Annotated in this window: 75 protein-coding genes, 1 tRNA gene and 1 CRISPR repeat array; of the genes, 43 read left to right on the top strand and 33 right to left on the bottom strand. The window is 38.1% G+C overall.

What is annotated here, in order from left to right:
- The first annotated feature begins 316 nt into the window (after positions 1-316).
- From D0T85_RS02130 to D0T85_RS22980, 27 genes are all read left to right on the top strand, one after another.
- Positions 317-1,792, top strand: coding sequence for a DUF3868 domain-containing protein (locus D0T85_RS02130; RefSeq protein ID WP_163209703.1), 1,476 nt, complete (start codon positions 317-319; stop codon positions 1,790-1,792).
- A 726-nt stretch (positions 1,793-2,518) separates the two neighbouring features.
- A complete protein-coding gene (locus D0T85_RS02135) occupies positions 2,519-3,814 on the top strand; it encodes an Mfa1 family fimbria major subunit (RefSeq protein WP_163209705.1) in 1,296 nt (431 codons plus the stop codon).
- Between the two features lie 348 nt (positions 3,815-4,162).
- Positions 4,163-5,110, top strand: a complete 948-nt coding sequence (locus D0T85_RS02140) for a FimB/Mfa2 family fimbrial subunit (RefSeq protein WP_163209707.1) — start codon at positions 4,163-4,165, stop codon at positions 5,108-5,110.
- The gene (locus D0T85_RS22455) at positions 5,097-5,237 is read left to right on the top strand and encodes a hypothetical protein (protein WP_203558397.1); all 141 of its coding nucleotides are present in this window, start codon (positions 5,097-5,099) and stop codon (positions 5,235-5,237) included. Before D0T85_RS02140 ends, D0T85_RS22455 begins: the two co-directional genes overlap by 14 nt.
- A 572-nt stretch (positions 5,238-5,809) precedes the next feature.
- Complete coding sequence (locus D0T85_RS02145; protein ID WP_163209709.1) at positions 5,810-6,757, top strand: fimbrial protein; 948 nt, start codon at positions 5,810-5,812, stop codon at positions 6,755-6,757.
- A gap of 412 nt (positions 6,758-7,169) precedes the next feature.
- On the top strand, positions 7,170-8,147 hold the full coding sequence (locus D0T85_RS02150; RefSeq protein WP_163209711.1) for a fimbrillin family protein: 978 nt from the start codon (positions 7,170-7,172) through the stop codon (positions 8,145-8,147).
- Positions 8,148-8,410: 263 nt separating this feature from the next.
- Entirely contained in the window at positions 8,411-11,224 is a 2,814-nt protein-coding gene (locus tag D0T85_RS02155) for a BACON domain-containing protein (protein ID WP_163209713.1), read from the top strand.
- A gap of 59 nt (positions 11,225-11,283) precedes the next feature.
- Positions 11,284-11,739 carry a hypothetical protein gene (locus D0T85_RS02160; protein ID WP_163209715.1) on the top strand — a complete coding sequence of 152 codons (456 nt, stop codon included), beginning with the start codon at positions 11,284-11,286 and terminating at the stop codon, positions 11,737-11,739.
- 25 nt (positions 11,740-11,764) lie between these two features.
- Complete coding sequence (locus tag D0T85_RS02165; protein WP_163209717.1) at positions 11,765-12,103, top strand: four helix bundle protein; 339 nt, start codon at positions 11,765-11,767, stop codon at positions 12,101-12,103.
- Positions 12,104-12,403: 300 nt separating this feature from the next.
- Positions 12,404-13,666 (top strand): RNA-directed DNA polymerase, encoded by a 1,263-nt coding sequence (locus D0T85_RS02170; RefSeq protein WP_163209719.1) that lies wholly within the window; start codon positions 12,404-12,406, stop codon positions 13,664-13,666.
- Positions 13,667-13,677: 11 nt separating this feature from the next.
- Positions 13,678-14,265, top strand: a complete 588-nt coding sequence (locus D0T85_RS02175; protein WP_163209721.1) for a DUF1566 domain-containing protein — start codon at positions 13,678-13,680, stop codon at positions 14,263-14,265.
- A gap of 924 nt (positions 14,266-15,189) precedes the next feature.
- Positions 15,190-15,585: a hypothetical protein gene (locus D0T85_RS02180; RefSeq protein WP_163209723.1), complete on the top strand. Its 396-nt coding sequence runs from the start codon at positions 15,190-15,192 to the stop codon at positions 15,583-15,585.
- A complete protein-coding gene (locus D0T85_RS02185; protein ID WP_163209725.1) occupies positions 15,582-16,943 on the top strand; it encodes a hypothetical protein in 1,362 nt (453 codons plus the stop codon). The genes D0T85_RS02180 and D0T85_RS02185 overlap by 4 nt, the downstream gene beginning before the upstream one ends.
- Before the next feature lie 12 nt (positions 16,944-16,955).
- Positions 16,956-17,681: a hypothetical protein gene (locus tag D0T85_RS02190; protein WP_163209727.1), complete on the top strand. Its 726-nt coding sequence runs from the start codon at positions 16,956-16,958 to the stop codon at positions 17,679-17,681.
- A gap of 612 nt (positions 17,682-18,293) precedes the next feature.
- A complete protein-coding gene (locus D0T85_RS02195) occupies positions 18,294-20,390 on the top strand; it encodes a KamA family radical SAM protein (protein ID WP_163209729.1) in 2,097 nt (698 codons plus the stop codon).
- Positions 20,387-20,971, top strand: a complete 585-nt coding sequence (locus D0T85_RS02200; protein ID WP_163209731.1) for a uracil-DNA glycosylase family protein — start codon at positions 20,387-20,389, stop codon at positions 20,969-20,971. The genes D0T85_RS02195 and D0T85_RS02200 overlap by 4 nt, the downstream gene beginning before the upstream one ends.
- 1 nt (position 20,972) lies before the next feature.
- Positions 20,973-21,335 carry an arsenate reductase family protein gene (locus D0T85_RS02205; protein WP_163209733.1) on the top strand — a complete coding sequence of 121 codons (363 nt, stop codon included), beginning with the start codon at positions 20,973-20,975 and terminating at the stop codon, positions 21,333-21,335.
- An 80-nt stretch (positions 21,336-21,415) separates the two neighbouring features.
- Positions 21,416-21,488 (top strand) — tRNA-Trp (locus D0T85_RS02210).
- Between the two features lie 248 nt (positions 21,489-21,736).
- Complete coding sequence (locus D0T85_RS02215; RefSeq protein WP_163209735.1) at positions 21,737-22,072, top strand: hypothetical protein; 336 nt, start codon at positions 21,737-21,739, stop codon at positions 22,070-22,072.
- A gap of 62 nt (positions 22,073-22,134) precedes the next feature.
- Positions 22,135-22,605, top strand: coding sequence for a hypothetical protein (locus D0T85_RS02220; protein ID WP_163209737.1), 471 nt, complete (start codon positions 22,135-22,137; stop codon positions 22,603-22,605).
- A gap of 165 nt (positions 22,606-22,770) precedes the next feature.
- Positions 22,771-23,133 (top strand): YbaN family protein, encoded by a 363-nt coding sequence (locus D0T85_RS02225; protein ID WP_163209739.1) that lies wholly within the window; start codon positions 22,771-22,773, stop codon positions 23,131-23,133.
- A 42-nt stretch (positions 23,134-23,175) separates the two neighbouring features.
- A complete protein-coding gene (gene rluF, locus D0T85_RS02230) occupies positions 23,176-24,123 on the top strand; it encodes a 23S rRNA pseudouridine(2604) synthase RluF (protein ID WP_163209741.1) in 948 nt (315 codons plus the stop codon).
- An 88-nt stretch (positions 24,124-24,211) separates the two neighbouring features.
- Positions 24,212-24,505, top strand: a complete 294-nt coding sequence (locus D0T85_RS02235) for a hypothetical protein (protein ID WP_163209743.1) — start codon at positions 24,212-24,214, stop codon at positions 24,503-24,505.
- 14 nt (positions 24,506-24,519) lie between these two features.
- Positions 24,520-24,813 carry a cell division protein ZapA gene (locus D0T85_RS02240; protein ID WP_163209745.1) on the top strand — a complete coding sequence of 98 codons (294 nt, stop codon included), beginning with the start codon at positions 24,520-24,522 and terminating at the stop codon, positions 24,811-24,813.
- Between the two features lie 109 nt (positions 24,814-24,922).
- Positions 24,923-26,458, top strand: coding sequence for a ribonuclease Y (gene rny / locus D0T85_RS02245; protein ID WP_163209747.1), 1,536 nt, complete (start codon positions 24,923-24,925; stop codon positions 26,456-26,458).
- Between the two features lie 113 nt (positions 26,459-26,571).
- Entirely contained in the window at positions 26,572-27,303 is a 732-nt protein-coding gene (locus D0T85_RS02250) for a copper homeostasis protein CutC (protein ID WP_163209749.1), read from the top strand.
- A gap of 175 nt (positions 27,304-27,478) precedes the next feature.
- Positions 27,479-27,604, top strand: coding sequence for a hypothetical protein (locus D0T85_RS22980; protein ID WP_255495680.1), 126 nt, complete (start codon positions 27,479-27,481; stop codon positions 27,602-27,604).
- A 60-nt stretch (positions 27,605-27,664) separates the two neighbouring features.
- Here the strand turns inward: D0T85_RS22980 and dinB are convergent, their stop codons facing one another.
- From dinB to D0T85_RS02280, 6 genes are all read right to left on the bottom strand, one after another.
- Positions 27,665-28,753: a DNA polymerase IV gene (gene dinB, locus D0T85_RS02255; protein WP_163209751.1), complete on the bottom strand. Its 1,089-nt coding sequence runs from the start codon at positions 28,751-28,753 to the stop codon at positions 27,665-27,667.
- A gap of 81 nt (positions 28,754-28,834) precedes the next feature.
- Positions 28,835-30,508, bottom strand: a complete 1,674-nt coding sequence (locus D0T85_RS02260; protein ID WP_163209753.1) for an Mfa1 family fimbria major subunit — start codon at positions 30,506-30,508, stop codon at positions 28,835-28,837.
- A gap of 82 nt (positions 30,509-30,590) precedes the next feature.
- Complete coding sequence (locus D0T85_RS02265; RefSeq protein ID WP_163209755.1) at positions 30,591-32,198, bottom strand: Mfa1 family fimbria major subunit; 1,608 nt, start codon at positions 32,196-32,198, stop codon at positions 30,591-30,593.
- Between the two features lie 44 nt (positions 32,199-32,242).
- The gene (locus D0T85_RS02270) at positions 32,243-33,211 is read right to left on the bottom strand and encodes a FimB/Mfa2 family fimbrial subunit (protein ID WP_163209757.1); all 969 of its coding nucleotides are present in this window, start codon (positions 33,209-33,211) and stop codon (positions 32,243-32,245) included.
- Positions 33,208-34,659 carry a DUF3868 domain-containing protein gene (locus D0T85_RS02275; protein WP_163209759.1) on the bottom strand — a complete coding sequence of 484 codons (1,452 nt, stop codon included), beginning with the start codon at positions 34,657-34,659 and terminating at the stop codon, positions 33,208-33,210. The genes D0T85_RS02270 and D0T85_RS02275 overlap by 4 nt, the downstream gene beginning before the upstream one ends.
- 8 nt (positions 34,660-34,667) lie before the next feature.
- Positions 34,668-35,345, bottom strand: coding sequence for a DUF3575 domain-containing protein (locus D0T85_RS02280; protein ID WP_163209761.1), 678 nt, complete (start codon positions 35,343-35,345; stop codon positions 34,668-34,670).
- A 633-nt stretch (positions 35,346-35,978) separates the two neighbouring features.
- On the opposite strand from D0T85_RS02280, the gene D0T85_RS02285 reads away from it, so the two are divergent.
- Positions 35,979-36,245, top strand: coding sequence for an Imm17 family immunity protein (locus tag D0T85_RS02285; RefSeq protein WP_163209763.1), 267 nt, complete (start codon positions 35,979-35,981; stop codon positions 36,243-36,245).
- Between the two features lie 412 nt (positions 36,246-36,657).
- Here the strand turns inward: D0T85_RS02285 and D0T85_RS02290 are convergent, their stop codons facing one another.
- From D0T85_RS02290 to D0T85_RS02305, 4 genes are all read right to left on the bottom strand, one after another.
- Positions 36,658-37,521: a nucleotidyl transferase AbiEii/AbiGii toxin family protein gene (locus D0T85_RS02290; protein WP_163209765.1), complete on the bottom strand. Its 864-nt coding sequence runs from the start codon at positions 37,519-37,521 to the stop codon at positions 36,658-36,660.
- Positions 37,518-38,102, bottom strand: coding sequence for a hypothetical protein (locus D0T85_RS02295; RefSeq protein ID WP_239060620.1), 585 nt, complete (start codon positions 38,100-38,102; stop codon positions 37,518-37,520). Before D0T85_RS02295 ends, D0T85_RS02290 begins: the two co-directional genes overlap by 4 nt.
- Positions 38,103-38,741: 639 nt before the next feature.
- The gene (locus D0T85_RS02300) at positions 38,742-39,206 is read right to left on the bottom strand and encodes a YqaA family protein (RefSeq protein WP_163209767.1); all 465 of its coding nucleotides are present in this window, start codon (positions 39,204-39,206) and stop codon (positions 38,742-38,744) included.
- A 153-nt stretch (positions 39,207-39,359) separates the two neighbouring features.
- Complete coding sequence (locus tag D0T85_RS02305) at positions 39,360-39,695, bottom strand: phage holin family protein (RefSeq protein ID WP_163209769.1); 336 nt, start codon at positions 39,693-39,695, stop codon at positions 39,360-39,362.
- 120 nt (positions 39,696-39,815) lie between these two features.
- Here D0T85_RS02305 and D0T85_RS02310 point away from each other — a divergent pair, with 120 nt between their 5' ends.
- Complete coding sequence (locus D0T85_RS02310) at positions 39,816-40,466, top strand: HAD-IA family hydrolase (protein WP_163209786.1); 651 nt, start codon at positions 39,816-39,818, stop codon at positions 40,464-40,466.
- Here D0T85_RS02310 and D0T85_RS02315 read toward each other — a convergent pair.
- The gene (locus tag D0T85_RS02315; protein WP_163209788.1) at positions 40,463-40,900 is read right to left on the bottom strand and encodes a copper resistance protein NlpE; all 438 of its coding nucleotides are present in this window, start codon (positions 40,898-40,900) and stop codon (positions 40,463-40,465) included. The two genes, D0T85_RS02310 and D0T85_RS02315, sit on opposite strands and share 4 nt — an antisense overlap.
- Before the next feature lie 137 nt (positions 40,901-41,037).
- On the opposite strand from D0T85_RS02315, the gene D0T85_RS02320 reads away from it, so the two are divergent.
- Positions 41,038-42,021 carry a toxin-antitoxin system YwqK family antitoxin gene (locus D0T85_RS02320; protein ID WP_163209790.1) on the top strand — a complete coding sequence of 328 codons (984 nt, stop codon included), beginning with the start codon at positions 41,038-41,040 and terminating at the stop codon, positions 42,019-42,021.
- A gap of 237 nt (positions 42,022-42,258) precedes the next feature.
- Positions 42,259-42,699: a hypothetical protein gene (locus D0T85_RS02325; RefSeq protein WP_163209792.1), complete on the top strand. Its 441-nt coding sequence runs from the start codon at positions 42,259-42,261 to the stop codon at positions 42,697-42,699.
- Positions 42,700-42,802: 103 nt separating this feature from the next.
- On the opposite strand, the gene D0T85_RS02330 is transcribed toward D0T85_RS02325, so the two are convergent.
- Complete coding sequence (locus D0T85_RS02330) at positions 42,803-43,057, bottom strand: type B 50S ribosomal protein L31 (protein ID WP_163209794.1); 255 nt, start codon at positions 43,055-43,057, stop codon at positions 42,803-42,805.
- Positions 43,058-43,267: 210 nt separating this feature from the next.
- On the opposite strand from D0T85_RS02330, the gene D0T85_RS02335 reads away from it, so the two are divergent.
- Entirely contained in the window at positions 43,268-44,287 is a 1,020-nt protein-coding gene (locus D0T85_RS02335) for an endonuclease/exonuclease/phosphatase family protein (RefSeq protein ID WP_163209796.1), read from the top strand.
- A 10-nt stretch (positions 44,288-44,297) separates the two neighbouring features.
- Here the strand turns inward: D0T85_RS02335 and D0T85_RS02340 are convergent, their stop codons facing one another.
- Positions 44,298-44,657 (bottom strand): helix-turn-helix transcriptional regulator, encoded by a 360-nt coding sequence (locus tag D0T85_RS02340; RefSeq protein ID WP_163209798.1) that lies wholly within the window; start codon positions 44,655-44,657, stop codon positions 44,298-44,300.
- A gap of 126 nt (positions 44,658-44,783) precedes the next feature.
- On the opposite strand from D0T85_RS02340, the gene D0T85_RS02345 reads away from it, so the two are divergent.
- A complete protein-coding gene (locus D0T85_RS02345) occupies positions 44,784-44,924 on the top strand; it encodes a hypothetical protein (RefSeq protein ID WP_163209800.1) in 141 nt (46 codons plus the stop codon).
- A gap of 110 nt (positions 44,925-45,034) precedes the next feature.
- On the opposite strand, the gene D0T85_RS02350 is transcribed toward D0T85_RS02345, so the two are convergent.
- A complete protein-coding gene (locus tag D0T85_RS02350; protein ID WP_163209802.1) occupies positions 45,035-45,490 on the bottom strand; it encodes a hypothetical protein in 456 nt (151 codons plus the stop codon).
- 262 nt (positions 45,491-45,752) lie between these two features.
- On the opposite strand from D0T85_RS02350, the gene D0T85_RS02355 reads away from it, so the two are divergent.
- The 4 genes from D0T85_RS02355 to D0T85_RS02370 all read left to right on the top strand — a co-directional run bounded on the left by D0T85_RS02355 (position 45,753) and on the right by D0T85_RS02370 (position 53,695).
- Positions 45,753-46,751: a class II fructose-bisphosphate aldolase gene (locus D0T85_RS02355; RefSeq protein WP_163209804.1), complete on the top strand. Its 999-nt coding sequence runs from the start codon at positions 45,753-45,755 to the stop codon at positions 46,749-46,751.
- Positions 46,752-46,885: 134 nt separating this feature from the next.
- Positions 46,886-50,932, top strand: coding sequence for a hybrid sensor histidine kinase/response regulator transcription factor (locus D0T85_RS02360; protein WP_163209806.1), 4,047 nt, complete (start codon positions 46,886-46,888; stop codon positions 50,930-50,932).
- An 85-nt stretch (positions 50,933-51,017) separates the two neighbouring features.
- Positions 51,018-52,610: a tetratricopeptide repeat protein gene (locus tag D0T85_RS02365; RefSeq protein WP_163209808.1), complete on the top strand. Its 1,593-nt coding sequence runs from the start codon at positions 51,018-51,020 to the stop codon at positions 52,608-52,610.
- A gap of 44 nt (positions 52,611-52,654) precedes the next feature.
- On the top strand, positions 52,655-53,695 hold the full coding sequence (locus tag D0T85_RS02370) for a tyrosine-protein phosphatase (protein WP_163209810.1): 1,041 nt from the start codon (positions 52,655-52,657) through the stop codon (positions 53,693-53,695).
- Between the two features lie 259 nt (positions 53,696-53,954).
- On the opposite strand, the gene D0T85_RS02375 is transcribed toward D0T85_RS02370, so the two are convergent.
- Together D0T85_RS02375 and D0T85_RS02380 are read right to left on the bottom strand one after the other, a co-directional pair.
- Complete coding sequence (locus D0T85_RS02375) at positions 53,955-55,271, bottom strand: SLC45 family MFS transporter (RefSeq protein ID WP_163209812.1); 1,317 nt, start codon at positions 55,269-55,271, stop codon at positions 53,955-53,957.
- Between the two features lie 180 nt (positions 55,272-55,451).
- Positions 55,452-56,462: a LacI family DNA-binding transcriptional regulator gene (locus D0T85_RS02380; RefSeq protein WP_163209814.1), complete on the bottom strand. Its 1,011-nt coding sequence runs from the start codon at positions 56,460-56,462 to the stop codon at positions 55,452-55,454.
- Between the two features lie 309 nt (positions 56,463-56,771).
- On the opposite strand from D0T85_RS02380, the gene D0T85_RS02385 reads away from it, so the two are divergent.
- The 5 genes from D0T85_RS02385 to D0T85_RS02405 all read left to right on the top strand — a co-directional run bounded on the left by D0T85_RS02385 (position 56,772) and on the right by D0T85_RS02405 (position 66,420).
- Positions 56,772-59,777 (top strand): TonB-dependent receptor, encoded by a 3,006-nt coding sequence (locus tag D0T85_RS02385; protein ID WP_163209816.1) that lies wholly within the window; start codon positions 56,772-56,774, stop codon positions 59,775-59,777.
- Positions 59,778-59,804: 27 nt separating this feature from the next.
- Entirely contained in the window at positions 59,805-61,370 is a 1,566-nt protein-coding gene (locus tag D0T85_RS02390) for a RagB/SusD family nutrient uptake outer membrane protein (protein WP_163209818.1), read from the top strand.
- A 26-nt stretch (positions 61,371-61,396) separates the two neighbouring features.
- A complete protein-coding gene (locus D0T85_RS02395) occupies positions 61,397-62,527 on the top strand; it encodes a SusF/SusE family outer membrane protein (protein WP_163209820.1) in 1,131 nt (376 codons plus the stop codon).
- Between the two features lie 23 nt (positions 62,528-62,550).
- Positions 62,551-64,017 (top strand): SusF/SusE family outer membrane protein, encoded by a 1,467-nt coding sequence (locus D0T85_RS02400; protein WP_163209822.1) that lies wholly within the window; start codon positions 62,551-62,553, stop codon positions 64,015-64,017.
- A 90-nt stretch (positions 64,018-64,107) separates the two neighbouring features.
- Entirely contained in the window at positions 64,108-66,420 is a 2,313-nt protein-coding gene (locus D0T85_RS02405; RefSeq protein ID WP_163209824.1) for an alpha-amylase family glycosyl hydrolase, read from the top strand.
- A gap of 104 nt (positions 66,421-66,524) precedes the next feature.
- Here D0T85_RS02405 and D0T85_RS02410 read toward each other — a convergent pair whose 3' ends face one another.
- From D0T85_RS02410 to cas6, 9 genes are all read right to left on the bottom strand, one after another.
- The gene (locus tag D0T85_RS02410; RefSeq protein WP_163209826.1) at positions 66,525-68,009 is read right to left on the bottom strand and encodes a M48 family metalloprotease; all 1,485 of its coding nucleotides are present in this window, start codon (positions 68,007-68,009) and stop codon (positions 66,525-66,527) included.
- A 230-nt stretch (positions 68,010-68,239) separates the two neighbouring features.
- A CRISPR array of direct repeats spans positions 68,240-80,499; the repeat unit is 29 nt; unit sequence GTTTCAATTCTATACAGTTCGATTAAGAC.
- Between the two features lie 217 nt (positions 80,500-80,716).
- Positions 80,717-80,980, bottom strand: coding sequence for a CRISPR-associated endonuclease Cas2 (gene cas2 / locus D0T85_RS02415; RefSeq protein ID WP_163209828.1), 264 nt, complete (start codon positions 80,978-80,980; stop codon positions 80,717-80,719).
- Between the two features lie 2 nt (positions 80,981-80,982).
- Positions 80,983-81,999, bottom strand: a complete 1,017-nt coding sequence (cas1b, locus tag D0T85_RS02420; RefSeq protein ID WP_163209830.1) for a type I-B CRISPR-associated endonuclease Cas1b — start codon at positions 81,997-81,999, stop codon at positions 80,983-80,985.
- Complete coding sequence (gene cas4 / locus D0T85_RS02425; RefSeq protein ID WP_163209832.1) at positions 81,996-82,508, bottom strand: CRISPR-associated protein Cas4; 513 nt, start codon at positions 82,506-82,508, stop codon at positions 81,996-81,998. The genes cas1b and cas4 overlap by 4 nt, the downstream gene beginning before the upstream one ends.
- Positions 82,509-82,519: 11 nt before the next feature.
- Positions 82,520-83,575, bottom strand: coding sequence for a CRISPR-associated protein Cas7 (locus tag D0T85_RS02430; protein WP_163209834.1), 1,056 nt, complete (start codon positions 83,573-83,575; stop codon positions 82,520-82,522).
- Positions 83,576-83,585: 10 nt separating this feature from the next.
- The gene (locus D0T85_RS02435) at positions 83,586-84,914 is read right to left on the bottom strand and encodes a hypothetical protein (RefSeq protein ID WP_163209836.1); all 1,329 of its coding nucleotides are present in this window, start codon (positions 84,912-84,914) and stop codon (positions 83,586-83,588) included.
- 2 nt (positions 84,915-84,916) lie between these two features.
- Positions 84,917-87,055 (bottom strand): CRISPR-associated helicase Cas3', encoded by a 2,139-nt coding sequence (gene cas3, locus D0T85_RS02440; protein WP_370459911.1) that lies wholly within the window; start codon positions 87,053-87,055, stop codon positions 84,917-84,919.
- Between the two features lie 2 nt (positions 87,056-87,057).
- The gene (locus tag D0T85_RS02445; RefSeq protein ID WP_163209840.1) at positions 87,058-87,600 is read right to left on the bottom strand and encodes a hypothetical protein; all 543 of its coding nucleotides are present in this window, start codon (positions 87,598-87,600) and stop codon (positions 87,058-87,060) included.
- A 12-nt stretch (positions 87,601-87,612) separates the two neighbouring features.
- Positions 87,613-88,278, bottom strand: a complete 666-nt coding sequence (cas6, locus tag D0T85_RS02450; RefSeq protein ID WP_163209842.1) for a CRISPR-associated endoribonuclease Cas6 — start codon at positions 88,276-88,278, stop codon at positions 87,613-87,615.
- Positions 88,279-88,468: 190 nt separating this feature from the next.
- Here cas6 and pncB point away from each other — a divergent pair, with 190 nt between their 5' ends.
- Positions 88,469-89,632 carry a nicotinate phosphoribosyltransferase gene (pncB, locus tag D0T85_RS02455; RefSeq protein ID WP_163209844.1) on the top strand — a complete coding sequence of 388 codons (1,164 nt, stop codon included), beginning with the start codon at positions 88,469-88,471 and terminating at the stop codon, positions 89,630-89,632.
- 75 nt (positions 89,633-89,707) lie between these two features.
- On the opposite strand, the gene D0T85_RS02460 is transcribed toward pncB, so the two are convergent.
- From D0T85_RS02460 to D0T85_RS22460, 8 genes are all read right to left on the bottom strand, one after another.
- Entirely contained in the window at positions 89,708-90,685 is a 978-nt protein-coding gene (locus tag D0T85_RS02460; RefSeq protein ID WP_163209846.1) for a dihydroorotate dehydrogenase-like protein, read from the bottom strand.
- 12 nt (positions 90,686-90,697) lie between these two features.
- A complete protein-coding gene (locus D0T85_RS02465; protein ID WP_163209848.1) occupies positions 90,698-91,366 on the bottom strand; it encodes a YggS family pyridoxal phosphate-dependent enzyme in 669 nt (222 codons plus the stop codon).
- 1 nt (position 91,367) lies between these two features.
- Positions 91,368-91,829 carry a DUF4494 domain-containing protein gene (locus tag D0T85_RS02470; protein ID WP_163209850.1) on the bottom strand — a complete coding sequence of 154 codons (462 nt, stop codon included), beginning with the start codon at positions 91,827-91,829 and terminating at the stop codon, positions 91,368-91,370.
- Positions 91,830-91,883: 54 nt separating this feature from the next.
- On the bottom strand, positions 91,884-93,464 hold the full coding sequence (locus tag D0T85_RS02475; RefSeq protein ID WP_163209852.1) for an ATP-binding protein: 1,581 nt from the start codon (positions 93,462-93,464) through the stop codon (positions 91,884-91,886).
- 91 nt (positions 93,465-93,555) lie between these two features.
- The gene (locus D0T85_RS02480) at positions 93,556-95,619 is read right to left on the bottom strand and encodes a prolyl oligopeptidase family serine peptidase (protein WP_370459912.1); all 2,064 of its coding nucleotides are present in this window, start codon (positions 95,617-95,619) and stop codon (positions 93,556-93,558) included.
- A 136-nt stretch (positions 95,620-95,755) separates the two neighbouring features.
- Positions 95,756-97,600 carry a membrane protein insertase YidC gene (gene yidC, locus D0T85_RS02485; RefSeq protein WP_163209856.1) on the bottom strand — a complete coding sequence of 615 codons (1,845 nt, stop codon included), beginning with the start codon at positions 97,598-97,600 and terminating at the stop codon, positions 95,756-95,758.
- A 54-nt stretch (positions 97,601-97,654) separates the two neighbouring features.
- Positions 97,655-99,262: a CTP synthase gene (locus D0T85_RS02490; protein ID WP_163209858.1), complete on the bottom strand. Its 1,608-nt coding sequence runs from the start codon at positions 99,260-99,262 to the stop codon at positions 97,655-97,657.
- 241 nt (positions 99,263-99,503) lie between these two features.
- Positions 99,504-99,707, bottom strand: a 204-nt coding sequence (locus D0T85_RS22460; protein WP_203558398.1) for a hypothetical protein, incomplete at its 5' end; no start/stop codon positions are given.

Raw genomic sequence — 99,707 nt, forward strand, 5'->3', positions numbered from 1 at the left:
AATACTTGGTTTATATGATTAAATGAAGTTATTGATTTTTTTGAAACGCAGATTAACGCGGATTAACGCAGATTAATCTCTATTTAAATACTTGGTTTATATGATTAAATGAAGTCTCTACTTAAATAATCTGCGTTAATCTGCGTTAATCCGCGTTTCAAAAATAAAAAAAGAAAGAAAATGAAAAAGAGTTTAATTTATATGATTATGACCCCAACGGGGTCAACGCCCGCCCATTATTTACGTAGGGCTTTGCCCTACGCTATTGAGCAAAGGCCGTTGGCCTTTATATATAACAAATTGAAATAATTGAATAATGAAAGAATACAATATTACCCTCAGCCGCTATTTTATAGCTTTACTATCCATGCTAACCCTGATACCTTGCGGCAGCGCTGTTGCCCAGCAGTACCGCGGTTCTGTTCTGGTTGAGGCCTTAGATTTCAGCGAAGTAAACGACAGTCTGTTGGTTCGCCTGAATATACAAATAGAAGCGAATGCCGTACCCACTTACCAAAGTATTTTGCTTATCCCCGAGATACGGCAAGATACCAAGATATTCGAACTGCCTTACGTATTGCTAAACGGCAAAGCCCGTTCAAAAGGCAACCGCCGTTGGTTTGAGATGGCCGGTGCAAAGTGGATGGCCGGTTACGAAAACCCTTACCTGTTAACTAATACTAATAAATACAATAACGACCAGTTTTTTTACACCCTGATGCTTCCTCTCGAATCGTGGATGTACGAAGGTAGTCTCTACATTCGTCAGGAAGCAGTGGGTTGTCGTGGACAAGTAAATATGTATACATACAAGCTAAAAGACCAAGTGCAGTTAACCCCTCGCGAGCCCTATGTTCCTCAGCCGTTGGTGGCTTTGGTAACCCCTGCCGAGGAGTTTAAAACCCGCAACCGCCAGGGAAGTGCCTTTCTCGATTTTCAGTCGGGCCGTTCGGCCATACTTCCCGATTACCGTCGCAACCCAATTGAGTTAGGTAAAATAAACGATGCTTTACTCGATGTGATGAGCGATATGGATAGCCAGATAACCGAACTGTTTATCGAAGGCTATGCCTCGCCCGAGGGCAAGTATGCCAGCAACGAAAAGCTGGCTCACGAGCGGTCGGTAGCTTTGAAAGAATATATCCGTAATCGTTACATGCTATCGGATAAAATTTTCACCGTCCGTTCGGTAGCCGAAGACTGGGACGGACTACGTGCAGCAGTAGATGGCAGCGACCTTCCCCGCAAAGAACTAATATTAAATATAATTGACGGAACCGACGATTACGACCGCAAAGAAGCCCGCTTGAAAACCCTGCCCGTATACAGTAGGTTGTTAAAAGATATCTTCCCGGAGTTGCGCCGTGTAGAATACCAAATAAACTACGCCGTGCGTAACTACAGCACCGCCGAAGCCCGTATGTTGACAAACAGCAACCCCGAAAACCTATCACAAGCCGAACTCTACCGCGTAGCCATGGAGTATGGAAAGGATAGTAAAGAGTACAAACAGATAATCACCGAAGTAATACCTAAATATTACGACAGCGATCCGGTAGCCCTGAACAACGCCGCCGCCCTGTTTATCGAGAATAACGAACTATCAACCGCCCTCCGCTTGTTAGAAAAAGCACCCGCACTACCAGCCGCCTGGAACAACATGGGTATAATATATATGATGCGCGGCGAACTGGATAAAGCAACCGAACTGTTGAATCAAGCCAGTGCAGCAGGGGTAGGGGAGGCTGTGCATAATTTGCAAGAAGCGGAGAAGTTAGAAATTAAGAATTAGGAATTAAGAATTAAGAATTAGATGAATTTACTATACAACAAAGAATCCGCATGGCAATTCCTCTCCCTAGAGGGGAGAGGTGCCCAAGGGGCGGAGAGGGGGGATGACAAGAGGAAGGAAACCTCCCTGCGGATGGGGTTTACTCCCCGCCCCGGCCTGAAGGCCACCCCGCCCCTCAAGGGCGGGGAATCCCTGCGGCATCGTTCAATCGTAAATCGTCTAATTGTAAATATAAATATTCATTCATTTTTTTGTTATTGGTTGATTCCTGCGTGAGCAGTGGCACCAAAAACGCCCCCACCGAGCGCCTTTTATTTAGAGAACCCAATTGGAACCTTGGCGTTCGGGCGGGAGCGTAAATATTCAAGAATGGTGTGTCAAAAGTCTAAGTGTTCTTTGATTTAGTTACGAATAGTAAGCAATTACCCCGGCAGGGGTAATATGTGCATAACCCCGGGTGAGCAAAGCGTAACCCGGGGTATAACTCCCCCTGATTTTCTGAGCTCCGAAGGAGTTCAACCCTTTCAGGGCTGTTTTGAGTGGGGTTTAGCCTACCCCGGGTTACGCTTTGCTCACCCGGGGTTATGCATAGTTAAAGCCCTTCGGGCTTATGCTAATTGCAATTTGTAACTAACAAAATTTATCAAGATACTTTTTACAGAATCCGTGTCTAATAAAAAAGAATTAACGGGGAAACCCATATTATTAATTATAAACAAAATGAAAATGAAGAAAATTCTTTTCGCTGCCATGGCAGCAACCATGATGTTTGCATCGTGTTCAGAAAACGATGAAACACTACCAGTTAACACAAGTGAAGAAACCAGAGTTGGGCTAAAGCTAGCTTTTCCAAGCAGTGGTGCCGCCAGAGCCGATGATGGCAGTGCAACTGCCGAAGAATTAGTGGTGAAATCGGTAAAAGTATTCATCTTTAATGAAGACGGTACTAAGAATGTTTTTGCCGATCGTGACATTTCGAAAGATTTCAAAGCCATTACCGGCGAAAAAAATGCTTACGAACTGATTACCAAATCGAAAATTGCAACCACTACCGGTGTAAAACATGTGTACGTAGGCGTTAACCTGCCCGATGCTTTTGCAACGAATGTTACAAAAGAAGACGATTTGGACACTGAGTTTGCCACCACTGTAGCTGCTTTAACCAGTGCAAGCGCAGGATACGCTATGTTCAGCACCGCTGTACAGGTTACTCCATCGTTGGTAACAGAAGACGACGCCAGCTGGGGAACAACCAACCTTGTGAAGGTTGATGTGGAACGTTTGATTGCAAAAATGACAGCCAATGTGGCCTCCGACCTTGCTAACGATGTGGCCGAAGGAAGTTTTGGTGACCTTAGCTATCAGCTGGCACAAGCCGGTAAGGAATCGATGTTCCGTATTACACAAAGAGACGGAAACGGCAAACTGGTTACCAACATTGCTCACTCGGGTTACCCTGCGCTCTCTACCTTCAAGGCCTTGAATGTGCCTACACTTGCATTGAATGCTGCAGCCAGAACTTCGATCTTTGGATTAGAGCATGCTGGCTTAAATCTTCAACGTCAGGAAGTTACCTATGCTGTTTTTACGGCTAAGTTTACTCCGGAATTCGTAACAGAAAAAGCTGGTGAGGAGTACAAAACCGAAACAGCCTGGAGTGGTGGTGACGATTTCTATGTAATTGAAACAGCAGCAGGACGTTTCTTCTTTGCCGACGAAACCGCTGCCGAAGAGTATGCTGCCGACAATGAAACTGCTGCTCCTGTGTTTTACAAAGGTGGTAACTGCTACTACCCGGTATACCTGGGCGCTGGTACAACGTACGAATTTGCCCGCAACCAGTACTATAACCTAACAGTAACCAAATTTACTGGTCTTGGCGAACCGGGCGACGAAAACGGTGAACCTACAGTACCCGAAAACCCAACAAAACCAGTAGTTGAACTGTCGACAGAATTGATGGTAAATATCAACATCGTTCCTTGGAATGTGATAGTGATACCTGATGTTGAACTGGAATAATTGAAGTGGAGGTAGAGGAGGCGATGCCACATGGTATTGTTAAGTTCTAATATTTTAACCGCAGAGTTTCGCGGATTAACGCAGAGTTTTTAATTTCTATGCAGCATTGAATCTTAAAACTCTGTGAAACTCTGCGTACTCTGCGGTTAAAAAAGAATACTACCTCGCTTTACCTCCTTTTTCCCTCTGAAATTTTGAACACAGAGTCACAGAGAAACAGAGTTCTTTGTTTTGTGCTGAACACAGAGTTATTGCACAAAAGCGAAGCCTCCGTGTTCAGCACAAGGAAAAGCTCCGTGTTTCTGTGCCTCTGTGTTTTAATTCAATTCCAAAAACCAAAAGTATGCAATGAAAAAAGTAAAACAACTAACAATAATGTCCATTCTTTGCGGGGTATTTCTAACACTCAACTCCTGTATAAGAGACGATTCAAGCTGTTCGGCACTTGATGACAACGTGCGACTTCTGGTGAAACTGGACATTGATGTAGCCATAACCCGCTTTACCAACCCGTATGGCATTGACAATGTACACCTGTACATATTTGATGAAGAAGACAATATGATTCAAACCCATAGCGAAGAAATCCATACCGATGATGCGAGCTATGAATTTTCGCTCAACTTATCTCCCGGTGAGTATCAATTTGTAATCTGGACCAACCTGGGCGATAGTTATCAGGTATCGCACACACTGCCCGAAGCCCAGCAAGAAAACCTGAAGCTGGCCGACCTGTACGTATACCTGAACCGGGGCGACGAAGGAGGTGATGTAACCACCGATATACCCAACTTGTATCACGGCCTGTTGCGCGGGGCAAAGATAGAAGCCAATAAAAACCATGAGTTTGTAATCCCCATTACCCCTAATACTTATCGGTTAAACTTTGTAACAGAAGGATTGCCTGTCACCACCGATAACTATACATTTACTGTTGGCGACAACAACTCGCATTATAACTTTGAAAACACATTGCTTGCCAACACAGACCCATTTAATTATATACGCACAGCGCAATTTAATGCCAACAACGAGTTGGCTACCTCTATGAAGGTGTTGCGTTTGGCAGCCAACCGTACTCCTTCCTTCACTTTTGGTAATCAAACAACCGGAACAACCATTTATGCAAACAATTTAATAGAGATGATTGTGAAAGCATACCAAACAAACGAACAGATATTGGATTTTGAAGAGACATTTGAATTTACCATCAAATTATCGTTTGATGTAAATTTAAATGCAACCGTATGGGTGAATGATTGGATGATAATTTCTCAGCCTAGTGAGTTGGGGTAAAGGGGATAAAGGAGATAAAGGGGATAAAGGTTATAGAGATAATAAAGGTTATAAAGGGTATAAAGATAATAGAGGTTATAAAGGAGATAAAGGTTATAAAGGAGATAAAGAAGATGTTTGTAATTAGTTTATATAGTGCATTGATTGATATGAATCCCCTGACGGGGATTAAGAGGTTGTATCACGATGCTTTTTCTATTGATATGAATGCCCTAACGGGCAATAAATGCAGTCTATTCAGTTGCCCGTTAGGGCATTCATATCAATAGAATTATCAATTGCCGTCTGCTTTAGCTGACGGTTTAAAAGGTATAACAATTTGGGCTTTAGCCAAATTAAATCAACTTTGGCTAAAGCCAAGAGAGAAATCTTTCTAACAACCGTCAGCTAAAGAGACTGTGTGAAAACGTCCTCCTCCGCCCTTTGGGCACCTCCTCCAAAGGAGGATAGCTGCGCTATACAATGTATCCGCAGGGTATCCCCCTTTGGAGGGGGTAGGGGGAGGATGTTTTCACACAGTCAGCTAAAGCAGACAGCAATTGATAGAGCTTAACAGTCCTGTCCCTAACAGCCCTAACGGGCAATAAATGCAGTCTATTCAGTTGCCCGTTAGGGCATTCATATCAATAGAAAAAGCAAAACATACAACAACAAATCCCCGTAGGGGATTCATTGATAGACATAATAAAGATAAGAGAGATGATGATAAAGAAAATGAAGGCAATAATATTGCCACTATTCTTGTTTGGTTTGTTTGCTTCGTGCCGGGAAGAAGCTACTAACCATACGGAAGAACAACCGGTAGGTATACAGATAGCTACCCGGGCCGCCGGCAGTGCCGAAGACAATGCCATATCTTCGTTACAGGTATTAATTTACAACTCAGCAACCGGCGAACTGGCTTTTAACGTTGAACCCGTTTTACAATCGCCCGCAAACACCCAGCGCATAGATATGAAAACCGGGCAGTACGACTTTGTATTCGTAGCCAACCACACCGGTTGCACTACCAACATAGCCACCCTGCCCCTTGGCGATGCATACAGCAACCTGGAAGAGGTGTATTTCAACGCCACCGCCTTTGGTAACGACAAAGACATCCCCATGGTACATGTTGTAAAAGGCGTATGTGTATACCAAGGCGGCAAATTATTGTTACCCGGTAAAACAGAGATGCAAACAGGTGTATGGACCATCGCTATGGAACGCATAGCCGCCAAACTATCGGTTACATTTACACTAACCGAGGGGCAGAGCGAAACATTTAAAGAAATGTACGTCACCAACCTGCCCGACAAGGTGTACCTATTGCCCCAAAGCAATAAAGACGAAAAGTACACTGCCTCCTCACGCGTTATCACCGATGTGGTAACCGAAGAGGAGGGTGTGTATAAAGTAACTTCCGAACGACTCATCCTCCCTGAAAGCTATTTCAACAACATCACCGATATAGCCAAAGGTGTGGTACTGGGTATGAAATTCAGCAATAACCTGTATCGTACCTCGGTGATAGGAGTGGCACCCGAAAGCAACTATACACTGCCCCGCAATACCTTCCTGCAACTGTCGGGTACGGTGAGCGACGAGATAAGATTTATTATTACGGTAACCCCGTGGGGAGATCCGGTTAAAATAGAGATTCAATGAGGGTTATTAGACACGGATTGCGCGGATGACGCGGATTTTAAAACACGGATTTAGTTACTATTTTAACCGCAGTTTCGCGGATTAACGCGGAGTTTTTAATTTCTATGCAGCATTGAATCTTGAACTCTGCGAAACTCTGCGTACTCTGCGGTTAAAAAAAGCAAAGGAGGCCAACGGCCTCTGTGCAGTAGCGTAGGGCAGAGCCCTACGTATCCGGTATAGCATCACACTGACCCCAACGGGGTCAACCTTAAATACATTGCGTTGACCCCGTTGGGGTCACACTGCAATTTAATTCGCCAACGTAGGGCTTTGCCCTACGCTATTGCACAGAGGCCGTTGGCCTCCATATTGTGTAAAAATAAAAACTCTGTGCCTCTGTGCCTCTGTGTTCTAAAAAAACAAAAATAAAATGAAACCAATATACACAATTGTAGCCATATTGTTCTTGTCGTGCCAATCCAACAATCACGACGAGCTTCCCGGTCAAATAGAATTCGGGGTTTCTGTAGCTAACCATCCCAATTATTCCCGTGCGGCTGCACATACAGGGATAAACTACATTGGTACCTTTCAGGTGTACGGCGAGTACCGCGATGCCACTGCCGATGATTGCTTTAACGGCTCCACTGCCACCATTAATGCAGTAGGCGATGTAACTTTTAATGAAAGCTGGGCAGCCCAACGCGGCACAGCAAACAAAAACGAGATACGTTTCTTTGCATTGGCCCCGGCCGCATCGGCCACCCTGTTGGCCAACCAGTTAGGGTCGGGCACCTGTGCCGTATCCAACTATACCATTCCGCCCGGTGCCGGCGATCAGGTAGACCTGATGTTTGCCCAGAACCCCAATTATTATTACAACGAACGCGTGCCGCTGAACTTCGAGCACGTGCTTTCGCGTATATCATTCGAAGCCAGAAAGAACGAAACCCTGGCCGACGATGAGGTGAAGATAACCAAAATCACCATCCGTGGCGCCATTCAAACCCGTAGCGGAACCCTACAAATGGGCACTCCCTACAGTTGGACCACCGCCACCGGCACCCGCGATTTTAATATCACCTTCCCCGAGAGTCACCAAACCACACTCACCACCACCTACCAGGAACTAACGTGCGACGGCGAAACCCATGCCACCGACGGTACAAGCAACCTGTTCCTGTTTCCACACTCCAACGCCGAACTGGCCAACGTAACATTACTGATCGATTTAACCGTTGGCGAAATAGCCGAAACCCGTACAATCGCATTGGCCGATATCAACGAACACAGTTGGCCCATAGGTAAATGGATAACCTATCAGGTAAGTGTAGATCGCGGGGCAGTGAATGTATTAGCCTCTGTGTCGGCGTGGGAAGAACAAAATATGAATCATGAATTGCAATAAAACAAGGGAGGCCAACGGCCTCTGCGCAGTAGCGTAGGGCAGAGCCCTACGTACCCGGTATAGCATCACACTGACCCCAACGGGGTCAACCTTAAATACATTGCGTTGACCCCGTTGGGGTCACAATGCAATTTAATTCACCAACGTAGGGCTTTGCCCTACGCTATTGTACAGAGGCCGTTGGCCTCCATATTGTGTAAAAATAAAACTCTGTGCCTCTGTGCCTCTGTGTTCTAAAAATAAAAACAAAAACATTAACCAATATGAAAATAATTGAGAAACTTTGTAGAACACTTCCCGTCCTTGTTACGGGCGTGTTGCTTTGCACCTCTTGTGTAAACGAAACAAAAGATCCCCAGCCGGATACACCCCAGCTGAGTGATGTAAAGTTTGTTATTGAACTTCCACCCCCTTTGGTAGTAAAAACAAATACCAGAGCAACCACGGGATCGGTTATCGAAAACCAGATAGACAACCTCTACCTCTTTGCCTTCGACAGCGACGACAAACTGGTGAAGTTTGCATACCCCACACCCGATGCCGCGACAGGAACCAACAAAAACACCTGTCCGTTTACTGCCAAACTACCCTTAGACGGAGCAACCTACACCCTGATGGTAGTAGCCAACACCGGCACCATTGCCGATATTGAAACCGGCATGACCCGTACCGCTCTGGAAGCATTGATACCAGCCATAACAGAAGAAAATCCCTGGAACATAGCCACCCGGCGCATACCCATGTATGGCGAAATAGAAACAACCCTGAGCAGTACCACCACCGAGGTAAACATACCCGTACGCCGCATGCTGGCCCGGGTTAACGTAAACCTGGTTGATAAAGAAGGCGAAACCAACGTAACCAGCGTATTTAAACTCGAAGAAGTGTACTTTTATAACTACAACCAAAAAGGCGTAGTACTGTACAATGAAGACGATTTTGGAAACGGTATACCTACCATCCCCACTACGCCCGGCAAACAAAATACCGCCCATCTTTACAATGGAGACTATATAACCGATGATAAAACCTGTAACGATAAAATCTATGTTTTCGAAAACGCCCATGTAAAACCTTATGGCGAAGATGGTTGGGTAAACAATCCCTGCATTGTAGTTGGCGGCAGCTACAACAACGGAGCCACTAGCTACTACCGGCTAGACTTTATAAAAGGCAGCACCTGGATGTCGGTCTTAAGGAACCATAGTTACAACTTTAACATCACCGATGTGCAAGGAGCAGGCTACGATGATCCGGATGTTGCCTTGGTATCGGCCCCCGTTAACATGGAAGCAGGAGTAATCCCCTGGGAAGACGGAGAAGCCGGCGATGTAATCTTCGACGGACAACACTACCTCTCCATCCGGCCCGAAATGATGTTTCAATTCCCCAGAGATGCCGATAGCCAAACCGTTACCGTAAAAACCAACGTACCAGCCGGCTTTGAGGTAACCAAAATCGTTAACAGCGACGGTACAGATGCCGACTGGCTATCGACCGACATAACAACAGGCGGTACCAGCGAAACCGCAACCGTACTAACCATCAGCGTTACCGAAAACGAAACCGCACCCCGAACCGGATACATTTACATCAAAGCCGGACGCTTGGAAGCCAAACTAACCGTTACGCAAGATCTGGTGCCCAAAAAGCCTGCCATCTTTACCTTTATTGAATACATCAATATGAATAGTGACGAATTGTTGAATATTCCCTACACCGGCGGCAAAGTACAAGCCAAAGCCAACACCAACATGGGCTGGAAATTCTGTACCGATATTGAAGGTGTAGAAGCCTCTATGACCGAACCCGCTTCGGAAGCCACTGCCGATTACACCTTGGAAGTAACCATTCCGGCCAACACCACCTGGGAGCCCATCGACCGGAAACTATGGGTACTCTATAAAGGCGTTACATTACAAGAAACACTGTTTACCCAAGCTGCTGCCCCCGGTGTTCGCACAGTAGATGCCAACAACCAGGAGATTACCGAACTGGTATTTATATCTCCGGCCGGTGTTGACCCCGGTGAACAAACATTAACCGTAAACTGGTCGCCCAAAGATGCCGATCTCACTGTTGCCATCACCACCGATGCCGATGATGTTGCATTCCCAACAGATGCAAGCGGCCCAACCGCCGGCACCATAACAGGTGGCAACGAGGGTACAGGTACCATTAGTTACGCCATTCAGCCAGCTGCCCTTACCGCTGCCGAGCTAAAGGATGATCCATTCTTGGAGAAAGTATCCAAAGTAGAATTTATTATAGATGATAATGTAAAAACCAGCATCCTTTTGCGGCAATTATGCCCCAATTTGGTAACAGATGTAAAAGGTGGCTATATGCTTAATGGGCAAGAGGAAACACTAACCGTGCAAGCCAACTTTGAATGGACACTCACCTCCATTACAGACAAGTATGAGATCTTACAAAACGACGACGAACTGATAGGCCTGACAAGCGAAGGTGGCAACACAATAACATTAGTTATGGCCGAAGAAACCGCTGATAAATCGAAGACTGGGAAAAAAGCGACCATAGTCTTTACCAGCAATGAGGATGAAACCTCTACGTACGAAATTGAGATTACCGCTGTCGAAGCTTTGTATGTAGGTCGCTTTGGAGGTGCTTTGGTAAAAAATGGTGGTGTATGGCAGTTCGAGAAAGGGCTTGCGGTGCAGAATGCGGATGAGGGAAATGCAACATGGGGTCCTAGTACAGCTTCAGGTGTTACTGATGTTACTAATGGTAAAGGTAATACGTATGCTCTTTATACAAAGAGTACAACAGGTTATCCTGCTGCCAACCTTTGTTTTAAGAAAAATGCCAATTATGCTAGTATAGGCGGTGTGGATGATGTTAATTATAATTGGTTCCTTCCTGCACAGAAACAGGTTATGTCTATGTGGGTGGTACATAACAGTTTTGATACGTATAAATTCGCTTCGGCCTACTCCTGGAGTTCTACGGAGGGCTCTGCCAACAACGCGTGGTACGTGCGCTTTAGTATTGGCAACTCGCTCAGCAACGGTAAGTCGCTCAGCCGTTCGGTGAGGTGTGCTAGGGAACTTTAATTAACAATTTAACTCTTTAACCCTTTCGGGCTTGCGCCCGAAAGGAAAATATTTAAAATATGACAGTAAAGAAAATTATAGAGTTGCAGGATACAACAGGTAAGTTTTACTTGTTGCGGCAAGGGTTGTTTTATCGAGGATATAATCAAGCAGCAGCTTTTTTACACGAATCATTAGGCTATTTATTGATGCTTAAAGAAGTGAAGTCTTGTGGTAAACGGCTGTTTTATGCGGGTTTTCCTAGCGGGGCGTTAGATAAAATAACTGAAATGGTTAGGAAGCATAGTGGAACAATAGAGGAATATACCGAAAATTCGTTAGTGATTTCAGGTATTCTTATTCCATACAATGAAGCAAGTTTATTATCTGATGTTAGACAACATACCTGTTTGGTGGGAAAGGCAAAAAAAACTGTTTTTGATGAGATTGCAAATTTCAATCTGATGTGCCACACACCAATAGAATGCATGAATTTTATAGCATATTTACAAAAACGAATAAAAACTGCTTCATAACAGCGAATAATAAGTAATAATCTGTATGGCTTTATACTATTCTCTACCTGTTTATCGGGACACCTATCGTCTTATTTTGTTGTTGTTTAAATTAACAAAAGAATTTTCTCGAGAATATAAATATACGTTGGGGCAAGATATTAAACATGATACAATGCAGTTGGTGAGGCATATTTACCGAGCTAATAAAGGTGAGGGAAGGAAAGAGCATTTACAAGAATTTGCAGATGATTTTGAATTGGTTAAACTGCAAATTAGGCTTTGCCAAGATTTACGGTTAATCAGTCCTAAGCAATTTTCAGAGGTAGTTCTTTTAATGGACACAATAGGTAAACAAATTAGTGGATGGAGCCGGTTGTCTTAACGATAATAAATGATAATGCCAGAACAGTGTTGGGTCATAGGCCTATACTGGAGTATGTTATGATTGATTCCGATTACCCGATAGTTCAACTATCCAAAATTCATGTGTCTGAGCAGAGGTATGGAGTAAAAAGGGTAATTAAATTCGCTTCGGCCAACTACTGGAGTTCAACGGAGAACTCTGCCAACAACGCGTGGAACGTGAACTTTAGTAATGGCAACACGAACAACAACAATAAGACGAACAGCCGTTCGGTGAGGTGTGCTAGGTAATTTGCATAACATGTAAATGAGAAATGAGATGATCGGATTTGAAAAGTTAATGGAGGCCTATTTGGAGTGCCGCAGCAATAAACGTTATACGTCTGCGGCGCTTGCCTTTGAGGTTGATGTGGAAGAAAACCTGCTGGAACTGTGGCGGGAGATAAATAATGGTAGGTATAAAATTAGTCCAGCTATCGCTTTTGTAGTAGATAATCCTGTGAAGCGAGAGGTCTTTGCTGCCAATTTTCGTGATCGTATAGTACACTACTTTCTAATGCACAGGCTTAAGCCGCATTTTGAAAAGGAGTTCATTTTCGATAGTTACGCTTGTCGTCCCAATAAAGGTACATTGTTTGGTATAAACCGAATTAAAAAATTTATTGCCCGGTGCTCTAACAGTTATACAAAGGATTGTTATATCCTTAAATGCGATATATCAGGATTCTTTATGAATATAGATCGTGATATTCTTTGGCGAATGCTGAAAGATTTTATAGAAAAACATGAGGTAGAGGATAAAAAAATGGTTCTACAATTAACAGAGCAGGTAGTGTTACACGACCCTACAACCGACTGTTACATAAATGGAGGTGTTAAACAGTGGCAGGGAGTACCGAAAAATAAAAGTTTGTTTGGAACAAATGGAAAACCGATGCCTGGTACGAGAGATAAACAATTGAAATTGAATTTTACAGAGTCTAAAGGCCTTCCTATTGGCAATTTGACAAGCCAGTGGTTTGGGAATTTTTATCTAAATGCACTTGACCATTATGTAAAAAACGCGTTGGGGATTTGTTACTACGGCAGATATGTGGATGATTTTATTGTAATTCATGAGGATAAGGAATATTTAAAAAGTCTTGTTGATAAAGTGGAGAAATTTCTTAAAAATAAATTGGAATTAGAATTGCATCCAAAGAAACGTTATATGCAACATTATAGCAAAGGGGTGACTTTTCTGGGAGCGAAAATACGTAATGGTGCATTGCTAACAGGTAAACGAACCAAGGGGCGACTTTACGATTGCATTATAGATTGGAACAAACTCTCTCATTGTCGATTATTGACAGTGGATGAACTTGCAAGATTTCGTAACTCAATTAATTCTTATTGGGGTATAATTCAACATTATAACAGTTATGGATTGCGTCGCAGAACAGCAGGGCGTTTTTCCGGACAAATTACTAACCGGGTAAGTTATCCGGGGTTCAAAAAAGTATGTTTAAATGATTATATAATTGTAGGAAAAGAAGTTGTCCCTTATTTTGAATTTAATAAACTGAAAACTAATAAACTATAAACAGAAATAAAATGAAAAAGATTTTAATAACAGCAATACTAGCCAGCTTACTACTGCCGGCTCAACTAATAGCTCAAAAAGTATATAAAGACGCTTCCAATCGGGTAATTCTTGAGTTAACAGTATCTGCCGGCATGCCGGCAGGTGCAATAACCAATGCGGCCAAATACGAGTCATTCACTCCCAGTGCTACTAAATTAGGTGCAGACAACAGTGAAAACGGTAGTATAAACGCCACTGTTTTTCAGAAATTAGAGGTAGCTCCCAATGATATAAACACCGCAAAGGAAATTGGCATAGGCGGAACCCTGACCATGAATTGGGTAACAGCTTTTAATGCTTGTAAAAACTCAGACCACGATGGTGGAGGATGGCGGTTACCTACCCAGCGCGAACTAATGTTGATGTACATTTTTAGGCCTGCATTAGAAGATTTAACCGGTGTAGCATTCGCAGCTGCCTATTATTGGAGTGCAACGGAGAATGCTGCTGCCAACTCGTGGTATGTGCGTTTTGATGGTACTTACTCGGGTTATACGTACTACGGTGCTAAGTCAACAGCTACTTACCGTGCTCGTTGTGTAAGGGAAATACAGTAAATTATGCTTTGGGCAGGCTATTAAGTTCTACTATTTTAACCGCAGAGTTTCGCGGATTAACGCGGAGTTTAATCGTTCTTTGATTTAGTTACAGATTGTAAGTTAAGCCGCATGGTTCAACCGGAACGGTTGTTAATCTTGGTAGCCCGTTGCTTTAGCTTCGGGTTAATGATGGGCCTATGTACAAGCGTGCCAAAGGTACGCAACTAACAAAATTTATCAATTTACTTTTTACACAACCTCATATGGGCAGGTTGTTAAGTTCTCTGCTCTGAAAGAGCATCCTTTCGATAACCCCGGACAAGCCTGCGTAGTCCGGGGTAGATAAACATCAAAAGCATTAAAACTCTTTCAGAGTTTCCCTTTTTATTCAGGGACAACTCTTTCAGAGTTGAACTCATTTTGGTGTGTCGCCACCCCGGACTGCGCAGGCTTGTCCGGGGTTATCGAAAGGATGCTCTTATCAGAGCAGAGAAAACTTAACCCTCCTATACGGCAGGGCTGTTAAGTTCTATCAATTGCCGTCTGCTTTAGAGGTTGTGTAAAAAATCCAATTGCTCTTTGATTTTGTTGCAAATTGTAAGCAATTACCCCGGTAGGGGTAATATGTGCATAATCCCGGGTGAGCAAAGCGTAACCGGGGTATAACTCCCCTTGATTTTCTGAGCTCCGAAGGAGTTCAACCCTTTCAGGGCTGTTTTGAGTGGGTTAGCCTACCCCGGGTTACGCTTCGCTCACCCGGGGTTATGCATAGTTAAAGCCCTTCGGGCTTATGCTACTTACAATTTGTAACTTGAAAAAATGAATGATCACACTTTTTACACAACCTCTAAAGCAAACAGCAATTGATAATTACTTAATCAACTTAGAAAATAATATCATGACATTCGTATTAATAATAATTATGAACATTTATTTACCAACATGAACAAACTCACATTCCTTTTCCTCACATTACTAACTACCCTCTTTATTTCATGTTCCAAGAACGAACATGTTTCTAAAGCCCCCTCTTTGCGTTTAATAGTAACAAACGAATCGGGCGAAAAAGTAGTTGGTGGCGTAGTGCTTTTATACAACAATTACCACGATTGGTACGAAACAATGAATCCTTGTCACTCCGGTATCACCAACAAAGATGGAGAAGTGCTTTTTGAAGATCTCGAAGAAGTTATTTACTACTTCGATGCATCCTATGCCGAAGAATACATGAACTATCCACAAGGAATCTATCGCACAGAAAACCCTTTAACAGAAGGGGTGTTGAAAACAGTAAATGTAACTATTTATAAAACTATTTATAAAACAGCAGAACAATGAAAATGAAACAAACAAGTATACTCTTTTTTATCGTACTAATTCTTAGTGGGTGTAGCAAAAATACCATTATCGACGAGCCCCGTCAGGAAATTGACGAAGGTATAGAAAACCTGTTCAATTACGAAGTGAACGAAACCAAAGTGTTGGTGTGGCACCCCGACATGTATGCATCAACTAACGATGTGCGGATTGAAACGGCCGATACAACAATTATAAGTATAAGCAAATCGTTTTACGAAAGGCTTGAACACAAAGTGGGCATGGAGTCTATTCTCAACATAATTCTTACAAACAACGATGTGCCTTTTATTCGTAAAGTAGGATTTGTGGATCCCCGTGGCGATAGATACTACATGGAAACCGAACAAGCCACTATCGAAGAAATGTTTAAGAATCTGGATGTAGAAATGAGTACTGAGCCATTCTTCTCGGAAGAAACAGCTACCCGCGCAGGCAGTCGGGCAGCAGGCTTTGTTGATGGTCAAGGTATTGTTCACCCCACCAAATACATTATTGAATACCCCGATGGCACCAAAGAAATAATGGATGGTCGCGATTGTGCCACTCGTTTCAGTGCCAGTTTAGACCTGCGTCTGGAATTTCCTTTCGATAAAGAATTTACAGTGCCCCACACCCCCGATTGGTTTAACATGGGTATTGGGGTGCAAGGCAAGGTATATGCCTACACCCATCTGGGAATTAACATTGGCTGGTTTAAACTGAATAAATTTGAAGCCAAGCTGGGTGGTGGCATAGAACTGGATATGCCTATATGGATGGAAGTAGAAACTGATTTGTTCAAGAAGTTTGAAACGGATATAGATGTAATGAAGGGTCCCAGAATTTCGGCGTTGATATGGATAGGGGCAATACCCATCTCGGTAGGGGTAACTCCCAAACTCAACTTTGAAGCAAGTTTGGGCGCACGGGCCCAAGCACGGTGCGAGTATGGTTTTAATTACAATATGGCTTTCGAAACCGGAGTTGTGTTCGAAAGAAACAAAGGCTGGCGACCCATCAGGAAATTTAATCAGGATTTTAATACCAGAGACTTTACAGCCAGCGCAGGCGTAGAGGTATCGGGCAAAGCAGGATTGTATGCCAAACTAGCACTGGATATCTATAGTATAGAATCCATCTATGCAAAAATAGGAGCCTACACAAGTGCATTGGCGGGAGCCGAAATATCGTATAACCCCAACGAACTAACCATAAACTACCATGCCGATTGGGGTGTGGAAGCCGGATTGGGAGCCCATGTAAAGGTATTAAACTATAAATTGGCCGAATGGAGCACCGAGTTCAATATATATGGGCCAAAGGTTATTTGCGATTATGAAAAAACGTATCCGTTTTGAATTTGAATCCACATGGACAAACTAAAACTATTCTTTCTTCTCTTCCTGCCCCTCCAACTACTGGGGCAGGATTTCCCCGTTTCTGCCTCCTTTGCCCACAGCAACATTGTGTGGGATGGAACCAAGCTAACCTTTGCCACCACTCCGGCCGGGAATGTCGCTATCCCTGCCCGTTCGCAAGGCGTATTGTTTCAATGGGGTTCGTTGGTGGCTATCAGTCCGGCAGCCCTTTCGGGAACAGATGCCACTTATACCGCTGGGCAATACCCACAAGGGCATATTATTTATTCACCAACTGGTGTTTACGATTATAAGTGGGCAGATATTCCGTTTGTGAATGACACTATAGACCATATTACCGGCTTCGATGCCCGTGCCGGTACAGGCGATATTTGCCAATACATATCGGCACAAGGCTGGGTAGATGGCAATTGGCGGCTACCTACAATCCATGAATACATCCGGCTGCTGGCCGAGCAGCCCGGTGTATCTTATGGTGGTGACTTTACCAGTACACTTGTAACTTCTGGCAAGCCGGCAAGCAATCATTATGGGTATTACCAAGTACCGGCAGGGCAGGAGTTGGCCAGTGGCTTACGTTTTCCGGCCGGCGGTTACCGTAAGTATTACAATGGTGTGGCCGATGCTGTGGGTAAGTTCGGCTATGTTTGGTCGGGCTCAGGGTACAGTGGCGGGGATAGGTATTATATTTTTGTGTGTGGGAGGAGGGGGGTTTAAAGGGTTTATGAAAGGGAGAATGGGGTTTCCAGCGTCCAGTTTCTTAAATCGGTAGATGAATATTGTGCCAGTACCGATGTCCAACTGCTTTTTACGATGATCCTGTTATTGTGGCAACCGGTGGTGCTATAAGTAAAGTTAATGGTACAGCAACTACCTCGTATACTAAAAGATGGCCNGGGTAAGTTCGGCTATGTTTGGTCGGGCTCAGGGTACAGTGGCGGGTATAGCTATTATATGTTAGTGTATGGTAGCAGGGTTATTAAAGGGATTCATGAATGGCAGAATGCGTTTGCGGTGCGGTGTGTACGGGATTAGAAAATATAAAAAAAGAAAAAAGAATCATAAAGAATATCACATAATCAAAAGCTGGGAAGCAAAACCCTAGCTTTTTTTGTTATATTTATACGATATTTAAACATCATGTTTAAGTTCTACTATTTTAACCGCAGAGTTTCGCGGATTAACGCGGAGTTTTTAATCTCTATGCAGCATTGAATCTTAAACTCTGCGAAACTCTGCGTACTCTGCGGTTAAATCAAAGACCGCATGGATTCCCCTTGGTTAAGGAGGGCTGGAATTATATTCATTAACAACTTATTAAAAATGCTTATGAAACAAAAGAAATTGCTTTCATTAAACCTTTCGCAGTTAAAACAAATGTATCAGTCTAAATTGCCAGTGCTTTTCGACTTAGCTACCGAAGCTGTAGACGAAGCCGGTTTTAAGACTCAACTAAAACAATACATTTTAAATTATCCGGGAAGAGAGGTGAGTGGGCAACTTCTAAATCTTTTATCTTACGATGGGAGTGAAGTCTTTGAACTTTCCACAGGTGAGAATATACAAATTCAAACCATTCATTCACTTTGGAAATTTCTAACTAATCAGCTGCCCAAAGAATTTAAAAATACAGACTTATTCGTTGATTTATTTATTCAATTTAAAAGATTAGAAGAAGCCGAACCACTAAAACCTACCATGCAGAAAATAAAAAGTCGCACCGATAGATGGTCTACAGGCATGGATGAGGAAGTTATTAAGATACGCGAAGAAAATAAAAAGCGAATAATTTCTTTACTGATAGCAAAAATAGAAAGTCGCAAAGTGCTTCAAACACGTTATCAGTTTTCGGAAGAGATGACTTATGAAGAGAAATTCGAACTGGTTAACCAGTGGTGGAATCAATCGCGTTTTCATCTTTCTATGGCAATAAAAGGTCCTAATGAGTTGAATCGTTTTCTAAACAATTCTTTATCCGAAGCAACAATGCAGGTATTGGCAAAAGCAAAGAAAAAAGGTATTCCTTTCTTTATAACTCCTTATTATTTATCATTGCTCAATACCACAAAAGAGGGCTATAACGATGAAACCATTCGTAGTTACATACTCTATTCTACGGAACTGGTTGATACATACGGAGATATTCGTGCATGGGAAAAAGAGGATATTGTAGAAGCCGGAAAACCCAATGCCGCAGGATGGTTGTTGCCCAATGCGCACAACATTCATCGGCGTTACCCTGAAGTAGCCATACTCATCCCCGATACTATGGGAAGAGCCTGCGGAGGGTTATGTGCTTCTTGTCAGCGTATGTACGACTTTCAGAGTGAACGTCTTAACTTCGATCTGGATACACTTGCCCCTAAAGAAACATGGGACAAGAAACTTCGGCGCCTGATGACCTATTTTGAAGAGGATACCCAGCTACGCGATATCCTGATAACAGGTGGCGACGCATTGATGAGTCAGAATAAAACTCTCAGAAGCATTCTTGAAGCAGTTTATAAGATGGCAGTGCGTAAACAGCGGGCAAACTGGGAACGGCGGTCCGGCGAAAAATATGCAGAGTTACAAAGAGTTCGACTCGGTTCTCGTTTGTTGGCCTATCTTCCTATGCGTGTTAATGATGAACTGGTTTCCATTTTGCGCGAGTTCAAACAAAAAGCCTCAGAGATTGGTGTGAAGCAGTTTGTTATTCAAACACATTTTCAAAGTCCTTTAGAAGTAACTCCACAAGCGCGCGAAGCTATCGAAAAAATACTATCGGCCGGTTGGATAATAACCAATCAGTTGGTATATACGGTTGCTGCTTCCCGGCGTGGACATACCACACGGCTTCGTCAGGTACTAAACAGTTTAGGTGTGTTGTGTTATTATACCTTCTCGGTTAAAGGTTTCAGAGAGAACTATGCAGTATTTACACCCAACAGTCGTTCTATTCAAGAAGAAAAGGAAGAAAAAATAGCCGGTAAGATGACACATGTACAGCAGGAAGAGTTAGCGGCCCAAATGGACAAAGGAGAAGATGTGGAAAACCGTATCCGTAAGTTCACAAAGAAACATCATCTGCCATTTCTGGCAACCGACAGAAATGTATTAAACCTTCCCGGTATAGGTAAAAGTATGACATTTACCACCGTTGGTATAACAGATGAAGGAAAGCGGATATTGAAGTTTGAACACGACAGCACCCGAAACCACAGTCCTATAATTAATCATATATCCGATGTGTATATTGTAGAAAATAAATCTATAGCAGCCTACCTCCGGCAATTAGAAACAATGGGAGAGGATAGCGAAGATTATGTAACAATATGGGAGTATATGTCGGGCAATACAGAACCTAGGTTCCGTATTTATGAATATCCAAACTTTAATTTCAGTATAACCAAAGAGTTCAGTAACTTGGGTAAACTACATATATGAATGAAATAACAATAGAAAAACATCCGCTTGAACCTTTTTTACCTCTCAACACAAAGTTATTAATGTTGGGAAGCTTTCCGCCCCAGCGAAAAAGATGGAGTATGGATTTTTATTATCCCAACTGGAATAATGATATGTGGCGGATTTTCGGGCTAATCTTTTTCAATAACAAGAATAAGTTTTTGAATGAGAAAGCAAAAACCTTTTGCAAAGAAGAAATAATTAACTTATTAAATACCCAGGGGATAGGTATATTCGATACTGCTACTGAAATTCGCCGCTTGCAAGATAATGCATCCGATAAATTTTTGGAAGTAGTGAGGCCAACCAATATAAAAGAACTACTCACTAAAATACCAGGATGCGAAGCCATTGTAACCACCGGTCAAAAAGCTACCGATACGTTACTTGACCAACTGAATATTGCAGCACCCAAGGTTGGAGGGTTTACATCTTTTGTACTGGAAGGAAAACCAATGAAATTATTCCGTATGCCTTCTTCATCCAGAGCTTATCCACTAGCTTTGGATAAAAAGGCAGAGGTTTATCAAAGTATGTTCCATGAATTAAAAATGATATAATATGAAACCTTTATTCTTATGTTATAATGTTTGCAGCACATGCAAGAAAGCAGAAAAATGGCTTAAAGACAATGAAATAGAGTATGCCTCACGAGCAATTGTAGCCGATAATCCTACCGTAGAAGAACTTAAAAAATGGATACCTATGAGTGGCTTGCCCATAAAAAGGTTCTTTAATACCAGCGGATTAATATATAAAGAACAAAAAATAAAAGATAAACTTGCAGATATGAGCGAGCAGGAACAAATAGAATTATTGGCCACCAATGGCAAACTAGTTAAACGTCCGTTGGTAATAACCGATAACACTGTGTTGGTAGGCTTTAAAGTCGAAGAGTGGGAGAAAGAATTCCTGGCGAAGTGATAGCTTCCATTATTGAATCTGAATAATTCGGCTAAAAGTTTGTATATCTAAAAATATCTGTTACCTTTGCAGCCGCAAACACGGGAGTAGCTCAGTTGGTAGAGCACTGGTCTCCAAAACCAGGTGTCGGGAGTTCGAACCTCTCCTCCCGTGCTAAGATAGAAGCCTGTAAATTAATGATTTACAGGCTTTTGTCTTAGATGAGTCAGACCTCTTCCCAAATTACACACAGGAAAAATTGGTATGTAGAAACGTATAAAGATGCTCATAGAGTATAATGAAGATACGTAATATCTCTATTCAAAAAGATAGCGAAAGGTTTGCCAATGGCAAACTTTTCGCTATCTTTGTAGTGTAGAATTAGAACTGCGGGGTCAGCAGGATAAAAACGACAGAGTTCTATGAATAATTTGATTGACGCAATTTTAGAGATTGCAAAGCAGAATCCGGGTGGATTCACTGTTAAACTTCCAACTTTGGAGTGGGTTACTAAAGGTTATGTTTGTGCTTATATTGAGACACAAAACTGTTTCGACAGAGAGGGGCTTGAAAAAGTTGTCAAACACGCCTTGGAAAACAGTCAGATAGTTGGCGGCTGGTTGGATGCCGAAAACAATCTTTATTACTACGACAGTTCAAGAGTATTTGATACTGAAAACGAAGCAATAGAATTTGGGAGACAGAACAAACAGCTTGCAATCTTTGACCTTAACAACTTTAGGGAAATAAGATTGTAGTTCAGGTGGGGCGAAAGCCCCACCATTATTCATTTATTATTAAATAAAAAACAAACAGCGTTATGAAAGGAATTGAAAAGCTATCGTTTTTAACACCGGAGAATAAAAATCGCCTATTTACCTCCGAAAGGCTATATAGGCAACATGCTCGCATTGAGTTTGAAGTGTTGAACTTTGATGATACTTCAAACGAAGTTATAATCAAAGTTTGGCAAAACGAGAATGTAATGGAGAGGTATCTTGAACCGAAAGAACTTATCTCCCGAACAAAAGAAGTTTTCGATATAGTGCCTGAAGGAACTCGTGTTCATGTACATCCTGTAGCATATATCAAAAAGCGGCTCAAAACATATAATGTTCAGGATATTCTTAAAGATATGGATGAACTCGGTCTTCAACAAAAAGACTTAGTGAAACTACTTGATATTGACAAATCGAATATCAACAGGTTGCTTAATGGAGGCAGAGAGCTAACGAAATATCAGAAAGCGATGTTTTATTATACTTTTGAGTATCTGAAAATGAAAAAATGAAAGTTTGCCACCTCATTGGCACTGTTTGCCAACACCTTGGTATAACAGTGCCACAAGCATGGTAAAACCTTGCCAACCTGCATTATCTTGAATAATATCAAATAAAATAATTAACTTGATCGTATAGGTCCTCCTCCCGTGCAAGTTGCAATGATACTGTTCTTCATGAAAATCCTCTATATAATTCTCGGGTCAATATCGTTAGTGTTAGGTATTATCGGTATTTTTGTACCTTTACTTCCCACAACCCCTTTTTTACTTCTTACAGCAACATTGTATTTTCAAGGTTCTCCTCAATTATATAATTGGTTATTGAACCATAAATACCTTGGGCCATATATTCGTAATTTCAGAGAGAATAAGGCAATACCCCTACGGGCTAAAATAGTATCCGTATCGTTGTTGTGGATAACAATTTTATATTGCATCTTCTTTGTAGTAAAAATGTTTTGGGTTCAGATACTGTTGTTCTGTATTGCAACAGGGGTGACCTATCATATCCTATCATTTAAAACATTAAAGAAGTAACAATAATAATGCTACCTTTGCAATCAGTTAATAAAACAAATAATGGAATACCGGTTAAATAAATATATCAGCAGTTCGGGATTTTGTTCCCGCCGTGATGCCGACAGGTTTATAGAAGAAGGAAGAGTTACTGTAAATGGTAAACGGGCTACTATAGGGATGCGTGTGCTTCCCAGGCAAAAAGTGAAAGTAGACGGTGAACTTATAGTAAACAATATCGAACCAGTGTATATCGCTTTCAATAAACCAGTGGGAGTTGTAAGCACTACAGATACGCAGGAAAAAGATAATATAATCAATTTTATCAGTCATGAGCAGCGAATATTTCCGATAGGCCGCTTAGACAAAGATTCGCAAGGCTTAATATTGTTAACCAACGATGGTGATATTGTAAACAAGATATTAAGAGCAGGCAACAACCATAAAAAAGATTATCTGGTAAAAGTAAATAAACCCATAACCAAAGAATTTCTTACCCGCATGGCTCAGGGAGTTCCTATTCTGGATAGGGTTACACGCCGGTGCGAGATTGTTGAAATAAACCCTTATGTGTTTCAAATATCACTTATCCAAGGACTAAATAGGCAGATCAGACGCATGTGTGAGTACTTTGACTATGAAGTACTGAAACTGGAACGCATTCAGATAATGAATATCAAATTGGGAAACCTTGGCCAAGGCAATTGGAGAGATTTAACCGAGGCTGAATTGGAAGGATTGTTTGATATGCTTGATAACTCGGAAAAAACAGTAACATCAAAGAGAGATCCTAACAGCAATAAGCGTTTTAACAAAGCGCTCGAAAAAGCTGATTTAAAGAAAGATTATCGAAAAGCCAATAGCGTTTCAAAATTTACAAAGAAATCGGATAAACCCAAACAGGCAACAGCAGCCCAAGAAGATAGACCAACCGGGAAAACAAAACCAAAATTCAAAGGACGGCCAGCAAGCGGATTGAGAGTTGGCAAACAAAAAGTAAGGAAGAAGTGAGGATAACTCATAACTCAAAACAATTTTCGGCAAAAAGTTTTTGTAATCTGAAGGTTAATTGTATTTTTGTGTACAATTTTGGTGTAGAATGAAAGCAGAGGAAAAAAAACTATTAGCCGATTTTGAATCCAGCCTAAGACAATTAATGCGTCAACACGACGAATTAAAACGAAAATATGCTGATTTGGAGAAACTTCTTGAACAACAAAAAGAAGAAACAAACCTGGTCAGGAAGGATTTGAAACGACTGGAAACAGACTATACCAACCTAAAGATAGCTCAGGCAATTAGCATTAATGGCGGAGATGTTAAAGACGCAAGAATGCGATTGTCGAAACTAGTGCGTGAAGTCGATAAATGCATCGCTTTATTGAATGAATAAACAGGAAAATAAGGATGTATAACGATAAGATAAAAATAAATCTGCGTATAGCCGACCAGTATTATCCCTTGTGGATAAACCGTTCAGAAGAAGAACTGGCCCGGAAGGCTGCAAAGCAGGTAGAGACGATGTTAAATCAGTACCAGGAACGTTTTCCATCGGTAGACACTGGAAGATTGTCCATCATGGTGGCCTATGAATTTGCTCGTAGGTATTTTGGTTTGGAAGACAGAAATGACACATCGCTTTATACAGAAAAGGTGAAAGAACTATCAGATGAACTGGAAAATTATCTGAGGAGAGAGTAACTCTATTTTTAGATTAGAAACTTTACGCACTGCTTGTTGTACTCATGATTGAAATCAGAGTATCAAGTAGTGCGTTTTATTTATATAACTTTAATAACAACTAATAACAATGACAGTAACAATAGTAACATCCATTGTATGCTTCATTGTAGGAGGAATTCTAGGATATATATTATTTAGATATGTATTGAAATCCAAGTACAACAGCAAAATAAAAGAAGCTGAGATTGAGGCAGAAGTGATAAAAAAGAATAAATTGCTCGAAGTAAAGGAGAAGTTCCTGAACAAGAAAGCCGATTTAGAAAAAGAAGTAGCTGCACGTAACCAAAAAATTCAGCAGTCGGAAAACAAGCTGAAACAACGTGAGCTGGTAATTAACCAACGCCAGGAAGATGTTCAACGTAAAAAAGCTGAAGCTGAGGCGGTAAAAGAAAATCTGGAAGCACAACTCCTGATTATAGACAAGAAGAAAGAAGAACTTGATAAACTCCAACAACAGGAAAGAGTAAAACTGGAAACAATATCGGGCTTATCGGCAGAAGATGCTAAAGAAAGGCTGGTCGAATCTTTGAAAGAAGAAGCTAAGTCGATGGCACATTCGTACATCAATGATATTATGGACGATGCCAAACTGACTGCCAACAAAGAAGCAAAACGTATTGTAGTACAAACCATACAAAGAGTAGCAACCGAAACAGCCATCGAAAACTCAGTAACTGTATTCCATATTGAGTCCGACGAAATAAAAGGTCGTATTATCGGCCGTGAGGGAAGAAATATCCGCGCACTTGAAGCTGCTACAGGAGTAGAAATCGTTGTAGATGATACTCCCGAAGCAATTGTACTTTCGGCATTCGATCCGGTACGCCGTGAAATAGCCCGTTTGGCACTTCACCAATTAGTAACCGATGGTCGTATTCACCCGGCACGTATCGAAGAAGTTGTTGCTAAAGTACGTAAGCAGGTTGAAGAAGAAATTATTGAAACAGGTAAACGTACAACAATCGACCTTGGTATTCATGGGTTGCATCCTGAGTTAATCCGTATCATTGGTAAAATGAAATATCGTTCGTCATACGGTCAGAACTTGTTGCAACACGCTCGTGAAACAGCAAACTTATGTGCTGTAATGGCATCCGAATTAGGATTGAATCCAAAGAAAGCAAAAAGAGCAGGTTTGTTACACGATATAGGTAAGGTGCCCGATGAGGAACCCGAATTGCCACACGCATTGCTCGGAATGAAACTAGCCGAGAAATACAAAGAAAAACCAGATATTTGCAATGCAATTGGTGCTCACCACGATGAAACAGAGATGACCAGTATACTGGCTCCTATCGTGCAGGTGTGTGATGCCATTTCGGGTGCACGTCCTGGTGCTCGTAGAGAAATTGTTGAAGCCTATATTAAACGCTTGAACGATCTGGAACAATTGGCAATGAGTTATCCTGGGGTAACAAAAACATATGCTATTCAGGCCGGACGCGAACTACGCGTAATTGTAGGTGCCGATAAGATAGATGATAAGCAAACCGAAAATCTATCAACAGAAATAGCTAAGAAAATACAAGATGAAATGACTTATCCGGGACAGGTGAAGATTACTGTAATCAGAGAAACCCGTTCGGTTAGTTTTGCTAAATAAAGTTATAATTGAACCGCAGAGTTACGCGAGTTTCGCAGAGTATTAATTATTTAACTCTGCGTTAATCTGCGAAACTCTGCGGTTCATTTTTTAATATCTAAATTATAAATAGAATGGTTTTTGAAGTTTGTGCAAATTCAGTAGAAAGCTGTTTGGCTGCTCAGGGTGGGGGAGCCCAGCGAGTAGAATTATGTGCCGGAATATCGGAAGGCGGAACTACTCCTTCGTATGGCGAAGTATTAACTGCCAGAGAATTGCTTGATATAAAGCTTCATATAATTATCCGTCCGCGCGGAGGAGACTTCCTTTATTCAGAAACAGAAATCAGGATAATGGAGCGAGACATTCATTGGGCGCGTGAAGCAGGAGTAGATGGCGTGGTTTTTGGCTGTCTTACCCGCGAAGGTAATATTGATATACCTCTCACAAACCGGCTTATGCAAGCCTCGAAAGGATTATCCGTTACTTTTCATCGTGCATTCGATCAATGCCGGGAACCGTTTCAAGCACTGGAACAATTAATAGATTTGGGCTGCAACCGTATTCTTACTTCCGGTCAGCAACCCACTGCCGAACAAGGTATTCCTCTTTTAAAACAACTCATTGATAGGGCAGGGGATAGAACCATAATTCTTCCCGGAAGCGGAATCAATGAAACCAATATAAAACGTATTGCACAGGAAACCGGAGCAACAGAATTCCATTTTTCGGCTCGTGAAGCAGTTAAAAGTGAAATGGAATATTATAACCCTAATATTTATATGGGAACTTCTTCGTACGATGAATATACCCGCAATGTTACTACTGCCCAGCGGGTTCGGCAAACTATTGTAACATTATTGTAATACTCATAATAAAAAAGTTCTATTAAAAGACCTATAAATAGGGAAAAGTAATGTTTTTATGTTATAAAACATATTTTCCGAGAACTTTTCGTACCTTTGCAGTGTTATTTAAAACGAATAACAATTAATGATGAACCTCTTCAAAGCGTGAAGAGAAAATAAAAAGGTATTTATTATGAAAAAGATGTCAAATGAAATCATGATGCTTCAATATCGCATTAAGCGATATCAAGCAATGGGAAATGGAACCATGTGCCAGATATTAAATGGCAAACTCCAAAAACTGCTTGTAAAGCAGTAATTTTGAAACAAATTAAATTCAATATATCAATAAAGGGGCTTTGAGCCCCTTTCGTTTTTTCTACCAATCACTAAACTCAAAGCTTAATTGCTCCCAGATAGTGGTTTTATCATTTTGTTCTTCTATAGGATTCGAAACCGAAAGCCCTATCAACCGGATAGGATGATTCTCAAAATCTACTTCTTTTAAAAGTTTTTTGGCCAAAGGCAAAACTACTTCCAAACTTGTTAGTTTCTGGGCTTGGGTTATGCTGCGGGTTATCTGATTAAAATCATGAAATTTAATTTTCAGCGTTAATGTGTTGCCTGTAAATTCGTTCCTTTCTAATCGGGCAATCAATTCTTTGGTAACATGATATAACTCAATTATTACCGACGATTGTTTTGATATGTCTTTTTCGAGCGTTCGTTCGCACCCTATTGATTTTCTGATATGTACAGCTTCAACTGGGCGGTTGTCAATGCCATGCGAGAAGTCGTAATATAACTTTCCGGCTTTACCAAAATGCCTGTTTAGCATATCCGGCGAACATGCACGTAATAACTCACCATTATGAATACCCAGACTATGCATTTTTTTAGCAGTAACCGGACCTACCCCCCAGAAAGACTCAATGGGCAAACGGGCAATGAAATCAAGAGCCTGATTAGGATGAATGGTGCAAAGTCCGTTGGGTTTACGGTGGTCGGAAGCAATTTTAGCTAAGAACTTATTATACGATATTCCAGCCGAGGCAACCAGATTGAGCTCCTGCCGGATTCTTGTTTTTATTTCGCGTGCAATATCAACAGCTAGTTCTATTCCTTTCTTGTTTTCGGTTACATCCAAAAAAGCTTCATCCAAAGAAAGTGGTTCAATAATATCGGTATAATCATGGAAAATACTGTGGATGCTGCGCGATATTTCTTTGTAGGTTCCCATTCTGCCGGGTACAAAGATCAGGTTAGGGCAGAGTTTCTTTGCCCTGATTGAAGACATGGCAGAGCGCACTCCGTATTTACGTGCCTCGTAGCTGGCAGCAGCAACCACACCTCGTTCTTCGGCATGCCCAACTGCCACTGGTTTTCCTCGTAATTCCGGATTGTCACGTTGCTCAACAGATGCATAAAAAGCATCCATGTCGATATGAATGATTTTACGTTTCAACATAATAACATATAAAGTTACTACATTATTCCCGGATGTGATAAGCTTTTTCGAAATAAAATGGTGTGGACCTATCTTAAAAGATTACTGCGTTTCGATAAGGTCGGTGCCGGGTGTTGGTATTGTTAACGATCCCAGCGACATTATTTTATTGATATTCAGGTTATACAAATTATTGCGCACTACTCCAAAACGGCCATATTTGCCTTTTCCTCCGGCTTGGGCTACCGAAAAATGTTCGATGGGTACTTCATAGTACAATTTGGCACTATTATAGAATATCAGGTTATTGGTTTTTGCGGCAGTCTCGTTTTTCCAGTTCGAGAAGTTGAAGTTGGGATTCTCTTTTTTGAATTTCTCAATCTTATCAAACAGTCCTTCTTTGATATAAGGATTGATTTGATTATCGGTTACAGTTCCCGATGCATACAATGCCATATCTTGTGGACTAATGATATAGAAATATTTTCTCTCATCATTCTCGTAATAGGCGTTGTTGTGTATATGTTCTGCACTTTCTTGGGTTCCTCCTTTAAATACAAAAAAAGGTTCAACTGTTGGTGGGGTGCCTGTAGTGTTTGCATCTGAGCTGTTCCAGTCTCTGCGCAATGTTATTTCAAATACAACTGTTGTTGTTTTATCGCCTGTTTGTGCATCTTCTTCCATGGTGTTTTCGGGGATGTACATGGGGCCATCACCCTCTGCCCACGACCAATACGATGCCAGATCAATCCCGGATAATGAGGGATACGAAGGAGGCGATAGTTTTCTGGGCGAATAATTTGTTCCGTTGGTGTATGTAAAATCATCGGGAGTAAGGTAACGGAAATCAGCATATGTAGTGTTTGCCACCGCAAAATTAGGATCTTCGGCATAAAAGTTTTCCCAATCTGTGTCGCCTTGTTTCTCCATACCTAAAGCACCAGCTTTGTTTGTTAAATGCCTTAGCCAGTAACTCTTTTTGTTAACTACATTCAGGTGCCATTTAATATCTGTTGCTGTTAGGTAACTGATTTCGTTTGCCCACATAACAAACCGCCCGTAAAATTCGGAAATATCATAACCTACCGTAACTTTAGCCACTGTCCGTTCTACATTTACTTCGACCGGGGTTTCTTCGGCCTCTTCTTTTGTTTTGTGAAAATTTGTATTGGTTAGTTTGATCAGTCCCTGCCGATTCAGCATCAGAAAGTGGGTTGAACCGGTACCGGTATACATATTTGCAAAGTTTCTTCCCGAATCATCAAATGTGTCAAATGGAATATCTAGTTTATCTACAGACTGTTCCAGTGCTGTTATTGCTTTAATTGCATTGTTGGGGTTTACTGCAATAAGCATATAATAATGTTCTATGTGCAATGGGTGCGCAATGGTTTGAATCAGTATACTTTCGCCTTCGGTTTTCCAACTGTGAAGATCGTTTCCGGTAACAGCTATTTCTTCTGTGGTGTTATCAATACTTAAGTTTATATCCGGATTCCACAAATGTTCAACAATAGTGTTTTTTTCTGTTTCTTTGTAAAACACAACCCTGACTTCATTTATCAAAATTTCATTGTAACTATCTTTGTTTATTTCTGTATAATCTCGGGCAGGTATCTTTGATTTGGTTAATGGTATCCTGATTTTTAAAGAAAGCATACCTTTGGACTCGTTATTTCCGCCCGGATCGATATCGCATGTTATAGATTCGTTGATACAGGAAACCAGTGATCCGGTTATAAATATCAGAAATATAGTATAGTAGTGAATTTTCATTAAATCAAAACTCTAGAGTATCAAAAACTTAACCACAGATTAACAGATAATCTGTGGTTAATATTGATACTTTAAATTAAATTTATAAGATTACACCTTGGTCACGAGTTATCCAAGGAAGTATCTCAAATTTCACAGAGAGTAAAGCACCTTCATCTACTTTATCCTTAGGGGGTATTTCCAGATCTCCCAATGCATTAACCCCATTAATAGTAAGTTTATACATATTGTTACGAACAACTCCAAAACGACCATAACCCATTGGTACAGGTTGCAGAGCATTGGAGAAGTGACGAATAGGTATTCTATAAAATTGCAAATTGTTACTAAGTCGGAAAATTAAGTCGCCTTCTTGTATTGATTTGTCAGGAATATCTACATAATCTTTATTTGCACCTCCGAATATTTCACTAACTTCAGGGCTCCTAATATAATCCCGAAATCCTTTAATATCACTATTTTTAGCTTCGAGATTAGCCCAGCCTTCATGTGTTCCCGAATAAATCTTCTCCATCTCTTCACATGAAAACACATACCTGTTTTTGTATACAAAGTAAGTTCCTCCATCTTTACCAAGGGGACCACCTAAAGCTGTTCCACCTTTCGGCTGATAATAAACCCTAACCAGAATGCTTGTTGTTACATCTTCCCATTGCTCTTCGGGTGCCATGGTGTTTTCGAGTACATAAGTAATATCACCAGACCCGCTTTTACTCTTTGCCATTAAGTTAACATTGGCCGTATCAGTAATGTATGTGTAATGATCGGCCGGATTAGGCTTGCCATATCCTAAGTCTTTACCTAAAACATTTGTCTGATAATCCCAATAACTTGCACTTATTTGAGAATAATTGGGCGATTCGGCATACATATATATACGCATAGCATGATCGATCCCTACTTCTTCATCAATAAGAGCACCCGACCCTGAAGCGTCTTGAAGCCTTTTTGTTTGTTTTCTCATCCAGTATGTTTTCTTACGTACAACATCCACTTGCCATCTAAGCCCACTGGTACTGTTACTTGTATTGAAATTACTATCTAAAAGAACTTGTATTTTTGCAACAGCACGTTCAACATACAAATGTACAGGTGCTCCTATAGCTTCTTCTTTTGTCATTTTTATGTTTCCATTATTAATATTTATCAAACCGGCAAAATTGCTCATCAGAAAGTTATCTTTGTTTGTTCCTATCAAACTTTCGACAGACATCGATACCGGATTTTGAAGTGCTGACAAAGCGCTACCGGGTTCCGTAAGAGTTACAAGTGTTTCGGGATAGTTCAGAAAAACAGCCAGTTTATAATCCTTTCTCGCTACCTCCTTGGGCTGGGTGGTATATTTTGAGTCGGTAATATCGTAAATATCCTTTTTACTGGCTAATCCTTCTGTGGTTAAATCCAGTATAAACCGGTAAGCCACTTTATTGGTAGCGGCGTTATACAATACTACCATAGCTGAGTTTACTTTACCCTCTTCTGCGGTTCCTGTTACTGTACCTCCATAGGCTCTTGTGTTGTTTGCCACGGCACTGTTAATAATAGACATCGAAATATATCCTTTCTCAGTTGGTGTTTCGTCGGGATTGTTTTCGTCTATACCTAGATTCTCGTTCGAACAAGAAGCTAGAAGTAGCCCGGCAATAATAGTTATTGAACAGGCCATTTGTTTAAATAGATTTGTTCTCATAAAAAATGTTTAAGTTTAAGTTAATATTAAAGTCAATTAGTCTATTAGTTCACATCTTGAGTTCTGATTATCCAGTCGTTAATTGAAATTTGAACAGCCAACCAGCTTTCTTCTTTAGCTTGTAAAAATACAAGGATATAATACTCATCCTCACGGTCAAGATATTCCTGAAGCGGCATTTTTTCGTATTGCAGCAGTCTGAGTGCATTTAAATACGATATGAGTGGCATGTCGAGAATCACACGATTGGTGCTCTTGTCGGTTATTAGTAATTTGTTTGTACGTTCGTCGTTCATTAATCGTAGCGAGTTCATCTCGGCAATAGCTCCCACTTCGGGGTCGTTGGCTGTGTAGTATGGAAGATACGTTATTTCACGGTTGGGTTGGTCAAGTACTTGGTTGTTGTTATCGTACCATCCATCGGCCGATAGAATAGAAATGTCCAGATCGTTAACATCAACTGTTGTAGATTGGCCAAGTACTTGTAATACAAGTCTGAACTTTCGGGTATCCTTTCTTAAAGATATTGTATACGTTGTTTCTTCCAGATCCGAGAAGAATACATCTCGCAGCATTCCATGCCAAAGAGGTTCCAGCTCTGTATTTCGATCGACCAATTGGTTTTCGTAATCTTTCACTTTCAACTGAAAATCATCAATGGTCGAGATTCCCGGAGTTAACTCAGAGAAGTTGTATGAACCATCATCAAGCCCTGCCCATACTACAATATCGTATTTCTGATCAAACCACTCTTCGGGAACAAGCATTGTATAGTTTTCCGGAAAAGGGTGTTGCGTTTGTTTTACTTCGCGCACTAATACCCCTGTTTGGGCATCGAACATAAAAATGCTAAAGAAACTAACTTCGCGATGAAACAGGTCGACAAATTCCATATTGTAGTTGTATACAATTTTTAGATAGTTAGGACATGGAGAACCTCCGTCCTTTACGCACGAAGTGGCCGAAAGAACGATTGCTGCAAACAGCAGGTATATTTGTATTATTTTCTTCATTGGTAAATCTTTTGGTTCTCTTCTTTTTTCGTCAGTTGGTTAAGGTTGTGTGTGGCGTTGGCACTTCCGGCTTCGGCGGCACGCTGAAAATACTGGCGAGCCAAAGCCACATTGCCGCTTTGGGCATAGGCTACTCCAAGATTGTTCCATGCTTCGGGCGCATCAATTCCTTTCAGGCGTTCAATGGCCCGTTCAATGGAATTGGTTTCTATTTCCATTGCTGCGGCATTGATTTTACTTATTATATTATCAGGAAACATCCTGACTGCTATATCGAATACCTCTTTAAATTCGTTGCTGTTTTTAGGATAACTGTTGGCCACCAGAAACATCTCGTTGAGATTGAGCAACTGTGGGCGTTTGCGAATAATCTCTCTAGCTTCGTCAACATTAAATGCACGGGCAATGTACGATACTTGGAATTCGTTCCGTCGAAGCGGTGGATACAGTTCGTTCAACATCATTTTATAGGCTCGTCCGCCATCGAGTGATTCGAGCAAGCGTTTACGGCGGGTGATATCCGAAACCTGATCTATAATCTGTACCACTTCATCGCGGTATGGAAAATCGGGAGATTCTACAACCGATTTGCGTAACCCTGGCCAGTCTTCGCCTTTACCGTCGTGGCTTATTCGCGATGTATCCCATCCATATTTACGTTGCAGGTAATCTATGAACGATTTTGCACGGTTTCTAGAAAGTGTTATGTTGCTATCAAAGCGTCCTTCGGGCGATGCGTATCCGGTTACAGTATGGCGTGTAATGGTAAGATCGGGGTCGTTGCGCAGCTCCCTGATAACAGCATCTACCTCTCTAAGTACAGTAGCATTGTTCTTAAAGTCGGGTAAAAGTTCATAACGATCTACCACATAATTAATGCGTGCAATAAATGTTTCGCTACGTTCTTTAACCTCTGCCTCGGGTGTAATATAAGATACCAGATATGCTGGTTCAAAAAGAGGTGGTAGTATATTTTTGGTTACCAAGTAGTTGTTTTGAGTGTCTCCGCAGTTTGCGCATCCGCTTATGTTGGTGGCCAACACTAAATCGGCTCCTTGCATCCATTCTTCGTACGGTAGTGTATAAGAAAGCGATACGGTTTGCTGCGAACCTTTTCTTTTCATCAAGGTTTGTGGTGTTTGTTCGAACACCAAATTATCATAAGCCTGTAAACGCTTAATAACTTTGTAGCGTTTGGGTCCTGCAATTACTGCAGGTGCCAGCTCGTGCCGGGTTTGGTTTTGGTTGTTAATAAACAGTGGAGTAAGTATAATCATCTCTTGACTGGCAATGCGATCTTTCAGCACAATATCAAAAGCTACATTAAGATATGCTCCTTCTCTTTTTACCTGATATGAGTATGACATATTTGGTGGTGAAACGAGCGGTTGGGCTGTAACATTCAGTGCTATGATAAACAGCAAGAATAATAGGTCGATTTTTTTCATAATTAAGCTTATAAAAAGAATAGAAGTGAAATGGTGGCTTTTGTTGGCCCCCAGTAATTCTTAGTCCCTGTGTCGATGGCGCTTCCGCAGCTGGTGCATCTGTATTTATCGTAATGCACACGTACATAGCCGGCACCAACCGATGCCTCGAAATTCCATCGCTTGCCTAGTATCCATTGATAGCCTATTGAAATGCCTCCGCCATAGTAATGTCCCTCGTAACGGTAGTCTTTCAAATCATCGAACACAGCCAATGGCAGATTTATCTTAGCAAAGTTGTATTCGCCACCCAATGCATGTATTCCCAGAAAAGTTCCATTGAAACGTTCGCAAAACCAATAACGAAATTCGGGTTGTACCAGCCAGTGTTTCCAGTGTTTTCCACTGCTGGGCTCATAGAAATTGTATCCACCCCCAAATTCGAGTGTGGTTTTCTTTCCAAGTCCGATTTCTAAAGCCAGATTAGGAGTTAATGTTGCACCATAAAGTATATTTGTTTTTAGTGCAACCGACGAAGGGGAATTAGTAATATAAGGAGTCCATACCCGATTATCTTCTACCAACAAATGGTTATGTGTTGGTGGTTGATTATCTTGTGCCTCTAGTTTATTAGTCCCGCAAATTAAAAAAAGCCATCCGATCCCTATTCTTATTGATAGGGATAAACCTTTACCACTAAATTTCATTCTATTGAATTTTAGATTATTTATCCTCCATTACTTATTTATTAAATGTTGGAGAATATACTAATGTAATAGGCTTTAAAAAAACATGCGTTCCTGTATTTTATAAAGACTGTATATTGCGCTCAATTTTGCAAAGGTAATAAAAGAAATAATTCGAGCAAAACGCTTGTGTTAATTAACACATATAACTAGCTCCCTATACTCCCTATACAACGGTTCAACTCAATTCTGAAATATTAAACACGGAGTCACAGAGAAACAGAGTTCTTTGTTTTGTGCTGAACACAGAGTTATTGTATGACAAAAAATCTTTCTAAATCTACTATCTCTGTTCAGTTCTTTTATACCTGTTGGTGGTGCTGAAAAATGGAAAAATATGTTGTTTGCCACCCGTTATACGCGTTGTAGGGCCGTTTTTATGGTGTAATTTCAAAATGCAGCATTTCGCATTGATGAAATGCAGCATTTCGTCAGATCAAAATGCAGCATTTCGAAAGTGTGAAATGCAGCATTTTGAAATCACGATTTGCAGCATACTGAAATAGTATTGATTTATGAATAAATGAAATTTGACACAAACTTTTTTGTGCTAATTATAAAGGAATGTTTATCTTTGAAAGCAATAAAAATAGAATGGAACGTCTAAAAACATATTTTGAAGAAAACCCCGCCCATTTTGGGTACATATTAATAGTATTAGGAATTGTTATGTTGGTTGCAACTATTAAAGGGTCGAAATGGCTATTCGAAAAAGATGTAATCGGCTCTACCTACAGTTTGGACAAGTTAGACGGCTGGATCAATCTTTTTGGGAAGAAAACAGCACGGGTAGTAGCTGGTATATGTTCTGTATTGCTTATTTTGCTTGGGGTGTTTTGGATTTGGTTGTATAAAAAATAGAATAATAGCGTTTCAATCAGTATAAGAACTATTTTTGAGAATAGATTTATAGGGGATCAAATAGCAAAATTCCATTTACTGTATACTGATTACAATACGTCCAGTCTCCTCCAACTTCCATACTGTTTAGGGATTGAACAAACTCCCCTTTTTCTATATCTAAAATGTATCCGCAGGAAAACTTTGCAAAATAATGATTTTCATCATTTATATCTCTTGTTTCATAATATGAACTTACTTGCAAGTACTTATTGTTAGGAGAAAGGCACAAACCATCGTAGTAAATATCATTATCATTGTCGACTACCACGGGGAATTATTTTGATTACACGCCAAAGACAATGAAGTGATGAAAAGGAGGTAGGTTATGAGTTTCATCTGGTGAGGTTGGTTGAATCCTCTGATGAATGTATTATACATTGCTGTTAAGTGTTTCATAAATAGGTTGTAGCTTTGAGATAATAAGTATCATAACATCTTCGAAAAACAAATATTCGTTTTGTTTTATCTTTTTTAGAAACCGTTTCCATTGTGTGTTTCTGTTTTCATCATTCCTGAAAGATTCTGTAAATAAAGGATGAGTATTTTGATATGAAGTTCCTCTGTTGTTGAATGTAGCCTGTACAGCTTTACTTAATGTTGTGTTATCCAATTCCTGAGTAGAAAGAATTTTGTATACATCGTAAAAGTCCTTATAGCGACTATTGACTTCTGACAACTCAATCATTGCCTGAAATTTTTCTGCAACAACCGATTCAAGAGAATAGGCAAGAATTTCTGGAGCGGGAAGTTCGTCCATTAATACAGGATAAGTTAAATTTTGTGCAGAAGGGGTAATTATGTCTCCAAATCCAATATCCATTCTCAACGGTTGCTTGATAGTGTCTAGTTTTGCCATAAACGAAATCTTTATCCCTTGATATGTATTAGTTTCATTAATTTCTTCGGCTTCGATAGTTGATATATCAAACAGTATTCCATCTTCACAAGGAATGATAAGTATCTCGCGGAATACATTCTTAATTGTAGCAATGTCATTTTTAATTTTGATGCCTAGAAAATCAATATCCAATGTGGGGCGTGGAAATTCTTTTTCTAAAGCATAGAGTAATGCTCCACCTTTCAAACAAAATTTATTCTTGAATTTGCTTACAGATAGACGATACAGTAAGCGTTCATATAAATATCTAATAATAAGCTGCTGATAATTTACATTCTCATTTCGAGCTATGTTTAGAAGCTTTGCTCTTATTGACTTTGCAATGTCTTTTTTCACAGTTGTATCTCCATATATGTTTTCAGAATATTTGCTACCCTCATTTTTTTTGCATAGTCAATCAATCTTGTGAGATTGCGGTCTTTTCTATTCAAGTATGTTTTTAGTATTTCAGAAGTCGTTTCCATACCAATCTTTGTTCGATACTTTATAGCATCACAAACCGACTTTTCCAAATCATACATATGTACTTTATATCCACTTATTGTCTGTGAAACAATTCCCATCTCATAATAGTCATGCTGCCAGTAATATAGTGTGATGGGAGGATAGTCAGGAAGTGATATTTTTCTGTTTTTCTCGATTGCGATGTTAAATGACTGCGGAATCTGGACTGTCAATTCATAGTATGCCCAAGCCGAATAGAGACAAAGCACACCTCCAGGGATTATTTTTTCAACATCAATCATCATGCTATCTTGCGAGGCTTCTTCATAAAAATATACTCCATACTTTATACGTTCAATAACACCCTCATCCACTAATTTCAGTAGGTGATTGTATGTTGATTTGTCTGGCAATTGCTTTCGTGTTAGATAGCCCTTGTTTTTGGCAAATAGCTTTTGAAGTTTTGCATCCATTTCTTTGCTTTGGGAAAAAATTACCGCTTTTTTTTATTAAAGCGGTAATTTTTTCCCGCTTTAATAAAAAAAGCTCCTTTTGGAGCTTAAAATCCAAAATGGTACGATTCTAAATTTATATAGTTCTAATCTTTCAATTCCATCTCTTGGATTGTTGCAAATATAACATTATTTTATATCTTTGCAAAATTAATATTTAAATAGTACTAATTGGAGAATTTGGAGATGAAAATAAGAACAGAATGCAATCATATTTTTGATGATAAAGAAGAAATTTATAGTAATTTGAAATTCATGATCATTTATTTAAATACTGAAGGTTATACGCATAATGAGATTTTTGATTATATAAAGTATAACATTTTAGAAGATTATGAAGATAACAACGAAATAGAAATAGGTAAATTTATAAAACTTAGCTTACAGATCTAACCATCGCAAGGAAGTACTTAATGTCTTTGTAAACACTATCACTACAATGTTTTAATGAAAGAAACATTGTTACATAAAATAAAAGAAGTAGGGCTGGAGAAAGATGATGCTAGAAGTAGCTTTTATCATAAACAAAAAACAACGATTTGCATGGCTGGTTGGGTTGGGAGATAGTACAGGGTAGGCTTCGATGCTCTTTATTAATTTCTAATCCACAAACCATTCCAATTTATCCGCAAAATATAAAAACACAATAGTTATTATAACAAAGCGGAGTAGTTTACCAATTAACATAAATATGGCTGTTGGCCAGAATTTAGTTTTGTAAAAACCCAGTGCAATAGCAAATATATCACCAATAAAAGGTAGCCATGTTAATAAGGCAAGCAAACTACCATATTTATTTACTTTCGATTTTTGCTTTTCCAGTGTTTCACGCTTTACTTTGAACCATTTTTCTATCCACTCCCACTTACCAGCATATCCTACCCAATAAGAGGTTAAGCTACCAAGCCAATTACCCAATGTTCCCCAAAACAGAGTGAGGGTAACACTGCCTCCCAATCCTAATGAAGCTACAAACAACGCATCCGAACTAAAAGGAAAAATAGTAGCAGCCAGAAAACATCCCAGAAATAAACCTAAATATCCCCAATCGCCAAATAAACTCATATAGTCTGTTTATAAATCAATAAAACGCAAATGTAATTCAATAAATAAGGGACAGGGATAAATTTTAAATTTATTTGTAGAAAAATACCGGTAAAACCTCAGCATAAGTATAAGGATTTACCGGTACGGCTGCAAAACAAAGATTACTTTAACTTATAATATACCACCAATTATACCACTCACCAAACTAACTATAATACTGAATAACATTGCCCACCAGAAATTAGAAACATGAAAGTTGTTTCCCATTATCCAACTGGCCAGCATAATAATCAATGCATTGATAACAAAAGTAAATAGCCCCAGAGTAAGAATGTTAATAGGGAACGATAGAAATTGTAAAACAGGTTTTACGATTGCATTAAGAACACCAAGTACAATGGCTACTAAAACAGCCGATCCATAACTTTTAACTGATATACCAGGAAGTAGCCACGCTGTAAAATATACTGCTACACTCGAAATAAGTATACTTAAAATAAGTCCCATAATATTTTGTTTTTTTAGTGTGAATATTAAATTAATTTATCTAACAACAATCAGGCTTATTGAATTGTTCTTGCGCAAATATATAAATTAGTTTCCGTAAATTTGCAAAAAAAAGAATTCATGAAATATTCTACCGTACTATTTGATTTTGATTATACCCTTGCCGATTCGTCGCGCGGTATTGTAAAGTGTTTCCAAAATGTTTTGCAAAATCATAATTTCCTAAACATAACCGATGATTCTATTAAACGAACCATTGGAAAAACCTTGGACGAATCATTCAGTATTCTTACAGGTATTACCAATCCCGAAGAGCTTATCAACTTGCGAAATGAATACGGAAAAGAAGCCAGCTTGTATATGAGCGATAATACATACCTGTTTCCCGAAAGTAAATTTACCCTGAATGAATTAAAGAATGATAGCATCCGTATAGGTATAATCTCTACCAAATACCGTTTCCGGATAATTGAATTTCTTGATCTGCATTTCCCTTCCGATTTGTTTGATATTATAGTAGGTGGCGAAGATGTTACACTCCATAAACCTCATCCGGAAGGTTTAAATTTTGCTTTGGATAAACTTCAATCCTCTCAGAATGAAACTCTTTATGTAGGAGATAGTACAATCGATGCCGAAACAGCAATGAGAGCCGGAGTAGATTTCGTTGGAGTAACATCTGGTGCTACTACCAGAGAAGAGTTGATGACTTTTCCGCATAAAGCAATTGTTTCAAATCTGGGAGAAGAGTTCTTAAAGGCAATACGTTAATTCTTTTTTAGAATATACATATCGGCCAAATCGCCGGTAATACGTTTCCCATTAAGGTCGAGAGCAATCAACTTGTTTTCGCCAACTTGATATTGCTGGCAACTATCATTATTGAGGGTGATGATTGACCCAGCCTCATTCCATGCAAATTCCCCTCCTTCAATAAAATCCTTACTTTTATCTTCTGTTCCTTCGTAGGTAGTTTTCAGTGTATAACTGTTGGTTTTTAGTGTTAGTTCAACTTTTATACCCGGGCAATCGGCACAAGGCATTGTTCCGGTATATGTTCCTTCATAATCAAGTGAGTTGCGCGAGTTATGTGCAGCATCAACAATTGGGGGCGTATTGTCATTGCTTTTTGCATTCTTATTACCACAACCAGAGAATGATAATGCCAAAACAGCTATTACAGCCAAAACGAGTTTTGTTTTCATAAAATATAATTTCTAATAATGTTATTTCGTTGTTTAATCTCACAAAGGTATCAGTTTATTAATATAACAGATATATAAATAATCTTGTTTAAGTTGAAATGACTATTTTTGCAGAATTATAAATAAATAATGAACAAATGATGAACAAACTATTAATTATTGCGACTGTTTTATGTTTCTGTGTTTCGAGTGCATATTCTCAAACAGATTATAATGTTGAAAATATTTCTGTAATAAATATGGGCGACGGAAGATTGCTATTTCGTACCACAGGCGAAGACCTTCCGGTAGAAGGTAAGCAACGTATTATCGATGGACGTCGTTCCGAATATATCCTTGCCGAATTTCAAAACGGACTTTACCATGGAACTTATCAACATTTCAAGTATAATAAATTGAGTGAAGAAGGTACTTACAAAGAAGGTCGCAAACACGGAACGTTTAAAGAATTTAATTCGGATGGAACATCTTTAAAAGCAGAAAAGAACTATGTAGATGGTAAACCTGATGGTATGTGGACAACCTATTATACTGATGGTAAACCAGATAAAGAAAAAGAATACAAAGATGGGCTTGAGCACGGAGTTGAACGTATATACAATTATGAAACCGGAGATGTTGTTACAGAAATGAATTTTGTTGATGGTAAGAAGCATGGTAAACAAGTGCAACTTATCAGTAGCAACCGCGGTTTATATACCATTGAAAGTAAATATGTTGACGGACTGTTAGACGGACCTTATTCGGAGACTTACGAATCGGGGGTAATTAAAAAGAAAGGTTTATATAAGAAAGGAAAAGAAGAAGGAGTATGGGTGTTCAATAAAGCCGAAGGACTTCCTGAGAACGAAATCTCTTATAAAGATGGAAAGAAGCATGGTGAGCTCAAAAAATTCTTTACCGATGGCACTGTAAGTGATATTGAAACCTATAAAAATGGTAAACTCGATGGTCCAAAGAAAGAATTCTACTACAAAACAAACGGAAAAATAAAGTCTCTCTTTAATTATACCGATGGCAAGAGAAATGGTAAGTATGCTTATTACAATGAAGATGGAAGTGTAAGAGAAGATGGTGAATACGAAAACGGAACAAAAAAGAAATATACATCTTACAAATAAAAAGGCTCACTCTGTTAGAGTTGAAAATTGAGAATTGAGAATTGAAAATTACCGTGTAACACGGTTATTTTCAATTCTCAATTTTTTATTTAATACAAAATGGACCAATGAATGTACAATACGCTCCTACTAAATTTATTCTATTTTACTCAACTTTGTATAGTTGTTCTTTGTTTATAACCTTAGCTGTGATTTTTGAATAGAATTTAGTCTGTTTAATCTAATGTTTCTTGAATTATGATGACTCCAATTAAAGAAGAGATAGTAAGAAAAGGTAGTGTAGTAAAAACCAGTGTTTTACTGATGGTAATCTTCCTTTTGGTAACATTGCTTACCGGATTTGGTATTTTGTATGTAAACTCCCTCAATCTGGAAACAAATCTGGATACGGTATTTGGTTTTGTTCACCGGATATCAGCTTTTGCCGGTTTATGTTTGGTGGGATACAACATTCAGTTAATTGCTCCCTGGTTTTTTGCCAAAGCGAAAGAGAAACTGGATACTAAAGGCATTTTTACTGTTATTATCAGCGGATTGTTCTTACTGCTATTGATAACCATTATTGTATTTGAACCAGAAATAGAAATTAAAAACTGGGTTGTACTGCATGCCAATGCAGGAATCGGCTTTTTTATCTCTTTAATCTTTTATATTTTGTTGCATAACGATAATAAATAGATGGTTAGAACGTGTTGCATGGTAGATAGTTAGTTAATAACAAAAAAACAGGGGCTGCTCAATTGAACAACCCCTGTTTTTTTATCTGTCTTCTTAATTCAGATTACTTCTTGTTACGATTACCGTAGCGGCTCATAAACTTGTCAACACGTCCTGCTGTATCTACCAATTTAGATTTACCAGTGTAGAATGGGTGAGAAGTACTTGAGATTTCAAGTTTTACCAATGGATAAGTTTCACCTTCAAACTCAATAGTTTCTTTAGTGTTTACTGTTGATTGTGATAAAAACATATCTCCATTAGACATATCTTTAAATACCACCGGACGATAATTTTCTGGATGAATACCTTTTTTCATTTCAGTATTTGTTTTTTTATTAATTATTTCGTTAACTATTTGGTAAGAATAGTGTGTAATGGTCTCTTTCAGAGCGCAAAGATAATGTTTTTGTTTTGAACAGAAAAAAAAGACAGGTAAAAAAACATCTTCTCGGTTTTTTTTGTGACTTTTGCAGGAAGGTTAGCTGCGAATATCTGCGGCAAAAAAGAATTTTATAAAGGAGTTATCATGAAAAACTGTGTCATCTTTAGTCTTATAATATTTATATGTTATGGCTGCGGCTCTGTAGAAAAAATACAGAAAGCAAAAGGTCTTTATAGTGTAGCATTTTATAATGTAGAGAATTTATTTGATACTGTTCCCGATCCGGGGAAAAACGATGCCGAATACTTGCCTTATGGTGCTAACCAATGGAATACAAAGAAGTATACGGCAAAGTTGGCAAATATAGCACAGGTATTAAGCGAACTCACCTGCGCGAAAACTCCGCAAGGTCCTGTAGTAATTGGCTTGGCCGAAGTAGAAAACCGGTATGTTTTGAACGATTTGGTAATTCAACCTGCTATTGCTGCCGCAAAGTACGGCATTGTACACATTGAAGGTGAAGACAAGCGTGGCATTGATTGTGCATTATTATATGATCCTAAACAGTTTAAACTTGAAAGTTCTGTTTTAATACCCCATAAACCATTTAATAATGATACTACACATAAAACACGTGGTTTTTTGCTGGTAGAAGGAAAAGTAGCTAAAGAAAGAATATGCTTTATTGTAAATCACTGGCCATCGCGCGGAGCCGCCGCTCCTGCCCGTATCTGGGCGGCCAGGCAGGTGAGGGCGATCACCGATTCGTTAGCTAACACACATCCTGATCTGAAAATAATTGTAATGGGCGATATGAATGATGACCCAATGGACGAAAGTATGATAACCCTGGGTGCCCGAAAAACAATAGCTGAGGTAGTAGAAGGCGACTTTTACAATCCTTGGTGGGCAACCCTTGAAGATGAGGGCGTGGGCACACTGCTATACCGTGGAAAGTGGAATTTCTTCGACCAGATTGTTCTCTCACGTAACTTGCTTGTAGGTAAGGGGCTAAAATACGAATCGCACGAAGTATTTTCACGTGATTATCTTTTTCAACAAGATGGTAAGTACAAAGGTTATCCTTTCCGTACACATGGAGGCCGGGAATGGTTGAATGGATATAGTGATCATTTGCCAACAATTATTTATTTGAAAAAATAAGCAGTACTCATTATTGCTTAGATGTATTTATTCTCTTTCTGAAACCATCAGGGGTAATGCCGCAGTATTCTTTGAACAGGCGGTGAAATGTGAAACGTGACCCAAATCCGGCATCCAGTGCAATAGCTTCTATAGAGAGGTTGTTATACTGTGGGTTTTGGAGCATCTGCATGGCATGTTGTATACGCAAACGTACTATATAATGGGTGAAGGCACAACCATAATACCGACGTATGGTGTTATGCAGATACATCTCGTTGGTATATATCATATGGGCTACACGCCGACGGTTGATATGGGGTTCGGTATATATATGGGTTTCTTCCATGAGCCGTTGTAAGCGGCGGTTGAGTATTAGTGGATTGTTCATATTAGTTGGGAGAATTAAGGATGATTAGTACCAAACTAATAACTAGTATCAAACCGTAAATGATGTTGTGAATGATGGCTTCGTGTTTCATAATAGGAAATTTTATTCATGTAATACATTGGTTGAATGATTGACACAAATGTATTATATAGTATGGAAATGGGTGTTCCGTATTTGGAAATCATTGTTCCATATCTGGTATTTTATGAAAAGCGTATGAATTTATTCCACAAAGGTAGCAAGGTGAAGGAAGCTGGAAATAAATAAGATGGTATGAGCAGTAAGGCTGGATTTGGAAGTTATAGAAACTTTGCAAGAATAAAAATAGGACGACCATAAAAGGCCGTCCTTTGAACAGGTTGAGGTCGTTGCTATTATTATTTAATGCTGAAACTGTTAACGATATTTGTTGCTTGTTGTTCAAATCCATCAGCATAGGTAATGGATGACAATAATGCGATATTGGATTCTGTGTCGCACAGTAAAACCAGACAGACATTAACTCCATCTATTTCACCTTCAATAAAAGCACCCTCTAAAGTAGTCAGAGCAAGTTCTCCTATCTCAGAATTTTTCATTTTTAGTTCAACAGCCATTGTGCCTAAAGCAGTGCCGAGGTCTTCGGGGTCAATTCCATCGTAATCAATAACTTCGATAGCTAAATGGATGTTGTTGTTTTCAGCTTCAAAACTTTCGGCAGTGTTTTCCAATACTTTAAAATTAGTGGGTACACTAAATGAAAGTCCATACTGTTTCCATGTGTAACGTTGTTGAGCGTTGGCAACCATACATAAACAAAAAATAACAGTTAGTGATACAAGAATTCTTTTCATGATCTTACTTTAAAGGGTGAATAATTGAATGACATGTACAAAAGTAAGGCAGGTTTTTGAAAAAGGTGTGTCAAATTGGAAAAAGTTATTTTGCAACCTCTACCTTGCAATTTGCATAAAATGATAAGAGTTGGTTTTCATTTTGCTTAAAATTGACTGTGAATCCTTGCTAAAATCCGGAGTTTGTTATTCTGTATTCAAACAATAATGTGTACTTTTGCACAGAATTTCTGATTCACTAACAAATAAATATTTTATAAACATGATTAATTACAAAGATTTAGGTCTCGTGAATACACGAGAAATGTTCGCAAAAGCAATCGAAGGCGGATATGCAATTCCAGCTTTCAACTTTAATAATATGGAACAGTTGCAGGCTATTGTTCAGGCCGCAGCCGAAACTAAATCTCCGGTTATTCTGCAAGTATCAAAAGGTGCACGTAACTATGCAAACCAAACTTTGCTTCGTTATATGGCCGAAGGTGCTGTAGCTTATGCAAAAGAACTAGGCTGGGAAAAACCACAAATCGTACTTCACCTTGACCATGGTGATTCTTTCGAAACATGTAAATCATGTATCGACATGGGATTCTCTTCTGTAATGATCGATGGTTCTCATCTTCCTTACGATGAAAACGTAGCTCTTACAAAGAAAGTTGTTGAATATGCTCACCAGTTCGACGTAACAGTTGAAGGCGAACTTGGCGTATTGGCAGGTGTTGAAGATGATGTAGTTGCCGAACACCATACTTATACAAAACCAGAAGAAGTTGTTGACTTTGTTACTAAAACAGGTTGCGACAGTCTGGCTATTTCAATTGGTACATCTCACGGTGCTAACAAATTCAAACCAGAACAATGTACTCGTAATGCCGAAGGTATATTGGTTCCTCCTCCATTGCGTTTCGATGTGTTGGAAGGTGTTGAAAAAGAACTTCCCGGATTCCCAATCGTTCTTCACGGAGCATCATCAGTTCCACAAGAAGAAGTTGCTACAATCAACAAATACGGTGGTGCATTGAAAGATGCTATCGGTATTCCTGAAGAACAACTTCGTAAAGCTGCTGCTTCGGCTGTTTGCAAAATCAATATCGACTCAGACAGTCGTTTGGCTATGACTGCTGCCGTTCGCGAAGTTTTTGCTACTCAACCTGCTGAATTCGACCCACGTAAATACTTAGGTCCGGCTCGCGAAAACATGAAAAAACTGTATGTTCACAAAATTGTAGACGTATTAGGATCGGCTGGAAAAGCAGAATAAGAATAGATTCTTACTATAAAAGATAGAGAGGAATTATCCTGTTTGGGATAATTCCTCTTTTTTATTTCCTTTCTTTTTTGTTTTTATGAGGCTAACACGCTAATTTTGCAGTAATTATTAAAACTCCAGTACAGATGAAAAACAATCTCTTTTGTTCTCTGAAGCGGTCTCATTTTTTAGTCCTCTTTCTGTTGTGTAGCAGCATGGCGTTTGCTTCCAGTCTCAGACAATATTCGGTTAAAGATGGTTTGTCCGATCCTACCGTATCTTCTGTTTATCAGGATAGTAACGGGTTATTATGGCTTGGAACCAACAACGGTATAAACACCTTCGACGGATTAAACTTCCGAAATTTGGTATTCAACGACGCCACCAGTCCGTTTGCCGGAAGTGTAATCGTAGATATATTTGAGGCCGAGAATGATATTTTATGGGTTCTAACCAATCAAGGCCTTTTTAGAATGAATCATAAAAAGCTTAAAACAGAAAAATTTGAAGGTTTTAATCAGGATTCAAAAATAACTTATGGTCTTTCTAACGACATCTATGCGGTGAAAGAAGATAATTTCATCAACTATTATGTGTCGGCTAACGAGACCTTTAAAAAAGTACCTGTCAGAGATCTTGCTTTTGATAGTGTAATGGAGATATTTGTTGATAATAACAACAATCTATGGGTATTTACTGACGACGGCAATCATCGTAGCTTTTCAATAAGCTATGAAGGCTCTGAACTCAAGTTAACTGCTTCAAACCAGTTCAGGCATGCCGAACCTTTGTTGTGGTGCTTTTACAATGAGGGTTTTGTTTATTTTGTTGATGCCACACTTACCTTCTTCGAGTATAATTTAGCATCTCGTACCAAATATTATATTCAGGATATTCGTGAAGATGTTCTTAAATATGGTGAAATATCTTCTATAATCAAGCACAAAGATGATTTCTTTGTAGGATTTGCCAATGGTGGACTGCTACGTATAAAGAATATGCCCGATCAGCGGAATAAGTACCAACTTGAATCTATTTCGTTGAAAACAGGTGTGCTCTCTCTTACAACCGACAGGTTTCAGGATATTGTATGGATTGGTACCAATGGACAAGGAGTATACATGTATTTTAACGAAGCTTCATCATTAGAAGGAGTATTATCTGCATCCTTACCCAATTCTGTAAGATCACCGCTGACTTCTTTCTATCTGGATAGAAATCAAACACTTTGGTTGGCAACTGCAGGAGACGGAATTATGAATATGTACGATTACGATCCTGAAAAAGATTCGGGTAGCCGTTCCGAACAATTCACCAGCTTCAATAGCTATTTAGGTAGTAATATGGTGTATGATCTGGAAGGAAGTAACCGCAATATAATCTGGGTTGGAACAGATAATGGTCTTAACTATTACTCTTATGCCGAACGACGGTTAAAAAACCTGATGATTGTAACCGATGGAGTACCTCAGAAAAAGCCTTTGAAACTGATACGCTCCATTTGCGAGTTGAACGATACAACCTTATGGATTACCACCGCAGGCGAAGGAGTTGTAAAAGTACGTGTGGCAGGAACTGCCGATACACCTGTAGTAGCTGAGGCAAAACGATTTACCATTGGCGACGGCGATGCAGATGAAAATCAATTTACTGTAGCCTATAAAGACGATAGCAATACAGTGTGGTTTGGAACTTTGGGCAAAGGAGTTTATAAAATGGATAGCCGTTCGGAAAGAATGGAAAATATACAGTTCGACAAAATAGAGAAATCATTGCTGAATAATATTTATGCTATTCATAAAAACAATCAGGGATACTGGTTTGGAACCGGTAACGGGCTTGCCAATCTTAACAACAATCAAAAAACAGTATACAACGATCAGAACGGATTGCCATTTAAAATGATAAATGGTATTCTGGAAGATAATTCATCGAATCTGTGGTTAACTACAAACAGAGGAATTGTGAAGTTCAGCTTGCAAAGACTTACTCCACATTTGTGCAAACAATCGGGCGATGAGGTTATTGCTAATTTTGGAGAAGGTGCTTATTACAAAGATCCGGTTAGCCACATGTTATTCTTTGGAGGATCGAACGGATATGTAACTATAAACGAAACAGAATTTACACACGAAGATTATACACCCGAAATTCAGTTTACCGGTCTTTCAATCTTTGGAAAACAAGAGAATATATACGATTACCTATCAGGAAAAAGAAAATCGGAAGTACTTAAACTAGGAAACGATCAGAATGTTTTTGCTGTATCTTTTGTGGCTAACGACTTTATTGATGGTGGTGAATATACCTACTTCTATAAACTGAACGAGCAGAGCGATAACTGGGTAGATAATGGAACTTCTAATACAGCTTTCTTTACTTACTTAAATCCGGGTACCTATACATTGTCTACTAAATACCGTAACAATGTAACAGGAAAAGAAAGCCCGGCTTATAATTTGAAGATGCGTATCACTCCTCCTTTCTATAAAAGCGTTTGGGCTTATTTACTTTACATACTATTATTTGCTGCAATTGTTTATTTTGCCCGTTGGTTTGCTGTATGGCAAAACAAAAAGCAACTGGAACGTCGTTTCTCGGAAGAAACAAACAAAGTTAAACTTCAGTTCTTTGCAAGTATGGCAAGCGAGGTGTATTCGGCTTTAACCATGATAATGAACCCGGCGAAGAAAATAGTTGAAATGTCGGAATCGGATCAGCAACTGAATACATATACAAATGTAATCCGTCAGAATGCCCTTAAGCTAGACGAGTTTGTGAGAGACATTTCAGAGCTTCGTATGCTGGAAAGCGGCGAAAGAACACCACAAATACAAACCTTGTCGGTATCGGAAATAGCAGACTCCATTGCAGAAAGTTTTATAAATAAAACACAGGCAAAAAACATTAACTACCAGATAAAGATTGATAGTGAAATTTATTGGAATTCGGATAACTATTGTTTGAAAAATATTATCAGTAATTTACTGACATATGCTTTCACCCACATCGAAACCAAAGGTACTATTGCTTTGGAACTCTCTGCCGATGAAAGCAATCTGCAACTTGTTATCAGTGGAAACGGAATGAACGTTGATGCGAAAAAACTGAAAGAACTGTTCGACCGTAAAACCGTTCTCGAAATGCTTGAAGCACGTAGCAAACAAGGATACTCGGTACGCGATGAACTAATTCTTGCTAATTGTGCCGGCATGGTAAACCTGCTGAATGGCGAAGTAAAAGTACAGGAATCGGGCGAAGGTGTTTCTTTCATTGTGAAGTTGCCTCAATTGGTTATTGAAAATGAAGAAGCAGTAATTATTGAAGATGAAAAACCGCTTACTGTATATACCGAAACAAAGGCACCAGTAATGCCTGTATGTAAAGCAAATGCAGATAAAATGACAATTATGTTAATCAGTAACAATGCTTCGTTGGTATGGTTACTGGCCGATCATTTTGCATCAAAATACAATTTGGATATACAAAATGATGTTGCAGCAATTCCAGAATTACTAAAAACAAATAAATACAAACTGGTTATTTCGGAAGCCCATTTAACCGATGCTGATGGAATTGAACTGATTAAGAGTATTAAGCAAGACCAAAGTAATTCGCAAATATCCTGCGTGATACTTGCATCGGAAAATAGTCTTGATGAAAGATTCAGATCGATGGATGCAGGTGTAGAACTGTATATCGAAAAACCATTCGATATGGAAATCATTGAAACAGAAGTTGAACGTATTCTGAAATACAAAGAATTGCAGGAACAATATACTTCTTCATTGAATCGTAAATTTGAATTGGGCGATGAAGCTTTCGCCACCAAAGACGATAAAGACTTCTACGATAAAATGATTGCTATAATAGATGCAAATCTTACCAATCCTAAACTTTCAGTAGAACTGGTTTGCAATGAACTGGGGTATACTTCGCAAGATTTCTATACTAAACTGAAGGAAATAACCAGCAAAACTCCGAACGAAATAATCAGGGAATACAGGTTAAGCATTGTTGAATCGTTATTGATCTCTACTTCACTACCGGTTGATGAAATTATAGAGAAATCAGGATTTAATAATAAAACAACATTTGTAAAAGTATTCACCCAGAAGTTTGGAATGGCTCCCCGCAACTATCGTGAGCAGCATAAGAGAAAGATTCTGGCTGATATTGAGAAAAGAAAGTAAGTATCAGTTAAAATCGTATTCAATCCTTGTTTAGTCGGGTATTAATCTGGCTAAACAAGGAATCTTTTGTTTATAGCACTTACACATGGCACCTATCTATTACTTATATCTGTTTGTTGCTTTGTTTTTTCTTTCGGGATGCAATTCTTATGTCAACTCCAATTTGCAGAAAGCAGAAAAACAATTAGCTCATGCTTCTGATTCATCATTATTAATTTTGCAAAGCCTGGACGAGGATTATCCAAACATGACTGATAAGGAGAAAGCCTTATTTGGATTACTCTATTTTCAAGCATGCGACAAAGAAGGTGTAGTATTATCATCAACAGAATTAATAGATTATTCTATCGACTATTTCAAAAAGAAAGGAAACAAAGAAAGGCTTGCTACAAGTTATTTTTATCGGGGCAGGTATTGTGGCGATAGAAGAGAATATGGTAACGCCATTCAGGATATGTTGAAAGCATTGGAACTAGCCAATCATAAAAAAGATCATAGTTTGCTGGGAAAGATTTATTGCGATCTGGGACAAATATCGGTTAATCAAGGCGAAAACGAAAAAGCTTTAGATTATGTGTCTCGGTCAATGAAGCACTTTAACGAAACAGATGAGATAGATAATCTGGCAAAAATGTATCTGATATCCAGTTGGGTGAATGTACAAATGAGTAATTATGATACTGCTATTCAATCTACTTTAAAAGCTATTGATTTAACAGCTGATTCTCTGGTAATAGGAGATGCATATAGAGAATTGGCAAGCATATACAATTATATGGAAAAATATGATTCGACAGTTTATTATGCTAAACAAAGTATCCTATATCCTTATTTCAGTACCAATCAGTCACTACGATATAATACAATTGCAAATGCCTATTTTTCTCTGAGCGAATACGATTCTGTCATTGCATATGTAAACAAAGCGTTTGAATTTCCTTACGATATTTATATAGAACGTACATTGTATCGCGTGCTTACGAATACATATTATAATAAAAATGATAAGGAAAAAACAGAGCTCTACTTAAGCAAATTCTACCAATGTAAAGATTCCATAGAAAAGTTAGAAAAAAATCCTAACATAAAACTAATAGAAGAGGTACATTACTCGCAAATTGAAAAGGAAAAAATCAAATCTCATCGTTTATGGCTAGTGATTCTGATTATTTTTATTCTTGTTGTTGCAGGTTTCATTTTTTATACCCTTCACAAACGTACTTACCGTAAAGAAACAGAAGTAAATGTTTATAAAGAAGAATTAGGAAAGAAATATAGCCTGTTGTTAGAAGAAGTTGTTGACGAAATACAACAGGTTAAAAACAAATATGCCGAACAACGGCGTAATGCTAAATTTGAAGAAAGAGTTGACATTGATAAAAAAGTTTATGAAGAGGTTTTGCACTACAACAACGAAAGTAAATTCATTGATAAGATGAATCGTAAACTGAATGCTCTTCCCGAAAAGTTAACTAAAGACTATCCCGAAATATCGTACAGAGAAATTATTTGGTGTTGTTTGTTTGTTCTTAGAGTTCCTACAACCGAAATTTCAATGTTGCTGGACTATACACAAAGTAGCCAGTATAAATTTAAACAAAGACTCGTTAAAAAACTCAATCTTAAAAGTACAAAAGATTTGGAAGAGTTATTGAGTAATTATGTTTTTGTTGTTTAATGCATTTTTTGCTATATGAATAATTATAAATAAATTTGTAGATTATGAAACAAAATCTAATCTTACTATTATTTATGAGTATAGTATCAGGAGCATGTAATAATTCTCCAAAAGCAGTGTATGAAGGTGATGACATTTCCGGATTTGCCGAAATAACCCGTGACAAACAAACAAAAGCCGCTAAAATTACAATTAGTAAAGCAGAGGAGTGGAAACTTTATGCAGGCTTATCGGTTGATGAAATAGACCTGTCTGCTCCGGTTTTGTGGGGCAATGAAAAAGGAACATTTCATATTGATGCACCCGATTCGGTACGTAGTTATTTCCTTTTGCAAACTAACAAAGGAAAAGCAATTGTGGCCGAGCGTCATTTACCAATGACGGGTGGTTATAATTTCCGTGATCTTGGTGGTATTAAAAATAAAGAGGGCCGGTATACCAAATGGGGCAAAATATTTCGCTCCGATGATTTGAATATGCTTACAGATGCCGATTTACAATATTTATCTTCTATCCCTATTGTTTCTATTGTTGATTTCCGTTCCGAAGCCGAAATGCAATCTGCGCCTGATAAACTTCCGGCAAGCACCATAAAGAGTTATCCTTATTCTATTAATCCGGGAAACTTGAGTACAGCAGCAGGTGAATTATCTGATTTGTTGCATATGAATATGGATACTGTAATGATGCAGATAAATGCAATGATGATAACCGAAGATGCAGGCATTCTGCGATTTAAAGATTTTTTTGCTTTGCTGCAAGATGAACGCAATGTGCCACTGATGTTTCATTGTTCGGCCGGGAAAGATCGTACAGGAATGGCAGCAGCTTTGGTATTATCTGCCCTTGGGGTAAGCGAGGAGCGGATTATGGAAGATTATTTATTGTCTAATCAGTATATTGTTGATAAATACGCAAAATATGTAGAACGGCATCCGCAGCTAAAATCTCTGTTTCAGGTAAAAGCAGAGTTTATTGGTGCTGGGCTACAACGCATTAAAGAAGAGTATGGAAGTATAGAGGATTTCCTTACGAATGTGTTGAATGTAGATATAGATAAATTCAGAGATATGTATCTGTATTAATCAAAAATGAATATTTGGATAATAGAATTTGCTATATAGAAGAGTGGTTTCCGTCTATATAGCTAAGCACCCTTGTTCTATATAGCTTCGACCCCTTCGTCTATATAGCACAAGGGTGCTCGTCTATATAGCACAAAATCCTAGGTCTATTAGCTTGCCCCGAAGTTTGGACTTTTCGGTGGAAATAACTGGACTTTCCGGCAGAATAGTTTGGACTATTACGCCGGAAAGTGCCTGATAATCAAAGAACAAAAGCACTTTACTTCACTTCTCTTTTCTCCTTTACCAGATAAACACAACATGCACCAATAAACAATAAAATACCAGCAAGTACAAGCATGTTAACTTGCTTACCACCAACCAGATGCAATAAACCTCCTCCTACAACAGCAGCAGCAATTTGCGGAATACATATTGTTCCATTGAATAATCCCAGATAAGCCCCCATGTTCTTACCCGAAATAGAGTTAGTAAGAATCGTGAAAGGTATGGCAAGCATTGCAGCCCATGCACAACCAATTAAGAAATAGGATATAAACAACATATATTGATTATGGAAAAATAGGGTCGAAATAAAACCAATACCTCCCAGTACCAAACTTAATGAATAAGAAAATCTTCTGGATTTGAAGAAAGGAAGTACTATAGCCCATAAAACAGATCCAACTGCCTGAACAGCAAATAATACACCCACCCAGTTTCCTGCATTTTGATATCCTTCGCTATGTGCATCGGTGGTACCCCATACAGTATCTGCAATTGCCCCGTTGGTATATGTCCACATATACATAAATGCCGCCCAGCAGAAGAACTGAACTAATCCAACCGTCCAGAATACTTTGGGAGCATGTTTTAAAAGATATAGAAGATTTGTTTTTTCTTTCTTTTCGGCTTCTGTAATACCGTGGAACTCTTCGTACTCCTTCGGAGGCATCTCTTTTACTTTAATTACTGTGTACAATACACAAAGCACTAAAATTGCGGCACCAATATAGAAAGAGAAGATAACCGAATCAGGAATTATACCCGGAGCAGCTACATTGGCAATTCCAACTGCTGTAAAAAGAAGCGGTAATAAATAACCCAAAAGGCTTCCTGCATTTACAAGGAAACTTTGTATGGAATAAGCTAAACCTTTTTGCTTTTCGTTTACCATATCTCCAACCAGCATTTTGAAAGGTTGCATAGCCATATTAACGCCAGTGTCTAAAAACATAAGAGATACCAAACCAAACATCATTGCAGTTGTTACAGTCATTCCAAAACTTCCGGCATTGGGAAGCAGGCACATTACCAATACGGCAACGAAGGCCCCAATAAACAAATAGGGAATCCGACGTCCGAAGCGTGTCCATGTTTTATCACTTGCCGATCCAACAATAGGTTGTACTATAATTCCTGCTAGTGGCGGAAGAATCCAGAAATAGCTAAGATTGTGAGGGTCGGCTCCAAGAGTTGCAAATATACGACTGATATTTGCACTTTGTAATGCATAAGCTATTTGTACACCAAAGAAACCAAAGCTCAGGTTCCAGAGTTTCCAAAAACTTAAATCGGGTTTTGCTTTTAAATTCATGATGTTTTTAATGTGCCAATATGCCAATGTGCCAATGGGTTAATTGGCTGGCGCATGGCCGGTTAATTTAATGTGCCAATATGCCAATGTGCCAATAGGTTAATTGGCTGGCGCATGGCGGTTATATTTATCTCATTAATTCATTGTATTGTTTTATTGGCACATTGGCATATTAGCACATTATTTCGTAGTTCCTCTTACTACTAAATTTGTACGTACAATTCTATTGGGACTCTTTTTCTCACTATCATCTTCAATCTTGTTGATTAAGATATCAATGGCACTTTTGCCTATTTCTTCCCCATGTTGTTCAACAGTGGTTAGTTTAGGATCGGTGTTCTGTGCTATAGCCCCATCAGTAAACCCGCAAATCGAAACTTCATCGGGTACTTTAACACCAACCAATTTGCAGGCATATAAAATACCAGAAGCTGTTTCGTCGTTTATCGCAAAGAAACCATCCGGTCTGTTGTCTTCCTCCAGAATATCAGGAGTGGCGGCAATTGCTTGTTCGCGGGTATCGCAATACTTAATCATACTATCGTCTACCGGTATTTTATATTTCTTCATAGCATCCAGATATCCGTTCCGTCTGTTTTTCGATATTTCCAGATGAGGTGGACTACTATAAAAGAATATGCGTTTACATCCTGTTTGAATCATATATTCAACAGCAGCAAATGCACCGGCATAATCATCAACTACCACACGTTCCGTATTTATGCCGGTACATATTCGGTCGTAAAACACAATCGGTATATTGTTGTTTAAAAGTTCCTGATAATGATCGTATTGAGTAGTATCTTTAGCCAGCGATGTAATAACACCACAAACCCTTGCTTCAAGAAACGAGTGCACTATTTTTACTTCCTGCTCGTACCTTTCGTTACTCTGTGCTACCAGAATATTGTATCCGGCTTTTGCGGCAGTTGCTTCAATTCCACTAAGCACACACGAAAAAAAGTGGTGAACCAGTTGTGGAATAATTACCCCAATGGTGTTCGACCGGCTTGTTCGTAGATTCAGCGCCAAAGCATTGGGCTTATAATTATGTTCGCGCGCATATTCATTAATCAAATCCCGTGTTTCCTGACTAATGTCGGGATTGTTTTTCAATGCGCGCGAAACCGTAGAGGGTGAAACCCCCAAAGCCCGGGCAATATCCTTAATTGTAATCTGCGGTTTATTCATGGTATAAAACTTATATCAGTCAAAGGTATCACAATCTCAGAGGAATGGCAAAATAAAAAACGTTAACCCCTGATCTTGTTATACAAAAATAGTACGATATTTATATAATTGTTTAATTATGAGGCATATTCATCTCTGCAACTTAGTGCAAACGATTGCATAGCCGTAAGTAAACATTTAAACAAAATCTTATTATTGAAAACCAAGTAACCTTTATTTTTGTTCTGTCGTTAAAAGGGAACTGATCATCCCCTGTCGATCTTTGAGAATTCCTAATAAATTATATTGTTAACTTTAATTTTAAATTGCATGAAGCAAGTTAATCTTAGAATCCTTCGAGTGATTCTTCCCCTGCTGGGGTTATTCTTGTCGTTAAGTGCTTATGCGCAGCAGGTTGCTGTTAAAGGGCATGTAAAAGATGCACTTGGCGAGCCTGTGATAGGCGCTAATGTAGTAGTAAAAGGTACATCGAACGGTACAATTACCGATATTGATGGCAACTTTATACTAAATGCTCCCCTAAACTCAACTATTGAAGTTTCTTTTATTGGCTATAAAGCTGCTGAGGTTCAGGCGGCTGCTACGCTTACTATTACTTTGCAAGATGATGCAGAGTTACTTGATGAGGTGGTGGTAGTAGGATATGGTGTGGTGAAGAAGAATGATGCAACTGGTTCGGTTACAGCAATAAAGCCCGATCAATTAAGTAAAGGGATAACAACTAACGCCCAAGATATGCTTGCAGGTAAGATTGCCGGAGTTAGTGTTATATCCGATGGTGGTACTCCTGGTGGTTCTTCAACCATTCGTATTCGTGGAGGCTCTTCTTTAAATGCCAGTAACGATCCTTTGATTGTTATTGATGGTTTGGCTATGGATAATGATGGTGTTAAAGGTATGCCAAATGCTTTATCTATGGTTAACCCAAATGATATTGAAACATTTACTGTACTGAAAGATGCTTCAGCTACAGCTATTTATGGTTCGCGTGCATCTAATGGTGTAATTATTATTACTACCAAGAAAGGTGCTGTAGGTTCTAAACCCAAAGTAAGTTATAATGGAAATGTTTCGGCAGGTATCATTCGTTCCAAACTTGATGTGATGAATGGTGATGAATATCGTGAGTATGTTACTAATCTTTTTGGTGGTGAAGATAAGTTGCCTTATGCTTTGGGCACAGCCAACACCAATTGGCAAGACGAGATTTACCGTACTGCTATCAGTCACGACCATAATTTAACCATATCGGGCGGTTTCAAAAATATGCCTTACCGTGTATCTTTGGGCTATACTGACCAAAACGGTATTGTGAAAACATCTAGTTTCGAACGGTTTACTGCTTCTTTGAATCTTTCGCCTACATTCTTTGCCGATCATTTAAAATTGAATATCAATGCAAAAGGAATGTATGGAAAGAACCGATATGCCGATGGTGGCGCTATTGGTTCTGCTGCAACAATGGACCCAACTCGTCCAATAACGGATACTGGTTATGATAATTTTGGTGGATATTGGCAATGGACTACAGGATCAGAGTTTCCAAGTGACAACTGGCCATTAACAGTAAATTCTCTTGCACCTCAAAACCCAGTTGCTTTATTAAATCAAAAAAATGATAGGGCTAAATCGCAGAGCTATGTTGGTAATGTTGAGGTTGATTATAAATTTCACTTCTTCCCCGATATGCGCATTCATGCTAATTTGGGTGGCGACTATTCGGAAGGTACACAAACCACAATAATATCTCCTTATGCTTACTCTAACCATTATTATGGATGGAATGGTGCTACTGAGGAATATAAATATAACCTTTCAGGTAATGCTTATTTGCAATACACCAAAGATTTGGGTGTACACTTTGTTGATGTTATGGTTGGTGCTGAGCAACAACACTTTCATCGCACATGGCGCATTTACGGACAGGGTGCCGATTTTGAAACAGGTGTGGCAAAGGATGCAAAAGATGATCGATATGGAGCTCATAGTTCGCTGGTGTCATACTTTGGACGTATCAATTATACGCTTCTTGACAAATACTTGTTAACAGCAACCGTTCGTCGTGATGGAACTTCTCGTTTCTCTGATGCCGATGGCAATCGTTGGGGAACTTTCCCATCTGTTGCTTTGGGGTGGAAGTTGAAAGAAGAGTCTTTCCTTAAAAATGTAGATTTACTTTCCGATTTGAAACTACGTTTAGGCTGGGGTATGACTGGACAGCAGAACATTAGCGATAAAGATTTTCCATATCTACCCCAATACGTTGGTAATAAGACTGGTGGATACTATATGTTTGGAGATGAAGTAGTAGAAACTTCGCGTCCAAGTGCATACAACAGCACATTGAAATGGGAAGAAACAACAACCTGGAATGCTGGTATTGATTTTGGATTCCTTAATGGACGTATTACTGGTTCATTGGATTACTATTTCCGCGAAACCAAAGATCTGTTGAACGAGGTTAAGATTGCAGCAGGAACAAACTTCAACACAATGCTGTTGAGCAATATCGGAAACTTAGAGAATAAAGGTTTTGAGTTCTCAATTACAGGTAAGCCAATCGTATCCAAAGACTTCACTTGGGACTTGACTTACAACCTAACATACAACAAGAACGAAATCACTAAACTGACTGGTGGTTCTGATGCTGGTTACTATGTAGAGACCGGAGGTATTTCGCAGGGTACTGGCTCTACTATTCAAGCACACAAGGTCGGTGAGGCTGCAAGTTCATTTTATGTTTATCAACAGGTATATGAAAACGGAAAACCTATTGAAAATCTTTTTGTTGACCGTAATGGTGATGGCATTATTAATGACTCTGACCGTTACATCTACAAGAAACCTGCTGCCGATGTGTTAATGGGATTGACTTCTAAGATGATTTGGAAACAATGGGATTTTAGTTTTGCACTTCGTGCCAGTTTTAATAATTATGTATATAATGATGTGATAGCCAACCGTGCTAATGTTTCTACTTCTGGTATGTGGTCTACTTCCGGTTTTTATTCAAACCGTCCGTTGGATGCTATAAACTTAGGATTCACAGGTACCGGAAATTATTATATGTCCGATTACTTTGTTCAGAATGCTTCTTTTTTGCGTTGCGATAACATAACATTAGGTTACTCTTTCAGTGATCTGCTTAAAAATGCAGCCTATAAAGGTATTCAGGGACGTGTTTATGCAACTGTGCAGAATCCATTTGTGATTACAAAATATGATGGACTTGATCCGGAAATCAGTGGAGGTATTGATAACAATATTTATCCTCGTCCAACAACTTTTATGTTAGGTGTTAGTCTACAGTTTTGATTGTTAAACAGCAAATAAGTATTTATTATGAAACTAAGATATTTAAAATCAATCATTCCGGCAGTCTCATTAGCCTTGATGTTGGGCATGACGTCTTGTGCTGATGAATTAAACATTAAACCGATTGACCCATCTGTTGATTTAGATTTTTCGCAAGATGAGGTTTTTGCAAAACTATATGCTACTATGGGGCTAACAGGGCAAGAAGGTCCTGCTGGTAGTGGCGACGTTGCCGGTATTGACGAAGGTACTTCTGCATTTTACCGTTTGATTTTTACGGCCAATGAATATCCTTCAGATGAAGTGATATGTTCATGGAGTGATGCAGGTATATCAGAACTGAACTTCATGAGTTGGGGCTCTTCGCATGGACAACTTGAGGGACTTTATGGTCGTTTGAACTATGATGTTACTCTTTGTAATCATTTTCTTGAACAAACCGAGGGTTTAACCGACGATAAAACAGTTCGTCAGAGAGCCGAAGCCCGTTTTATTCGTGCTTTAAACTATTATTATTTGATGGATCTCTTTGGAAATGTACCATTTACCGAAGTAGTGTCGACCGAGTTGCCTGAACAGATTAAGCGTGCTGATCTTTTCAAATATCTGGAAACAGAGTTGCTTGATATGGAAAGTGACATGTACGAATCTCGCGAAGCGCCATTTGGACGTGCCGACAAGGTAGCTACTTGGTTCTTGTTATCACGCATGTATTTGAATGCTGAAGTATATACTGGTACAGCTCGTTGGAGTGATGCTGTGACTTATTCAAAGAAAGTGCTTGACTCAAGTTATGGACTTTGTTCAAACTATGCTCACTTATTTATGGCAGATAATGATCAGAATGCAGATGCAATGAAAGAAATAATCTTGCCGATTCGTCAGGATGGTGCAAATATCCGTTCTTATGGTGGTTCACTTTATGTAATAGCTGCTACACACACCGATGGAATGACCTCTTGGGGTACTTCTGAAGGTTGGGGTGGTGTTCGTGCCCGTAAAGCATTAGTTCAGAAATTCTTTCCCAATGATAATCCTCCAATGAATGGTGTAGAAACCGATATGGTGGCAGCAGCCGATGATGATCGTGCTTTATTCTTTGCTGGTGACGATCGTAAACTTGAAATCAGTGATCCTTCTATCTTCAAAGAAGGACTGTCTATTTCTAAATGGTCTAATGTCCGTTCGGATGGTAAGGCTTCGAAAGATCCACAATGGACAGACACTGATATCCCATTTTTCCGTTTGGGTGAAGCTTATTTGAATTATGCAGAAGCACTTGTGCGCAGTGGTGATACATCAACAAAAGCACTTGATGCATTAAATGAACTACGCCTACGGGCCAATACAAGTAAATTGGCTACTGTGAATTTGGATATTATTCTTGATGAGCGTGCTCGTGAATTGTATGCTGAAGCTATCCGTCGTACCGATTTGATTCGCTATGGTTATTTCACATCTAATAAATATATGTGGGATTGGAAAGGAGGCCAAACTGCAGGAACCTCTGTAAGTAGTATTTATAATCTTTTTCCTATACCTGCTTCTGATCTTAATGCAAATAAGAATCTGGTTCAGAATTCAGGTTATTAATGTTTAACTGTAAATAGAATACAATTATGAAAAAAATATATAGTACATTGGTTCTGTTGCTTAGTCTCTTCTCCTTTGCTTCGTGCGATGATGATAGAGATTCTAATCCAACATTAGCCGAGCCTACAGAATTTATATTGAATACCCCCAAATATGTTTCAGGTATTTATGACTTGAAAAATACAGAAAGCATACAATTAACTTGTACACAACCGGATTATGGCTTTACTGCTGCTGCAACTTATAGTGTACAAATTGCTGTGGAGTCCAATTTCTCTAACTATACCACATTGGGCACAACATACAATACAGCTGCTATGGAAGTGAATGCTAAAGAAGTGGCTGTAGCTCTTGTTGGATTACTTGAAGTGGAAGAGGCAGAAAACTATCCAAAAGATATTTTTCCTGTATTTGTGAGGTTGGAATCTAAACTGTCAAATGGAACAGGAAAGATAACTTCAAACATTATCGAATTACCTAAGGTGAAAGGATACTTTGCTCTTGACGACATGGTAATGCCCGAGAATATGTATGTTATAGGTAATGTTGCCGGTAACTGGGATTGGACAAAGAGTATTGCATTAACTCCAGTGAACAGTACCGAAGGTAAGTTCTGGGGAATTGTTTATTTGGGCGAAACAACTGGTGGTGATAAGGCTGAAATTAAATTCAACTGGGAAAAATCATGGGACATTGGCGAAAACTTTGGAATGAAGAATTCTATAATAGATGATGCTTCTAAGGAATTGGCTGGTATTTCTGGTGAAGATAATATTAAAATAGGTAATTCAGGCTGGTATCTGGTTGTAGTTAAAGTTGAAATAGAGGGTCGTTCTTATAAATATAATGTTCAGTTCCTGGCTCCAAATATATATTTAATTGGAGGTACTGTTGGTGGTTGGGATATTTTGGATAGTAATTTGTTTACTGTTCCAACAACAGTTGATGGTGAGTTTGTTTCTCCTGCTTTTACTGTTGCCGATGAACTTCGTATGTGTGTGAAACTTGAAGGGCAAGAATGGTGGCATACTGAATTCATTATTGCTAATGGTGAGATTGACTACCGTGGAACAGGTGGCGATCAGGATCGTGTAAAGGTAGCTGCTGGTAAAAAAGCTTACCTCAAATTTAGTGATGGAACAGGTTATATTCAGTAATTATCAGAAAAAACGAATTGATCATGAAAAATATCAGCATATATATAATGATGCTTCTTGCTCTCTGTGTAACAGCGTGCGATGAAGACTTTAATAAAGATGTGGCTGCGCCACAAACCAATCCGCAGGAGAATCCACAGACTATTGCCGGTTTTTCCATAGCAAAAGATACAGATTTCAACTCGGCTATTGTTTTAGCTGATTTGGAAGAGGGTACAATGTTGACGGCAGTAAAAGCAACAGCAACTCCTGAAATGGCCGAAGGTGCAAGTGTTGCTTTTCGCTTGCAACTTTCAGATACTGAAGATTTTGCCAATATTATGGACTTGGCATCTATTAGTGAAGGCAATGCTGCTACAGTATTGGTTGAAGACTTAAATGCTACAGTTATCGAACTATTTGGTAAAGCACCTGAAGCACGGACTACTTATCTACGTGCTTATATCTATATTCTTGATGGTACTTCTGCCAGTATGATGCCTGATCCGATAGCTTTGGGAACAGTTATTGCAACTCCGATTAGTCCAGAAATAGACTCTGCCTATTATTTGATTGGTACACCCAATGGTTGGAATGGTGAAGATGTAAGTACACTACTTAAATTCTCACATAGTGGCAAAGATGTGTATGAAGATTCAGAATTTACGCTTATGTTTGAAGCAACAGAAGATTCTTATTGGAAAATTATTCCTCAGAAGTTGGTAGATGCTGTGAATAATGGTGAAGCTGCTGATGTGTGGAAGGATGGTGTACTTGGTACAGCAGTAAATGATGATGATTCCCTTGAAGGTGAGTTGGTAGATACTGATCCTGGTGCCGGATTGATAAAAGGAACTGGATGGATAAAGATGACTTTGAATATGATGGAGCGCACCTATAAAGTTGAAATAATAGGTGAAATGGCACGCACACTTTATGTACCTGGCAGCTATCAAGATTGGAAACCAGCTACAGCTGCAACACTTTATACCCAGAATGTTGACTTTAAGTATGATGGTTATGCGAATTTGAATGCTAACGCAGAGTTTAAATTCGTAAATGGTCCAGATTGGCCCAACGGAGACAATGGCTACAAAGATTATGGTACTGATTTGGATGGCGATACTGGTAATTTGAACGGGAGTAGTAACATTTCTACTACAGAAGCCGGTTTTTATCGTCTAACAGTTGACTTGTCTGGTAGTGTATATACCTATACTGCTACAAAAACAGTTTGGGGACTCATTGGTGATGCTACTACAGGTGGATGGGATAATTCTACCGAAATGACATTGGATCCGGAAACCTATAAATGGACTGTAACTACAACTTTGGCAGCAGGTACATTTAAATTTCGTGCAAACAATGGTTGGGATATCAATCTAGGGGGCGATTTAAACAACTTGACTTATGGTGGTGATAATATAAGCATCGATGCAGATGGTGAATATATTATAACATTAGACTTAAGCGATCCTAAAGCATATAAAGCTACAGTTGTGAAGAAATAGTATAACATTTTAATTCAAGGTAAAAAGTGTCAAAAGTCTGATTCAATAAATGGAGAATGACTTTTGGCACTTTATAGTAAAAAACAGATTATGAAAAAGAATATTTTCTTTTATTGGATACTACTAATAACATTATGTGTATCCTCTTGTTCCGATAACAATGATGAACCCGAACCCACTCCACCCGATCCACCAGGTCAGGAATACATAGAAGGCATCAATCAATTCCCTAAAGAATTTAAAGCCGACGAAGAAGTTGAAATTGTATTCAAAGCCTCAAAAACTTCTGCATTATACAGTTATGCAGGTGATGTATATGTCCATATTGGCGTTGTAGAAGGCACAAACTGGCTCTATGTACCAGCCGACTGGGACAAAAACATTGCTAAATGTAAAATGACTAAGTTGGAAAATAATGTATGGAGTCTTACCCTGTCTCCCAACATACGTAGTTGGTTTGGTGTTGCTGAAGGTGTTTCCGTACAAAAAATAGGCATTGTATTTCGTAGTGCAGATGGAACAAAGAAAGGGATAGAGAATGATTCGTTTATCTCAGTAGAGGATAAAACCTTTACTCCGGGAGAAACAGTGTTTGCTCCTCAACCAGCAAATACCGTTGATGGCATAAATGTGACAGATCCATCTACGGTTACACTGGTCTTTTATGATAAGGACCTGAATGGGAAACATAAAGACTATGCTTATGTAATTGGTGATTTCAATGATTGGAAAGTAGATAGCGAATATCAGATGAAACGTGATGAGGCTACCAGTTGCTGGTGGATTACACTTTCTGAACTGGAGAGCGGAAAAGAATATGCTTTTCAATATTACTTGGGCAGTGAAGATGGTGTTCAGCGTATAGCCGATCCGTATACAGAGAAAATTCTTGATCCATACAACGACAAGTATATTCCTGCTTCCACTTACCCGAATTTGAGAACATATCCAGCCGATAAAACATTTGGCATTGCATCTACTTTCAGAACAGTAATGAAAGAAGATGTTGGAATTGTGTTTTTCGACGTAGAAGATAAACACAATCTGATTATCTACGAAATGCTTTTCCGCGACTTTACAACTTCGGGTGATATAAATGGTGCTATCGAAAAGCTTGATTATCTACAGTCATTAGGTGTAAATGCTATTGAACTTATGCCAGTGCAAGAGTTTGATGGAAATGATAGTTGGGGATACAATCCTTGTTTTTATTTTGCATTGGATAAAGCTTATGGTACTAAAGAAATGTACCACAAGTTTATTCGCGAATGCCACAAAAGAGGTATGGCTGTGATTTTTGATGTGGTTTATAACCATGCTACAGGTTCCAACCCTTTTGCACAATTATATTGGGACGCTACTAATAATCGAACAGCAGCCAACAATCCTTGGTTTAATGTAAAAGAACCACATCCGTATGGTGTATTTCATGATTTCAATCATGAGTCGGCATTGGTACGTACTTTTGTGAAACGCAATCTGAAGTTCTTATTAGAAGAGTATAAAATTGATGGTTTCCGTTTTGATATGACCAAAGGGTTTACACAAAAACAAAGCACCGAGTCGACAGCCTCAGATTATGATGCTTCTCGTATAGCCATATTAAAAGATTATAATGCAGCGATTAAAGCAGTGCATCCGGAAGCTATTGTTATTCTGGAACATTTTGCTGAATTGAAAGAAGAGAAAGAACTGGCCGAAGATGGTATGATGTTATGGCGGAATGCAAACGAAGCCTATTGTCAAACCGCTATGGGATGGGATGAGAAAAGTGCTTTTACACATATGGTTACCTATAATACCAAAATGCCATTTGGCGGTTGGGTTGGTTATATGGAAAGCCACGACGAAGAGCGTACTTCGTTCAAAGCCAAAACATGGGGAGATGGTGCAATAAAAAGCGATTTAACCACCCGGATGAAACAAGCACAGGTGAATGCTGCCTTTTTCTTTACTGTTCCTGGTCCTAAAATGCTATGGCAGTTTGGTGAACTTGGATATGATATTTCCATAGAAGAAAATGGCCGTACAGGAAAGAAACCAATTTTATGGGATTATTACAATATACCTGAGAGAAAAGGTTTGTATGATACTTATTCCAAACTGATTGATTTCCGCCTCTCTTATCCTGAATTGTTTAAATCGAACACTTCCTTTAGTTGGAAAGTATCTACAAGTAATTGGGCAAATGGTCGTTTCATTAATGCTCAAGCCGGAAACAAAGCAATGGTTGTAGTTGGTAACTTCACTGCGAATGATAGTGAATATACTGTTGAGTTTCCTGACAAAGGTACATGGTATGATTATATAAATAACACTACGCTTGAAGTAACCTCTAATACACAAAAGGTAACCGTTCCGGCTCATGAATACCGGTTGTTATTGAATTTTGAAGTGAGGTAGTGTAAAGGAGGTAAAGTGAGGTAAAGGAGGTAAAGAGTTGAGTGTTTTTAACTTTATCTCACTTTACCTCTTTTTATTTCACTTTACCTCCTTTGCCTTACAATTCAAAACATTTCCAGTTGTTGATAAAGTTTGTTTGCCCATTGAATTTCTTCCATAGCCCATTCGGCATCATTGTCAGTGCTTTCAGCTTTAAAATCGGTCAATAAAGCTACATACTCTTTTAAAACGTCGGTTGCTTTAGCTTGTTTGTTTAACCGTAATAATACCAGTATTTCTTGTTTGTAAAGTTCTAGATTTGGAATATCACTAAGTACTTTAGCTTCCTGAATAAGTTCCAGACATCTTTCATTACCCTCTTGAGTATTTGTTAACTCCATATTGGCTTTAACAAGCACTACATAGTCCTCATCGTTAGCAATATTTGTATTGATCTTTTTGATCACCAGTCTTCTTGCAGCCTCATAATTATGGCTGTTAAGTTGAATAATAGCATTTCTTGTTGTAACATTGGCCATTGTTTTTTGATAAGTTCGGTTACTAAACTCTTTACCATCACCTAAATCGGCTAACCTTTGATTGAGGTTCCCAAAAGTTTTTTCATCCTCATTATACTGTCTGTGTTCACGTTGATAATAGTTTCTGATCTTGGTTAATGCCGAAGTAAGAGCAGCCGGATCCATATTTGCAAATTTTAGAAACTCAACAGCAATCTTGTCAGCCTGTTTGCGTTGTTTATTGGTATACCCCATACCCAACCGTTTGATGGCAGAATAATTCAGTGCTTCATCTGCAACAGCAGCAGTGAGTAAAATACCTCCAGGAATATAATTGTCATTATTCTCTGTCAGAGCAATTTCCAAACCACCAGCAACTGCAACTAGAAATCCTCCCCAGAATTCGGCTCTTCGGGCCCGCGATATTTCTTTTTGTACATTCAATAATGGATGATCCATAACATAATGAGCAATTCCTGATGCGATAATTGCAGTTAATTCTTCTACCGAATCTAACGTTGTCAGTAATCCAGTGCTAATAAGCAAAGTACCGTTTGCAAGCATATTTGCATAAGGAGTTGGCGATTGTATAATCTTTAAGTCAGCATATTCCGGACGTTTTTTATTAAAATCTTTAGGAGCAATACCGCAGAAAATAGTTTTTACATAATCTATGATATAAGCATCTTTGTAATATAAATCTGATATTCCACTTAAATAATCATTCGATTCTTCAGTTAATTCCTGTCTTAAAGCAAATCGGTATCCTTTATTATCATAATACTCGAACATGTTCGATTTGATATATTCGGCCATCCAGAATTGCTCCATCGTTTTAGGGTGTAGTTCAACTATCTTTTTAGCTTGATTGGATGGAATAGAAATTTGAGTATTGTTGATAGACACTGCCAATTGTACATCACTTGACAGTTTAATAACATTCATAACCAATATTGGAGTTCCTTTTGGGAAATCATTGTAGCTGATTTTCAAAACTCCTTCAATGTCAACACGAGGAGTGAGATCCTTTCGCTGAGCATAGATGCTGGTTGATAAAGTTGCAATGATAAATAGAGATAATATCTTCTTCATGGTTGTACTATTTTAAAGTTGTCTAGCTAATTACAAAAATAAGAAGAGTGTTTCCCTTTTTACTTGTTTTTTTCCTAATTATTAATAGGGAATTCCCTATAGATTACATCCTTTTTGAGGTTCTTATTCGCTTACGGTACTATTTTTTTTGATTTTATTGTTACTTGATTAGATAAAAAACTAGCTTTTACATTGAAAAAAAGTACTGAAAGTGAATAGGAACCTCAAAAGTTTCAATTCTATACAGTTCGATTAAGACTTTCCGGCGTGAATGCTACTTGTACATATATAACCTCGTTTCAATTCTATACAGTTCGATTAAGACTATAGAAATTGAAGAAATGTTTACCAAGAATGAAGAAGTTTCAATTCTATACAGTTCGATTAAGACAGTTATAATCATATTTTTCTGCTATTTCCTCTGCGATGTTTCAATTCTATACAGTTCGATTAAGACAACGCTGTACCACGATCTGCCTTCTCGCTATCGAAGTTTCAATTCTATACAGTTCGATTAAGACTGGAATTAAAAGTAACAGGAACCGTATTCGTAGAAGTGTTTCAATTCTATACAGTTCGATTAAGACTATTGGAGTAGCTAAATCATTTATTCATGTAGGGAGGTTTCAATTCTATACAGTTCGATTAAGACAACAATGAAGGAAATGTTTTTGAAGTCGTAACAGAGTTTCAATTCTATACAGTTCGATTAAGACATGCGTTATCCTATCTTCAGAAACGAAATATATCTTGTTTCAATTCTATACAGTTCGATTAAGACCCTATGCACGATTGTGTAAAAGAAATTTTCCAAAAAGTTTCAATTCTATACAGTTCGATTAAGACAAATAGTACTTTACCTTCATCTCTTCTTTAATCCAAGTTTCAATTCTATACAGTTCGATTAAGACTCTATGGAAATGACACAGATATTGAACATCTTGAAAGTTTCAATTCTATACAGTTCGATTAAGACAAAGGAGGGAAAATATGCACTGAAACGAAAGAAAAAGTTTCAATTCTATACAGTTCGATTAAGACATCTTATTTTCCTGATTACCCGCATACATAACGAGTTTCAATTCTATACAGTTCGATTAAGACAAAGGAGGGAAAATATGCACTGAAACGAAAGAAAAAGTTTCAATTCTATACAGTTCGATTAAGACATCTTATTTTCCTGATTACCCGCATACATAACGAGTTTCAATTCTATACAGTTCGATTAAGACGTGTCCGGGATTGCTTTCCGGATTTATGCCCGAACAAGTTTCAATTCTATACAGTTCGATTAAGACACTGATTGAACTCAACAATTATGATATGTCGTATGACGTTTCAATTCTATACAGTTCGATTAAGACGCAGCCTAAATATTTTTTTAGTTCTTGCTGAAGCTGTTTCAATTCTATACAGTTCGATTAAGACATTGGCTTACTCATGCTTGACCTCCTTCCATCATTAGTTTCAATTCTATACAGTTCGATTAAGACACCCAAGTTCCAGTATGTACTGAAATCGCTCCTGCCGTTTCAATTCTATACAGTTCGATTAAGACGAGTTCTCATTTTGATCATTGTTTGACTTTTTAGTAGTTTCAATTCTATACAGTTCGATTAAGACCATCACCAAACAATTTACTAAAAAAGGTTTCTCCGGTTTCAATTCTATACAGTTCGATTAAGACTTGTTAAGGATCTCACAAACAAGCTTCCCACTGGAGGGTTTCAATTCTATACAGTTCGATTAAGACTGGACAGAGTATACTACATTAACGATAATGGAAAAGTTTCAATTCTATACAGTTCGATTAAGACGGAAAATTAATATGTATAGCTCTGTTTATCTCCTTCGTTTCAATTCTATACAGTTCGATTAAGACTAGACCTGGTATTGAAATACAATAATATTGAGAGTTGTTTCAATTCTATACAGTTCGATTAAGACGCTTTTGAAGCCGAAGTTGCTTTGCATCTGCAACGGAGTTTCAATTCTATACAGTTCGATTAAGACGAACAAAACCTGCGTTCAAATCCTGCCTACATAGGAAGTTTCAATTCTATACAGTTCGATTAAGACTAGGCTCTGGATGATTTTCAGGTGTGTCATCTAATTGTTTCAATTCTATACAGTTCGATTAAGACACCATTTCTTCTACTATTCCTGGAGTCGTTACTGAAGTTTCAATTCTATACAGTTCGATTAAGACATAGAACTCACCTATATTCTTTTTTATTCCACATATGTTTCAATTCTATACAGTTCGATTAAGACATTTCTTAGATGATTTTATTATTTACTTAGAAGATCAGTTTCAATTCTATACAGTTCGATTAAGACTTGATCCGGCTCTTTTTTATGGTCGGACAGGATGGAGTTTCAATTCTATACAGTTCGATTAAGACGTTGCGTTAATAATCGCCACCCCACCCCCCTAGGGGGTTTCAATTCTATACAGTTCGATTAAGACCCGTTCGCAAACCTAAAATTAGATGCGCAACCCTTCTGTTTCAATTCTATACAGTTCGATTAAGACTCACCTAAAGAATTATTTGAGTCAATGTTTCCAACAGTTTCAATTCTATACAGTTCGATTAAGACAAAATTGTCAAAGAAAAGTATTCCTACTCGGAAGAAGGTTTCAATTCTATACAGTTCGATTAAGACTCCTACAAACTAGTAAAACACTTACAGCCTTTGGAGGTTTCAATTCTATACAGTTCGATTAAGACCAGCAAAAGATAACTTTCCATTGTCATCAGACACAAGTTTCAATTCTATACAGTTCGATTAAGACGAAAGAAAGCCATGTTTGTCTAAATTGATCCTCATTGTTTCAATTCTATACAGTTCGATTAAGACGTTATTAACATAAATACTCTTTATCCGATCTCTGAGTTTCAATTCTATACAGTTCGATTAAGACCCCAGTTACCGGATTAAAACTACATGAATATTCTGAGTTTCAATTCTATACAGTTCGATTAAGACTGCAGATAGTTTACCTTCCAATAATATTTTCTCAAGTTTCAATTCTATACAGTTCGATTAAGACTTCCATAAGGCTTCGGGAAATAATGTAGGTTTATCTGTTTCAATTCTATACAGTTCGATTAAGACAATTAAATGTAATAATTGCTTTGTAATTCATAAGTATGTTTCAATTCTATACAGTTCGATTAAGACAATCAATTTCAAGATGCTTTTGCAGTTGTTCTACTTGTTTCAATTCTATACAGTTCGATTAAGACAACAACCAATGACAGTTCTTTCCTTCGTGCTGATTTCGTTTCAATTCTATACAGTTCGATTAAGACTAAATTTGACAAATACACTCTAATTGCATCTTGAATGTTTCAATTCTATACAGTTCGATTAAGACGATTTTCATTATACAACCTGATTGCGCCTTCGTCCGAGTTTCAATTCTATACAGTTCGATTAAGACAAAGAACGCAGATGGTAATTCATTGATTTATCAAGTTTCAATTCTATACAGTTCGATTAAGACAAATGGAACATCAAACTTTAAACTACCTGATTTGCGGTTTCAATTCTATACAGTTCGATTAAGACGGGAAGAACGATTTTATTACAAAGCACAAAAACTTCGTTTCAATTCTATACAGTTCGATTAAGACTCCATATCCGGAAAAAATACGATTGTAAGGCGCAATGGTTTCAATTCTATACAGTTCGATTAAGACCACCTAATCCACTAGTATTTGTGCCAGGAATACTGTTTCAATTCTATACAGTTCGATTAAGACATCAAAGCAGCAACTAATCCAACAATAACTCCAATGTTTCAATTCTATACAGTTCGATTAAGACGAAACAGATTATTCCATTTCACGAAGGACAAACAAGTTTCAATTCTATACAGTTCGATTAAGACGAAAAAGAGCATTTAACTCTAAATTGGTTTTCACTCTTGTTTCAATTCTATACAGTTCGATTAAGACTCAATACGCACATACTGGAACATATTGCCTTCCTGAGTTTCAATTCTATACAGTTCGATTAAGACAAAAGAACATTTAACTCTAAATTGGTTTTCACTCTTGTTTCAATTCTATACAGTTCGATTAAGACTTTTTAGAATTGATCTCATTTATATTTCCTTTCTTGTTTCAATTCTATACAGTTCGATTAAGACATGATTCAGAAAGTCCATTTGTGCCTGTTTTTGAGGTTTCAATTCTATACAGTTCGATTAAGACTATCCCGAATTGTTATTCTACCATCAAAATAATTGGTTTCAATTCTATACAGTTCGATTAAGACCATGTCTTATCCAGCTCCTTTCTGCTGATTCTTCGATGTTTCAATTCTATACAGTTCGATTAAGACATCACTGCCTTTAATGGCAGTGTACTATACATCATTGTTTCAATTCTATACAGTTCGATTAAGACATGCCGTAACGGTTCTACGCATAAGGGTTATTCAGTTCTACGCATAAGGGTTATTCATGGTGGTTTCAATTCTATACAGTTCGATTAAGACGCAATAAATATGCTGGTAGACGTACATTGCAAGTGAGTTTCAATTCTATACAGTTCGATTAAGACGATGGCTGTTTCTAATGTGTAATATCCATCAGAGATGTTTCAATTCTATACAGTTCGATTAAGACTCATCAATAATGTCTTTTATTTCATCATCGCTAAGTGTTTCAATTCTATACAGTTCGATTAAGACTATTCCTGTATTTATCAGTAGAAATATATTGAAATAGTTTCAATTCTATACAGTTCGATTAAGACTTTGCAGGAATGGAAGTAGCTGATATGAATAGGGGGTTTCAATTCTATACAGTTCGATTAAGACAAATTAAAAGTCCAGATGATTTAAAATAGAAAGATAGTTTCAATTCTATACAGTTCGATTAAGACTTCGGCTCAGGTACTCGGCAGTGAATGTTTTTCCAAGTTTCAATTCTATACAGTTCGATTAAGACAATATAATCGTTCCCTACCCTGTTGTATGCCAAAGTGTTTCAATTCTATACAGTTCGATTAAGACTGGATGGTGTTCGTGCTGCCGGCGTCCTGAACAACTGTTTCAATTCTATACAGTTCGATTAAGACATTATGTTAGCAACACCAGAACTCGGTATAATGATGTTTCAATTCTATACAGTTCGATTAAGACTTTTAACCGGGCAAATAAAACTGTCTACTATTGCCAGTTTCAATTCTATACAGTTCGATTAAGACCATTGTACACCAATATCAAACATTTTTGTGTAGAAGTTTCAATTCTATACAGTTCGATTAAGACCATACTGTTGTGCTAGAATTCTAGCAATGTGTACTGAGTTTCAATTCTATACAGTTCGATTAAGACTCTATAACTCCGCTTTTCTTTATTCTCCATGCGGTGTTTCAATTCTATACAGTTCGATTAAGACAGAAGTGCAGCTTTTAGAATACTATCTTAATAAGATGTTTCAATTCTATACAGTTCGATTAAGACTCTTTTGCCTGTAAGTACACATACACTTTCTCATAGTGTTTCAATTCTATACAGTTCGATTAAGACAGTTTAATGTTACCAAACTTTTCTACACGAAAAGTTGTTTCAATTCTATACAGTTCGATTAAGACATATGTTGTAGAGAAACCTTTAGGATCGCCTGCTAAGTTTCAATTCTATACAGTTCGATTAAGACACAAAAAAGAGATGGAAGAATATATCATAGAAATTAAGTTTCAATTCTATACAGTTCGATTAAGACTTTGTCCTTACTAAATATCATCAGCTTAATGTTTTCTGTTTCAATTCTATACAGTTCGATTAAGACTTTTCGACGTTCTTAACGGCGTCTTCGCGCTGTTTTGTTTCAATTCTATACAGTTCGATTAAGACAAATTATTATGAAAAAGCAGAAAGCCTATTACCGCCGTTTCAATTCTATACAGTTCGATTAAGACACCGCTGTAACGCGCTTAACATTATTATATAGGTACGTTTCAATTCTATACAGTTCGATTAAGACGCTTACGGCGTTACCGTGTCTACGTCTTCGTTACGCGTTTCAATTCTATACAGTTCGATTAAGACGTTCGCGTAATTAAATATTGCGTGATTATTTGACGTGTTTCAATTCTATACAGTTCGATTAAGACCCTCCATCACTTTTTGTAGAACGTAACCCATAGTAGTTTCAATTCTATACAGTTCGATTAAGACAGTAATCCGAGATTGATGAAGGAAGGAGGAATGTAAGTTTCAATTCTATACAGTTCGATTAAGACGGGTCCAGAATATTCTGCCGGTCTATCCATGCATGTTTCAATTCTATACAGTTCGATTAAGACTTCTCTTGTAGACAAAGAAGTTACAAGACTTTCTCCGTTTCAATTCTATACAGTTCGATTAAGACCTGAAGGCTCATGTGTGCCGACATTCTTTCATATAGTTTCAATTCTATACAGTTCGATTAAGACTAAAGTTGAACTTATACGTGAAATTGTACAGTTAAGTTTCAATTCTATACAGTTCGATTAAGACCAATACCGAAAGACGATAGTATTTGCGCATTTTGCCGTTTCAATTCTATACAGTTCGATTAAGACCGTTTACGGCGGTTAATAGTCAAAAGGAGTTTCCGTGTTTCAATTCTATACAGTTCGATTAAGACACTATTTACTTGTTCTACCTGATCGGCTGAAAGTTGTTTCAATTCTATACAGTTCGATTAAGACAATATTGAATTATGACAAAAAAGAATGTACTACAATGTTTCAATTCTATACAGTTCGATTAAGACGAATTTCCGGAACAGGAAAGGTTTGTGAAATACAACGTTTCAATTCTATACAGTTCGATTAAGACGAGATATTCTCGTATCCAACATCTTCGACCCTGTCGAGTTTCAATTCTATACAGTTCGATTAAGACCGGGGTGGGAAAATATGCACAGAGACAAAGGAAAAGGTTTCAATTCTATACAGTTCGATTAAGACCTGCTTGTTGCAGCTTGGAGACGTCTATTAATCTTTGTTTCATTCTATACAGTTCGATTAAGACATAATGATATTGAATTTCTTGACCAGGTAATCTAGTTTCAATTCTATACAGTTCGATTAAGACGGTGATGAAGATGCGATGTTGCTGGATGGTCTCAAGTTTCAATTCTATACAGTTCGATTAAGACTAATACGTTGAACGTTGCAAACTTAAATATTATTTTGTTTCAATTCTATACAGTTCGATTAAGACATAGAAGAGGGGTAGAAGGACGTTATATTAAGGTTAGGTTTCAATTCTATACAGTTCGATTAAGACCGCCACGTGAAGTTGCTTGTGTTTTCCAGAAACCGCGTTTCAATTCTATACAGTTCGATTAAGACGAGGAAATGAGTAGTTTACTGGTTGGAGATAATAAAGTTTCAATTCTATACAGTTCGATTAAGACTGAAGGACGTTTGTATTTCGATAACAAAGAAGACCTAAGTTTCAATTCTATACAGTTCGATTAAGACTCTATACTATTACCCTACAGCAATAGGAACAATTGCGTTTCAATTCTATACAGTTCGATTAAGACTGCACTCATCCTCCAAACTTATTCCAACCTTACTACGTTTCAATTCTATACAGTTCGATTAAGACGGATTTGAACGCAGGTTTTGTTCGATGGTTGACTGACGTTTCAATTCTATACAGTTCGATTAAGACAATAATATTTGTTTCAAAAATGAGCCATTTGACAGTGTTTCAATTCTATACAGTTCGATTAAGACAACCAAGTTCAACATCAGATATTGACATTGTTGCTTGTTTCAATTCTATACAGTTCGATTAAGACAAAACTGAATAAAATTGAATGAGAAAGGAATAAATCAGTTTCAATTCTATACAGTTCGATTAAGACAATCACGAGGACAAAGTTTTTGAGATATTTCCTTTATGTTTCAATTCTATACAGTTCGATTAAGACGTAGTATTCAATATTACTCTATCTTCAAAAACTAGTTTCAATTCTATACAGTTCGATTAAGACTTAAAGGAATTGTCTCTAATTGAAAGCGTGCTCGAAGTTTCAATTCTATACAGTTCGATTAAGACATAGCATCACACACCCGGTTCCTACAGGTAGGTAGTTTCAATTCTATACAGTTCGATTAAGACATGTCCTAATGTGCGGGCAAATACGGAAGGATCCTGTCGTTTCAATTCTATACAGTTCGATTAAGACACTATCCAGTCTGGCATAAGTCATCGGATTGGCTTGTTTCAATTCTATACAGTTCGATTAAGACACGACGCACAACATACTCACCAAGCTTTTCATTCATCGTTTCAATTCTATACAGTTCGATTAAGACTCCGAGTCTACCATTCTTGAATATGCTTCTACTTTTGTTTCAATTCTATACAGTTCGATTAAGACAGTCAAATGTGTTCCTACCTAAAGAAGTTGCATCTAGTTTCAATTCTATACAGTTCGATTAAGACAGCGCAGTTTTGTGTAGCCGAGAGCATTTTTGCCAGGTTTCAATTCTATACAGTTCGATTAAGACACACAGGAAGTGTTTGATTCGTTAGGTTCGACTATCGTTTCAATTCTATACAGTTCGATTAAGACTATACGACTTCCACATTTTACCCTCATACACTCCTGAGTTTCAATTCTATACAGTTCGATTAAGACAAGGGAAATACTTAGGTTCATCGCTATCACTCCAATGTTTCAATTCTATACAGTTCGATTAAGACATGAAGATGCAGATGGAGAAGAAGAATCTGTTTCTTGTTTCAATTCTATACAGTTCGATTAAGACTGTAATCGCATATCAAAAAGGTGTAAAAACTAAACAGTTTCAATTCTATACAGTTCGATTAAGACGAATCTTGGGGAAATGCAGGTAAGTTGAAGCTAAGTAGTTTCAATTCTATACAGTTCGATTAAGACATAGCATCATACATATCCATTTTCAGGTGCAATTATTTCAATTCTATACAGTTCGATTAAGACGAAGCCCTACCTGCATAGGGGTAACTTCTTGACGTGTTTCAATTCTATACAGTTCGATTAAGACTCTTGGGTTCATACTTTTACATTAGAGCTGGTTGTTTGTTTCAATTCTATACAGTTCGATTAAGACCCAGATCTGTGTATAATCATCACTAAATTCATAGTAGTTTCAATTCTATACAGTTCGATTAAGACACGAACCTGATAGGGCGTCGATGTATTGCTGTAGGTGTTTCAATTCTATACAGTTCGATTAAGACACTTTCTGAGTCTCATATCCAACCGGAATCTTTCGTTTCAATTCTATACAGTTCGATTAAGACTTTGAGCAATGACGTTTACTCTTTTGAGATAATCCTGTTTCAATTCTATACAGTTCGATTAAGACTTCTTTATCTCAAAACAGTTACTTACATCTTATACTGTTTCAATTCTATACAGTTCGATTAAGACGAAAATTCGATTGCTAAAGATGAAAAGACAGGAAATCGTTTCAATTCTATACAGTTCGATTAAGACTATTCTGCTAAATACTTAAAAAAAGGATATAGTAGTTTCAATTCTATACAGTTCGATTAAGACTCTGATAAAGTGAGTTTCGTGTATAAAGGCATCAAAGTTTCAATTCTATACAGTTCGATTAAGACAAGTAGATTATGGCTCTGGAACTCTAAATTTCATTGTTTCAATTCTATACAGTTCGATTAAGACATATATTCTTCTTCGGTTAATCCATCTTCTATCTCATGTTTCAATTCTATACAGTTCGATTAAGACACCCTAGCGGTATGGCATTTAAAATTCAATATATCCAGTTTCAATTCTATACAGTTCGATTAAGACTTAAAGGAACTGCCTCTAATTGAGAGTGTGCTCGAATGTTTCAATTCTATACAGTTCGATTAAGACGAATAGGAGAATTTTACCGCAAACAAGAAAAATAGTTTCAATTCTATACAGTTCGATTAAGACTGATTTATTTTAGTTATGCGGTGTCTTAATCTCGATGTTTCAATTCTATACAGTTCGATTAAGACCGATTAGCCTATTCGGGCTGTCTAAAGGTAAACGGAGTTTCAATTCTATACAGTTCGATTAAGACATTCAGACAGTTAGGTATCGTTTCTAGGTGTTTTCGGTTTCAATTCTATACAGTTCGATTAAGACTAAAAGAGCTTTCTCTTGTAGAAAGCGTTCTTGAAGTTTCAATTCTATACAGTTCGATTAAGACTGCATTTTTATGAATTATTAACCGATTTTCAACAGTGTTTCAATTCTATACAGTTCGATTAAGACCGGGATCAAATACATACGTTTCAGTAAATGTTTCCGTGTTTCAATTCTATACAGTTCGATTAAGACTATGTGAACCGTCTTTCAAATGGTTAACTTTGCAACAGTTTCAATTCTATACAGTTCGATTAAGACGGTTATGTCTCCTTCTAAAATATCGTACGAAATAACTGTTTCAATTCTATACAGTTCGATTAAGACTATTGTTATTACTTCCTGTTTCATCCTAGATAAACCGTTTCAATTCTATACAGTTCGATTAAGACTAATGAATCGTTTGATGACCTATTTAATGAAGATGTTTCAATTCTATACAGTTCGATTAAGACTGAAACGATTCGGGATTCTGTGATAGATGAAGAGATGTTTCAATTCTATACAGTTCGATTAAGACAAAAACAAAGAAACGCGTATTCTTATGAAGTCCGGAGTTTCAATTCTATACAGTTCGATTAAGACGAGCTCGGCGCAGCGTTCAATGTACCGGGATCGATGTTTCAATTCTATACAGTTCGATTAAGACCCGAATTAATCACCAACTTAACAAATAAGTTGAGAAGTTTCAATTCTATACAGTTCGATTAAGACACGGAGGCTGGGTCGACCCAACCGCATAATAATTAGTTTCAATTCTATACAGTTCGATTAAGACGCAACTGCATGGAATAATTATTTTGCTGATTACATGAGTTTCAATTCTATACAGTTCGATTAAGACTCTAAGGCAGGTGTATTCAGTGAAATAGCTTCTGATGTTTCAATTCTATACAGTTCGATTAAGACTTCATTGCTGCTGGTCTAAATATAACGAATGTTCGTTTCAATTCTATACAGTTCGATTAAGACTTTAAACCTATTTCTTTGCAAATAATCTTTAAGTATGTTTCAATTCTATACAGTTCGATTAAGACAGTAGTGTCAAACAGAAGTTCCGAATTTGAATATGTGTTTCAATTCTATACAGTTCGATTAAGACCTGATTCGGTAGACTTTCCCTTTGTTTCATCCCAGTTTCAATTCTATACAGTTCGATTAAGACTTTTGAATGGCTGAATCTAATTCGATGCACTTCGGAAGTTTCAATTCTATACAGTTCGATTAAGACTCAAAATTAACCGAGAACGACGCTTTATCTCCATCGTTTCAATTCTATACAGTTCGATTAAGACCTTTACCGGAACATCATGCGTGTAATTTTCGTTAAAGTTTCAATTCTATACAGTTCGATTAAGACGGGCGAAGCCCTACCCGCATGGGGGTAACCTTTTGAGTTTCAATTCTATACAGTTCGATTAAGACAATATGAGGATGCTGCGGTTTCACTGGCTGACATAGGTTTCAATTCTATACAGTTCGATTAAGACTTGTACCTTTGCGTAAATTCTAAAAGTATATAAGAAGTTTCAATTCTATACAGTTCGATTAAGACCTCTATCGCGCACTCGGTCAGTATTCAAAAAAAGCTGTTTCAATTCTATACAGTTCGATTAAGACATAGAGTACTTGTCTTTCAAATCTTTGTCCGAAATTCGTTTCAATTCTATACAGTTCGATTAAGACGATGCTTGGGCTTTATGCGGTCTAGGGAAAGAAGTAGTTTCAATTCTATACAGTTCGATTAAGACACTGACATACAGCAAATTGAGATAATGCTTAAAAAATGTTTCAATTCTATACAGTTCGATTAAGACGATTATGGAGCATATACCAGTAGAAAGCGTTTCTTGTTTCAATTCTATACAGTTCGATTAAGACCCTAGTATCTTTATATTGTTTGAGTTGCCTTTCATGTTTCAATTCTATACAGTTCGATTAAGACTGTCGAGCTTCGCGCTGGCTCTAAGATTGTGAAATCTGTTTCAATTCTATACAGTTCGATTAAGACAACCCGCCATCAAATTAGAAAAATGTTCGATCTAACGTTTCAATTCTATACAGTTCGATTAAGACAAATACGCTTCCTTAATAGCTGCTGCGCCTGATTTGTGTTTCAATTCTATACAGTTCGATTAAGACCAAGTTATATGTGGGGTATCTATTCAAATCAAAAGTTTCAATTCTATACAGTTCGATTAAGACAGGATTTCATTTCTTCAATTGCTTGGGTTACACTAGTTTCAATTCTATACAGTTCGATTAAGACTTTATCAATTTCGAAGTCTTTTGGTTTTTCAAACTTGTTTCAATTCTATACAGTTCGATTAAGACCCCTCAACTTTTCAACCCCTTTCACATTGATAATCAGTTACAAAACAACAATACAAAGCCATGTTTTTACATAAAAATTCTGTCGACCTATAAAAGTAAGAAATCCCTGGGAGATCGACATGATATCTAACAAATTGAAAATCAATACGTCAAAGATCACTTTGATAACCCACGACATTCCTCATTCAATCTTATAACATGGACCGACAAACACAGTTTATAGGAAAATATCAATATTGCTTCGTTCTCTTCCAACAATTTCCTTGTCGATCCAATTTTGCTGATGCCCTTTGAAGATAATGATACTATCCTCATCTTCTTCCATAAAATTCTTTGCCAAAGATACTAATTCTTTCAAACGAACCTCTGAAATCTCTCCCTCAAACACTGAATTTTGTATCCAGTTAAGATACTTGCGACATAATTTGAGCATCTTGACAACTCGTTTCTCTCCAAAATCATACACTAGAACAACATACATAATTACCAATACATTTTAAGAGGTTTATATTCTTCAATATTCAGTAAATGCTTAGATAACTTGTAGCATTCCAATTTCACCAAATGACGGTAGCTAACACTTCGGTTCAACGTTTTATGTTTGATTGTTTCAGTAAGTTTATCCTCAATTGCTTTAATAAAGATCTTTTTACCAGCTTGATTTAACAAACACCGATTAAGCTTCTTGTCGAAATGTTTCTCCTGAATTTCTTTTTTATTAAGCACTTTGAAGATAACTTTATCAATAATAATAGGCTTAAATATTTCTGCTACGTCCAGTGCCAACGAATATCTTCTTTCACCCGGAGTATGAAGAAAACTGATTGTAGGATTTAGCTGGGTTTGATGAATAGCCCTCAAACAAACAGTGTAGCAAATCATATTACCAAATGAAATTAGAGCATTAACCTCGTTCTGTGGAGGCTGTTTGGTACGAACACCCATAGTAAACTCCCCCAAAATAAGATTAAATGCCTGATAATAGTTATGCCTTATTAACCCCTCTATTCCCATAAGTTCGTCAACAGAAGTAGTGTTTGGAATTCGGGAAGCATAATTCTTGATGCAATTTATTATATCTTCCACATCTTTGCCACGCCTGTTATAATATTGAAGATTCTTCACCATATTATGAACAGCAGCTTCAATGAACTTTTGAGCAATAGCTATACGTTTCTTCTTGTTCTGATAAAAAGACGTTTGTGCCAGTAACATTCTTCCCGAAAGAAGTGAGTCTTTTGGCATAAAAGAGCCAGTATAGTTCTCATAATAATCAAAGAAATGTACAGCTATGTCTTTTTGTCCGAGGAAGTTGAACAAAGCACTGTTGGCTCGTAAAGAACCGAAGACATAAAATTCACTAATATCTTCAACTGGTAAATAACGGGGTTGACCATCTCTTTCCCTACCATCTCCATCTTCCGAAACCGGAGTGAACTTAAGTGTATTGTCTTTCCTTTCCAATACTCCCGGATTAAACAAATAAAATGTCTTTTTCATAGTTCTTCCTCTCCACTATAGCAAAAATCAAAATAGCTGCAATTTCTACAAATTTTAGTTCTCTCAATTGGCGGACAGGTATCCGATTCTCCAATGGTTTCAATTTCTTTTTCCATTTTCTGAATGGATTCCCTGTCTATACTGCTCAAGATAATTGTATCTTTTTTCCGTAATAACGGATATTCTAAGATACCCGATACTCCTGTTATTCCATTGCGTTCGAACACATAAATGTAGTATTTTAACTGCCATTCATGGGCTGACTCAATTTTATTGGACTTCTTGATTTCATGAATGATTTTGTTTTTGGTATCATAGAAATCAACCTTGATACCATCTAGTTCAATCTCTTCATACTTGTACGAACGTTGTTGATAACTATTCTCATGAATCATCTTGCCCTCATAAACAAGGTCGGAAGTATGCTCCATGTTGATGTTGTTTATAAACAACCAGAGTTTTCGTTTACAAACAAAAAAATAATTGAAATGAGTACCGGTGATGTGCATAAATGCTAAAACTAGATTTGATTCTCGTAATCGAATGCTAGCATTCGTTCAGTTAATTTTTCTACAGCTTTGTCCAATGCGTCTGCCGATTCATTCTCTGTAACAATGTATCCGGAACAGGGCAATGTAATGAATAATTCTGCACCTGCCGTTTCATCAATAATTGGTTTTGCTCTTTTTTCGTTATCTTCTACCAATTTGGCACGAATAGCTCCTGCCAGTGTATTAGCATTATCACTGATAGCTACAGCCAATGTTTCCATTAAACTGAATGTTCGGGCTTGATTAGACGAAATACGCCAGTTGATTATGGCTTTTGCAATCGCGGGAATAGCTTTGTTCCTTTGTTCCTGAGGCATAACAAGACATTCACCAAAAGCATTTTTGGAAAGAATCCATCCTTTTCCTTTCAGCTCTTCTACCTTCTCCTGAGTTATTTCCGGCTCAAACTGATTCGTTTGTACAGAGAATAATGTACGTAAGTCTATAGCAACATCATATACAAAGAGTCCTGCTGCCCGGGCATTATCCGGTATCCATTTGCGATATAGGCTTCTGTCTGTTCCATCAAGTAAGTTTTCTATTTCTTCAGCACTCATAAGGTTTCCCTTTATATCACGAACGGTTACTTTATGCAATTCAGGTTTGTCACTTCTGTCGAAAGATACGTTCTCACTGTGGCGACTTCCGAGAAGCGGATGTAAAGGACGCATTGCGGATATAGATAACGGGCTTCTTCGTTTTAATGTCCTACTTTTACCACCTTGAGATGCCGACATCCATCCGCCAATTATCTGGTCATAGTATTGTGGATCGCAAAGAGATAATACTTCTTTTTCGTCCAAGCCATTTTTGTTGTTCAGTCCGAATACGAATTCTACAGCAGCAGGAGCTGTTTCTAACTCAGTACATATATCATCAATAATGCTTCGTTTAACTTGTTGCCCACTTGAAAATGGCATTCGTACATTAAATACAGGGTCCCAATAGAACTTTTGTCCGTTTTCAACACAAAAAACAGTATGATCTGCGTGGCGTAAGCCTCTGATATAGATAAATGGATTCATAGTAATTATTTTAATTGTTTAATAATGCGTATTGAAATCTGATTAACGTATTGAAATAGGGAAAGTTATCTTTGGGCATGGTATGCACAATCTTTCCCAGTTCCTCGAAAGCTGCTTTTTCTTCACCAAATTCTTCAATTAATGGTATCATGTTTTGAAGAAATTGTTTACTACTTGTCGATTCTAACAAGGTATTTACATGATTGGTGCGGTCTTTCTTAGCTTTACCAGCTCCCGCTTCATATTGCAAAAGTAATTTTGCTGCATTTTGGGATAGTTCCCATAATTTTTCATTGTTCAACATGGCTATAATCCAGATTAAATAAGTATTAAAGTTTATTTTTTGAGTTTCTTCTTTGATTGCAATCTTCTTTACACCTTTAGTGGTAGGCAAATAGCTTTTGATATCTTTGGGTTCCATCGCTCTTACTCCCACTGATCCTAATTGACAGATTGATCTAATTCCGTATGCTGTACCATATAAATCTTCAATTTGTTTTCTATGTTGATTAAGGTATGCTTCTCCAAAAATCTTTTTGTAAAATTCATTGGGTTTTCTTATACCACTGAGGTCAAAAGGAATAAATCCGATGGTGGTATTTGTTTGCCCTATGTTGTATAAATATCCAATCAAATTATTTTCCGGAAAATAAGAAGATATTTTTAATAGAACCTTCACCCAGCCTATGGTTGGGATAGAGAATACCTCGTTAGTATTGTCAGTAGAAGTCAACGGATTGTATCCAAACATTGGATCAAATTTATCATACTCCCTGTCATATCGATGTGTAATCCATTGTCCGTTCCATGTATTGATTTGGTTACCTTTAAGCATAGACATGTTTTCTAGCCATTGTCTGTAAAATTTCCATCCGTCATAAATATCCAGTAAAATACTTTCATGGTCGAATAATATAGAAACCCCACCCGATACTCCAATTGCCAGTCCTTCACCAATCCATGAAAGATAAATACTGTCTTTGTTATCTTTGGTTATGATACTGGTTTTTTGTCCGGATGTTCCAGCTGTATCATCGGCTACAGCATATCCTCTTGCAATGGTATCGCTGGCAGTTTCATTAGCAATCTTGTCATACATCTTACTGATTCTTTCAGTCCTCCTTTCTGGAGTTTCGAATGGCTTTTTGCCTTTAATCATATCCTCCCAACTAAGTTTTGGATTCTCCAATGGAGAGTTTCCTGCTGTCATCATATACTTAGGATGATCAAAGAACAGCGGAATATATATTTCCTTGAAAAAAGATTCAGCTGAATATGATGCATTATACCTTTTATTATAAGCATTCAGAAATATTTTTCCGATAGTAGATGTGTACATAGTTATAAGAAATTATCATTTGATTTGTTGATCGAAGTATCCAGAGGTGCTAAATTTAGTCCTCTTTCTGTAGAATAAACCTCATCAGGTAATACATAAGGTCTGGCTCCAACTTTCAGCGTTCGCAATTTTTTCCATCTTACGCTATTATATGAAACTGGTATTTCCATCATCCGTTTTTCTTTTCGGTTACCTTTATCATAATCATTCACATCAGATTCGAGTATGCAAGTAGCCGATTCAATTTCAAGATAATCAGCTAAAGCCGACTTTGGATAATGCCACAATTCTTTTATACGCCAGTTGTTGTCGGCATATACTGTATTCAAATTAATATTAATAACTGAAACTTCCGGATAAACAGTATCAATAAGAGTTTGTATGGTTCTTTCGTCCAGAATTTCTTTATTCGGAAGAACTTTAAAAGTCTCTTTTACTATTTCTAAAGAATAGGGTAAACATGTATTGCGATCATCCGGCGGAGCAATAACACATACTGGTTTGTATTTACCTATAGTCGCGAAATTTCTTTTCCGGTTAATGCGCCCGAAGCGTTGAATTAAGGCATCGATGGGAGCTGTTTCGGTTATCATCAGGTCGAAGCTAATGTCCAGACTCACTTCAACAACTTGCGTGGACACAACAATACATGCGGTAGGAGAGGGGTTGAATTCCTCAATTAATCTTTTCTCCAGATAGTTTCTATCAGCACGCTTATATCTGCTATGTATAAGCATTTTATTGACATTGGGATACAGCTCTTCCATCTGGTTGAACAGTTGTTGTGCATTAGCTACACGGTTACATACCAATAGTACTTTCTGATTGTTTTGAACTGCCTCCTGCAATTGAGGAAGAAAATTATCGAAATGCTCTCCCTTGTAAACAATATGTCTGTTGAATGTTTCCAATAGGCTATCTGGCAGCGATACATATTGTACATCCTCTTGTGGTAACAGCTTTAATATTTCCTTTTCCAAAGAAGTTGAGATAGTTGCCGTACCTATATGTATAGAGCAACCCACTGTTAGCAATACCTCAATCATTTTTAGAATAACGGATTGAATTACATCCGAATAAGTGTGTATCTCATCCAAAATAATATCACATCCTTTCAGATCGAACAAAATACTTTCGTATCCTTTTGTTCCAAATGCTAATGAAGCAAGCTGATGCGGTGTAAGCACTTTAATTGCAGCACCATATTTGTCCTGAATAGCCTGTTCTTCTTTTATATTAGGACTGTTGTCATCAATTACAAGTTCCGAAATGGCATGTAACAAACGGATGTCAATATCAAATTCTTTTAAATCATTGCAAATCCTTTCGTACATTGCATTGATAGATGCTTGGAAAGGAAGAGTATAAAAGATTCTCCCTTTGCATCTTTTGAGTAGAAAATCTGTTTTACCAGCTCCCGTCGGAGCTTTTGCAAATGTATGTTTTTTGCTGTAATCGGAAGGTATTAATGACAAAGGATACAGTTCATGTTTCCTGTTGTAGAAAGAAATATCCGGAGGGCTAAATAATTTATTGATATCAGAATATTCTTCCTCAAGGGCAGATGCAAAATGGTCGGATCCTATTAATAGTCCTTTCCACATAGACCAACCTCGCGGACGTTTTAAGCAATATTCCATTGTATATTGATATGCTTCGTAGGCATCTTCAATAGTAATTGGTTCTGTTACTATGCCACACTCATTTAGTATATCAGTTGCTATATGGCTCCATTTTTCAAAGTCCTTACTGTGATGAGTAAACACTTCGTCTCCATAATAATCATCTAGATCTAATATACCCAGTTCTCTTGCATCTTTTGTAATAGATTTATGATGAGCAATTATCATGTCAATAACTGCATCCCAATAATCCGAGGGTATTGTTTTCAGAAAAAATAAAGATGCTATTTCATGGCGGAATGGCATTTCACCAGGTGCGGGCCTGTACCCATGAAGCTTTTGCTGGAATATGGGACTTGCTTTGCCAATATCATGTAAAAGTCCTCCCAGTTTGGCGGTTTCCTTATCTAATCCGGCATACGAAGCAGCCCTTACTGCAAATTCGGCCACAGCCTTAAGATGGCTAATCAATGTTTGACCACCATTCTTTTTACTTTTCGCTAAAATATCGGTATACATGTTCATTTTACCTCTAGCCAACCAAACATTTCTTCGTTATTATTAAAACGGTTATAGCCAACACAGAAGGATTTATCATTCATCTCAAAGTGAAGTTCAAAACCGGGTAGATTATCAAATTCTTCTTTGCTTATTTGATAAATAATTGTATCAGGGAGCAAAATGTCCTCATTTCGGCAAAGGCAGACATGTTGTATGGAAGCTTTAATAGCATCTTCTTCGTTATCGAATGCTAGCCACAAAACAGGATTAATCATGACTCCTCGTTTCAGAATTGAATTTTCCTTTTGATATATCTTTTTCTTTTTATCAGCCGGATCACTTTTTCGAGCATAAGCTTTCGATTTAACAGTTTCCTGTTGTATGCTTGAACCAGAATAAGATAATTTATGTCGGCATATTTGTGTAACTTCGAGTTTTTGACGTATCCCTTCAATTATTGATGGTGTAAGAAACTGTTGGCTATATGTTTCGCTATCACGAACAGCAGTCCATGGCTTAATAAAGCCAAAAGGACCAGTATATTTTACTACATAGTATATCATAACATTTCTGGTTTATTTTAAACTTCCAAACCCACTCCCTGTACAGTTTCCTAGCCCCACTTGCCAAGCAAAGAGTTTTGTTTCAGGCTTTCCTTTAATAATCACCGGACAATAGTTAGCAATATTTCCAATACCGTGAATATTTACTTTTTTTGTTTTTCGTTTATGATAAGACAAGTCAAAAGCTATATCTAAAGTATCGTCTATTTCCAGCTCTGCTTCTTTCATTTTGTGTAGCAAGGTTTCTTTCATTAAAGAATTGGCTTCTTCATCGTTAAGTGTGTAGTGTTTTTCAGATTTCTCAGTAATATTTCTTTTTATGAGTATAGGACTGGCAAGTTGAAATACTTCTTTGTTTGATAAGTCAGGGTTTTCTTGAATAAAAACCTCCTTCACTTCCATGCCACCAAACATTTCGGGATGCTTTAATATAGTGTCTATTATTTTTTTTAAGTAGGTGTCATCATAAAAGGAGATAAACCATTCTGAACCTTTATTAAAGGAAAGTCCGTTTTTGCCTTTACCTTCTCCATTCATTAGCCATGAATATGAATATAGCGATATCAAATCATGTAAGTTGTTTTCTCCTAACCATTTATGTAATACACCAGTAAGGTATTGCTGGTAGTCGAATGGTATAATTTTAGTGTTTGGGGTAGTTTTTATGTGTATTCTCATAATACGTTGTTATAATAGTTTTTTAATTAATATATAGTCTCGTGTTGGTTTATATGTAAACCATAAATTATTTGTTGTAAATATAAACAATTGTTATAAAAAGAACAATAAAAGTCCTGTTTTATTTGGGTTTGTTTGATTATAAAGAACTTATAACTTACGAAATTGTTATTCTAAATAAAACCAGATTATGATAATAAAACATTTTACCGATAACGATCTGTACAAATACTCTGTGATGCTTGCCATTCAACGTTTGTATCCGTGGGCGTATGTGAGGTATGAATTTATAAACAGAGGAAAGAACGAATTTCCCGAAGGCTTTGCCGATAGGTTAAAAGAAGAAGTAGCCTCCATGGCCAACCTGAAAATGACCAAAGAAGAAAAGCAGTTCATAACCCGGAAATGTTATTACTTTGATCCTGTATTCATCGACTTTCTCGAAGGTTACCAATATGATCCTTCGGAAGTAAAAATAACTCAGCAAGGTGGTGAACTAAAAGTGGATATAGAAGGATATTGGTATCGTACTGTTTTGTGGGAAGTTCCTTTAATGGCCATTATTTCCGAACTCTATTTTCAGATGACAGGGGCTATTCCTCGTGAGGTAGAAGAAAAAGCTGTTACCAAAGCATTGAGGCTTAAAGATATGAAAGCAGACTTCTCTGATTTTGGTACCCGCCGCCGCTTTTCTTTCGATGTACACAATGTGGTTATAAACACATTTAAAGAGAATGGTGATGAATATTTCAAAGGTACAAGCAATGTATATCTGGCCATGAGGTACAACACCATTCCAATAGGCACTATGCCACACGAATGGTTTATGTTTCACGGTGCAGTTTACGGGTATCGTGCAGCAACAGTAAAAGCATTAGAGGCATGGGTCGATGTTTATCAGGGAAGTCTGGGAATAAGCCTTACTGATACATATACTTCTGATATCTTTTATGAATCTTTTAACTTAAAGCAAGCTAAACTTTTTGATGGTGTACGCTGGGATAGTGGCAACCCGCTAGAATATACCGATAAAACCATTCAATTTTACAAGCAAAACCGCATTGATCCTCTTTCTAAAACAATTGTATATAGCGATTCTTTAGATTTGGATAGGGTAGGTGAGATTAAGAAATATGTAAATGGAAGAATTCATGATGCGTATGGAATTGGTACATTTTTTACCAATGATGTTGGCGTTAAACCACTGAATATGGTAATTAAACTGGTACAGGTAAAAATGAATAAAGGATTGAAATTTCACTATGCTGTGAAACTATCGGATATATCAGGTAAAAATACAGGCAATCCGGGAGAGATAGAGTTATGTAAAAAAGTACTGGGATTAGTTGATTAGTTAAAAGTTAATTGAAAATTGAAAGTTACCATGCGGCATCGTAACTTTCAATTTTTAATTAACTCTTAACTATAACTATTCCTTCGTACCGTAATATCGTAGGAACTGAGTTCTTTCAAAAGCATTTATTCCTTGAATATCACTCACATTTAGTTTTCCTTTAAATTGTGAAATGTAGTCCATACCGTTATCGTTCATCCAAGCGGCGATATAGCTTAACATTGGTTTGATACATTCGTCGCCATTCAGGTAGATGGTACTACATATTTCCACAGCAGATGCACCGGCTAGGATCGCTTTTACTACATCTTCGGGCTTATGAACTCCTCCCGAGGCTGCATAATCAATCTGGCAAACTTCTGACGAAGCAATACCAATCCATCGTAGGGCATTAGCCAGTTCCGAACCATTACTGAACACAGGACCGGCAGTATGCTCTATCTTTTTTACATTAATATCCGGTTGGTAAAAGCGGTTGAACATAACTACAGCAGCAGCTCCATTTGCATAAAGCTGATTAACCAAAGCAACAGGATTAGTGAGGTTGTTTCCTAATTTCATGATAATAGGAATATTAACAACCTCTTTAATGTGCTTCAGAATATTGATATGGCGCATTTCAAATGCTCCCCATTGGTAGTCTACCTCTGTTTGAAGAGAAAGAATATTAATTTCCAATGCATCAGCACCGGCATTTTCTATTTCTTTTGCAAAAGTTACCCACTCTGAATCCGAATAGCAGTTAATACTGGCAATAACCGGAATTCTACATAGTTTTTTTGTTTCAGAAATCAACAGAAGATATTCCGATAGTTTATGTTGACGCAAAGCAGCTACAAGATAATCACCTCCTTCAGGATAATACACCGAGTTAATCATCTGATCTGCTTCGAGCATAATCTGTTCTTCAAAAAGAGATTTCAATACAACTGCTCCTGCTCCGGCCTCTTCCAGTTTTTTGTTTTTTTCTGGTGTATTGGTTAGTCCGGAACTACTTATAATTACAGGATTTTTTAATGTTAAGCCTGCAAAAGTGGTTTTTAAATCAGCCATGGTATTTAAGTATTAGTATTCTCTGTTTCCAAATATTTTGCTACCAATTCGCACCATTGTACTTCCTTGTTCAATAGCAATCGGATAATCGTCCGACATGCCCATTGAAAGTTCATTGAATGTAGGTTGGTTTGCAAAATAGTTGTTTTTTACTTCATTATAAAACTCACTTAATGAACGAAACTCTGTTGCTACTTGTTCATGCGAATCGGTAAATGTAGCCATTCCCATCAGGCCGCGGATACGAATATTTGAAAGAGATTTCCAATCTCCATTGTCGAGCATATTGCGGCATTCCTGAAACGAGAAACCGGATTTCGTTTCTTCCTGGGCAATATGGAGTTGTAATAAACAATCAACTATCCGGTTTGCTTTTGCAGTATATTTGTTCACTTCTTCAAGTAAACGCCAGGAATCTATTGCATGTATAAGAGCAACATATGGAATAATATATTTAATTTTATTGGTTTGCAAAGAACCAATAAAATGCCATTCTATATCCTGCGGCAATGTTTCGTGTTTTGCTTTCAGCTCCTGCGCCCGACTTTCGCCAAAGACACGTTGCCCGGCCCGGTAAGCTTCTTCAATAGCTTCATTAGGATGAAACTTTGATACGGCTACCAACCGGACATCGGTAGGCAATTCGGCCAGAACTTTTTGCAAGTTACCCGAAATACTCATTTTATACCTCCGGTTTATCGTTCGACTCTCCGTAAGGGTATATATCCATCAGGGGGGTTTCGGAAACCATAGCTATCTGGTAATCAGCCATTGTACCTTCCATCCCCTTGTCTAATCTCTTTACTGCATCGCGCAAGTCCGAAGCCTGAACAAGCATCTGGGTTGATGTTTTCTTTTCGGCACCGCTCTTTTCGTCCAAAGTAATAAAGGTAACCTTGCATTTAAACCAACGATCGGCTTCTTCATCTTCGGTAGTGAAAAGTTCGCTATAGTTTGCTCTTTTAATATCTGTAACAGTGAATTCTCCCGAAATGTAGTAACTCATTTCTTCAATAATTCGTTTTTCTGCTTCGGTAAAGCTGAGTGCGTCTACTAAATACGGTTCGGTAATCTTTTTAGCCATTCCGTTCTCCATCATTTTTTCGTAGCGTATCTTACACTCAAACCAGGTATGCATTGACATAATTTTACTTTATTAATATTGTTATAACAGGACAAAGATACGTGATTATTTTTTTTAAAGATGGGTTTCTACAATCCATTCTCCCAAATTACGTTCATTTGCATCAAAATTTACTCCTATTTTAATAAGTGTTCTTTCATCAGCAGTGTAGGGAATTAAATAGCCTTTATCATTGATTTGTTTGATGGCTTGCTCTGCCGATCCATTTAATTTGAACTCAAATACATAAATATAGTTTGTAGTTTTTACCACTGCATCTGCACGGCCACGTGCACTGCGAATTTCTGTTTCGGTAAATTCGCCCATAAGTTTGAATACCAAATAGAATACAACTTGGTAATGACGTTCAGTTCGATCATTCAGTTCATAGGGGAAATCAGCAAAAAAGGCACGGAGGCGGGTAAGGAAAGATTCTGTTTCGCCATTACGCAATTCATTGATAAAGCGTCCTATGTAAAAGGATGTGTCTTCGGAAGGAATAGTAGTATAAAATGGAGTTATAAAATTAAAGAAACCATATTTTACTTCTTCATTGGGATAGCCAAGTGTATATACACGAAATTCAGGGTCGAACGATTTGATAGTTAAATACCCACTTTGATAAATCATGGGTACGGGATTATTCACATTTGCCCGATCATCTGTAAGCGAAGCTGCTGATACTTCAATGCCATCCAGTTTACGTAGGTCGAAGTCTGTTTTTTGCAGCATTTCCACAAGGAAGGTAGGTGTACCACTGGCAAACCAATAATTACGTAGTTTACCCGATGAAATAGTGTTTAGAATACTGAACGGATTGAAGAGTCCTTCTTTTTGATCTTCGTTAAAATAGTATCCATCGTACATGCGGGTGAGCTCGGCCATTATTTCTTCCTGCGACATTTTATTATTGTTGGCTAGCTTTTCCAGTTCGGGTGCAAAGTTGGTTTCTATCTCTTCTCTGGTTAACCCACAAAGATCGGAAAAACGTGGATCAAGACTGATATCTACCAATTGATTTAGATTACTGAATATACCTACTTGTGCAAATTTGGTTACTCCGGTAATGAAAACAAACTGTAACCATTGATCGGCACTTTTCAGTACAGAATAGAAGGCAGTTAGTGTTTCGCGGAACTCCTGCTGAAGGCTTTCGTTATGAAGGCTACGCAACAATGGTTTGTCGTATTCATCAATAAGTACTACTACGCGAAGGCCGGTCTTCTCGTACGCTTTGCGAATAACAGTCATAAAACGGCCGGAATGTGTAATACCTTCGCCACTGGTTTCGTATATTTGTTCCCATTCGCGAAGCTGACGTTCAAGCATGTCGTGCAGACTTTGTTTGTCGTCATATTTCTCTGCATTCAAATCGAGATGCAGTACCGGGTATTTCTTCCAGTCTTTCTCAACAGTTTCAATAAAAAGTCCTTTAAAAAGTTCTTTCTTCCCTTGAAAATAGGCTTCGAGGGTAGACAACATTAAACTTTTTCCAAAACGACGCGGACGACTCAGAAAATAGGGATTGTCCAGTTGTATAAGTTTATACATCTGTAGAGTTTTGTCTACATATAAATAACCCTTATTACGGAGTTTTTCAAAACTCTGAATGCCAATAGGATAGCGGCGGTGGAATGAATCTAGTATGTCGTTCATACAATAAACTTTCAAATATAGTTACGAAGATACTAAAAAAAAACTCCCAGTCAACCTGACCGAGAGTTTTTATATACTATTTACATTTTTCTTACTTCAACCATTTATCCAACCATCCAAAGAATGTACGTTGCCACAAAATACCATTCTGTGGTTTCAATACCCAGTGATTTTCATCTGGGAATAACAGTAACTCTGCCGGAACATCCTGAAGTCTGGCAGCATTGAATGCCATTGTACCTTGCGAAACTGGTACACGAAGATCTTTTTCACCGTGTATACATAGAATTGGAGTGTCCCATTTTTCAACAAACAAGTGTGGAGAGTTTTTATATGTATTTGCTACAGCAGGATTCTTTTTATCCCAGTATGGCCCAGCCATATCCCAGTTGGCAAAGAACATTTCTTCTGTATCCAGATACTGAACTTCCATATTGAATATACCACAGTGCGAAATGAATGCTTTGAAGCGCTTTTCGTGGTGACCAGCCATCCAGTAAACTGTATATCCGCCAAAGCTGGCGCCAACACAACCCAGACGTTCTTCGTCAATAAAAGGTTCTTTAGCCATAACATCGATAGCAGTGAATAAATCTCTCATACACTGACCACCGTAATCACCACTGATTTGTTCGTTCCATTCCAAACCAAAGCCCGGAAGACCACGGCGGTTAGGAGCAACAATAATATAATCATTGGCAGCCATCATTTGCATGTTCCAGCGGAACGACCAGAATTGGCTTACTGCATTTTGCGGACCACCTGTACAGTACAGAATAGCAGGATACTTTTTGTTCGGATCAAATTCCGGAGGATAAATAACCCATGTAAGCATGTCTTTGCCATCGGTAGTTTTCATCCAACGTTCTTCTACGCGGCCCATTTCAAGCTGATCGTATATGTGTTTGTTCTCGTAAGTGAGTTGAGTAGCCTGTCCGTTCATGTCAACAGCATAGATCTCGTCGGCCATGCTCATAGAGTGGCGTTTAGCAATCATCTTATCACCACAAAGTGCAACCGATGCATAATCGTGAACCCCTTCGGTAAGTGCTTTTATTGTTGCAGAGGCTACATCAACCGCATAAATTTGAGTTTTACCGTGCCAAACACTGGTAAAGTAAATGGTTTGAGCATCTTTACTCCAAGTATAGTCATCTACGTTCGAGTCGAGTGACTTGCTTACGAAACGTTTCTCTCCTGTTTCCAGGTTCATAACGAATAAACGGTTCCAGTCAGATTCGTATCCATCGCGTTCCATGCTTAGCCATGCAATACTTTTGCCATCGGGAGAGTATTTGGGGTTGGTATCGTAACCCATGTTTCCTTCGGTGATATTTATAGCTTGCTTAGTTTTCAAATCATAAATATAAATATCCGAGTTGGTTGAAAGTGCATATTCCTTTCCAATCTTCTTTTTACAGGTATAAGCTATTTTATCCGAAGTAGTATTCCAGGCCAGCTGTTCTATACCTCCGAAAGGCTTCATTGGGCTTTCGTAAGGTTCGCCTTCCAGGATATCTGTTACATTTGAGATTGCATTCCCGTCAAAACCGGCAACGAAAGGGTGGGGGGCAGTGGTTACCCACTCGTCCCAATGTTTATACATTAAATCATTTCTGATAATTCCGCTTGATTTAGAAAGGTCGGGATATTTATCGGCAGTGCTATCCAGAACTTTTATTTGCGAGATGAACAACAATTTCTTTTCATCCGGCGAGAATGCGAAACCTTCAATATCATCTTTGTAATTGGTAAGTTGTTTTCTTCCGGTACCATCGGGATTCATTTCCCAGACCTGACTGCTTCCGCTTTCACCACTCAAGAAAGCAAGTTTGCTGCCATTTTTAATCCATGTTACTTCATTCTCGGAGAAAGGAGTTTTAGTGATTTGTTTATTGTCGCTTCCATTGGCATTCATAACAAATACTTCGCGGTTGCTTTTGTTTTCGGGAACGCTGTAATAAGCAACTGTATAAACAATTTGTTTTTCATCCGGCGATACTTCAACGCCACCAATACGTCCGAATGCCCAGAGTGCTTCCGGAGTCATTTTCTTACCATCAATCTGTATGTTTGATTTCTCGATAAGAACCTGGTTTGTTTTTCCTGTCTCATTGTTTGTAGTACAGGAGGCCAGCAATAATGCTGTTGACATAATGACTAGATTAATAGGTTTCATTGTTTTAAGATTTTAAGGAGGTAAAGAATGGAAGGAGGTAAAGGAGGTAAAGTATCCTGCGGCATCGCAACTTTACCTCCTTTACCTCCTTCCATTCTTTACCTCCTTTTGTTTATTTTTTCTTATTCTGTTGTTCCTTCAGCATTCTTTCCTGTTCTTTTTGCATTGCTTCCAAGCGGGCAGCGAATCCGGATTTCTTTTTATCCTTATTCTTCTTTTTGTTAGCTTCCAGCTGTGCAAGAAGCTTTTCCTCGTTGGTAGTTTTACGCAATACAATCATAGTAAGAATACTGATTAGTGTTGAAATAAAATAATAGTAGTTCAAACCAGCCGGATAATTGTTCAAAACGAACAAGAACATAACCGGCATCAGATACATCATCCATTTCATTGCAGGCATTTGCTGCTGACCAGTATCTTGTTGAGACATGGTGAACTTGGTATTCAAAATAGTTGTTACCGTCATTAACAAACAGAACAAACTAAGATGATTGCCCAGGAAAGGAATGGTGAATGGGAAAGTGATAATGGCATCGTATGTTGAAAGGTCACTAGCCCACAAGAAACTTTCCTGACGCAGTTCGATAGCACTAGGCACAAACATAAAGAGAGCCATTAGGATAGGGAACTGAATAAGCATAGGCAAGCAACCTCCCATTGGGCTAACACCATATTTACTGTAAAGTGCCATGGTTTCCTGTTGCTTCTGCATGGCATCTTCCTGTTTAGGATATTTTTTGCCAATTTCTTCAATCTGCGGTTTCAATACACGCATTTTAGCAGAAGAGATATACGTTTTCCATGTAGTAGGGAAAATGATAATCTTTACAATGATGGTCATCAGCAACAGAACCATTCCCATACTTAATCCCCAGCTTGATAGCCAGTCGAATATATTGATGGTAAACCATTTGTTAATCCATCGCAAAACAGGCCATCCCAAATATACCAGTCTATCCAGTTGAAGTTTATCCTCGCGTCCTTTATCGAAAGACTTTAATGTTTTGTAGTGGTTAGGACCAAAGTAGAAGTGCATGTTAGTGGTTTCCTGACCACTTGGATCGAAGAATGTGGTCATTTCTGCACTGTAATCCTTTATATATCCGCTACCCTCATTTTCTGGTCTTGATTTTAATATACCTTTCTCAAAACTCTGGTCGGCAATAAATACAGAAGAGAAAAACTGGTTTTTGGCAGCAATCCAATCCAAGCGTCCCGACATGGACTCTTGTTCATCTTTCGCCTCCGATAGATTGTCGGTACCTTCTCCGGTTTTCTTATAAGTAAGGTTCGATAAACGGTTTTCGTACGTAAATCCTTTTTCGTACTGGCGGGCCCGCTGTTTCCATTCAATGTCAACATAGTTGGCCGATGCCAGTTTGTCTGTCATTCCGGTAGCCTGAATATTAAAATCCATCATGTAACTATCCGGATGGAGTGTATATATAAAATCAATATAACTGCTTTCGTTGGCCATCAGGCGCATGATAACACTGTTATCCGTTTTATTAACCGGAGTGAAAAAGTAATCTTTGGTTTGAATGGCTTCCTGTTTGTTATAGAAATCGAAGTTCAGCGATGCATCTTTGCCTTCAAAAAGCACAAGAGGCTCTTTTTGCTGATCGAGGTATTCTTTCAGCATGGCCGAGTAAACACGACCTCCCTGAGTGGTTAATGTTATTTTTACCACTTCGTTTTCAATCGTAACAAACTCTTCATTACCATTAAGGGCGTTAAAGAAAACAGCCGAAGAGTCTCTTTTTACCTCTTCTTTTTCGTTAGCCAGTGCTGCTAATCTTTTTTCTTCTAACTTTTTCTCCTCTTGCCTAACCAACTCAATAGAGTCGTTGTAGTGTTGGTAGGCTTCCAATTGTTCTTTACTGGGGCGGCTGAAATAGCTAAATCCAACTAATAATAATACTATAAGGACGAGACCGGTTACGGTATTTTTATCCATGTTTAAATTTTTAAGTTTTGAGTTTCTTAATTCTCAATTTTCAATTCTCAATTTTTAGTTCTCGATGGCCGCCTTGATAAATGACATAAATAATGGGTGTGGATGCAGAACTGTACTGCTGTATTCCGGATGGAACTGGGTTCCGACGTACCACTTAAGTTCCGGAATTTCCACTATCTCTACAAGATCGGATTCCGGGTTAACCCCTACACATTTCATGCCAGCTTTTTCAAACTCGTCTCTGTATGCGTTATTAAATTCGTAACGATGACGGTGACGTTCCTGAATATGTTCTTTCTGATATGCTTCATATGCTTTGGTATTTTTCTTCACAACGCACTCAAAAGCTCCCAATCGCATGGTGCCACCCATGTTAGTGATTGCTTTCTGCTCTTCCATGATATCAATAATATTGTGCGGTGTTTTTTCGTCGAATTCAACCGAGTTAGCATTGGCATATCCTAATACATTTTTAGCAAATTCAATGGCCAGACATTGCATACCTAGACAAATACCAAATGTTGGAATATTGTTTTCGCGGGTATATTGGGCCGCAACAAGTTTTCCTTCAATTCCACGTGAGCCAAATCCCGGACAAATAACAATACCGTCAACATGGCTGAGTTTCTCTGCCACATTTGCAGTTGTTATACCTTCGGATTGAACAGACTCTATCTTTAACTTGCGATCATTGTAGATTGCAGCTTGCGAAAGCGATTCAAGAATTGATTTATACGCATCTTGCAATTCGGCATACTTACCTACTAAGGCAATACGAACTTCTTTTGTTGCATTTGAACGCCGGGTAAGGAAGTTTCTCCAAGGAATTAATTCCGGATCTTCTCCAATGGGTAATCCCATTTTGCGTAGAATTGTTTTGTCTACATTCTGTTCTTGCATCATCAATGGTACTTCATAAATGGTAGGTACATCCATTGATTGAACAACAGCTGCTTCTTCAACATTGCAAAAGAGAGCAACTTTCTTTCTCAGGTTTGCACTCAGGTTGTGTTCCGAACGCAATACAAGTATGTCGGGCTGAATACCCAACGACTGCAATTCTTTAACAGAGTGTTGGGTTGGTTTGGTTTTCAGTTCTTTGGCAGCAGCAAGAAATGGTACATAAGTTAAGTGTACACATAGTGCATTTGGCCCTAGTTCCCATTTAAGCTGACGGATACTCTCCATATAAGGAAGCGATTCAATATCACCAACCGTACCACCTATTTCGGTGATAACAAAATCGTATTTATTGTTTTTATCGTTTCCAAGGTATTTAATATTTCTTTTTATCTCGTCGGTTATATGGGGTATTACCTGTACCGTTTTACCTAGATAATCTCCACGACGCTCTTTGTCAATTACGCTTTTATAAATACGGCCGGTAGTAATACTGTTGGCTTTTCTGGTTTCGATACTTAAAAAACGCTCATAATGTCCTAAGTCAAGATCTGCTTCATGACCATCTACTGTTACATAGCATTCACCGTGTTCGTAAGGGTTTAATGTACCCGGGTCGATGTTGATATACGGATCAAATTTCTGAATGGTTACTTTATAACCTCGTGCTTGCAATAATTTACCGATAGATGAGGAAATAATACCTTTTCCTAGCGAAGAAGCTACACCACCGGTTACGAAAATATACCTTGTTTCTGCCACAATTATATAATTTATTGAAAATCAAATATTCTACAAAACTGCAAAATTACAAAAAAAAGGAGAAGATTACCGATTTTCCGGAAAAACAAATAATGGTTATCTGAAATTTCTTAATTAACACACAAGGTATGCACATTATTATTAATCGGATTATTATTTTAAAGTTGCGGATTGCGCAGGATTACACGGATTTTAAAATCAACGCTACAGAAGGTTTTCGACGAAAAAAGTGTCACAAGTGTCACACTGCGTCTAATTTATTAAAGCACAGATTGTTACAGTGTGACACTTTGCCTGTTTTAAGAAAAATAAGTACCACCGAAGTGTCACACTGAAATGTTTCAAAAGTAAGCGTCTCCGCTTTGTCGCCTATATTGTCTTTTCCTTGTTCTGTATCTTTGCATTTAATTTTTATATAATATTTTATGCAAGCCTCAGAACTATA

This window comes from Bacteroides sp. 519, assembly GCF_010500955.1.
In the GTDB taxonomy this organism is placed as follows: Bacteria; Bacteroidota; Bacteroidia; order Bacteroidales; family Bacteroidaceae; genus Bacteroides.

Coding starts and splice junctions, on each gene's coding strand:
- D0T85_RS02385 (WP_163209816.1), top strand. CDS start 56,772: ATGAAGCAAGTTAATCTTAGAATCCTTCGAGTGATTCTTCCCCTGCTG.
- D0T85_RS02280 (WP_163209761.1), bottom strand. CDS start 35,345: ATGAAATTTAGTGGTAAAGGTTTATCCCTATCAATAAGAATAGGGATC.
- D0T85_RS02350 (WP_163209802.1), bottom strand. CDS start 45,490: ATGAAAAGAATTCTTGTATCACTAACTGTTATTTTTTGTTTATGTATG.
- D0T85_RS02320 (WP_163209790.1), top strand. CDS start 41,038: ATGATGAACAAACTATTAATTATTGCGACTGTTTTATGTTTCTGTGTT.
- cas2 (WP_163209828.1), bottom strand. CDS start 80,980: ATGTATGTTGTTCTAGTGTATGATTTTGGAGAGAAACGAGTTGTCAAG.
- D0T85_RS02360 (WP_163209806.1), top strand. CDS start 46,886: ATGAAAAACAATCTCTTTTGTTCTCTGAAGCGGTCTCATTTTTTAGTC.
- D0T85_RS02225 (WP_163209739.1), top strand. CDS start 22,771: ATGAAAATCCTCTATATAATTCTCGGGTCAATATCGTTAGTGTTAGGT.
- D0T85_RS02155 (WP_163209713.1), top strand. CDS start 8,411: ATGAAAATAATTGAGAAACTTTGTAGAACACTTCCCGTCCTTGTTACG.
- D0T85_RS02170 (WP_163209719.1), top strand. CDS start 12,404: ATGATCGGATTTGAAAAGTTAATGGAGGCCTATTTGGAGTGCCGCAGC.
- D0T85_RS02265 (WP_163209755.1), bottom strand. CDS start 32,198: ATGAGAACAAATCTATTTAAACAAATGGCCTGTTCAATAACTATTATT.
- cas1b (WP_163209830.1), bottom strand. CDS start 81,999: ATGAAAAAGACATTTTATTTGTTTAATCCGGGAGTATTGGAAAGGAAA.
- D0T85_RS02185 (WP_163209725.1), top strand. CDS start 15,582: ATGAAAATGAAACAAACAAGTATACTCTTTTTTATCGTACTAATTCTT.
- D0T85_RS02305 (WP_163209769.1), bottom strand. CDS start 39,695: ATGGGACTTATTTTAAGTATACTTATTTCGAGTGTAGCAGTATATTTT.
- pncB (WP_163209844.1), top strand. CDS start 88,469: ATGATAATAAAACATTTTACCGATAACGATCTGTACAAATACTCTGTG.
- D0T85_RS02270 (WP_163209757.1), bottom strand. CDS start 33,211: ATGAAGAAAATAATACAAATATACCTGCTGTTTGCAGCAATCGTTCTT.
- rny (WP_163209747.1), top strand. CDS start 24,923: ATGACAGTAACAATAGTAACATCCATTGTATGCTTCATTGTAGGAGGA.
- D0T85_RS02375 (WP_163209812.1), bottom strand. CDS start 55,271: ATGAATTTAAAAGCAAAACCCGATTTAAGTTTTTGGAAACTCTGGAAC.
- D0T85_RS02235 (WP_163209743.1), top strand. CDS start 24,212: ATGAAAGCAGAGGAAAAAAAACTATTAGCCGATTTTGAATCCAGCCTA.
- D0T85_RS02205 (WP_163209733.1), top strand. CDS start 20,973: ATGAAACCTTTATTCTTATGTTATAATGTTTGCAGCACATGCAAGAAA.
- D0T85_RS02465 (WP_163209848.1), bottom strand. CDS start 91,366: ATGAGTATTTCGGGTAACTTGCAAAAAGTTCTGGCCGAATTGCCTACC.
- D0T85_RS02400 (WP_163209822.1), top strand. CDS start 62,551: ATGAAAAATATCAGCATATATATAATGATGCTTCTTGCTCTCTGTGTA.
- D0T85_RS02300 (WP_163209767.1), bottom strand. CDS start 39,206: ATGAGTTTATTTGGCGATTGGGGATATTTAGGTTTATTTCTGGGATGT.
- D0T85_RS02315 (WP_163209788.1), bottom strand. CDS start 40,900: ATGAAAACAAAACTCGTTTTGGCTGTAATAGCTGTTTTGGCATTATCA.
- D0T85_RS02250 (WP_163209749.1), top strand. CDS start 26,572: ATGGTTTTTGAAGTTTGTGCAAATTCAGTAGAAAGCTGTTTGGCTGCT.
- D0T85_RS02175 (WP_163209721.1), top strand. CDS start 13,678: ATGAAAAAGATTTTAATAACAGCAATACTAGCCAGCTTACTACTGCCG.
- D0T85_RS02240 (WP_163209745.1), top strand. CDS start 24,520: ATGTATAACGATAAGATAAAAATAAATCTGCGTATAGCCGACCAGTAT.
- D0T85_RS02390 (WP_163209818.1), top strand. CDS start 59,805: ATGAAACTAAGATATTTAAAATCAATCATTCCGGCAGTCTCATTAGCC.
- cas6 (WP_163209842.1), bottom strand. CDS start 88,278: ATGAGAATACACATAAAAACTACCCCAAACACTAAAATTATACCATTC.
- D0T85_RS02435 (WP_163209836.1), bottom strand. CDS start 84,914: ATGTACACATCTACTATCGGAAAAATATTTCTGAATGCTTATAATAAA.
- D0T85_RS02180 (WP_163209723.1), top strand. CDS start 15,190: ATGAACAAACTCACATTCCTTTTCCTCACATTACTAACTACCCTCTTT.
- D0T85_RS02310 (WP_163209786.1), top strand. CDS start 39,816: ATGAAATATTCTACCGTACTATTTGATTTTGATTATACCCTTGCCGAT.
- D0T85_RS02445 (WP_163209840.1), bottom strand. CDS start 87,600: ATGATATACTATGTAGTAAAATATACTGGTCCTTTTGGCTTTATTAAG.
- D0T85_RS02260 (WP_163209753.1), bottom strand. CDS start 30,508: ATGAAAATTCACTACTATACTATATTTCTGATATTTATAACCGGATCA.
- D0T85_RS02335 (WP_163209796.1), top strand. CDS start 43,268: ATGAAAAACTGTGTCATCTTTAGTCTTATAATATTTATATGTTATGGC.
- D0T85_RS02150 (WP_163209711.1), top strand. CDS start 7,170: ATGAAACCAATATACACAATTGTAGCCATATTGTTCTTGTCGTGCCAA.
- D0T85_RS02295 (WP_239060620.1), bottom strand. CDS start 38,102: ATGGATGCAAAACTTCAAAAGCTATTTGCCAAAAACAAGGGCTATCTA.
- D0T85_RS02195 (WP_163209729.1), top strand. CDS start 18,294: ATGAAACAAAAGAAATTGCTTTCATTAAACCTTTCGCAGTTAAAACAA.
- dinB (WP_163209751.1), bottom strand. CDS start 28,753: ATGTTGAAACGTAAAATCATTCATATCGACATGGATGCTTTTTATGCA.
- D0T85_RS02345 (WP_163209800.1), top strand. CDS start 44,784: ATGATTGACACAAATGTATTATATAGTATGGAAATGGGTGTTCCGTAT.
- D0T85_RS02410 (WP_163209826.1), bottom strand. CDS start 68,009: ATGAAGAAGATATTATCTCTATTTATCATTGCAACTTTATCAACCAGC.
- D0T85_RS02130 (WP_163209703.1), top strand. CDS start 317: ATGAAAGAATACAATATTACCCTCAGCCGCTATTTTATAGCTTTACTA.
- D0T85_RS02405 (WP_163209824.1), top strand. CDS start 64,108: ATGAAAAAGAATATTTTCTTTTATTGGATACTACTAATAACATTATGT.
- D0T85_RS02325 (WP_163209792.1), top strand. CDS start 42,259: ATGATGACTCCAATTAAAGAAGAGATAGTAAGAAAAGGTAGTGTAGTA.
- D0T85_RS02200 (WP_163209731.1), top strand. CDS start 20,387: ATGAATGAAATAACAATAGAAAAACATCCGCTTGAACCTTTTTTACCT.
- D0T85_RS02190 (WP_163209727.1), top strand. CDS start 16,956: ATGGACAAACTAAAACTATTCTTTCTTCTCTTCCTGCCCCTCCAACTA.
- D0T85_RS02275 (WP_163209759.1), bottom strand. CDS start 34,659: ATGAAAAAAATCGACCTATTATTCTTGCTGTTTATCATAGCACTGAAT.
- D0T85_RS02215 (WP_163209735.1), top strand. CDS start 21,737: ATGAATAATTTGATTGACGCAATTTTAGAGATTGCAAAGCAGAATCCG.
- D0T85_RS02285 (WP_163209763.1), top strand. CDS start 35,979: ATGGAACGTCTAAAAACATATTTTGAAGAAAACCCCGCCCATTTTGGG.
- D0T85_RS02460 (WP_163209846.1), bottom strand. CDS start 90,685: ATGGCTGATTTAAAAACCACTTTTGCAGGCTTAACATTAAAAAATCCT.
- D0T85_RS02220 (WP_163209737.1), top strand. CDS start 22,135: ATGAAAGGAATTGAAAAGCTATCGTTTTTAACACCGGAGAATAAAAAT.
- rluF (WP_163209741.1), top strand. CDS start 23,176: ATGGAATACCGGTTAAATAAATATATCAGCAGTTCGGGATTTTGTTCC.
- D0T85_RS02160 (WP_163209715.1), top strand. CDS start 11,284: ATGACAGTAAAGAAAATTATAGAGTTGCAGGATACAACAGGTAAGTTT.
- D0T85_RS02380 (WP_163209814.1), bottom strand. CDS start 56,462: ATGAATAAACCGCAGATTACAATTAAGGATATTGCCCGGGCTTTGGGG.
- D0T85_RS02340 (WP_163209798.1), bottom strand. CDS start 44,657: ATGAACAATCCACTAATACTCAACCGCCGCTTACAACGGCTCATGGAA.
- D0T85_RS02395 (WP_163209820.1), top strand. CDS start 61,397: ATGAAAAAAATATATAGTACATTGGTTCTGTTGCTTAGTCTCTTCTCC.
- D0T85_RS02480 (WP_370459912.1), bottom strand. CDS start 95,619: ATGTCAACAGCATTATTGCTGGCCTCCTGTACTACAAACAATGAGACA.
- D0T85_RS02145 (WP_163209709.1), top strand. CDS start 5,810: ATGATGATAAAGAAAATGAAGGCAATAATATTGCCACTATTCTTGTTT.
- cas4 (WP_163209832.1), bottom strand. CDS start 82,508: ATGCACATCACCGGTACTCATTTCAATTATTTTTTTGTTTGTAAACGA.
- yidC (WP_163209856.1), bottom strand. CDS start 97,600: ATGGATAAAAATACCGTAACCGGTCTCGTCCTTATAGTATTATTATTA.
- D0T85_RS02470 (WP_163209850.1), bottom strand. CDS start 91,829: ATGTCAATGCATACCTGGTTTGAGTGTAAGATACGCTACGAAAAAATG.
- D0T85_RS02165 (WP_163209717.1), top strand. CDS start 11,765: ATGGCTTTATACTATTCTCTACCTGTTTATCGGGACACCTATCGTCTT.
- D0T85_RS02475 (WP_163209852.1), bottom strand. CDS start 93,464: ATGAACGACATACTAGATTCATTCCACCGCCGCTATCCTATTGGCATT.
- D0T85_RS02355 (WP_163209804.1), top strand. CDS start 45,753: ATGATTAATTACAAAGATTTAGGTCTCGTGAATACACGAGAAATGTTC.
- D0T85_RS02365 (WP_163209808.1), top strand. CDS start 51,018: ATGGCACCTATCTATTACTTATATCTGTTTGTTGCTTTGTTTTTTCTT.
- D0T85_RS02430 (WP_163209834.1), bottom strand. CDS start 83,575: ATGAATCCATTTATCTATATCAGAGGCTTACGCCACGCAGATCATACT.
- D0T85_RS02140 (WP_163209707.1), top strand. CDS start 4,163: ATGAAAAAAGTAAAACAACTAACAATAATGTCCATTCTTTGCGGGGTA.
- cas3 (WP_370459911.1), bottom strand. CDS start 87,055: ATGTATACCGATATTTTAGCGAAAAGTAAAAAGAATGGTGGTCAAACA.
- D0T85_RS02330 (WP_163209794.1), bottom strand. CDS start 43,057: ATGAAAAAAGGTATTCATCCAGAAAATTATCGTCCGGTGGTATTTAAA.
- D0T85_RS22980 (WP_255495680.1), top strand. CDS start 27,479: ATGAAAAAGATGTCAAATGAAATCATGATGCTTCAATATCGCATTAAG.
- D0T85_RS02370 (WP_163209810.1), top strand. CDS start 52,655: ATGAAACAAAATCTAATCTTACTATTATTTATGAGTATAGTATCAGGA.
- D0T85_RS02135 (WP_163209705.1), top strand. CDS start 2,519: ATGAAGAAAATTCTTTTCGCTGCCATGGCAGCAACCATGATGTTTGCA.